Source organism: Paenibacillus xerothermodurans (assembly GCF_002220865.2).
GTDB classification, from domain to species: domain Bacteria; phylum Bacillota; class Bacilli; order Paenibacillales; family NBRC-103111; genus Paenibacillus_S; species Paenibacillus_S xerothermodurans.
In genome coordinates this window covers 56732-141361 of sequence record NZ_NHRJ02000008.1, presented here as the reverse complement: position 1 = coordinate 141361, position 84630 = coordinate 56732, and the positions used below count along the sequence as shown (strand labels likewise).

The 84630-nt window shown below is 46.9% G+C and carries 72 protein-coding genes and 5 pseudogenes (1 of these 77 running past the window's edge); 18 read left to right on the top strand and 59 right to left on the bottom strand.

Annotated features, from left to right (window positions below):
• Positions 1-208, top strand: a pseudogene (locus CBW46_RS14390) (hypothetical protein); the annotation flags it as partial.
• A gap of 576 nt (positions 209-784) precedes the next feature.
• Here the strand turns inward: CBW46_RS14390 and CBW46_RS14385 are convergent.
• From CBW46_RS14385 to CBW46_RS14370, 4 genes are read right to left on the bottom strand one after another with little or no spacing between them, the layout of a single operon-like run.
• On the bottom strand, positions 785-2830 hold the full coding sequence (locus CBW46_RS14385) for an AIPR family protein (RefSeq protein WP_089200697.1): 2046 nt from the start codon (positions 2828-2830) through the stop codon (positions 785-787).
• Positions 2827-3789, bottom strand: coding sequence for a PD-(D/E)XK motif protein (locus CBW46_RS14380; protein ID WP_089200696.1), 963 nt, complete (start codon positions 3787-3789; stop codon positions 2827-2829). The genes CBW46_RS14385 and CBW46_RS14380 overlap by 4 nt, the downstream gene beginning before the upstream one ends.
• The gene (locus CBW46_RS14375) at positions 3782-6430 is read right to left on the bottom strand and encodes a Z1 domain-containing protein (protein ID WP_089200695.1); all 2649 of its coding nucleotides are present in this window, start codon (positions 6428-6430) and stop codon (positions 3782-3784) included. The genes CBW46_RS14380 and CBW46_RS14375 overlap by 8 nt, the downstream gene beginning before the upstream one ends.
• The gene (locus tag CBW46_RS14370) at positions 6420-7841 is read right to left on the bottom strand and encodes an ATP-binding protein (RefSeq protein ID WP_089200694.1); all 1422 of its coding nucleotides are present in this window, start codon (positions 7839-7841) and stop codon (positions 6420-6422) included. Before CBW46_RS14370 ends, CBW46_RS14375 begins: the two co-directional genes overlap by 11 nt.
• A gap of 271 nt (positions 7842-8112) precedes the next feature.
• On the opposite strand from CBW46_RS14370, the gene CBW46_RS14365 reads away from it, so the two are divergent.
• Positions 8113-8781: an HhH-GPD family protein gene (locus CBW46_RS14365; protein WP_089200693.1), complete on the top strand. Its 669-nt coding sequence runs from the start codon at positions 8113-8115 to the stop codon at positions 8779-8781.
• A 21-nt stretch (positions 8782-8802) separates the two neighbouring features.
• Here the strand turns inward: CBW46_RS14365 and CBW46_RS14360 are convergent, their stop codons facing one another.
• The 9 genes and pseudogenes from CBW46_RS14360 to CBW46_RS14315 all read right to left on the bottom strand — a co-directional run bounded on the left by CBW46_RS14360 (position 8803) and on the right by CBW46_RS14315 (position 18779).
• Positions 8803-10509 (bottom strand): DNA cytosine methyltransferase, encoded by a 1707-nt coding sequence (locus CBW46_RS14360; RefSeq protein ID WP_089200692.1) that lies wholly within the window; start codon positions 10507-10509, stop codon positions 8803-8805.
• Between the two features lie 166 nt (positions 10510-10675).
• On the bottom strand, positions 10676-11413 hold the full coding sequence (locus tag CBW46_RS14355) for a DUF6339 family protein (RefSeq protein ID WP_089200691.1): 738 nt from the start codon (positions 11411-11413) through the stop codon (positions 10676-10678).
• A 12-nt stretch (positions 11414-11425) separates the two neighbouring features.
• Positions 11426-12289, bottom strand: a complete 864-nt coding sequence (locus CBW46_RS14350; RefSeq protein WP_089200690.1) for a hypothetical protein — start codon at positions 12287-12289, stop codon at positions 11426-11428.
• A complete protein-coding gene (locus tag CBW46_RS14345) occupies positions 12279-14219 on the bottom strand; it encodes a hypothetical protein (protein WP_089200689.1) in 1941 nt (646 codons plus the stop codon). Before CBW46_RS14345 ends, CBW46_RS14350 begins: the two co-directional genes overlap by 11 nt.
• 10 nt (positions 14220-14229) lie before the next feature.
• Complete coding sequence (locus CBW46_RS14340; protein ID WP_165842322.1) at positions 14230-15282, bottom strand: DNA cytosine methyltransferase; 1053 nt, start codon at positions 15280-15282, stop codon at positions 14230-14232.
• Between the two features lie 311 nt (positions 15283-15593).
• Positions 15594-16073 carry a hypothetical protein gene (locus tag CBW46_RS14335; RefSeq protein ID WP_089200687.1) on the bottom strand — a complete coding sequence of 160 codons (480 nt, stop codon included), beginning with the start codon at positions 16071-16073 and terminating at the stop codon, positions 15594-15596.
• 572 nt (positions 16074-16645) lie between these two features.
• A pseudogene (locus CBW46_RS14325) lies at positions 16646-17489 on the bottom strand (IS256 family transposase).
• Positions 17490-17587: 98 nt separating this feature from the next.
• Positions 17588-18079: a hypothetical protein gene (locus CBW46_RS14320; protein ID WP_089200685.1), complete on the bottom strand. Its 492-nt coding sequence runs from the start codon at positions 18077-18079 to the stop codon at positions 17588-17590.
• 139 nt (positions 18080-18218) lie between these two features.
• On the bottom strand, positions 18219-18779 hold the full coding sequence (locus CBW46_RS14315; protein ID WP_165842321.1) for a chymotrypsin family serine protease: 561 nt from the start codon (positions 18777-18779) through the stop codon (positions 18219-18221).
• 918 nt (positions 18780-19697) lie between these two features.
• Between CBW46_RS14315 and CBW46_RS14305 the strand changes: the two genes are divergently transcribed.
• Positions 19698-20450, top strand: coding sequence for a WecB/TagA/CpsF family glycosyltransferase (locus CBW46_RS14305; protein WP_089200683.1), 753 nt, complete (start codon positions 19698-19700; stop codon positions 20448-20450).
• 953 nt (positions 20451-21403) lie between these two features.
• Here the strand turns inward: CBW46_RS14305 and CBW46_RS14300 are convergent.
• From CBW46_RS14300 to CBW46_RS14285, 4 genes are all read right to left on the bottom strand, one after another.
• Positions 21404-22144: an aspartate/glutamate racemase family protein gene (locus tag CBW46_RS14300; protein ID WP_089200699.1), complete on the bottom strand. Its 741-nt coding sequence runs from the start codon at positions 22142-22144 to the stop codon at positions 21404-21406.
• A gap of 80 nt (positions 22145-22224) precedes the next feature.
• Positions 22225-23460 carry a M20 family metallo-hydrolase gene (locus CBW46_RS14295; protein ID WP_089200682.1) on the bottom strand — a complete coding sequence of 412 codons (1236 nt, stop codon included), beginning with the start codon at positions 23458-23460 and terminating at the stop codon, positions 22225-22227.
• Between the two features lie 35 nt (positions 23461-23495).
• Positions 23496-25262: a hydantoinase B/oxoprolinase family protein gene (locus CBW46_RS14290; RefSeq protein ID WP_089200681.1), complete on the bottom strand. Its 1767-nt coding sequence runs from the start codon at positions 25260-25262 to the stop codon at positions 23496-23498.
• Positions 25263-25266: 4 nt separating this feature from the next.
• Positions 25267-27345 (bottom strand): hydantoinase/oxoprolinase family protein, encoded by a 2079-nt coding sequence (locus CBW46_RS14285; protein ID WP_089200680.1) that lies wholly within the window; start codon positions 27343-27345, stop codon positions 25267-25269.
• 303 nt (positions 27346-27648) lie between these two features.
• Between CBW46_RS14285 and CBW46_RS14280 the strand changes: the two genes are divergently transcribed.
• Entirely contained in the window at positions 27649-29571 is a 1923-nt protein-coding gene (locus tag CBW46_RS14280; RefSeq protein ID WP_165842320.1) for a GAF domain-containing protein, read from the top strand.
• 185 nt (positions 29572-29756) lie between these two features.
• Here the strand turns inward: CBW46_RS14280 and CBW46_RS14275 are convergent.
• From CBW46_RS14275 to CBW46_RS14235, 8 genes and pseudogenes are all read right to left on the bottom strand, one after another.
• Positions 29757-30891 (bottom strand): IS3 family transposase gene (locus CBW46_RS14275; protein ID WP_481353865.1). Its coding sequence is split into 2 segments (ribosomal slippage): positions 29757-30633 and positions 30632-30891, totalling 1137 coding nucleotides; the frame shifts between segments, so codons are not numbered across the junction.
• 55 nt (positions 30892-30946) lie between these two features.
• Positions 30947-31138: pseudogene (locus CBW46_RS14270) on the bottom strand (zeta toxin family protein); the annotation flags it as partial.
• Positions 31131-31307: a hypothetical protein gene (locus CBW46_RS14265; RefSeq protein WP_207802290.1), complete on the bottom strand. Its 177-nt coding sequence runs from the start codon at positions 31305-31307 to the stop codon at positions 31131-31133. The pseudogene CBW46_RS14270 and the gene CBW46_RS14265, both read right to left, overlap by 8 nt.
• 415 nt (positions 31308-31722) lie before the next feature.
• Positions 31723-32395: pseudogene (locus CBW46_RS14260) on the bottom strand (HAD family hydrolase).
• Positions 32396-32545: 150 nt separating this feature from the next.
• Entirely contained in the window at positions 32546-32740 is a 195-nt protein-coding gene (locus CBW46_RS22335) for a phosphotransferase family protein (RefSeq protein ID WP_089200676.1), read from the bottom strand.
• Between the two features lie 563 nt (positions 32741-33303).
• The gene (locus CBW46_RS14245) at positions 33304-34581 is read right to left on the bottom strand and encodes a DUF4365 domain-containing protein (protein WP_089200674.1); all 1278 of its coding nucleotides are present in this window, start codon (positions 34579-34581) and stop codon (positions 33304-33306) included.
• 92 nt (positions 34582-34673) lie between these two features.
• The gene (locus CBW46_RS14240; protein ID WP_089200673.1) at positions 34674-36392 is read right to left on the bottom strand and encodes a hypothetical protein; all 1719 of its coding nucleotides are present in this window, start codon (positions 36390-36392) and stop codon (positions 34674-34676) included.
• Between the two features lie 44 nt (positions 36393-36436).
• Positions 36437-37558, bottom strand: coding sequence for a dsDNA nuclease domain-containing protein (locus CBW46_RS14235; protein WP_165842319.1), 1122 nt, complete (start codon positions 37556-37558; stop codon positions 36437-36439).
• A 623-nt stretch (positions 37559-38181) separates the two neighbouring features.
• On the opposite strand from CBW46_RS14235, the gene CBW46_RS14230 reads away from it, so the two are divergent.
• The 4 genes from CBW46_RS14230 to CBW46_RS14220 all read left to right on the top strand — a co-directional run bounded on the left by CBW46_RS14230 (position 38182) and on the right by CBW46_RS14220 (position 41956).
• Positions 38182-38772 (top strand): helix-turn-helix domain-containing protein, encoded by a 591-nt coding sequence (locus CBW46_RS14230; RefSeq protein WP_165842318.1) that lies wholly within the window; start codon positions 38182-38184, stop codon positions 38770-38772.
• Between the two features lie 377 nt (positions 38773-39149).
• Positions 39150-39971: a tyrosine-type recombinase/integrase gene (locus CBW46_RS14225; RefSeq protein WP_089200670.1), complete on the top strand. Its 822-nt coding sequence runs from the start codon at positions 39150-39152 to the stop codon at positions 39969-39971.
• A 294-nt stretch (positions 39972-40265) separates the two neighbouring features.
• On the top strand, positions 40266-40424 hold the full coding sequence (locus CBW46_RS21350; RefSeq protein WP_165842317.1) for a hypothetical protein: 159 nt from the start codon (positions 40266-40268) through the stop codon (positions 40422-40424).
• Entirely contained in the window at positions 40421-41956 is a 1536-nt protein-coding gene (locus CBW46_RS14220; protein WP_089200669.1) for a recombinase family protein, read from the top strand. Before CBW46_RS21350 ends, CBW46_RS14220 begins: the two co-directional genes overlap by 4 nt.
• Positions 41957-41963: 7 nt before the next feature.
• Here CBW46_RS14220 and rlmD read toward each other — a convergent pair whose 3' ends face one another.
• The 8 genes from rlmD to CBW46_RS14190 all read right to left on the bottom strand — a co-directional run bounded on the left by rlmD (position 41964) and on the right by CBW46_RS14190 (position 47335).
• Complete coding sequence (gene rlmD, locus CBW46_RS14215) at positions 41964-43679, bottom strand: 23S rRNA (uracil(1939)-C(5))-methyltransferase RlmD (protein ID WP_089200668.1); 1716 nt, start codon at positions 43677-43679, stop codon at positions 41964-41966.
• Positions 43643-43930 (bottom strand): hypothetical protein, encoded by a 288-nt coding sequence (locus tag CBW46_RS21515; RefSeq protein WP_133253992.1) that lies wholly within the window; start codon positions 43928-43930, stop codon positions 43643-43645. The genes rlmD and CBW46_RS21515 overlap by 37 nt, the downstream gene beginning before the upstream one ends.
• Before the next feature lie 81 nt (positions 43931-44011).
• The gene (locus tag CBW46_RS21510) at positions 44012-44182 is read right to left on the bottom strand and encodes a hypothetical protein (protein ID WP_207802289.1); all 171 of its coding nucleotides are present in this window, start codon (positions 44180-44182) and stop codon (positions 44012-44014) included.
• A 48-nt stretch (positions 44183-44230) separates the two neighbouring features.
• A complete protein-coding gene (locus CBW46_RS14205) occupies positions 44231-44407 on the bottom strand; it encodes a hypothetical protein (protein WP_165842315.1) in 177 nt (58 codons plus the stop codon).
• Positions 44408-44499: 92 nt separating this feature from the next.
• A complete protein-coding gene (locus CBW46_RS14200; RefSeq protein ID WP_089200665.1) occupies positions 44500-45480 on the bottom strand; it encodes a diacylglycerol kinase in 981 nt (326 codons plus the stop codon).
• Between the two features lie 42 nt (positions 45481-45522).
• A complete protein-coding gene (locus CBW46_RS14195; protein ID WP_089200664.1) occupies positions 45523-46284 on the bottom strand; it encodes a sirohydrochlorin chelatase in 762 nt (253 codons plus the stop codon).
• Positions 46285-46707: 423 nt separating this feature from the next.
• Complete coding sequence (locus tag CBW46_RS21505) at positions 46708-47085, bottom strand: hypothetical protein (RefSeq protein ID WP_207802288.1); 378 nt, start codon at positions 47083-47085, stop codon at positions 46708-46710.
• Entirely contained in the window at positions 47045-47335 is a 291-nt protein-coding gene (locus tag CBW46_RS14190) for a YerC/YecD family TrpR-related protein (RefSeq protein ID WP_089200663.1), read from the bottom strand. Before CBW46_RS14190 ends, CBW46_RS21505 begins: the two co-directional genes overlap by 41 nt.
• Positions 47336-47609: 274 nt before the next feature.
• On the opposite strand from CBW46_RS14190, the gene CBW46_RS14185 reads away from it, so the two are divergent.
• Entirely contained in the window at positions 47610-48179 is a 570-nt protein-coding gene (locus CBW46_RS14185) for a hypothetical protein (RefSeq protein ID WP_089200662.1), read from the top strand.
• 432 nt (positions 48180-48611) lie between these two features.
• The gene (locus CBW46_RS14180) at positions 48612-49925 is read left to right on the top strand and encodes a DUF2254 domain-containing protein (RefSeq protein WP_089200661.1); all 1314 of its coding nucleotides are present in this window, start codon (positions 48612-48614) and stop codon (positions 49923-49925) included.
• Between the two features lie 94 nt (positions 49926-50019).
• On the opposite strand, the gene CBW46_RS14175 is transcribed toward CBW46_RS14180, so the two are convergent.
• The gene (locus CBW46_RS14175; RefSeq protein WP_089200698.1) at positions 50020-50328 is read right to left on the bottom strand and encodes a magnetosome magnetite crystal formation protein family; all 309 of its coding nucleotides are present in this window, start codon (positions 50326-50328) and stop codon (positions 50020-50022) included.
• Positions 50329-50811: 483 nt separating this feature from the next.
• Between CBW46_RS14175 and CBW46_RS14170 the strand changes: the two genes are divergently transcribed.
• Complete coding sequence (locus tag CBW46_RS14170) at positions 50812-51765, top strand: hypothetical protein (protein ID WP_089200660.1); 954 nt, start codon at positions 50812-50814, stop codon at positions 51763-51765.
• A 196-nt stretch (positions 51766-51961) separates the two neighbouring features.
• Here CBW46_RS14170 and CBW46_RS14165 read toward each other — a convergent pair whose 3' ends face one another.
• The 5 genes from CBW46_RS14165 to CBW46_RS14145 form a co-directional block, all read right to left on the bottom strand.
• The gene (locus CBW46_RS14165) at positions 51962-52843 is read right to left on the bottom strand and encodes a DMT family transporter (protein ID WP_089200659.1); all 882 of its coding nucleotides are present in this window, start codon (positions 52841-52843) and stop codon (positions 51962-51964) included.
• On the bottom strand, positions 52840-54189 hold the full coding sequence (locus CBW46_RS14160; RefSeq protein WP_089200658.1) for an opine metallophore biosynthesis dehydrogenase: 1350 nt from the start codon (positions 54187-54189) through the stop codon (positions 52840-52842). The genes CBW46_RS14165 and CBW46_RS14160 overlap by 4 nt, the downstream gene beginning before the upstream one ends.
• On the bottom strand, positions 54168-54998 hold the full coding sequence (locus CBW46_RS14155; RefSeq protein WP_165842314.1) for a class I SAM-dependent methyltransferase: 831 nt from the start codon (positions 54996-54998) through the stop codon (positions 54168-54170). The genes CBW46_RS14160 and CBW46_RS14155 overlap by 22 nt, the downstream gene beginning before the upstream one ends.
• Positions 54999-55341: 343 nt before the next feature.
• Entirely contained in the window at positions 55342-55560 is a 219-nt protein-coding gene (locus CBW46_RS14150; RefSeq protein ID WP_089200656.1) for a hypothetical protein, read from the bottom strand.
• Between the two features lie 123 nt (positions 55561-55683).
• The gene (locus CBW46_RS14145) at positions 55684-56073 is read right to left on the bottom strand and encodes a YncE family protein (protein ID WP_089200655.1); all 390 of its coding nucleotides are present in this window, start codon (positions 56071-56073) and stop codon (positions 55684-55686) included.
• Positions 56074-56454: 381 nt separating this feature from the next.
• Here CBW46_RS14145 and CBW46_RS14140 point away from each other — a divergent pair, with 381 nt between their 5' ends.
• Positions 56455-57318, top strand: a complete 864-nt coding sequence (locus tag CBW46_RS14140; RefSeq protein WP_089200654.1) for a dimethylarginine dimethylaminohydrolase family protein — start codon at positions 56455-56457, stop codon at positions 57316-57318.
• Positions 57319-57651: 333 nt separating this feature from the next.
• Here the strand turns inward: CBW46_RS14140 and CBW46_RS14135 are convergent, their stop codons facing one another.
• Both CBW46_RS14135 and CBW46_RS14130 read right to left on the bottom strand, forming a co-directional pair.
• Entirely contained in the window at positions 57652-58326 is a 675-nt protein-coding gene (locus CBW46_RS14135; protein ID WP_089200653.1) for a type 1 glutamine amidotransferase domain-containing protein, read from the bottom strand.
• Between the two features lie 118 nt (positions 58327-58444).
• A complete protein-coding gene (locus CBW46_RS14130; protein WP_089200652.1) occupies positions 58445-59155 on the bottom strand; it encodes a metallophosphoesterase family protein in 711 nt (236 codons plus the stop codon).
• A gap of 417 nt (positions 59156-59572) precedes the next feature.
• Between CBW46_RS14130 and CBW46_RS14125 the strand changes: the two genes are divergently transcribed.
• Positions 59573-61678, top strand: a complete 2106-nt coding sequence (locus CBW46_RS14125) for a serine hydrolase domain-containing protein (protein ID WP_243633318.1) — start codon at positions 59573-59575, stop codon at positions 61676-61678.
• 337 nt (positions 61679-62015) lie between these two features.
• Here the strand turns inward: CBW46_RS14125 and CBW46_RS14120 are convergent, their stop codons facing one another.
• Positions 62016-63818, bottom strand: coding sequence for a hypothetical protein (locus CBW46_RS14120; protein WP_133253990.1), 1803 nt, complete (start codon positions 63816-63818; stop codon positions 62016-62018).
• 206 nt (positions 63819-64024) lie between these two features.
• Between CBW46_RS14120 and CBW46_RS14115 the strand changes: the two genes are divergently transcribed.
• Entirely contained in the window at positions 64025-65380 is a 1356-nt protein-coding gene (locus CBW46_RS14115; protein ID WP_243633317.1) for an alkaline phosphatase, read from the top strand.
• 362 nt (positions 65381-65742) lie between these two features.
• On the opposite strand, the gene CBW46_RS14110 is transcribed toward CBW46_RS14115, so the two are convergent.
• Entirely contained in the window at positions 65743-66168 is a 426-nt protein-coding gene (locus CBW46_RS14110) for a hypothetical protein (protein ID WP_089200648.1), read from the bottom strand.
• 636 nt (positions 66169-66804) lie between these two features.
• Between CBW46_RS14110 and CBW46_RS14105 the strand changes: the two genes are divergently transcribed.
• Positions 66805-67332: a phosphatase PAP2 family protein gene (locus CBW46_RS14105; RefSeq protein WP_089200647.1), complete on the top strand. Its 528-nt coding sequence runs from the start codon at positions 66805-66807 to the stop codon at positions 67330-67332.
• A gap of 45 nt (positions 67333-67377) precedes the next feature.
• Here the strand turns inward: CBW46_RS14105 and CBW46_RS14100 are convergent, their stop codons facing one another.
• Together CBW46_RS14100 and CBW46_RS14095 are read right to left on the bottom strand one after the other, a co-directional pair.
• Entirely contained in the window at positions 67378-67992 is a 615-nt protein-coding gene (locus CBW46_RS14100; protein WP_089200646.1) for a DedA family protein, read from the bottom strand.
• Positions 67989-68573 carry a class I SAM-dependent methyltransferase gene (locus tag CBW46_RS14095; RefSeq protein WP_089200645.1) on the bottom strand — a complete coding sequence of 195 codons (585 nt, stop codon included), beginning with the start codon at positions 68571-68573 and terminating at the stop codon, positions 67989-67991. The genes CBW46_RS14100 and CBW46_RS14095 overlap by 4 nt, the downstream gene beginning before the upstream one ends.
• A 125-nt stretch (positions 68574-68698) precedes the next feature.
• Between CBW46_RS14095 and CBW46_RS14090 the strand changes: the two genes are divergently transcribed.
• Positions 68699-68836 carry an AbrB/MazE/SpoVT family DNA-binding domain-containing protein gene (locus CBW46_RS14090; RefSeq protein ID WP_243633316.1) on the top strand — a complete coding sequence of 46 codons (138 nt, stop codon included), beginning with the start codon at positions 68699-68701 and terminating at the stop codon, positions 68834-68836.
• A pseudogene (locus tag CBW46_RS14085) lies at positions 68833-69033 on the top strand (type II toxin-antitoxin system PemK/MazF family toxin); the annotation flags it as partial. The gene CBW46_RS14090 and the pseudogene CBW46_RS14085, both read left to right, overlap by 4 nt.
• A 141-nt stretch (positions 69034-69174) precedes the next feature.
• Here the strand turns inward: CBW46_RS14085 and CBW46_RS14080 are convergent.
• The 10 genes from CBW46_RS14080 to CBW46_RS14035 all read right to left on the bottom strand — a co-directional run bounded on the left by CBW46_RS14080 (position 69175) and on the right by CBW46_RS14035 (position 80233).
• Positions 69175-69906, bottom strand: a complete 732-nt coding sequence (locus CBW46_RS14080) for a ThuA domain-containing protein (protein WP_089200643.1) — start codon at positions 69904-69906, stop codon at positions 69175-69177.
• A 138-nt stretch (positions 69907-70044) separates the two neighbouring features.
• Positions 70045-71016, bottom strand: coding sequence for a siderophore ABC transporter substrate-binding protein (locus CBW46_RS14075; RefSeq protein ID WP_089200642.1), 972 nt, complete (start codon positions 71014-71016; stop codon positions 70045-70047).
• A 30-nt stretch (positions 71017-71046) separates the two neighbouring features.
• Positions 71047-71805 (bottom strand): iron ABC transporter ATP-binding protein, encoded by a 759-nt coding sequence (locus CBW46_RS14070; protein WP_089200641.1) that lies wholly within the window; start codon positions 71803-71805, stop codon positions 71047-71049.
• On the bottom strand, positions 71799-72755 hold the full coding sequence (locus CBW46_RS14065) for an iron chelate uptake ABC transporter family permease subunit (RefSeq protein ID WP_089200640.1): 957 nt from the start codon (positions 72753-72755) through the stop codon (positions 71799-71801). Before CBW46_RS14065 ends, CBW46_RS14070 begins: the two co-directional genes overlap by 7 nt.
• Positions 72748-73698: an ABC transporter permease gene (locus CBW46_RS14060; RefSeq protein ID WP_089200639.1), complete on the bottom strand. Its 951-nt coding sequence runs from the start codon at positions 73696-73698 to the stop codon at positions 72748-72750. Before CBW46_RS14060 ends, CBW46_RS14065 begins: the two co-directional genes overlap by 8 nt.
• A complete protein-coding gene (locus CBW46_RS22085; protein WP_279386469.1) occupies positions 73695-73829 on the bottom strand; it encodes a hypothetical protein in 135 nt (44 codons plus the stop codon). Before CBW46_RS22085 ends, CBW46_RS14060 begins: the two co-directional genes overlap by 4 nt.
• A gap of 132 nt (positions 73830-73961) precedes the next feature.
• On the bottom strand, positions 73962-74321 hold the full coding sequence (locus tag CBW46_RS14055; RefSeq protein WP_133253989.1) for a hypothetical protein: 360 nt from the start codon (positions 74319-74321) through the stop codon (positions 73962-73964).
• On the bottom strand, positions 74282-75517 hold the full coding sequence (locus CBW46_RS14050) for an AraC family transcriptional regulator (protein WP_089200637.1): 1236 nt from the start codon (positions 75515-75517) through the stop codon (positions 74282-74284). The genes CBW46_RS14055 and CBW46_RS14050 overlap by 40 nt, the downstream gene beginning before the upstream one ends.
• Positions 75518-76053: 536 nt before the next feature.
• Positions 76054-77181, bottom strand: coding sequence for a glycoside hydrolase family 88 protein (locus CBW46_RS14040; protein WP_424446486.1), 1128 nt, complete (start codon positions 77179-77181; stop codon positions 76054-76056).
• A gap of 178 nt (positions 77182-77359) precedes the next feature.
• Entirely contained in the window at positions 77360-80233 is a 2874-nt protein-coding gene (locus CBW46_RS14035; protein ID WP_089200634.1) for a glycoside hydrolase family 2 protein, read from the bottom strand.
• Positions 80234-80500: 267 nt separating this feature from the next.
• Between CBW46_RS14035 and CBW46_RS14030 the strand changes: the two genes are divergently transcribed.
• The gene (locus CBW46_RS14030; protein WP_243633315.1) at positions 80501-81379 is read left to right on the top strand and encodes an AraC family transcriptional regulator; all 879 of its coding nucleotides are present in this window, start codon (positions 80501-80503) and stop codon (positions 81377-81379) included.
• Between the two features lie 208 nt (positions 81380-81587).
• On the opposite strand, the gene CBW46_RS14025 is transcribed toward CBW46_RS14030, so the two are convergent.
• The 4 genes in view from CBW46_RS14025 to CBW46_RS14010 are tightly spaced (at most 34 nt apart) and all read right to left on the bottom strand, a layout consistent with a single transcriptional unit that may run on beyond the window.
• A complete protein-coding gene (locus CBW46_RS14025; RefSeq protein WP_089200632.1) occupies positions 81588-81941 on the bottom strand; it encodes a Rieske (2Fe-2S) protein in 354 nt (117 codons plus the stop codon).
• Positions 81938-83245, bottom strand: a complete 1308-nt coding sequence (locus CBW46_RS14020; protein WP_089200631.1) for an amidohydrolase family protein — start codon at positions 83243-83245, stop codon at positions 81938-81940. Before CBW46_RS14020 ends, CBW46_RS14025 begins: the two co-directional genes overlap by 4 nt.
• Before the next feature lie 30 nt (positions 83246-83275).
• Entirely contained in the window at positions 83276-84442 is a 1167-nt protein-coding gene (locus CBW46_RS14015; protein ID WP_089200630.1) for an iron-containing alcohol dehydrogenase, read from the bottom strand.
• A gap of 34 nt (positions 84443-84476) precedes the next feature.
• Positions 84477-84630, bottom strand: the final stretch of a protein-coding gene (locus tag CBW46_RS14010; RefSeq protein WP_243633321.1) for an MFS transporter. Its footprint extends 1079 nt past the window's final position; 154 of the gene's 1233 nt are visible here — the last part of the coding sequence; its start codon lies beyond the right edge, outside the window; the stop codon is at positions 84477-84479.

Below are 84630 nucleotides of genomic sequence, written 5' to 3'. Positions count from 1 at the left end.
AAGCATCTTCCCAACGGACGAGGCGCTGCTCAAGATGCTCTATCTGGCCACGATGGACGTGACACGTAAATGGACTGGTCGCGTGCAGAACTGGGGACAAATCCTGCTCCAGCTCTCCGTCTTCTTCCCTGACCGAATCGGGCATCATTCACGTTTTACACAAAATTCTGGGCAGACCCTTAAAACCCTTGATTTACAAGGGTTTTAACCATGAAGTATTGTTCATTTTGTTTGATTTTGATTGTTTGTTGACGATGTTCGTCAACAACGCGTCAACAAACCAGTCACATCAACTAGGGCATAAACACTTAGGGACAACACTTCGTTATATGCCTCCACTTTGCGATATGGCTATGATTTTAGAAGATCAATAATATAATCTCTTAATTTTTGCACGTGACAGTACATCCCTCATATATGCATTCTTTAATACTCGTCAACAAATAACTAGACCGCGACACAGTAAATTAAATGTCCCTATCTATATTTATGCCAATTGTCGATCCAATTTTTTATATTATCCCCAATTCATTTTTCATCAATTGTATTAAATACCGAGCTGTATCTTCATCAAATTGAATTGACTGGCTTATTTTATTTTGAATTTTACGATCTTCAGATCCATAAGTATCTAACTGAAATTATTTTTTTCCGTTTTCTGCTGTAAACACTGTATAAGTCCCCTCTACAAACTTGTGGACACTTACGCTTGATTTATCAATTTTTGACAATTTTTTATGATCCAAAAGAGCCATTACTCTCCTCCTAATAAAAATGAAAAGCTTTACGCAATAGCCCCTTCAGACGCTGCCCTTTCAAACAGTTGATATAATATCTTGCATTGTTTTTCTGAAGGCGGATTCAGATTCCCTTGTGCCATCTTCTTCAAGATATCCAATTGAGTTAAAGATATACCTGAGCCTGATCCTAGGCTCCTGTAATATTCATACAAATCATCCCAGACTTCATTTGGAACCCCTACTACAATCATCTGGACTTCAATTCCACTATCAATTTTCTTTTCTTTTTTATCTTCCCGATTTATGTACTGCAGTTCTGACTTGTCTATTAACAACTTTTTATCAAAGGCTATATTTAGCTTAATTTTTTTTACATTTTCCCAACAGCTTGTTTTTTTACACCACTGAGCTGCGTTTGCCGATCCTGATCCTGCTGGGGGGGTGGTAATAGAATCGTATACAGCTTTTGAGATCTGATTTATAGGATCAACCATTGAATTTGGAAGTTTTTGTTCTTCCCATATTAAGTTAAAATTCAGAGCATGCCCAGATTGTTCTATTAAATATGATAAATAGGCGATTGTATATGTCACCGTTTGAGCTCTAAATCCGTTTTCATACCATTTTGCGCTGGATACTAACTTTTCGACAGCCCTAAATAAAACAACCCTCGAAACAGCATCTTTAAAATAATTTTCAGTAATAGCTAATTCATCTTTCTTTAACCAGGCATTAATATGATCTGCAAATGCAGCAAAGCTATATTGAGCTCCCCTAGAAACAATCTCAGGCTTTTGTAACCAGGAGTTCTCACTTTTGGATAAAAACGTTTTGTCGATCAGCTGATGTTTAGGATTTTCCAACTGAAACTTCATTTTTTCCGAATTAGAGAGGTATGCCTGCTCATTTAAATATTCGCCTCTGACTCTTTCATAGAACCAATGAGTACGACGTTGTGATCCTCCAACAGCTGCAGCCCAAATCCTTTTCGAATAATTTTTCATTTCTTTATGGAATGGACTATTCGAAAAGAAGTCAGATTTATTTACTTTGTTTTGCGTATTTGCGTACTCTGAAATCCTTGAGACATATTCACTTTGTTTATCTTTATCCCTTACAACAGATAATTTCATTTGAACTGAAACTTTGGAGACATCAATTTTGGAGTTTTTCTTGGCTGCATAGATTGCTGATGTAGTTTGTCCTCCATTTACAATCTGAAAGTTTTCTATTTTGTTAATATTCCCAAAAACATCAAACTCAATATTTGAAGCGGTTGCCGTAATGCCGTTGTTATATGCAAAAAACATCTCCGGGTTATTCTGAATAGTATTTTTTATTCCTTGGTTTACTCCACCTTTAAACTGTAAAAACGTTCTAACATTTTGTTCAAATAGCTTTTGTCCAAAACGCTCATATATATCGACTAATGTATCACCTTTCAGAAAGGTTAAATAAGACTGATATTTATCTGATGTAGTTGGAATCTCTAGGCATGGTAGTTCAGTTATTACTTCAAAATCCCCGCTGCTGTCAGTTGAATATATTTTGTAAACATACTCAATATCAATAACTCTGTAATCTAAAGGTATCCCGTTTAATTCCTCGGAAGGTATTTCTGTCAAATTCCTTGTGGCTTTTCCATCCGTCAATATTACAAGTCGAATTTTATCGATCTCATTACTGAGTTTATATCTATAAATATTATAAGCCATGGAATAGGCATCTGAAGTCTCTTCCATTTGTGTATAAAGCCCATTTATGCTTTTCACATAAAAAGACTTAAGCCGCTTAAACTTTCCGTCGATTTGACTTTTAGTCAACGTTTGTATATCATCTTCCTGAAAAAATTGGTGTACTAAAAGGGTCAAAATTTTTCTTTCTTCATCATAATCGAAGCCATTAACTTCAATACCATTCTTAATCTTAATATACTCAGCTGCTGTATAATTGATTGTTAGATCTCCAGTAGCAACGAGTTCCTCACATATATTCTCAAAAAAAGCCTGTGGCTTCATTAAGCCTCTGCTTAATGCATCAGATAAAATTGACTGAGTGAAATCTTGATGAAACTCTTTCAGACTAATCATTGAACTGTTCCCCCTTCCCGTAAAAAGTTTTCTAAATTAATTTCAAATTCGCTGCATTGAGATAAATCAATCGTATATTGAGCCGAAGAAATCTCTCTCTTAACAGATGCTGGGGTGATCTTGGGAAACGAGTCAGAAACTCGGAATATTTTTTGAGAGTCAACAATAAATTTGTTCAAAGGTTCTCTAATTATTTCCGAAATATAACCATATTGAATCACCTTATTTTCAAATACATCAATCAAATCAATATGGCCGCTTTCTAGTATTTTTATAATCTCCTTCAAAATGTCTTCTACTGACTTCCCCTTTTCAGAAATTGTCAAAGCGTATGACATCAAATAAAAAGGTTCTTTATCGCACTGTAGCTGCTGCATTGAAGAAATACTTACCGTTTCGCCTTTTGATGTCCGATGAGATTTCACTTCTATTGCACAATTACTCATTAAAAAGTCCTGTTTATCAAAATCAGGGCCACCCCAAGAAATTACTGCATCTCTTATTCCCACTTTAGCCGATGCGACTTCTTTTAGACATAATAATTCAGAAAACAAGCCCATTTGCTTTTCAAGCGAAAATAGTTTGTGGTCCTGCTGCATTATTAATTGCCAGCGTTTTAAACGGTTTTCAACTGCAGTTATCATCTTTCTGTGATCGATTTCCCGTTTTATAACCGTGATTAGGTCTTGGCAAAGCGCATGAAAGATTTGCCAATCTTCATTAGTATTTAAGATTAAAAACAATTCATTACCTTGAGGGGGTATATTTCTAGTTACAATAGTAATTCCTTTAAGATTAAGCTTTCTGTTAGTTGCTACCGTTGTATCTTTTGTTTGTATACAAAAACCACAGTGCCCGTCTAAATCTGTTACCCAAAATAAATTATGTGGGGTATTAGAAATTGCTCGTCGTTGAGAAGAAGACCCCATATTAAGCCAAGGATTATCATTATTAGTCATCGGACTCCTCCTCCTTAAGCATATCCTGAATATAGACCGAATTTATTTTTAATTTTACTGTCTTCTTAGTGCTGGTGATTCCACCAGGAAAACTAATACCAAACGCAGCCAACCCCTCATCCATAACTCGTTCAGTTTTCCCTTCCTTTACTTCAAGTACGTGAAGCATTAAAAGAGGCTTTTCCAACTTCGCTCTAATCCCCTTACGATCACTGCCCAATTCCTTCCTAGCGGTTTCAGGTAGAGCTACCCCTTCGGAATTGCCCGAAGATACTTGTCTATTTAACACTTCATAGAAAGGCCCTTTATTAACTACCCTTCTCTGCTCAGGGTTGATCTTAAGCTCACCAATTGGAAATTCGTTGCTGCTTTCTCCGCTATATAATGCAATGTCCCACTTGGTATCAACTTCTTCAACATATTTCTTGACAAAATCAATTGGCATTCTTGATTTAATACCAAATGGATCAGGTGAATATACATCAAACTTCTCAAGAAACTCCATCACAACACTTCGATCAATATCACGCCATAAATAATTTTTGTTTATCTGCTCAGGCTTTTTAAATTTTAGATTGAAAACAATTGATTTAAGTGCATCAAGATTTGATTGTTTTACATCATAATTATTATTGATCCAACTGGTTTCTTTGCAGTGACCATCTAACTTCATTTCAAAATAAATATCTTTACTGCTCTTCAATTTATTTCTTGCCGTTACCTGTAGCCCACTATCTGGATGATGTTTAACAGACAGACCAAAGTCATATGGCGTCATTTTGGCGTTAGACATACGATCAAAATTATCAATCAAATCTTCTGTAGCTTCAATAATTAAAGCAAAGCTATTAATTGTTTCCTTTGTCATGTATATTCTGCACAAATCCTCATAATCTGGCCGGTAACCAAACCATCTTCCCATTTGCATTAATGTATCATAGAAGATAGTATTCCTCAGAAAATAACTGACACTTAATCCCTCTAAAGTAAAGCCACGGGAAAGACTAGTTCCGCCAATGACAATAGCATTTGTCGCTCTGTCTTTACGATATTCCAAAGGTATTTTGGTATCGGTATGTACTTCCCTAATAATAATTGTATTGACAACTTCACAGATACTCTGTAATACTTCCGCCCATTTAAATTCAGCTTCTTTGTGAATTTCAGAAAATGTCTTCCTAATATTTTCGAGATGCACACTATGAACTTCGGGATTTTTTAGTTTACCAAATGCGATTATATCCTTTTTTACTTCCGAAAAATATGCCTCTATTTGATAGCTAATCTTTTGATGCATTAAGGTAAACCGGGTAACATGAATCAGCATGCTGTTGTGTTTATTTCCTTGTCCGCGCAAATTCCTGATACCAATATTTATAATGAATAATCGGATTGCCTCGCACATGCTTCCTGGTAAGGATGATATAAGGTCATCCCTTTTATGGTTTAATGGTATGACATCGGAATAATCTTTGATTTCAATCAAATGCTTCTTATTTGTGTCTAAAAAAATTTTCCGTGCACCGAAGTAATTCGTTGGCGCCTTAAGAGCGTAAATAAAATCTTTGGGAAATAAATCTCGACCTAAATCGTCAGTTCCAGCCTCGTGGTCAATAAAAATATTTGCATATGGTGTTGCCGTAAACGCAACATATGCACTTTTTCTAAACAAACTCAATAATTTCCGAAGCCTCTTATTAATAATAGTTGGATCATCTTCATTTTTCGTATTAATTGATGCATAATCTGACTCATCGTCAATCATTAACATAGCATGTTTAGATATTATTTGATTTTTGTATTGTGCTTCAAGCCAGGTGATCACATTTTGGAGGGTACTGGAGTTCTTCTTAATCACCAAAATAACAGGGCTACTGATATTATCAAAATTTAAACCTTGTGAATTTTTATTTGCATCCTGCTTATTAAAGTCCTGTTCGGTTGTAGTCAAGCTTATTGGAAGCAACTCTTTTCTAATACCTCCAAACTTACCAACCCCTACAGGTATCCCTTTATCCAAACCAACGAACGCCTCATTCAACCTATCTTGAGTCTGGTTTCTTAAGTTATTAATCCCGCCTGCAATTACTACTATGAATTTGTAACCAGCATCAGCAGCTTTGCAAACTAAGGCTGAATAATTCCCGGTTTTCCCTGACTGAACATGACCCACTACCATACCATAGCGCGAAAAGTCCTCCACCGAAGGATCCTCAATATTATCCATAACAATATCTGTATCTTCATCAATAGTTTTTACAACATCCGGTGATAGAGAGTTTTTCAATAATTCTTTATACCTGTTCCAATAATAATTTTCGTTCTTTAATTTTTCTTTGCTCGTCCACCAGGAATTATCACGCAATTGCTGTTCTTCTCCTTGAACAATTACGCCATTTTCCATTTCAACATCAAAATGAGTCTCAAGCTCTCTTCTCATACGCACCCAATCCTCGGGACTAGGAATGGAAATGGACTGAACAGATAAAATTTGTGCAAATATATCTGGTCCGAGTTTTGACACTAAATCTTGGGCGTTTTTGATTTCATCCTGTATTTTATTTTTTGGTAATACTCCCTCATAATTAAAAAGCTTTTTATAAATAAAATCCTTAATTAATTGATAACTGTTATTTTCCATTTCGTAGCAGCTCCTTGTGATTTTTAAACAGCTCTGTCTTAAGTAAGCTTTCAATATATTCTTCATCTAGACCCGATGATTTCAACTTCTCTGCTAGCGCTTTGATTTCATTTTCACTTAACGCTGACTCTTGATTTATTTTGTGTGGATTCTGTTGAAGCTGAGCCTGTATAGCATCTAACGGCAAATAAGCTTGCAGTCCTTTTAAATAAATATTTAACAGATCGCTATTTTCATCAGATAATTGGGCTGTAAGCTTTTTCAATACAGGATGTTCGGAGTTTAGTGCGAACCTAATTTGCCCATTAAAGGACTCCAACTCCCAAAACTTTGTTGAAAGTTTATCCTCAATTTTTCTTCCCCTTCCGGTATAAGGCCTCGACCCTATCTCCGTGATCTGCTTTATTATTCTTTTTAAATCATCTTTTAAATCTGATACTGGATTGGCAGTCGATTTTTTTATATCTATTCTCCAATATTTATCCATACTGTTTGATATATCAATTCTCACTCTTACTAGTTTATGTACATCAGTAGCCCTATGCAGTCCCCACCATGTTCCGTAAATCAGTAATCTGTTAGCACGGTATAAATAAAATCCCTGGGATTTTGTATACCCTTCCTCAGTAGCATACTGTTCATATTCTTGTTGAGATACCTTTGAATGATGAGGTAATATAAAAGGTTGAATAATAATAGTTTCGTCATGTACTTTAATTTTTTCATTTGAAAGTTGCTGTGTCGCAGGATGATTCACATTGAAAGGATTAAATGGCTTCAATTGGCTCTTATTTATCTTAATTGATAATTTTTTAATCCCAATAATGCCTTCTAAAAAGCGATGAAACACTAAGGAAAGATGCTTTCTAAGCTTATCGATACTGTCTGTTAAATTGCTACTACTAAATCCGTCAATTTCCTGCCATACTACCAAAGTACCACTATCCTGCTTTTGAAGTTCTTTAAATAAAGGTATTTTTGAGATTGCTATCGTGTCCAAAGAAATTAATAACCACTTCTCTTCTTTAGATATGAAATCCAAATCCCATTGTCTTGCCGAAATCTTCCCATTCTTTTTCGATATAACCGTTAGTTTTTTGCACTGTGAGAATGATGCCATTTTTAACCCTAAACCAAACCTTCCAAGATCATTCTTTGCTCTATCTGAATCTGGATCTTTTGTTGCTAGTCGCATTGCTTCCACAAGTTCATTAGATGACATTCCAATCCCGTTATCCAGCATGCAAAATATCAGTTTAGGTTCTGAAACCATATGTATATCTATTTGAGATGCGCCTGCAGCTATGCTGTTATCAAGTATGTCAGCAACAGCAACTTCCAAGGAATAACCAATATCCCTTAAAGATTTCACGAAATTTGACACGTTTGGATTTACAATTTTAGTTTGCATATTTAGCCCCTCAAGTAATAAACCCTATAATAATTGAAATGTATCCGTTTTAGAAATACACAAATTTACTAAGAAACACTTATAGAGCATAATTCGACAAACCGCATGTACTTCCTGCCATGAACTGAGGTTAGTTTTACAAAAAACGCTCTTCTTAGGAAAACGTTGCTGTGACGGCCATTCCCCTCCATATCTTGGAGCTTTCAATACATCCATTGCTGCAATAAACTAGTTATACTATTAATTATCTTTAAAGGGTGAGTCGTATTTGATGGAGTCGAGTTTAAGTTTTTTTTGGGTCACTTTGGATAGATGGTATTTACAAAACAAAAGAATATTTCCCTGGAGGTTATCAAGTAACCCTTATCACATATTTATCGCTGAGTTTCTTCTGCAGCAAACACACGTAAGAAAAGTAGAGGAAGTTTACCTCCAACTTCTTAATAGATTTCCTACTATAACGGAATTAATGAATGCTGATGAGAAGGATTTACTTCAATATATTAGCCCACTCGGCCTTTCTTATCGTGCTTCTAGACTAAAGGAAGCTTCAATAGTTATAAACGACAAATACTATAGTGAAATCCCTGATAATTATAACGCACTAATTAAATTACCAGGGATTGGGGATTACATCGCAAACGCAGTCCTTTGCTACGGGTATCATCAGAAAACTATCCCAATTGATACGAACGTTATTAGATTATTTTGTCGATACTTCGGTTTAACTTCAGACAAGCCACGCCCAAGAACTGATAAAGTTCTTGCTTCCAAGATTAGAAAACTCTATCCTCTTGATTTGGATTATAAAAATGCAAATCTTGCAGTACTAGATTTCGCCGGACTAGTTTGCACTGCTAGAAAACAAAAGTGTATTGAATGTCCACTGAGTGAACAATGCTCTTACTACAGCAAAGAGCCTCTTACTCATAATGAGTAGAGGCTCTAACTTTTTAAGTAGTTAAGTTAATACTATTTCATGGTTTTTGATAATATTCTCCAACTTGTCCTTTACTGGCCTACCCAAGTAATTCAAAACTTGTTCAGCCACTGCCCTGCCCAAAAGTGGAGGGACAGCATTTCCAATCTGCTGATACTGTGAATCTTTAGAACCTTCAAAAGTAAAATCATCAGGGAAAGTTTGAAGCCGCGCTGCTTCCCTAATACTTATTGCTCGATTTTTACGCGGATGTATCCACATTGACTTTCGAACGTTCAAAACAGTACCCGAAGGAGCTTGATTATCAAGTCTCAAATATACAGTATTTTGAGTTCTACCAGGATCAGAATATGTTTGTTTGTAGGATTCGTCTAGATCGTGGAAATTCTGACCTGGCGCTAATACTTTAAATCTTTCCATGGCCGTATCAGTCGTTTCCGTCATAACATGATTTTGAATTGTACTAGTAGTTCCACGTAAATACTGAAGAAGCGGGTTACAGCTTTTAAGAAGTGGCACATTAATTGGCTGATCGGCTTCCAATGCTGTAAATGGTTCAATTTCCTCAAGATCTCCAATTGCATCCTGCACTTTATAAAACTGATCTGGATCCTTAATAATCGAAACCGGAAGGGTTACACAATTATCTCTTACGAACTCTGATTTTACACCGATAAGAACAAGACGCTCTCGAAGCTGTGGCGCACCGAAATGAGCAGCATTTATGATATGATCTTCATTTATTACATAACCAAGGCTCTTAAATTTAGAGAGTAAGTAATTCATTACACCATACGTCTGCACACTAACACAAACATGCTTATGATCGAGTAAAATATCGACTATCTCAATGTTATTGGATTGAATTTCGCTCATCTTCATCAGGACTTTTTGAACTTCAATGATTTCATTTAAAATTGAAAACAAATTGTTTCGGGATGAATCAGCAAGCTCTTTACTCGATAATAAAACCCCAAGCTTCAGCCACAGTTCTTCATAAGCAGTGCTCCAATAACTGTTATGCTGTTCCTTCCATTTTAACAATGTTTTCTGCAAGGCCCTTTGAGCTTTTGCAATATATACATGAGCCTCTTTCTCTTTTCTACTTATATGACTTATCTTAGAAAACAAATTCTTATCATTAATTATAAATGGAGACAAATCAATGTTGTTTTCAATGCAATTTCTTAGAAAACAAACAAGATCATCAGATAAATTATTCTGTTTTCCTAAAATAACTTTGTCAGGGATTAATTCTATCCCTAATTCCTCCACAATCTCTTTCTGATCCTTGGATGAGTAGAAAAATTTATGCTTGTCTGATTTCATAGCCTTGACGTTCTCCATTACAAAGGCATCCGGTTCCAATTCTTTTATAGCTCTGACATACTCCTTAACTAATTGATTATTAGTTGAAATGAGCTCTGACTTCTGTCGGTTTGCATTTGAAAATCCTTGACAAGGTGGCCCACCAAAAACGAGATCTATATTCTGCCAATCTTCTTTTATCTTTCGAAAGTTAACTTTTTTGATATCCTTGTGATACCCAATATCTCTACCATCACTCTCATCATTATAACGATTATGATTCCTTATATATGTTTTCTGGGCAGACTCATTATTTTCCACCGCGGCCACAATTTTTACTTGCCCCGTCTGCAAAAAGCCCAAACTTAATCCACCAGCCCCAGAAAACAAATCAACCCCTAACAGTTTTTTATTTCCCATTGTATCCCCCCCTCAATAGCGAACGTACGTTCTATATATAAGCAGCTTACCATTTCATAGATTATTTTTCAAGTGGCATCTCGTAAATTATTAGATTACAACATTTCGAGGGAACATGCTATACAAAAATAATAATCCTACCCATGTTTGTTGGGCAGGACTATTATTACATCAAGGTTTCGATCTTTTCACTAATAAGTTCCTCTAAATCTTCTGGATCCAAGGTATCTAAGATTGTGACACCACCAAGCTGATTAATGTACATCATCAAGCTCCTAAAATTCTCTCTATCAATAAAAGAAGACTCCAGCTCTTTCTGTTTTAGTACTGAAAGGACTGCTTTAGTTATATCTGGATTCCTTGAGAAACTTCGTTCCAGAAGACTCTGGGCAATATCCAATTTAGAAAGGAGTACTTTCGTAAGTTCGAAGGGATCTTCTCTATTTTCATCGTAGGAAACATAGCTGTACCACCATAATCGTGCTATACCGTTTCGAATTAGAGCCCTGTCTCGATTAGCCATAAAAAAATAACGTTCTTTAACTGCCTCTTCCGGTTTATCTTTGTCTAAATATGATTCAACAGGCCATCTTTTTCTCATGTATTTCCAAAAGGTAGTATGTGTTAAATAAACCCACAATCTCTCGTCTGTAGCTTGTACAATCGAAAGACCTTTTAAGGAAGTATATATTTTTTTTGTATTCTCAAAATCAAAATGGATTGTGCTGCTCTGCGGCATATGCAAATCTATATTTTCAATTCTAATCTTAGAAGGAAAATTCCAGGTTTTTCCTAAAAAATATTGATCAACCCAAACTTCATCTGATTTATATTTATCGAGATTGCTCATAATATTAATTCTTAATTCTTCTAGGGAACTATCACTAATATAATTGAATTCCATGAACCAGACACCTCATTCTTCGTCATCAAAGTTAATAAGAGCTAAAAGCGAAGAATTAAGCGGTTCTCCGATAAGCTTTTGAGCAACAGCTAGAGTTGAGTCCGAAAAAGTACTTTTATTATCAATATCAATTCCCAACTCTTTAAGTCTGCTTTTAATCACCCTATACCATCGGCACTCTTCAAGATCAAATTCCTGATCTACCGCATTTTTAAGTGTTTCCAATATAGATACTAATGCCGGCATTATAATTAACGAAGACAGCAAAGATTGTAAATTTTGATTCAAAGAAATAGTTTTATAATATTCGAAGTTGTCTTCCGATAATTTAATTATTATTTTGTGACCAGAAGAATCCATGTCAAACGGCATTGCGTTCTCGCCGCGGGTAGGCTGAACAGTAAAAATAGAAGGTATCCTTCTTAAAGGATCATATTCTTTTTCAGCAAAAAACGTCCTTTCAGCGTCGATTGCTAAAACGTCACCCTTTTTTATGGAAAAGGTGTGACCTTCATAATCGGGGTGAAACTCAGCTAAAAAGTAATGATCCATGTTCTCCGAAGCCAATATAAAAGAACAGATCTGTACTTTTCCTTCAATCGTATCCGCAGGCAGCTGAAAGGTAAAACTAGAGTCAAACGATCTAAATACTTTACGATAACGTGTTGTCGAGCATTCAAAATGAAATGCGTAGCAGGCCTTTTTCTCGTTTAACAGCTTATTGATTCCATCACTGCTAGTTATACATTGAGCCTCAAAAATATATGAGTTCTGGGTTTTGCTGCTTTTAAGTGATGCCTGAAAATCACTATCGATAACATCATCAGCAAAATAAGATAAGACCGGATGTGGATACTGGCGATAGTTAATTTGCATGAATCGCCACCTCCAGAGCACATCGAAGAGAACCTTCAAGAGTAACTAGCAGGTCAGATTTATTATCTTTGTAAAAAGATATCGGTCCGATTTTTCCATTTTTGCCGATATACACACTTTCCCCAGTTTGCTGAACAACAGCCGATTTCACAGGAGCGGGTTCTCCACCAACTTCCCCAATGACTTTGATCCCAATGTATCCAGAGCCGTCAGCATCAGTTTGTATGGCTACTTTGTAGATTGCAGCACCAGGATCTACACAGAAAATACGGGAGCGTACTAATCGCACGTTTTTACTCGGCCCCGCTGAATTATCACTTTCATTAAATTGATTTTCCTTAGATGCACCCGTTTGATCATTCTTATCATTAGAATCGTGGTTTTTATTATCTTCTTCTCCCGGTCCCTTTCCGCTCTCATCAGCGGAACCACTTCCACTTCCCTGCATATCCTTCTGATCTTGTGTACCGGTTGCAGTTTCCTGATAAGCGTCGAAACTCTCATTAATTCCAACAAATGCTATTTGCCTCATTCTTCTGTGGTTAATTTCAATCTCAATATCTTTAGGAGCCGCTTTTTCCCCTTCAGAACCGTTTTGTACGATTTCCTGCTGGGCTTCAACTTCTAAAGAAGGATCATCGTTGTCGGCTAAATATTGACTTAATCCTGCTACATCCAATTCTTCTTCATCACTAACTAGTGTTATTGACCGAACCTTTTCATTTATCCAACCGTAAAGTTTTCTAATAATAGCCTTTGCTTCTTCCGGATTCTCGTGTCGATCAGGCTCCCAAGCGCTGTGAGTGGGCGGCTCAATTTTTCTTAAAAAATCGTTTATGCCCTCACCTTTTGCAATCATTACACCCGCAAACTTAAAGGGGGTTCGGAAACTCCCCTTATCATATATTTTCATTCCCGTCCCTCTGACCATAGCAACCCGCTTAGGAAGGTCCTTACCTGGGAGAACAAACAAGTCTATCTCACCAAGACCTAAAAAGTCCTTATTAGGGAAGTGGTATCGATTTGAGAGAGTATATGACTCATAATAATGATACGAGAGGCATTCAGGATCATTTTTTGTATACTTCTCTAATAGTCCTGCTAGTGAATTAGCATTTATGGTTGTTTCTCCGACTTTGACGATTAATTTTTCATTTAATATAGCAATAAAGAAATTTTCAAGCACAGATTTAATTATTTTTTCTTCCCATTCACTCTTCTCATTAAAACCAGCAATAAATATATCCGTCCCTATATCGGATCTTCTGAAAAGTTCATTTATCTCTGCTGTTGAAGTAATCGGCGTATTTTTCTCAACGATTCCGAAATACCCTGTGCCCTGTGTGGGCTCCGCGTCATTTAGGTGAGTTACCAACTTAGCCACACCCTGGAAGGCGAAGGTACCGTTTTCCACCTCTTTTGTACCGTAAAACACAGTTCTTAAATCGGAACATGCAAAAGGCGCATGCTTACCGATGCCGAAGGATCCTCCTGATTGTGAACCTTTATCGGAAGAACCTACTGATTTTATGAGGTTATGCCATCCCCCTCTCTCTCCTTCATTAGCTCCTGTTAAGCCTGTTGTATTGTAGTCACTAATTTTTAAAAAGGGAATCTGTTCTAAGTTCATAATTGAAAAAGCATTTTCGAAAAATTGCTTGGTCTTGGCGTTATCCTTCCAGTATTCTTTGCATGAGTTAAGTATACTTATAAAACGATCCTTTCCCGGGAAGTGCTCTGATGAGACATATATCAAATTAAAATGAACCTCTACCGGACCACTATTACCTTTATCCTTTGCGTCACAAGAGTTTTGATTAATTTCTCTTGCTAATGAATCCAAAGGATTCCCCCGAAAAGTTTCAATTCCTGCATCGTTAAGTCCTGTAACCTGTCCATAATTGTTTGACGGGAAATTCCAATTTATCATAACAATCTCCTTATATTTTTGAACTCTTTAAAGTATTCAAACATTGTGCCGCTAGCTTTTGTACAAGGTCAACCGTAACAGCGTTTCCGATCTGCTTATATTGTTTCGCTCTTGGCATCCCTTCTGGAAATGAAAACTGGTTGTCTTTAAATCCCTGCAGGCGAGCGCATTCTCTGGGTGTCAGCTTTCTTATACCCCAATCATCTTGTATGACAGGAACATTATGTCCGCCTTCACCCATATTTGCTGTAAGAGTGAAAGTACAATCGCTTTTATTCTCTCTGACATAAGCTCTCCTCAATAAATAAACGGAATCTTTGTTTCCTTCTGCCATTTTTTCCGCAAACAGCTTACCGTACTTAGAGTTTACATCAAAATAGAGATCTTGGTCTGCTGCAGAGTCCAAATCTAAAAACTCCCTCACGTCTTTTAGCCCATGTTCAATTTCTGGGAACTTGAAGTTGTTAACTTTAAAAAAATCCTGAGAAAAGGCGACCATATAGAGCCTTTCTCGATTCTGGGGTATGTCCGTATGTTCCTTAGTATTAAGTACAACTGCATTACTTTTATCTGAAATCAAGTTCCCCTTATTGTCCAATGGTATTCGAAACCAATATCCAGCCCTCTTTATTTCTTCTTCGATAATATTTATAGTGAGCTTATTATTGTGATAGATTAGGTTTTTTACATTTTCAAGTACTATTATCTTGGGTCTGTTTCTTCCAAACTCTTTCAGTAATCTTATTATTTCAAAAAAGAGTCTTCCTCTCGGGTCCTCAAAGCCAAGTTTATTCCCTGCAAGAGAAAAGGATTGGCAGGGAAATCCTGCAGTCAGGACATCCACTGATTCCAAATTATCACTTACTACAGATAAGTCTGCAATTGACTTCTCATAAAGCCTTGTTTCAGGGTAATTATGTTTATATGTTTGACAAGCATAGGGATCCAACTCATTTGCCCATAGCACATTAAATCCTTCGTTTTTGAAAGCTCTGCAAAAGCCACCAATACCCGCAAATAAACTTCCTACTGTATATGTACGCTGCTTCATATCCTGTTCCAATTCTTCCAACTCCATAAAATTATCTAATGTAAAAAACGTTATTATGTATATATTTCGACGAAAACTGACTGCCTCCTTCATATTCCGCTTTAATTCGAGGTCGCTCACTGGAATTCTATAAGAGAAGGTTTCTCATGCATAGTGTCAATTCAGGAATAAGTTTTCTAAAGGGTGATCTTTCGGGTGATCTTTCGGTGGCTCTAAGTGTGACACTAAACTAAAACAAGACCATTTTCAGATTCAGTTTCCTCCAACTTTATAGCAGTATAGACACAGCCAAATCATTCATTTTGAAATTGAGACGTAATTATTCACCTTGCCAGCGCCCTCCGTTTGTCGCTAACGGCTCGGATTGCGTCTTCCAGCCACCAACTCCAATCGCGGCTAAATATGAATTGAATCCAGTCATGATCAGCGGGGTGGAAGGTTTTGAGCGTGTTTCCATGGTGTTCGAGAAGAAAACCAATGAACCCGACAAACTGAGAAAGCAGTACGAGCCAGCCCCGTTCGCAATTCGAAAATATATCGATTTGGGTTTCATCGATGATCTTCCGTTGGACTTCCAATGACCTGATCGTCTTCTCGCATTTCATGTTATTTGCACGTTTCCATCTATAATTCCAATGCTCGAGCATTTCTTCTTTGCTTCGAATATCCCAATGTAAGGGATATGGATTCGTATTGTGCGAGTTTAACAATTGATGCATCCGACCTATGGCTTTGCCCAGCGTGTACACTTGATTTTCGTTTGCCGAACCTGGTGATATAACGTTACCTTCGCATAAACTCATTAAAACGAACCGCTCTTGAGAAGGCGTCTTTAGCACAAGTTTTCCTTGGTTAGAAAACAACTTGGGACTAGGAATACCCTGTTTATTCAAACTAAATTGATGGGTTAAGGAGATCTCAAGATCATTACGAAATTTTCGGGATAGCGTGTCTTGTTGTACTGCTTTACAAATAAACTCCCTATATCCGTCTCAATTTTCCATTTTAGATTTAAGTAACCTTGCTCAACTTGCAATTCATCATAAATTTTTATTCCAAACAGATTAGAAATTGAATTCAAAATATCATCTCTGATTAAAGCAGCTGCGTCGGACATTTGACTCCCCCATTTTGATGATCTGCAATCAAATAAACAGAACTGGTGTTCGAATTTTTACTATAAACCAGTGCGTCACATTGCGAATGATCTCCACGACATAAGCCGCAACCAAACACATAAGGGGTTGTGTATATATCAAAATCAAAAGAACGTTCATTGGCAGCCTAAACTTGAAGATGTATTATTGGTGTCCTAGTTTATTCGTCTAGATGGGTCTCTCCACAATTTTGTGTAAACCCTCTCGAAACACAGATTCTAACGTAAATGATGCCCGATTCGGTCAGGGAAGAGGACGGAAAGTTGGAGCAGGATTTGTCCCCAGTTCTGCACGCGACCAGTCCATTTTCGTGTCACGTCCATCGTGGCCAGATAGAGCATCTTGAGCAGCGCCTCGCCGGTTGTGAAGATGCTTTTACCCTTCGTGACTTTCCGCAGCTGGCGATGGTAGCTCTCAATCATATTGGTGGTATAGATCAGCTTGCGAATCTCTGGAGGGTACTTAAAGAAGGTGGAGAGTTCCGCCCAGGTGTTGCGCCAGGAGCGCACAATGAGTAGGTATTTGTTGCCCCAAATCTCTTCAAATCTGTCCAACTCCAACAAGGCAGCTTCCTCTGTCACCGCTTTGTAGATCGGCTTTCGATCGGCTGTGACTCTCTTCAAGTCCTTGTACGAACTTTTGAATCTCAGTGCCCGGATAACACGCAGTAATGGCCTCAGATAATGCCGTAAGGTTATCGACACAAGTGATCAGAATATCCTGCACGCCACGGTTGCGCAGATCATTGAGCACGTTGAGCCAGAACTTTGACGATTCGTTCTCACCAATCCACATGCCCAGTACATCCTTACTTCCATCCAGGTCGATACCAACGACCATGTATGCAGCCTTGTGCACGATGGCTCCGTCCTGCTTCACCTTATAATGGATGGCGTCCATAAATACAACCGCGTAAACGCTTTGCAGTGGCCGGTTCTGCCATTCCTTGATGAGAGGCACGATCTTGTTGGTTACATTCGAAATCATGGTTGGCGATACGTCGATGCCATACAGTTCATTTAAGTGGTCCTGGATGTCCCGGGTGCTTAGCCATCCTACCAAACCAGCCTTTCTTCCATTTTAGTATATGGTTTGAGAGTTTCCCAAAATATTTTACAGACTCAGGAGCGGGTTGTCTTGCGTATTTTGATCAGCACAAATTATAGAACAACATCAATTGTTGCTTTATTCGTTGTAACTTCATAGTCTCTGTTGTCCCCCTCAACAATTGCAAATCTTGCAGTAGCTGATACTTCGTAACGACCAGGCTTTTCTAGTTTACACGCGTACTGTTCAGTAATCACTTGGTTAGCTTGAAAATTACGAACAATTCCTACTTCGGGCATAACGAATGTGTTAACCACCTTACCGTTACTGTCCTTAATCGTAACATAAAAAACTTTTGCCGCATGTTGGATGGTAAACCCATTATTCGTTAAGTTCTTTAGAGTAGCCTCAACAATGAACTCTTCATGTGATTTTAATTGGTCAGCAACAGATATACTTGCTGAAAAATCTTCTGTTTCATTCGAAGGAGCGGACTGTTTAGTCGGCTCTTCGTGTTGAAAGAGACCCTTGAATGGATCATCAGATATTGAAGACTGATTGCATGCGACTAATGAAAGAAGAGCGATAATAATTATTTGCTTCATTTTAACACCTCTCCAGCAAAATAAACGTAAAAGTCTGGATAATTGTTTCAAATCTTACCAAATACCAAAAGACGCTGCATTGTTAGCAAGCGCCTTGTAATTAATCCATTTTATCTCCTAAGTGTAATACCGTTTAAATTCAGATCGTTATATGTCCTCCATATTGGTTCATAAACTTTATAGGTACCAGCTGCCACAATATCACTGTCGTTTCGAATAGTACTACTCCGGTATGTGTACCAGCTAAATCAAAAGTAAATGAACCTCTAGCATCGTCCCATGCATAATCCGTTAAAACAGGGCCACCGCTGTCCCCTCCCTGAGAAGTATACCCAGTAGCGAGAACTTCATTTTCTTTATATGCGTAACCACCAACACCCCACCAAATATCAGCATTAGCGAATCGAATTGTCCCCGCAGTTAAGGCCCCGGTTTGCGAACCTCGCATATAGATCGTATCACCAACCAAATCATCTACATAAACTCCAACTATAGGAACCATCCCGGAATATGGCACCTCAGGATTACCGCTATGCCCATTAAGTGTGATATAACCTGCATCACTTACACCATCACTACCATCGGTTTCTTGAGAAATGGTTCTAAACGAAAAGTTACCTATAGTTGGTGTATCATTCCATGTTTGGAACCAGGCTGTTGAGGAACCAACGTCTTCGCAGTGACCTGATGTAACCAACACATTTTGGCCACTCGCTAAGATGCCAGAATAAACGGAAGTACAGACATCAGCATAAGTTTTACATCACTTCCTGTTCGATAGTGTCCGGTCATCATTGCTCCCGATCTGGTACCATAATCTGTCTGATCCTCCACTTCCTGCTTGGTTAGTGACGGTCCCTCCAAATCAGCAGGCAAGGTCATGCGGTTCAATTCTTCCGCGCCTCGGACTTAGTAGCTTTACTGCAAGAGAAATTTGCTGTGGGTACGCTCAGCCGCTTTCGAGAAAAGCTGAGAAAGATGTCCTGATTATATTGGATGAAGTTGGCTACGTCCCCTGTAGCCAAACAGGCTCGGAGCGCTTATTTAACGTGATTGCCGATTCAACAGCAGAGCGTAATTGTGACCTCCAACCTTCAAGCAAGCGATGGAACGAATTCCACAGTAATGATTAATCTGGCAAGTGACCTCAGCATTTTTCGCAGCAAAACTTAGCATTTTTCACTTGCAAAAAACAGCTGTGTCCCAGTTTACAATGAGGAACGACCCCACCAGTCCCTCGGCGAAGCAAGGCCTGCTCAATTCTACGCTCACGAGATCAAGCAAAATCATCCAATCGATGGAAGGAGGACATAACTTATTTTTCAAAAAGTCGTGTCTTGGCATTGGGGAGCATTACAGCGTCCGAGTCGGCCTGTTTATTGCAGCCGCAAGCAAATGGCTGCCGCAAGACGTTCATATTTGGCTTTGGAGCAAGGTTTGCTGTACCCTCTCCGCACTGCCTAGCGCGGCTACAAAAGAGTTTATGGCGTTCTATCACGCCTATAGTTTTTTCGAATAGTCGTCTGCTGCAAGTTGACGCTGAACTGGAATAAATTTCAAAAAGTCTCGCTATGTGTGGTAGAATTGCTCTATATTCTGCACGCCGAAAGGTGAGTTTATGACAGGCTCAATAAATATATTGGGAGTTCCCTTTTCCAAATTAACGCTGAATGAAACGGTGCATCTACTAGGCGAACATATCCAAAAAGAACAACCGAAGTTGTTTCATTTAATCACAGCGAACCCTGAGATCACAATAGCCCACCAAACGGATAAGTTGCTTCAAACAATTGTAAAAGAGGCAGATTTAATTACACCAGATGGCATAGGCATTGTGATTGCTTCAAAAAGAAAAGGTGACCCTATCTCAGAACGTGTCACTGGCTATGATTTGCTTCTTCGACTATTGGAGAGAGGGAACGAACAAGGTTGGAGTTTCTATTTTCTTGGTACAGATGAAGAGACAAACCTTAAAGCTGTAAACGAGATACGCAGCCGCTATCCAAATGTAGTCGTCGCAGGTCGGCATAACGGATTCTACACCGAAGATAAAGAAAAGCACATACTTAATGAAATTCAGCAGTCCAAACCCGATGTGTTAATAATTGCAATGGGAGCACCCTACACTGACAAGTGGATTCATAAGCATAAACATAAACTTGATGGTGCTAAGGTTGCTTTTGGTGTTGGCGGGAGCCTTGACGTAATCGCAGGAAAGGTAAAACCTACGCCACGGATTTGGAAGTCATTTAATTTAGAATGGCTGCATCGGTTACTTACTGTTCCTGTTGCAAAGGGACAAAAATCACGGTGGCGGCGACAATCCGCGTTACCTAGATTTTTTTATCGGGCAATCATTAAGAAGCAGTGAATTGAAACTGCGTGTTTATGTATTGAATCAGGATACGCAGGAAAAAAAGGGAGTCTGTAACATACAAAAATGGAAGAAAGGTTGGTTTGAGAGGATGGCTGAAATGGCTCGATTGCAACACAGACCAAGTGAAGGCTTTTGAAAAAGAAAATAACGAGGGTGATCTAACTGTTTGGTGACAAACATGAATAAATCATCGCTGCGGTTCATACCAGACACGAATAGACCGTTTTCTGTTTGTGCTCACCCAGTGCAATGACATCGTTTTATGCTGTAAGCGGTAATCATTCTCAATATAATCGAGCGGCAGATCAGCGAAATCAACGGACCATCCTTCATAACCATCTGAAAAATCATAGGAATGTGTGGGAAAACTTGTTTGGACACTGGCATTTGGAAACCAAGTCGGCAGCATAAACGGTTGGCCATAATGATGATATACATAAACTGAAGCAAACGGTGAATAGTAGTTTTTTCAACATTGGTTCATCCCTCTCCAATTTTCTTTGAAAATGTGTATTCGCTGATAGCAGTGTTTGAACGGTCGACCACTTATGGGAGGGCGTGCAAAAAAGTACGACCTTATTGGAAATAATCCTTTTTAATTCCAAACGTTGTAAAACATAAAGAAGTTGCACGTTCGACAGTTTTTTTCCGCCCGTGAATGCAGAGCAGCTGCCAAATCCCAGGCGGTTGGCAGCTTGCCATGTGGTACTGGTGTGCTTTTTACGATTCTGACGAATCGTGGCCATGTCCGTCTGGCAGTGCTAGATCGAACGAGCATAGAGCTATGACATGCAGTCGTTCCTGAGTTGCACAGCTGCCCCAAGGCATTCCTGCAGCTAATGCAAGTTGAAAAAGAATTGCAGTTCCGATTAAGCGTTGAGAATACGATTGCTGACATCAAATTCACACACAAAATAGGACTTCCGTGCAGGAAGTCCCCGTGCTTATTATGAGTTGATATCGGCAAACGGGCTCATAGCCCCTATGAACTTCTTTTTCTCGGGATATTTGTAGGTTTTCAGCTTGCTTGTCGTCTTGCCCAAATCCACAACGGCCTCGGCGAACTTGACAGCGGCCACGACTCCGTCGAAAACCGGCACTTGCAGCTCCTGCTCCAGACGATCGGCGAACTCCGCCATGCCAGCGCAGCCCAAAAGAATAGCTTCCGCATGGTCTTCTTCAACGGCCCGTCTGCCTTCTTGAGCAAGCACCTCCATTCCTTTTGCGGGATCTTTCTCAAAATCCAGTACGCTGAGCGGTGTTGTGCGAATACTAATCACACGATGACCCATCCCATAGCCGGCAACCAGTTCCTCCAACATGGTTTTAATTCTTGGAAGTACAGTCACGATAGAGAATCGAGCGGCTAACATGGAGGCCATATACATGGACGCTTCCGCTATTCCGATGACAGGAGCGTGGGTAAGCTCTCTTGCCGCATGCAGTCCCGGATCGCCGTAACATGCAATCACATAAGCATCCACACCTTCCCTATCGCCTTTACGAATTTCCTCCAGCACACCCGGTATCGCTAAATATTCATCATAGTAGGATTCAATGGATACGGGGCCCATTTCGGGGCTTACGGCCAGGATTTCGGTCCCTTGTCTGGCTGCGCTTTTCGCTGCGTGTTCAATTCCTTTGGTCATTTCCCAGGTTGTATTGGGGTTAATTACTTTGATTTTCATGTTTACATCCATCCCTCTCCTGACTGTTTAGTCGTAATTCGAGTGAATAAACAGGTGTCAAACAAATCAAAGCCGCACAATCACTGACTGGCAAGATGCAACGCGACACGGGACAGTAATTCAGTGCCTAAGGCGATATCTGCAATATCAGCATATTCCGCAGGGTTATGACTAACTCCATCTTTACATCGGACGAAGATCATTCCCATCTCAGTGATAACAGCCATCAACTGTGCATCGTGTCCGGCACCGCTGATCAGTAACGGGCACTGAAGTTTCATCTTGAGTGACTGCTCTTTCATCACATCTATAATCGAAGGACTGCACTCCACCGGGTCCAGATTCAACCGTTCATTCCAGCTGAAGCCCAGCCCTCTTTGCTCACAAATCTGCTGAGCACCGGTTTTTACTTGACGCATGACTTCATCCCTTCGACCTTTATCTATGTCCCTGACATCGACCGAAAACACGACGCGTCCAGGAACCGTATTAGCACCGCCCGGCAGCACCTCCATATGTCCCACAGTCCCGACAACGGGTGCATCTTGATAAGCATGACATATGTCCTCTACGAGCAGTGCAATTTGCGCGGCACCAAGCAACGCATCCTGTCGCATATTCATCGGCAGCGTCCCTGCATGCCCCGCTTTCCCCTGCACAGTAACTTCGACCCAAGCCGGCCCTGCGATACCGTTAACAATTCCGATAGGCGCTTGCAGCAGCTCTAATACAGGCCCCTGTTCAATATGCATTTCTAAATAGGCCTGGATTGCACCTTGACGCCTAACCACCTCTTCTTTGATTTTCTTCGGATCTAGCCCAAATTGAATCAAAGCTTCCCGGCGCGTCATACCTTGTTGATCTACCAATTCGAAATCCTGCTCATTTATTGCACCGACCATTGCCCGGCTTCCGAACAAACCGCTCTGGAACCGTGAGCCTTCTTCTTCACAGAATGCGATGACTTCGATTGGCCGAAGCGGCTTAATTCCTTCTTCATGTAAATGCTGCACGACCTCAATGCCGCCAATCACTCCGATGACTCCGTCATATTTCCCGCCGTTTACCACGGAATCGATGTGAGAGCCGATCACAACCGGCTGCGCTTCCCGGCGTGTGCCCTCTATTCGCCCGATCAAATTTCCGGCAGGATCGACACGCACCTCCATGCCCGCTTTTTGCATCCAAGCGGAAACCAACATTTGCGCTTCTCGGTCTTCTTTTGACAGAGAAAGCCGCGCCACTCCTCCCTCCGGTGTTGCTCCTATCATTCCAAGAGACTGAATTCGTTCTTCCAGACGCCCATGATTGATCATCTCATGATCTCCTTATCTCTCTATGAGGTAATTGGCTATGATCGCTTGCGGGCCGTCGCTTCCCAGTCGATTTGCCCATCCACGAACACGACCCCATAATCTGCGTCTGCACTCTCGACTGAAATATATCCATCCAAGAGATCCGACAACACCGCGCGCGGGTCCCGCTCCATAGGATTTCCGTAGCCTCCCCCACCCGGTCCGATCAATCTTAAGGAATCGCCTTGTTTGGCTCTATGATGCGGAATTTTGGATGGCAGAGGAACCTCCGCACCATCAGGGGAGCAAAAGAGCAGTTGACACGGCGTTCCGTCTCTGCCGCCGGAAAATCCCCAAGGATTATGCTTCTGCCCATCCCCTTCAACGGAAAAGCCTCCGTCTTCTAAAAATGCCACTTCCCGGACCGAGCCGATTCCCCCGCGGAATTTCCCGGCTGAGGCAGAATGATCCAGCAGCTCATAACGGGTTATACGAAGGGGATAATGGGATTCAATATCCTCAATCGGATTGTTTCTTGTATTCGCATAAAGTGTGTCTACCGCGTCCATGCCATCCTTACCATATCTGCCGCCGTAGCTGCCCTCCATGATATCCATGTACACCCAATATTGCTCATTGTTCAGTCCGCTGTACGCCACCACGTTCAAATTACCAATGCCGGCGCTTACTTGGCGGGGCACAACTTGTGCAAGAGCATGCATCAACGTGTCGGCGACCATGTTGCCGGGACAGAAACGGGCAATCGTAGGAGCCGGGAATGTCGGGTTTACCAGGGTCCCTTTGGGAGCAATGATTTTGATCGGCCGCATTAAACCTGAGTTTTGTGGTATATGCCCGAATACTTCCGAATCAAGCAGCACCGAACGCAAAGTGAAGTACACCGCAATATCGACAGTGCCTTCAAAAGGCATATTGATTGGGCGGTCTGACACCTGAGGTGAAGTGCCTGTCAAATCCACTGTTATATCGCTGCCTTCAACCGTCACGGCCACACTGATCCTCAAATCTTTTTTCTCCGGATCAGGACTATCTAGGAACCCGTCCACGTATCCCTCCGCCCTATACGTTCCATCGGGAAGTTTGGCGATTTCACTGCGCATCATCCGCTCTGAATAAGCCATCAAATCTTCGCTGGCGGCAAGAACCGTTTCCATCCCGTAAGTTTGCACTATTTCAAGATACCGCTCAGCTCCGATTCTGCAGGCAGCAATTTGAGCTTCCATATCGCCTACAACCATATCCGCCGCCCGCACGTTATCTTTGAGGATAAGCCAGAGCATCTCGTTGCGGACCCCTTGATCGTACACTTTGATCGCTTTAAACTGTAATCCTTCCGCATAGGCGTCGACCGCGTCCACGATTCCGCAAGAACCGGGGGTTAATGCTCCCAAATCCAAATGGTGGGCTGTAGTGCAGGAGAAACCGATGAGCTGGTTTTGATAAAAAACAGGTATAAAAAATCCTACATCGGGTTGATGCGACGCTCCGTGATACGCCGAGTTATGAATAATGACGTCGCCCGGCCGGAACACATCGCCTCGCTCCGCCATAATTTTCTTTATCCCCCTCATATATCCCGGAATCGGACCCGATTGCAGTGGTGTGCTTGTCGTCGATTCACACAACTGCTGACCTTCCGCATCGAGCAGGGCGCACCCAAAATCCTCCGATTCGCGAATAATGCTGGAGTATGACATGCGGGCCAGCTTGTAGCCCATTTCGACTGCGACGTTTTCCAAAGCGCCCCGAAGAACCTGAGCGGTAATCGGATCAACGGCCGAACGATTTTCTAATTTTTCCATCAGATTACACCCCCACCTTGATTACAATGTTACCGGCTTGCTCCAATACAACCTCGCAGTGCGGCGGAATGATCGTCGTTGTGTCCTTTTGCAATATGACACAAGGTCCCTCGAACTGGACGCCAACCGGCAGGAAATCTCTGTGATAGAAATTTGTTTCGACTCGCTGCAATTGTCCGCCGGTTCGGAAGATCGATTTTTCAGTTTTAACCAAAGCCTCGCTTAACGCAGCCGCGGTACCAACTTGCGGACGGCCGATTTTAGGCATAGCCCCAACGCCCGTTAGTCGCAAATTTACAATTTCAATCAGACTGTCCTCGAAGGCGTGCCCATACTCCCTTTCGTGGAATACATGGAAACTACGCCAAACATTTTCGATATTTTCCGAATTCAACGCTTCATCAGGCAAAGCTACGCGAAGCTCATATCCCTGACCGACATAGCGGCAGTCAAAGTATTTGCGAATCTCCACTTCATCTTCTGAAAATCCGGCCAATGCAAGCTGTGTCTGTAACTGGGACTCCAGCTTGGCTACAGCATTGTTCACCAACCCAAGCGCAATCGAAGAACTCAACATAAATAGCGTCTGTGTCGCATCGTACTTAAGATCTGTCGTAAGCAGCCCCGTGGCCGAGGTGATCCCCGGGTGAGGCGGAATAATTACTTCCGGCACGCCTAAAATCTTGGCAACTTCCACAGCATGCATCGGACCCGCGCCACCCAAACCAAGCAGACTGAAATTACGAGGATCATAGCCTTTTTGTACCGTCTTGGCACGAATTGCGTTCGCCATGTTGTTGTTCACAATGGTCAACATTCCTTCTGCTGCCTCCGCTGCATCCAACCCCAGCTGATCCGCCAACTCCTGTATCGCCCGAGACGCATTGTCGGGGAATATGTCCATCTCGCCACCGAGAAAATTGTCCGGGTCAAGATGTCCCAATGCAACATGAGCATCCGTTACGGTTGGCTGTTCCCCTCCTCGTCCGTAGCATGCAGGACCGGGGTAAGAGCCCGCGCTGCGCGGCCCGACGTGAAATGCACCGCCAGAGTCAACATGTGCGATACTGCCGCCGCCTGCTCCGATGGTATGGATATCGATCATTGGAATTTGCACCGGAAAACCCGCAATCCAAGTGTCCCTTGCCGAAGATTCACCGAATCCGTCCTCAGTAATAATCGCAATATCGGCACTCGTTCCGCCGACGTCAAACGTGATTAACTTCTTTCGGTTGGACAAGCTGCCGGCCCATTGACCTCCCAACACCCCGGCCGCCGGACCTGAGAGCAGCGTTAACACAGGCTTTTCCGACACGGTGTGAGCGGTAGCTACACCTCCGTTGGACGACATAATATGGAGATCACACGTGATATCAGCGCTCTGTAACCTCTGCTCCAAATTACTTACGTAGGCTTGCACTTTAGGTCCGACAAAGCCATTTAGCGCAGCTGTCGTAAACCGCTCAAATTCGCGGAATTGAGGTGAAATACTGGCGGATGTTGTAACATAGAGTTCCGGAAATTCCGCACGGATAATCTCTGCAATCCTCTCTTCATGCTCAGGATTCAAATACGAGAAGAGCAGGCCGACAACAACAGACTCTATACCATCTTGCTTAAAAGAATGGAGCACCTCCCGCACCTGATCCTCATCGAGAGGCACCAGCACCCGGGCTTGCCCTTCTACAGGCACTAGACGCTCTCTGACCGTCTTACGGTGTCTTCGTTCAACCAGCGGACGATCCTGCCAAGGAATCTCCTGCTGAATCGAATAATTCTGCGGCCGCTGGTGGCGGCCGATATGAATAATATCCCGGTACCCTTCGGTAGTTATCATTCCTGTCTTAGCGCCATCGTGCTCCAAAATGGCATTTGTAGCAATTGTGGTGCCATGAAATACATGATCCAAAGATGCCGGCTCAATGCCGTATCTTTCGCAAATTTCTTGCACTCCCGTTACCATTCCGACAGATGGGTCTTCCTTGGTAGTAGGCACCTTATGTATATAAGAACTGCCTGCTTCAGTGTCGGTGAAAATAATATCGGTGAACGTCCCCCCAACATCGATCCCTATTAACTTCATTCATACTCCTCCTTTTGCTGTGGATTAATGCACAGTGCCTAAAAACGATCCCGATGAATCAGTGTTATAAAACATGCCACCAAAGGAATGAAAAACTAATATAGAGAATTATAGTATAGAAACAGTTTGAAATGTTTGCGATTTCACACAAAATGAGGAACAATAATTCGTGATAATCCAAAACATCACATGACCTATTTTTCAATATTTGGTAACATGTTAAGTAATCATACATTTGAAAAAACAACAACCTGCGCAGATGACGCCAAGAATGAAACAAACTTTCGAAAGTGGGTGAATTTGATGTCTGAACATGGGAAACCTGCCGTGTCCCCGAATTCTGAGGAGCGGTCGACCCAAAATGAATTGCTGATCGACGCAGCCCAATACTTCACATCAAGTCTTTCACTTGATGAGGTCATCACTCGGATTTTGGATCGTGCTCTGGGTGTGATCGAGGCGGCGGATGCGGGCGTATTGTTTATCTTCGATAAAAGACAAGGGTGTTTAAAACCGATGGCATGCGCAGGGTTTTTGTGGGATAAGATGCGGCATCTTGCCTTATTGCCGGGGGAATCTATGACGGGTATAACCTTTCAAAACAAAAGCCCTAAGATTTTCGAAAGCTCGAATACCGTCCTTAGAAACACCTCGTCGATGTCCCCGTCTAACAAAATTTTATATGACCAATCGTTGGAACCATTCAGAACAACCATAGGCAAACATTTTAAAATCCAAAGTGTGATGTGTGCTCCTCTTCTTATCAAAGGCGAATGCATAGGTGTCATGACGATCGACAATTTTACACGCAGCTCTTTCAACGAAAACGACTTGAATCTGCTTATCACATTGTCCAGCTTGGCTGCAATCGCATTGGAAAATGCGCGATTATATGCGGACGAGAAAGGCAAAAAGGAACAGCTGGAAAAGCTGAATGCCGTGATTCAGTCACAGAACCAGCAGCTCTCTCGAATCAACCAGACCCATGATCGATTGATGAAGCTGTTGCTCAGCGGTAGATCGACGCATGAATTTGGTCAAGCTGTCTTCCAGACACTGGAGAATCCCATTGTGGTGTATGACAACTTGTTGAGTGTGTTGACGCAGCACCTCTCCTCAGAGCTTACCTTCGATATGCACTCACCTCCTTTTATCGCGGGTTTACAAACCGTTATAAAAAAGAGAAGCTCAATTCGAATAAAGGCTGACGGCCGCCCTTACACGCCAAACTCTGTCATGCTGTTCCCTATCGTAGCTGCAAATGAAATTTTCGGGGTGCTGACTGTCATAGAAGGCAACAGAAAATTGAGTGATCAGGATGTGGTCTTAGCGGAGCAGTGCTGCCTTGTTTTGGCGTTAGACCTGCTGCAAAGAGAAGCTGTCTATGAAACCGAGCAGCGTGTGAAGGGTGAGTTTCTGGATGAACTTATGTCGGAGAAAAACATTCGGACGTTCCGCCAACAGGCAAAAGCACTTGGTTTAAGTGCGGATGATTCCTTTGTATTCATGGTGTCTGAGATTGAGTCCGACACGAACTGGGATCATGCCGCTGCTTCGAAGGCCGCACACCGCCGCTTTCAACAAACGATTGAGACAGAGTTATTAAGCCTCAATCCCTACAGTTTGGTGATTCGCAGGCTGAATGCGTTTGTCATCATTTTGTCTGTATCTAAAGAGCTAAGTGATGCCATAGCGCTGCAAAGAAGCAGGAGCATTGCACACAAAATAAACCACGTTTTGAAGCAGCGCCATCCGGGGATAAACTGCTACATAGGGATCGGCAGGGTTTGCCGAAATCTCGACGGCTTTGTGCAATCCTATTGGGATGCGAAACAATGCGTGAGCCTCAGTAAAAGCAAAAAAGAAATAAATACGGTGAAGGATTATGTAGAAATGGGAGCGGTTCAATTTATATTAGATCAACCGAAGGATGCTCTGCTTCAATTTGCATATGGGCTTCTCCAGCCTCTCTTGGACTGTCCGCCTCATAAAAGAACTGAATTATTAAAAGCGTTAGATGCGTTTATTTTGTCCGGAAAACGTTATAAGGAAGCGGCCGCCGCTCTAAAAATCCACCCGAACACACTCGCTTATCGAATAAAACGGGTCGAGAAGATTCTTGGCTGCAGCATCGATCAGTATTCGGTATTTTTCGACCTGCAATATGCCTGGCAGGTGCTGGAGACATTGGATCTGAAGAACAATTTGCTCGAGAACAGGGAATAACATGCCTCCGTTAACTAACACATGTCAGATTGCTCTGGCCACATGACTCCTTTCACAGCCCACTCCGCCGCTGTCATTGCTCATGACAACCAGGCGGAGTTGCTGCGGCAAACCTCTCCTCTGTAATGCTCCCCAATGTCAAGACACGATTTTTTGAAAAATAAGTTATGTCCTCCTTCCATCGATTAGGATGCGATTTGCTTGATCTCGTGAGCGTAGAATTGAGCAGGCCTTGCTTCGCCGAGGGACTGGTGGGGGCGTTCCTCATTGTAAAATTGGACATAGCGAGCTATCCCTTGACGCAGCACTCGAGGGTCTTCGAATTCGTTTATGTAGATGCATTCGTACTTGAGTGAGCGGAAAAATCGCTCGGTCCTGCTGTTGTCGGTCGCCCGGCCTTTGCCGTCCATGGAAACCTTGATGCCTTCCTTTTCGAGGAGTTCAAGGTAAGCGCTATTGGTAAAGTGCGAGCCTTGGTCGCTGTTCATGATTTCCGGCTTGCAGCGACTGATTGCTCGTTTGAGGCACCGGAGCACAAAGCCCTTCTCAAGCGTGCTGGACAGCTCATCATCCATGACCTTGCGGCTATGCCAGTCGATGATGAGGCACAAGTACATAAACCCTTTGCCCATCCGGAGATAGGTGATGTCGATCCCCCAGACCTGATTCGGTCGATCAATTGTCAGGCCGCGCAGCAGGTAGGGGCGCGTATAGGTGGCGTGCAACCGCTTGCTCAGGTTCGGCTTCGGATACACGGCCTCGAGCCCCATGATCCGCATCAAACGGCGTATGCGCTTGCGGTTGACCTCAAAGCCCTGATCGCGGAGGATTCTCGTCATGCGCCGGTAGCCGTAGAAGGGGTACTTCATGTGGATCTCGTCGATCCGGTGCATCAGCCGGACATTCTCTTCGCTCTCGCGCTGCTCTTTGGCAGGGCGGTAGACGCTGGTCCGATTCACGCTCAGCAGCGCCGCCTGGCGTTTGACGGTGATATCCGGGTTGACTTGTTCCACCATCGCTTTGCGTGTTTCAAGCGATTCATTTGAGGCCAGATTTTTTTTTGAGCCAGTCGACCTCAACCGTAAGTTGACCAAGACGCTCTTGCTTGGCTTCGTATTCCTTTCTCACTTTGTCGGCTTCGCTCGCTTTTTTCTCGAACACGGTCGAAGCGCGCTCCAGAAACTCCGCTTTCCACCGGCTGATCATCACCGGACTGAGTTCATATTTGGCCGCAATCTCATTGACGGTCTGCTCCTCGCGGAGCACCTCCAGCACAACCTTCGTTTTGAATTCTGAGGGGTATCGGTTTCGTTTTTCCATGGTCTCATTATAACTTATTTATCACGCTCCCGTGTCTCAACCTATGGGAGCATTATAATTTAATCGCTTCTTTTCCTGCAGATACTTTTCTACTCTCAGGATAAAGTGAATCTATACTCCTCGCCAATGCATCGGGATCGATATTAACGCTTATGCCAAGCCGATCAACAATAAGGTTTCTTATGGTGCTTTTCCCACTTCCATTATTCCCAGCAAAAACGTACATAATCGGAGACAGCTCATGCATGAGGGGAATCCTGTCCGGTAACTGGGATAACCTGACCATCATGGTATTCCTTAATGATCTGGCCTTCTGCATTCTTATACACAATGTATGTTTCGTTCGCCTTAGCATCTAGCTTAGCGCGATCACCAGTAAGCTTAATAAGCTTTTGAAGATCTTTGATTTGATCCATAAGTCTCACCATCCCAGTTGCTAAGTACCAGCATTTTAATTTAATTATAACACAAAAAAATCCGAGCGATTACTGCACTGATCGTTCGGATTCTTTTCTTTGGGACTGTAAGCGTGTATCCAAAATGTGCCTAGTTTTGGGCTCTTTGCGGATGATTTCCGCTGATTTCGGCTGATTATATGTAGTGTTCGCACCATGTTTGCACCAATGGCTACAACATGAGTAAAAACCACTGCTGTATCACTAATTTTATCATACTGTTGCCTTGGAAAAAACCAGTATTAATAAGACTTTTCAGCATCTGTTTCATTTCGTACAAGCAGCGCGACCGACTCCACATGTCCGGGTTGCGTAAAATAGACAAGCTTGATGTGGCAGTATTCGCGACTCCCTACATCAGTCATTCGTGCCGCTACTAAGAGACAGATTGAATTTGATTAACAATCTGCTCTAGTTCGAGTAAATCATCAATAATAAAATCTGCTTCCACAGGGGAATCCCAAAAAGGGTCTTTTTTCCAAACACCCCTCATCCCAATGTTTCGGGAGGCTTGGACATCGTTAATCGGATGGTCTCCAACGTAAATACTCGCTGTTGGTTTTACCCCACGCCTTTCTAGTGCTCGCATAAAAATTTGTGAGTCCGGTTTCTTAATTCCTTCTTGTTCAGAGATAAGAATCGTTGTGAAATACTTTTCAATACCAAGGGCTTTAATGTTGCTGTACTGTAATGCTGTGTGGCCATTTGTGATCATGCCGAGTAGAATTTTATCATTTTGAAGATGCTCTAGTAATTTCACCATATTAGGGAACGGCATACAGTTATGATTAAATCCAGTTACGTAATCATCAAGCAATTGTTCCCATGTAATTCCTTTGATTTCAAACTCGTCAATCAATTGGCGATAAACTTTACCTTTCCATATAACCACGAGAATCCAACTCCACGAACCTTGCCTGAAAGTCTCCCTTGGGAATATGACCTAAAAAAGTATTCAGCCGATGATGCTGATCATCAATGAATCCCTTCAACGAAGCATCCCTATCCAATAAAGTTCCATCCAGATCAAAAAGTATGGCTTTAATCATTTCATCACACTCCTATTGCTTAGAAAAAGGCGAAAAGACCATCTGCAAGATATTCGTACTCTTAATCGGTGGCAAATTGTATCACGATAACCATAAGAAAGCACTATGATCTTTAGTTTATCGGAAAATATTGGGTTTTTGGACCTGTAGCTAAGATACATCATAACGAGGGTCTCCGTAGACTCCGCCGCTCCAATCAATAATGCCTGATATTCTACCTTCATACACCAAGACATCATCAATGGTACAATCACCATGAATTAACGTTGGCTCAAAATCAGTAGGCTTCTTATCTCGTATTTTTTCTAGTAATGTCGGAGTACCATCAATCTTATAGTGCTGCAAATTATACTCAGTTGTTTGAGCGTATTAGCGAGCCATGTTCCGCCGCTCTTAAGATCATCAGGACAAGGCGTTGAGTGGAGTTCGCGTAAACTCTGAAAAGTTAAAAAGGGAAATTAGTAAATTGGACACTGAACTCGTTCAGCTCACGAGGAAATGGACTTGCGGCGATATTGATAAAGAGATGTTCAATGCTTGTTCCGTGGCGGTTAAGACTGGACAAGCCCTAGAGGAACGAGCGGCGGGACTGCAAACGGATATCGCCCACGAACATGATACAGACTCGAGTGTATCAACGTGTAAGGCGGAATTATTCAACTCGCCACGCTAGACGCAAGCAACGAAGAAATCCTTCGAAATATGATTCACAAGATGATTAACCGTGCAGACGTTTACGAAGACTGTTCAATCCAATCCAATTCAGCTTCCAAAAATCCACTTAAAAAGGGGGACGTAGCCTAATTAGGCTCGCCCCTCCATTCGATCAATGATACGCACTCCACATGTGACGAGTTGATAGGGAGTACAGGAAATAATGGAATGGCATTTGCTCACATTATAAATATCTAGATTATCCTTTCTACTTCATGTTCTATTATTGCTAATTGTAATGCGAATTTCTTAATGTACTGTGAATTTAAATAGTACTCGTTTCCTTGCTTCTGTTCTATTGCTATTGCAAGGTTGTCTAAATCTGTTAGAACATCGTATAGAGTTCTATTAAGCTTTCTACATTCGTAAGGAGGCAAAATATTACTCATTAAAAGGAAATACCTTCTATAGTCGCTTCTCTTTGCATTGATATGATTATAAAAATTACCTTTGCCTTCATTATTAAAAAGTTTAATTAACAAGTCTAATTCGTACTTGGCAAATGTCACAATTCCTCTAATTTTTTTCAAATAGTCAGTTTTTGAGGTGGAGTTTAGTAAAAGATAATCATGTAATGGTCTAAAATCATCCTCCCATTTGACTCTTATATTATGACTATCAATATATTGGTCAAACTCTTTTAAGAGAATTGGTTCATTTATGCCATTGTTATTTATCCATTCACTTTTACACATAGGCAATCCAAACTCGTATTGGATTAAGTCATCATAAAAATAAAGCCATATATACTCCGGTTTGCTAGCATCCATCCCTGTATCTAAGACTTTTCTGAAATAGTTATTATTCTTCACTTTTTCATTTACCTTCTTAACGAGTTCAACCAACGAATCCTTTGAGCTGGCAAACGAACGTTCAATATAAATTTTTGCGCTAATTCTTCTTTTCGTGCCAGTTGAATTATCCTTTTCCTCCAAAATAGTGAAGTAGTATTCACTAGTTTCTTGTTTCCTCCATTGCTGTAGTTCATTAACTCCCACTTTGGAGATGCTTTCTATCATATTATAGAATCTAGCATTCTCTTTTACTTCATTCGCAGTTGGGATTTTCACTCTTATTGTTGATGTGTTTTTTCGCCATTCTACACCATCACTATCTAACGCTTGGAAAATATACTTTTGTGTCCATAACCAATAGGCTTTTTTCTCCTCAACCCCGTATATAACTAAGATAACTGGAATATCACAAACATCACAAAAGTTTAAAAATTTCATTGGGCAGTCAAATATGACTGCTTCATCACTGTACTTTAGCTCATTTGTTGCTTTTAGTTGTACTTTAATAATTTTGGCGGTAGTTTCTCCCTCATCGGAAAAAATTTCAATTTCACCATCTATATCATTGTCTTTTTCTTGTGTTCTATATTTCCATCTATTACTAACAATTGTTTTCTCAAGGAAAACTTTTGATAAATATTCATACACTTGCTTTTCATCAAGTTTGGAACGTGCCAACTATAACTCATCCTTTCAAATTAACAAAATCTAAAGAAATATCTCAAAAAGTTATTCTCATAAAAAAATGAACAAAACCCTGAATGTACGTTTCAGGGCTGTGGCGCGGATTCTAACTTAGAAAGTTGCTCAAGACTTCTGTAAAGTTCGATATGACTTATATAATCCTTTTTAGTTAGAGTTTTTCTCTCTTCTAATAATCTAATAACATTGCTAGCCTGCTTTTCATATCCTGTTTCTCTTTCTGTACCAATAATAACTTGCCCACGCTTATCTAAGAGGTGACCAAGAATTTCATCAATACTTTTTAAGTTCTTCCAATCTTGACCTTGTTGATTTGGTGTATCTATAACCAAAAGATTAAAAGGGCTTACAATTCGGTTTAGATTATAAAGGTACAGGGCAACGTGGTAAGCATAAATAATCCTTGGCTTTTCACTCCCAGTCTTGGTTAATTCCTGTACAAAATCTTTTAGTTTTAAAGCCTTCAACGGTACATTAAGTTCATGCAAGATTTTTTCATATATTGCTTTAAAATTAGATATTATTTTTTTCCTTCTCTCCGATGAATTAAGCTCTTTTATGTTTTCTTCAATTAATTTTATATTACGTTCCTCATCTACTATTGATTTTATTATTTTATCTCTTTGAAACTTTCCCGTTAAAACAATTTCTTGTTTGCCTTCATTCCTAAAGGTATTCGCAATAGTGGCTGATTCTTTACTTCGTTCGATTTGTTTTTTTAGAAGGTTATATCTTTTATTTATTTGAATTTTTTCCTCTGATAATTCATTTATTTGAGATTCTAATTCCTTTAATTCAATTCTTATTTGTTTAATTAATTCGTTACCAGATTGAACATCTTTAACAATTTCCAACCTGTCTAACAAGGTATTATTATGGACTGTGCCACATGTAGGACAGATTATGTCATCTTCTTGTTTCATCGCATAGTCATGGTCTTTATTAAGCTCTTTGATATACATCTTAAGGGTAGCCAGTTGAAGGTTTTTTTCATATTGAACATTTTTAAATTCTGAAATGTTGTCTCCTAGTTTTATTTTTCTTCTTTCTAAATTATCAAGTTCCGAAAAAACAGACTTAATTTGACTATTATCTAAAGTATTACCGTCATCTTGAATATTCTCCTCTACATTAGTTTTTGTTTGGATAGCCTTTAGAAGTTCGCTGAAGTACTTAAGTTTCACATTAAATTCTTGGATAGTATTTTTAATTTTTAAAATGTTCTGCTTCTCTTTATAGTATTCTTCTCCTTGGTAACCTACTACATACTTATTCGTGTTTTCCTTCCAATTTCTAATGTATTTCATGTTCGTAAAACTTTCACCGATTTTGGACCATCCCAAATCCTGGTCTATGTATTGAAATCTAAATAATAAAGGAGTAGTAGCTGTAATCTCCCCGCCATGGTTTGTTAAACAGTCCATAGAAATATCAAACTCTCGCATTAAAACAGCACAAAACTCATGAAAATGGTCCGTCTCTGATAGTACTACAAATTGTGAGTCATTGACGATATTAAAGAGCTTCAATCTTTTCTTTTCCCGAATAACGCAATACTTTTTTTCGCCATAATCAAAGAACAAAATATATTTCTGTACAAGATTTTTCCAATCATCCTCAAAAACCAATTCGCAACCTAAGGAATAAAACATACTCTTAATCAAAGATGATTTACCAGTTTTATTTTCACCAATTATTAAATTTAGCCCGTCAAGTAAGCTAATCTCTCTTGACGACTCTTCCACATCACTTATCACTATCAGTTTTTTTATCAGTAACCTTTTCATTTTTCTCCCCTTCTTGTAAGAGCCTTAACTTTCTAATTAGCCTTTTATATTGTTGTGTTTTCCGATACAAGTCTTTCATAGAAAATAGCCTCCACAATGGGGATATTAAAGTCAGTGTTATCTTTGATAATGGTTTCACATTGTTTTCTTATTTTATCTAATAAATAAGAAGTATCGTCAATTCTAGAGTAGTATTTCGTTAGAACCTCATCAATTACCCCTACAATTTGATAAGTTATATCCTGATACAGCAGCTTATTAATGTCTAACATTCTTAATTTATGTTCTTTTAATTCCCGCAGAAGTAATCTTCTTTTCGGCAAGGATAGTCCATTATCAGTTAGAAATTCTTCTAGTTCTTTAAAATAGCTTTGGGAGGAAATCTTTTTTACACTTGATTGCAAAGCGGAAAAAACCTCTGATGAAATACCTTTTTTTTCGACTAACTTATTGTAGCTTATTGGAACTTCAATTTTTGTTTTGCTCTTCTTTCTTACATCCTCAATAATGTCTTTCAAAATTTTATTACTATTTGAAGTGTAGAATTCATCATTTTCAAGCATTCTAAAAAATTCGCCCGCTACAACTTTTTCGTAATTTTCAAGGGGGAGGTCTCCATCATAGATATATGTTTCCTGTACGAATTTATCAAATACACCATCAAATTCGTTTGGGTTAATATTATTAAATTCATTTCTAATTAGATTTTTAATTTTTGAGTAAAGAGCATTGTCAGTTGTCTTTAGCTGCTTACCATCTTCAATAATTGATTGCCACTTTCTTATTTCAGCATCCATTCCAATATTGGATACGAAATGACATTTACTACATTCTGCTTCAAATTTCATAAAATTATAAAATAGAAAACCTAAAAAGCTATTTTTTACGACACCACTACTTTTAGTTGTTGTTTTTGTAAGATGAGGTAATGTCCATTTATTATATTTAGCAGTCGTTTTTATTTGAAAAAATTCTGCACAATTTGGGTTTTGTATGTCAGAAACTTTAGTCATATCATCATGAAATTCACAAAACACAAGAAACTGAGATTTTTTCTTAAATTCAATTATCATATGGTATACAATCCAGTGAGCCTGATAATCGAATCTATTAAAACTGTTAGACCCAGCTTGTTCTCTTAGTTCCGAAGCTAGTATATTCTGCAATTTAATCCCTCCCGGTAGGAGCAGTTTCTTATTACATATATTCTTCTACAATATTTTACAAATATCCTTCCAAGTAACGTTCTAATATAAAAGTTCTCCATGCTGGATACTTATATTCATATCTCATTTTTGCATCTATCTACGAAAATTGGCTCGACCATAACAGGCGGGGCGGGAATAAGAGCATGTTACGAATAGACTAATATAAGCACATACATAGCTATGCCCCAAAGAACTTAAATGCTTTAAAAAGTTACCTAATTTAGGTGAACTTTAATGCAAGTTATATCTCACTTTATCCAGTTACCTCCGTTACAGCTTCTCATTTCCTTAGCTTCCCTTTGCCCTGGCTTTTCAAATTGGAACATTCCTTACCAATAGTTTGAGCATCTCTATCACTGTCTTACGCGCTATGCACACAACGTGTGCCCTCCTTTAACTGAAGAGGGGTCGCAACTAAACAGCAACATGAAGCGACCACTAATAGTGTAAGAACTTTATAAAAAACCTGAAAACTTTCAAGGGGGAATATTCATTGGACACCAATTGTAACGACAAGCAAAGCCTAAATAAGTAGAATGCAAGAAACCTTAAAGAGAAGAAAATTAAAGGAGTTGATAATCATGGCGGACGAACAGGAATGGATTAACTACAGGCTTATCGAGATGGCAACTAAATATGATTACGGTGAGGGTAAATCATATTTACCTATACCCCATGTATTGCGAAAATGTTCAAAGCTAAGTAGTACGGAAAAGGACGTGCTTTATCATCTCTTATATTCAATGAATGATAAAAAGTATTGCTTCCCAGCTTATGGAACAATAGCGGCGGAATTATTTATTGGTGTAAGTACTGTCGTTAGGGCAATTGATAAATTAGAACAAATGTATTTTATAAAGAAAGAAGAGTTTATTGGTTCTTCTAATCGATATTACATTGATATGTTAGAGGATAATCCGTATCTCATTTTATCGGGCTATACCTCCCATTTTAAGAGGTCTTTTCAACCAATCGGAGTAGCTAAGGGATTATGTAAAAACAAGGTGATTAAGCAAGTTAATAAGTTTGTAGAGAAAGAAGACTATGACGTATTTGCCCACAGATTCTATAGTGGTGAGGATACGGAAATAGTATTAATCCAATTCTTAGAGCAGCTAAGAAAATATGTCGAGGAAAACACGAATATAAAGATTCGACCAATTGGAGTGTAGCGATAATTGCTACACTTTTCTTTTTATGTCTACCTGCCTTATTCAGAACGAATACCCCCCAATTTAGAATGACACCTCCCTCCTTCAATTATAGGTGACCCCTATCCACATTGAGCAGTCCTGACTATTCAATTTGAGTAACTAAATAAAGAAAGTATTTAGAGAAAAGACTATAGAGAAAGTAACGGAGATAAAGCAGTAAAAGCGGCTTCCCCCAGCGGGGAAAGCCATATTAATTGCATAGAATTATTGCGTAGAATTAAAATTCTATGCTATATTTATACTATAAAGTGTCTTACAGGAGTACGAAAACGGCAAGTTAACTACTCAAAAAAATTGCGTAGAATTAATTAAGTGGATTTTATGGGAGGAATACTATGCTAAAGCAATTCATTGCAGAAGGTCTACTGGGTAAAAGTGAATTAACAGTTAAAACGTATAATCACGCTTTAGAACAATTCGCCATTTGGCTAGACGGTTCAGGTGCTAACCTAGAGAATTTCAGCCGTTCAGACGTTCAGCAATACGTTACATATATGGTAAGTAAAAAGAAAACCGCTGCTACCATAAACAAGGTGTTTAATGCTATAAAGAAATATTGTAAATGGGCAAAGAAGTCCGATTGTATAGAGGACATTTACATTATCAAACCAACCGAATACAAGCAAACCGCCCCGAAGGCTTTAGACAGAATCGAACGTAATCAATTAGTACGGAATATTGACAGGAGCGGAAACAAGCGTAATTATGCTATTACTTTGACGCTCCTTTACACTGGTTTACGTGTATCGGAACTTGTAGCCTTAGACAGGTCGGATGTTGAAATAAGCGACCGTAAAGGGATTTTGAAGGTCAGAACAGGTAAAGGTAATAAAGAGCGGGTTTTACCGCTTGAGGTTGAAGTACGGAGAGCTATTGAAAAGTACTTAGAGGAACGGTCAGACAATCAGGAAGCCCTCTTTATTAGCAATAGGGGAAAACGCATAAGTATTCGGAGTATTCAACACTTGCTAGAACAGCATGACATTCACGCCCACCAACTCCGTCACACTTTTATAACCGGACTTGTCAGAGCGAATCAGGACATATCTGTCATCCAATCATTAAGTGGACACAGTTCAGCTGATATGATTCTCCGTTACTCGAAACCAACAGAGGACGATAAAATAAGAGCCGTAGAAGGTCTTTATAAGGACTAATTTCATTGTGCCACTTCTTTAGGTGGCACTTTTCTTATGCCTTTTAGCCGCCTTAGAATGCGTCTATAAGGACTTCTAATCAGATTCTAACGTTAAGCCCCCACCCAGTGCCGAATGAAAGTCACAGCCTTCTCTGTCCGTGGTTAACCTTTGTTTTCCCCGTACCAAATTTTCCGAAATAGCGGTGTGCGCACATTTTTCCCATCTTAACCCTCCCTCTATTCATTCTCTTCTTTTCATTCGCACCTTCTCCCTTACATGGAGCGACCACTGATATTAGGGGGCGATGACACTATGAAAATCGAACGAACTTTTACAGGAACAGCTAACCTTGAAGACATTTTACTTTCTATTCTCAGTACCCAAATTGACAGTATAACCGCCAAAATGTACGATGAAGTTAGAGCAAATGCCATTCCTTCTAATACGGAAGGAGCGGCGAATAATTTATGAAATGCGCTATATATGCTAGAGTTAGTACGAAAAGAGAAGAACAACAGAACAGTTTGCAAAACCAAATTGCCTTGGCAGAAAGTATTGCTAGGGAACAAGGCTTCACAGTGGTCGGACGGTACATTGACAACGGAATAAGTGGTTCAGGAATGAAAAACCGTGCTGAAATATTGCGCTTACTGGATGATGCTAAAGAGAAAAAGTTTGACGTAATTATTGCAAAATCAGTCTCGCGTCTTGGACGAAATAGTCTCAATAGTATGCAAACAGCTGACATACTGGAAAGAATACCTGTTCGTCTCATTTTACCAGAGGATAATTACGATACTGAAACAAGCAAAAGTAGGTTCATGTTTAATTTAAAGGTAATTTTGTCAGAGGAAGAAAATTCTAAGTTTTCGGAAAGAATTAAGTTAGGATTGAAATCAAGTGCTGAACAGGGTAAACGTAGGGTGTCAGTATCACCTTACGGTTATACAGTCAATCCACTGACTAAAAATCTTGAGGTCGATGAAACCGCAGCCCCTATCTTAAAGGAGATTTTCTGGCTCTATTTACATGAAGGATGGGGCATGTTCAAAATCAGTAATTACCTCTCTCAAAAAGGTGTTCTTACCCCAAGGGCAACAACAGGAGCGGCTAATGCGGGAACGAAGTGGCAACAGAACTCCGTTAAACTTATCTTAAACAACCCTGTATATACAGGCAAACTTATATTCCATCGAGAAGAAACAACAGGTACTCTAGCTGATTCCGAACTTTACAAAATACGGCGCAAAATAGAAACTGACAAGCAAATTGTTATTGAGAACGCCCACCCTGCTCTCATTTCGGAAAATGATTTTATCGCTGTTCAAGAACTCATGAAGCGAAAAGGCAAGCACAAGAGCAACGGTAAGGAGAGTTTGTTTTCTTATATAGTTAAATGTCCTGATTGTGGAAGCGGGATGCACTTCAAACCTGACCGACGTAACGGGGCATATGTTTGCGGCGGCTATGTGAGGCATACTTCCACTTATTGTTCCTCCCATATCATCGAAGAACAGAAATTGCTTCAAGCCGTAAAAGATGATTTAAAAACCTTAATTAAAGACAACGTGAGGATAGAAAGACTTTACGGACTGGCAGATGAAAAAGCTAACGCCTTAAACTCGTCTAGTACTAAAGAGTTAAAACGTATTGACAAGCAGTTGGCTGAAATGGACTTACGCTTTGATAAGTTGTTAGGCCTTCATGCTGAAGGAGTTGTCACAACTGAGCAGTTCAAGCATCAAAACGAACGTATAGCCCTACAGCAACAAGACCTAGCAAATAAAAAGACTGAACTGCACTTATCCTTGAAAACAAGACAAGACCTCAATGGACAACTGCAAGTCTTTAGAAAAGAAGTAGAACGCTTTGCAAACCTTGATATTGATGGTGAACAAGTGATTAAGCAAGTTTTACAAAGGCTAATCCACAAAATTGAGGTGTTCGAGGGCGGAAAGATTAAGATACAATACAATCTTTCCAACCTTCTCCCCTCTAATTAGGTACAGTTTAATTAACTGTATCTTTTCTTTCAAGTCTTACCGTCACCTCCACATGAACGGTATGCGGAAACATATCCACCGGCTGCACCTCAACGGTCGCATAACCGCCGTCCTCCAGAACTCGAAGATCCCGGGCCAGTGTCGACGGATTACACGACACATACACCACACGCTCGGGCCGCATCTCAAGGATCGTACCGAGCAACGCTGTGTCGCAGCCTTTTCGCGGCGGGTCGACCACGATCACGTCAGGCGTAATGCCCTGGCGCTTCCACGCAGGGATAACTTCTTCTGCCGCGCCGACTTGAAACTCAACGTTACGCACGTCGTTGAGTAACGCATTCCTGCGAGCATCATCGATTGCTTCGCTCACGATCTCAACGCCGTACACTTGGCGCGCTCGCTGAGCCAAGAAAAGTGAAATCGTACCGATGCCGCAATAAGCGTCGATCACAGTTTCTTCACCAGTCAATCCGGCGTAGTCCAAGGCTTTACCGTATAATACCTCGGTTTGTACCGGATTCACTTGATAGAACGAGCGCGGCGAGATGGCGAAACGGATGTCACCGATTGTGTCGTAGATCACATCGTCGCCCCATAGCACCTTGGTTTTATCGCCAAAGATGACATTAGTCCTGGCTGTGTTAACATTCTGACAGATGCTCTTTAACTCTGGAATCTCGTCACGGAGCAGACCGATCAACTCATCCTTCCGCGGGATGTCAGCTCCATTGGTGATGAGCACGACCATAATATCCCCCGTGTTGAAGCCGTAACGGGCGACAACGTGGCGAAGCAAGCCCTTGTGTGTTTCTTCGTTGTAAGGCCGGATGCCCAGCTCGCGAGCGATACGTTTGACTGCGGCCACAACGCGGTCATTGTTTTCCTGTTGGATGAGGCACTCATCCATGTCGATGATGCGATGGCTCCCTTGTGTGTAGAAGCCGCCGACTAACCCAAGTTCTTCTGCACTGCTGTCATGCTGGCCGAGCATAGCTGCTCCTCCAGCGCCGGCTAGACCTATCGGTACCTGCGACTTATTGCGATATCTCCAAGGATCAGACATGCCAACTGTGGGATGTACAATGATACCCTCTCGTTGTTGGACTCTCGCACCGGCGGTGGCTGCATCTCTGCCTTCCGCCTGCACTACGTCCGTGGCCGCATCTGCTCCTCCACCTGACATTGCGAGACCCTCCGGTGTCCGAGCGCCTTGGTGTCCCGCGCGACTCTCTCTAGCCACCTTCAACTTCCCAATCCTCTCGAGGTTGTCCACCACAAGCTGTCGTTTGTGGCGCAATTGGGCTTCATAGCTCAAATGCTGCAGCTGGCAGCCGCCGCATTGCTCGAAGATCGGACAAGGCGCTGCGACGCGGTCAGGACTTTGCTGCAAAATCCGGATAAGCTTTGCGTAGCCGTACTGCTTCTTGAGCTTCATGACTTTGACCAAAGCCCGCTCACCAGGCATCGCGCCCTTAACAAAAAGGGTATAGCCGTTCACACGGCCTACCCCGTCGCCATCATGTGTTAAACCAATAATATCAGCTTCATATTCACCATTCTTCTCAACCGGCAAACCTTCTATTGCCTCCGAACGTTGTGCGCCTCTCCCACGGCTCCGGTTGGGTGCTCTATCTGCGGCGGTGGCGCGATCTGCATGTCGGCCTGATGCAGCTCGTTCAAAGTCTAAGTCTCGTCCACCCTGATTAGCGTAACCATCCATTGCATCACGCCCCCCACGACCAGCAGAGGTGGTAGTATCTTTTCCCGTAGCTCGTCCACCATTCGCAACGGATGAGGCGCCAGTTGCTCCTGCACGCCGTCCAACACGCCCGACGGCTGTGACTCCATTTGCTGCAGCACGTCCATACTGGCGGCCTTCTGTGCTCGTAGCTCGTCCACCACCAGCTGTAACTGATGTCGCCCCATCGGCTCCGGTACGTCGCCCATCATGCCTAGCGGATGCGGCTCCATCCACTGCTTGACGTGAACGCCGGTTGGTGGGCTTGACTGTTCCTGTTTCGCGACCGCGTCGGCCGACAGTTGCTGCTCCATCTACTGTCGCACCACGTCCACCACGCCCAGCAGACGCCGCTCCATCCACGCCCGCTCCACGTCCACTACGCCCAGCAGCCGCAGCTCCATCCACTGCCGCTCCACGTCCACCACGCCGAGCGGACGCCGCTCCATCCAGTGCCGCTCCACGCCCAGCAGACGCAGCTCCATCCACTACGGCTCCGCGTGTGCCACGCCCAGCGCCTGCAGCTCCATCCACTACCGCTCCTCGTCCACCTCGCCCAGCGGCCACCGCTCCATCCATCCCTGCTCTTCGTCCACCACGCCCAACAGCCGCAGCTCCGTCCATTCCCGCTCCTCGTCCACCACGCCCAGCAGACGCCGCTCCATCCAGTGCCGCTCCTCGTCCACCACGCTCGACAGATGCAGCTCCATCCGCTCCCGCGCCACGTCCGCCACGCCTACTGGCCGAGGCTCCGTCTAGTTGCGCCCCACGCTGCACGGGCGCGCCTCCCTTGCTTCGCTTCTTATTCTGGTTGCTCATATTCGTCCACTCCAGCTTTAGTTTTCCAAGGCAGCTTGATCTGCTGCAGCGGGTTTTGTTTGTATACCGATTGACCGCTTCCATCCACAAAAATGCGCAAATGTGAAGGAAGGTTCGTAAACACGCAAGGCAGGGTGCCGCCGAATTCGCCGTCCAGGTTGATCTGCACGTAGTCGGGCGAAGTCACCTGAATGCTGCGCGTTTGCAAGTAAACCACGTTGGGGTCTGTCAGATGCTCTCCCCTGAGTGCCAAAGAAACGACCCGTATGAATTCGGCGAGATTGCATTTTTTTAAAATAATGACATCAAACAATCCGTCACTCAGCGATGCGTCCGGCGCCAAACGTTCAAAGCCTCCGACCGAGTTGCTGTTCGCAATCAGGAACAACATCACTTCTTCATGAATATCTGCCTCGTCCGTTCGGATAAAAAGCTCGATCGGGCGCAGACGCGGCAGTTTCTCGATGCCTTTCATGTAATAGGCCATTTGGCCGATCATGGTTTTGAGCTTGCTCGGCACCTCGTAGGTCAGCTCAGTCATGGAGCCGCCGCCTGCGATGTTGATGAAGTAACGCTGGTTCATTTTACCAACGTCGATAACCCGTTCGTGCTGCTGCAGAATCACGTCCACCGCGGCCTCGCAGCTGCGAGGAATATTCAGCGCCCGGGCAAAATCGTTCGTTGTCCCGAGGGGGAGAATGCCAAGCGGCGGCCGGTACTCCTGTTCCGCCATGCCGTTGATCACTTCATACAGCGTACCGTCGCCGCCCGCCGCGATAATAATGTCAAAACCCCGCTCAATCGCATCAGCCGCGGCCAATGTGGCATCGCCTTCCCCAATCGTTGCATGGGTGGACGTTTCCACACCGCCCCGCTCCAGCCGCTGTAAAATCTCGGGCAGCCGCTTCTTCATTTCCTCTCTGCCAGAGGTTGGATTATATATTAGCCTTGCACGTTTATGCATTTTTCAATCACCCGTTCGCCGCGATTACCGCTTAATTTCTTTTCACCCAAAAAAAGGAGCCGTCTGCCGTTCCATCCACCGTGAAAGCAGCGGATGCGGAAGCAGCGCCTTCCCGTTATATCTATATGTGAAGCCTTCCAGCCTGGAAGGAATCACTTCGTTTGTGAAATACCCCTCGCTCAGAAACAGCGGAACCACCAAAACCGTATGCTCCGGTTTATGCTTGTTCCACCGGCGCATTTTGTCGCCGACCTGATCGGGCAGCAGCATCGCCGTATCGACCTCATCGAAGCCGCCCAAATCTTTTACCCGGCTGGCCAGCATCTCCAAACCTCCGCGCCACAATAGGTGGGAGCCCTCCTCCACACTGCCATGTCCGATCAGCAGCACAATCTCTTTGCCGGCATCGGCTGACAGCGGCTTCATCTTTTCGTACAAAATCTCCGCTATGACCGGATCATCATCTATCGGTGAGGTAAAATGAATCCGGGCTTTTATGTGAAAAGGAGTCAAATCCGTTGGAAGCTCTGGCTCTGGCTTCACACCGAGCGCGTAGCTGATTTCGTCGATATGCGTGCTCCCTGAGGAAATGAACAGCGGAATGACGATGATGTCCGTCACCCCAAGCGACTCCAGATGTGTAATTCCCTCCTGAATAAGTCGTCCCTCGACCAGCTCGAGAAAAGACGAGAATACCGGCACGCCGTCCGGCACCTGCATCGCCTCTACGGCCTCATCCACCAATTGAACCCATTCCATGCTGCGCGAACCGTGGCTTATGACTAATATGCCGTATTTAACCAACGACTAACCCTCTACCTTTCCGCGAAAAAAAGAAGGCGGTCTAAGCCTTCCCCTCGATTTTTCAACTTTTTCTAATTATAGCACAAGACAAGCCTCAGTCTAAGTCCCCTCGTGCATACATAATTTGTGGCATGAAAAAAGCTCTTCCCCGTCATTCGGTGGAACAGCGGCGGAAGAGGCAGTCTCTTTGTAAGCAAACGATCATCGGTATATAAGAGTAATGATAGCTAAAAGAAGTTTTATGGATGGCTGACAAAAAAAGAAATGCCGGCTGACGACCTCACAGCTCAAAGCGGCTGAGATATAAGTGCTCGGCTCCTGGGGAAGCTTCGCGCACCGTGCAAAAGTCCAGATGCAGCCTAAGCGCGTGCCATAGCGCTGTGACCAAGCCCGCCACGCCCCGCACCGGATCACGGCACTAGGTTAGAACTCTGATACGATCAGGGTCTCATCCCAACGGCGCCTCCACCTCAGCGTACCCCGACGCGTCCCCGCTGTCATACCCAGCATCATGCCGCCACCCGCAACCTGCCTATTTCGCAGTAGTGCGCCCGACGCGTCCCGCTGGCATACTCTAGCATCATGCCGCCACCCGCAGCCTAGCATCCTGATTGAACCTCTCCGCATGCACTCATACTGTGGTATCCGCGAGGCCGGTGCAGCGGCGATATTCTCTGCCGCGGGAGCCGTCACGCCGGTCTTGTCTGATCCCTGCATGCCGCCTTTTGCCGTGGCCGCCGAGACCGCTCCAACCGCTCCGTTATCGCCCGAGCCGTTCCAGCGCGAGCTTGTATCCATCATTACCATAGTTCAAGCAGCGTTTTACACGGGAAATCGTGGCTGTGCTGGCTCCAGTTTCGGCTTCGATTTGGTTATATGTGTTGCCTTTGCGCAGCATCCGGGCTACCTCCAGTCGCTGAGAGAGAGATTGGATCTCGTTCACCGTGCACAAATCGTCAAAAAACACGTAGCATTCCTCAATATCTTTAAGCGTCAAAACCGCTTCAAACAGCTGGTCGATCGCTTTGTCATTTAACTTTTTTAATTGCATAATTTCGTTCAACCCCTTGATGTTCTGTTTCACTGCTATGGATAGTATTCGACACGGTGAGCGCAAATCCTTCCTTTAGAATAGCAAAACGTTACTCTTTCTATGCGGTAGCGCGTTAAAATGTTGGAAACTGCCGAGACCCGTGACAGGAGTCCATACCAATCATTTGCCCAGCACATAAGCTACACCAGGTAATACGTCTAGAACCACCTGCGAAGCGGTTGGCTTTGGCCCGCGCTTTGCTGAAATCCGTTTTAAAAGGAGCGTGAATCCTGTGAGCTTACGACGACCGATCATAGGCAATCAAAACGTGACGACACGCAGCTTCCAGCAGATGCCGCCGCCCTTGCCCGGTGGAGGAGCCCCCGCCAGCACGTACCCCGGCATGGACGTTGGCGGGTATAGTAATCCATACACACCCTCCACTGGCTACGGGCAATCGTATACGCCGCAAGTGCCATCTCTGCAAAATGGGGATGGATCACTCGGAGCGCTGTTCGGAAACAACAGTCCCAGCTCCGGTTGGGGCAATGTGATTGATATTGGCGCAGGCGGCAGCACCGGAGCTGGTTCAGGCAGCGGCTCGAGCCTTGCCAGCAAATTCAGTCTGCTGCAGATCAAACAGATGATCGATAAATTGGGCGGCGTCGAAGGAATCGTGGACACCATGACAAAAGTGCAGCGCATGGTACAAAGCTTTCAACAAGTTGCACCTCTTGTCAAACTGCTTATGGGTTCCGTAGGCAAAAAAGGTCGGTCCGAAGCGATCGCAGCGCCGAGGCGCAGACGCAGACGCCGTAAACGCAAGGGAAAAAGCACCCGTTCACGCCGCGTGAGCCGTTAAGTTGTGAGCGAAGGCAATAGGGTGTGACGCTCGGCTGCTTCCGGATGACGGAAGCAGCTTGTTGCGCCGCGAAACGTGGATAGCATGACGGGAGCAGCTCTTTTGCGCCGCGAAACGTGGATAGCATGACGGGCTAGCTGATGCCGACCACCGTAGTAGCTAGTTTGTGATGCAGAAATGTTCTCTTCGCCGACAACCGGCACCACAGCCATGAAGCCACCACGTCCGCTCCCGGTGATAGCCTGTTGGCGTTCCGGTTTAGCGTGATCTCCGTTTAGCGCGATGAGCACATAGCTTGTTGTGATGTCGGGTGCGACTTTCGCTCGTTGTCCTCAGTTACCCGCCCCGCCAAATCTTGACTGGTGCAACTGTAGGACAAGCTGGGTAAGGAATAACTAAACTTGTGGACAGCACGTCCGGGAAGGTGGCAACATGCTGCGGAAATTTCTTATTCGGTTAAAAGAACTCATTTGGCTGCTGCCGGCCTTTTATTGCTTGCTATTTTTCATGCTTGCACTGGGCGTGATCGCGCTCGATACGAGATTTGCGGACACGATGGGGATTGTTCTGCCGGATCTGCTGCTGACTGACGTGGCTCTGGCGCAGAGGGTGCTGAGCGCTCTGGCAACCTCGCTCTTGTCCATGACTACGATCACTTTTTCCACGATCATGGTTGTGCTGACGACGTACGCATCCCAATATTCGCCGCGAATTTTAAGCAACTTCATCGCCAACCGGACTACAATGCGGGTGTTGGGTGTGTTTTTGGGCGGGTTCGTTTATTCTATTCTTGCCTTGCTGTTCATGCGGCAGGAGGATCTGGATGAGCAGGTGATGTCAGCGTCGGTCGGTGTTTTGGTCGCGTTCGTCTGCTTATCGTACTTTGCTTATTTTATTCATCATGTCGCAACTTCAATCCAGGTCGGCAATCTGATCGACACGTTGACTGAGGACATTTTGATGGCCGATCTTTATTACCAGGGGCCGCGTGAAGTGGAGCCTTTTATCCAACTATCCGAAAAATTCCCCGGCATTCCCGAACAATACAGTGAGCGTCAGGAAGTGGCTGCAGGTATGTACGGTTATCTCCAGTTCATGGACTACCAGAATATATACGCGCTCGCGAAGCAGTACGACCTCATCCTGGAGGTGCGCCAGGAGGCCGGGCAATATTTGACCCCGAATATGCCGCTGTTCAACATTCATTATAAACCGGACGCGGAGCGGGTCGACCCCGACATATTCAGAAAACACCTTAAAACCGGCGAGGAGAGAGCCACGTTCCAGGACGCCTATTTCGGCATCCAGAAAATTGCGGAAGTTGCGCTAAGAGCGATCGCGCCCGGCACGAACAACCCCAACACGGCTATCGACTGCATCCGGCACCTGGGTACGGCGCTAACTGAGATGCTGAAGTATTACGGCACCTACATTCAATACGGCAGTAAGGAAGCCCCGACCCGAGTGATCGCTGTGAAAAAAAAGCCGGGCGAGCTGTTGTACTGGACCTTCCAGCAGATCTGTGAGGCGGGACAGGATAAGGTGACAGTGATGCTGACCGTTCTTGAAGCTCTGTGCTGCATCGCGCTCGATAACAACGAAGCCGTACGCAGAGACGTGCAGATATTCGGTGAATATGTGCTTGAGCGAATTGATCGGGAAAAATGGAAAAGTGCGGACTTGGCACATTTGGATGAAAGGGTGCAGGCGCTGACCTTAGCGGTCAAAGCTCAAAAGACGGTCTAACTCTCGGAGCAAAAAAAGATTAGCCGCCGCAGTGCGCCTGCGCTGGCTAATCCTATTTCTCCTTTTATGCGCCACAAAATCCCATTGCCAAATGCTATCGAAAAAACAAGCCGACTACCGGATACTCAAACCTTTTGCCTTTTAATGCACAAAGAAATCCCTTGAACGGATAGTATATCCCGATCAGGCCAAAGACAATTAAAAAGGGCAGCCCGATGAGTAGAAAGGAAAAATAATAAGAAATACTGACGGCTAAGCCTATAAAGATGTGGAAGAATAATGCTTGCAGAGCCAAAGCCCGTACCCCTGATTGTCTTGATAACAACCAAAAAATGATGGGTATTATTATGGGAGCAAAAAATGCACTTGCGTGTATAATCATTTTAATTCCCTTATTTTCCATGAATTCCTCCTGTATTATGGCATGCATCCACAACCGTTAATCTCCTGCTTTTCCATTCATATTTCTAATGTTTCCTCAGTTATCTATATTATTCAGAATACCTGCTAACGGCAAATGATGCAGTGGTCTAATTGCTCATTTGTCTTTGCAAGGATTTCAATCAGTGTTAATATCGGTCCCAGTGCTAGCATGTTTACTGCACCCGACTCATCAATCTGAGTAAATAAGGCCTCGCAGGCGTAGCTTGTATCAGAGCGTTTACGCTAAGTGTCTCGATGCCCGCATACGTATGCAGAGGCTCGCGGAATTGAGTATACCGACCTGGGTAAGGTAATATTAATTTAAATTTCCTAAGTGATCAGGTGCTGTCATTGACAGGATAACAAAAGAGGGCCGAGCCACACGTACATATGCCGCGTTGGATTGCGGCGGAGCATCTAACACCTTGAGTGAAAAAGCTGGAAATGGAAAGGCGGAGATTATATGGGATATGATTTCATCATCGAGCCCACGGATTACCAAGCGTTCGACAATGAGGACGAGCAGATAGAGCGGTGCCAAGAATGGGGTCTAATGTCGCGAAAGGCAGCTAAAGCTAAAACGTTTCACTACAGGGGCCACGGCGTGAATCTCCCTTGCCGGGTGGTCGGAGCCGCAGATGAAATGACCGCGGTCATTGAATTCGAGAACGGACAAAAACACTGCATTCATCCCTCCTATTTGAAGGAAATGCAGGCGTCGAGCTTTGGCCAAAGATTTGCCGTGGCGGGAGAAACGCCTACGGCGGCGGCTGCGGGCGGTGATGAGACGCAGCGAGCGCATGCGGCGGGTGCAATCAGTACGGAAGCTGCGGACGTAATTGAGCCGGATGGCTCAGGCGTTGTTGACGCGGCAGGAGCCGAGGGCGCAGACCCAGCTGAGCCGCAACCGGCCGAGTCCGCAGGCGCGGGTGAGACGCGGCGCACGGAGGCTGCGGACGTAATTGAGCCGGATGGCTCAGGCGTTGTTGACGCGGCACGAGCCGAGGGCGCAGACGCAGCTGAGCCGTCAGATGACCAACCTGCCGCCGACGCACCCAAGCCTGACGTGAAGGAGCCGACAACGCCGGCCAAGGGCAAGGCTAAGAAAGAAAAACCCAAAAAACCTCAGCTGCCTGAGGGGAAAGTGAGAATGACGGTCACCGTCAGCGACTTCACAACGATTCCAAATAATTTTTCGGATAACGATGATGAAGTGGTGGTGTATGACGAGGTGACCATCGAAGAACCTGAAACAGAGATAGGCGTTGCATGGTCCAGCCACAGTGCGACTCTCAAAAAGCTGGAACTGGAAGTAGGCGACAAACTGACGTTTGAGGCCAAAATCATCAAGAAGAAACTCACTAGGCATCCCGTTCCATACAAAATCAACAATCCATCAAAGATACAAAAGCTTTGATCCCGGACGCGCCGGGATCTTTTTTTTGCTGCCGAGCGCAGCGGGGCAACTTAGCAGCGCGCGTCTCGCGCTACGGCGTGTCTTCCTGCCGCCTCACGCTCCTCCTCTCGTGTTGCCGCGCTCATCGTGGGCGCTCCACGCTACGTCGCCGCTCTCCCGCTTCCCCGCCTCGTCCCAGCGATCGCCGCATCGGCGCTCACTGCACAGGCTTCGTCTGCGGGACTGGTGTGACCGGCTTCGGCGCAGGTGGCTTCTGCCTTGACAGCGCGATGCACGCCGATATAATGCAGGCCGCGCCGGCCGCCGTGAGCAGATCAGGCACCTCCGCCCATAACGCGAAGCCCCAGGCAGCGTTAAACACAATGCCGATATAGCGTGTCAGCTCGACAAGTATGGCATTTTCATGTGTGAATGCCGTTGTCAAAAATACAAGACCGAGCAGTGAAACGACTCCGATACATACGAGCAGCAGCATATCGAGCATCGACGGGACGACAAAATCATGCCACATGAGTGGAATTGAGACGACCGTGCTCGTTGCGACGAAGTAAAAAATAATTTCATAAGTGTGGTGCCGTTTGCTCAAATACCGAATGGTGATCGCGGTCCCCGCCGCAAGCAGCGCGCTAAGCACGCCGACAAGGGCATGGAGAGAATAGCTGCCAAACTGAAACGGCTTCACCAGCAGTATCGCGCCTAAGACGACCAACGGCATCCACCTTAGCGTTTTCGCCGACAGCCGTTCCTTCAGAATAATCGCGGACAGCAGTGTCACGAATATCGGCGACAAGTGCACCAGGATGCTCGCATCGGACAGCGGAATATGCGCAATTGTATAGAAATAAGCAAGCATATACAGCGCACCCAGGAGCCCGCGCAGCGCCAACAGAGGCACACCGTGCGTCGTGAGCACTACTTTCGACTGCCGCATCATAATCAGCATAATCAGAACCCCGATAACGCTTCGAAAAAAGACGATCTCCGCTACCGGTATCGTGTCGCTTACCTCTTTTACCAGAACGTTCATCAAACTGAACACGAGCGACGACCCGATAGCAAGCACAATTCCCTTGTTCATAGCCTGCTTCCCCCCCATTCGCGCCAAATAGCCTCAGCATCGGCTTCCGAGGTATCGCAAAACATCTCCCGACTCATCGTATCTGTTCCATGTTTGTCGATAAACGCGTGCCAATGCTTGTCGAAGCATTCAATGAGAGCCGTCATTTGCGGCACCGCCAGCTCGAGTCTGCGTGCTAACGCGCGCAGAAGTTTTAGCCGGTTATAATCCTCGAACGGGATGCGCGGAACTAGCCATTTCCCATCGTGATCGCGTACAACTTGCTGGTAGGGTACGGCAGAAAAGTCGAAATATTTGCCCCTTGCGTCCGGTGTCGAGAACGGATCAATCAAGATGGCTGTGTAACGGATGTACAACAAGTATTGCTGTTTGACGAAATCAAACTGCGGGAACTTTTCGATGTCCTCCCGCGACAGCGTAATGTCGTGCACCGGATAATTATCATCGTTCAAAAACTGCAGAAGGTTGATGGGCTGAGCACCCATTGCAGTGACAAGCTCCGAGATTTCGCACCAAAGCAAAACCATTGCCTTAATTGCATGCTGCGTGATCGGTCCTTCAGGATACAGCTTATATAAAAACTTCGTTGACCGCCGTTCACGGAATATTTCGGTCAATGAAAAATCGTTCAAAAATAACGGCGGATGCACATACGACGTGATGCCCCGGCTTTCGGCTTCAAGCGGGCTGTCAACAGTCGTGCATCCGATGCCAAGCCTCTCCAGCAGCCGCCGCAACTGCTCAGTGCTGCTGCTGCCTCTCCGGTTGGAACCAATGTAAATTCTTTTTTTGAAAGCCTTGGTGCGGCAAACAGTGAGTGAATGGCCCTCCAGCTTAGTCGCGGCGTAGTAGGTTGAAAAGCTGATCACCTCGATGCTTGGATGTGTGTCTCTCAATCGGTGCTGCACCAGCAAGTTGGAGCCAATACCGGGTGAAATGAGGACGATGGTGCGCACCGCCCGTTTCCCGGATATCTGCATTTTGTCAAGCACGTCTAGATAACTGTCGCTTGGCGTACACAGGATCAATGTGTGCCACCGGTCTTCGACCTGATCGAACGTACTGTAGTAATAGTCTAAGTTGACCTCACCGCCGAGATGCGCCTTCGCTCCGGGCTGCGTGTTAGCTGTGAGCTTGTACCCGTCAGCCGCCAACTCCTCTTGGAGCTTGTCGCCGCGGCTCCCTTTTCTTGTGGCGAGCCCCAAGCTGTCGCAGCAGCCCGCGTTTCCGAGATGCACCGCAACTTGCAGCGCGGCCGGTCCAGCGCCCACGATGAGACTGCTGCCTAGTGCGCTTGGCCCGGCGTCAATGTGAAGAGTGCTGCCTAATGTCGCACCGTCTCGCATAAATTCGCTCCTTCCCCGACTGCCGCCGCTTTTTGAAGGATCACCGTATCATACAAGTTACTGTGGTTCGGGACGGGAGTGATCCGCCACCGCTGCGGCAGTGCCGGTTGGAACGGATAGTTGAACAGCGATCTTAGTCCATTGCCGTATCTCACAATGATCCGTGAATCCGGCCGTACCAAGCGGTACAACACGTCCAATACATCCACCTTGTTCGGCACGAGCGAGGCGATGATCACGTGTGTTGCCTGGCGTGCAAAGGCGAGCTCGCTGACCGTCCTGGAGGTGAATGAAACTTTTTGCTCTAGGCCGAGCACTTGTGTCATATTCTCTGCCAGCCGCACCGCTTCCTCATCAATATCGACCCCTACCAACTCTGCTCCTATATGTGCGGCAATCGTGAGAGCTGAAAGCGGAAACGCGCCCGCTCCAATGAACAGTACCTTCGATTCCGGGCCGATGCCGCAGAGCTGCAGCTCATTTTGGATGGAGCTCGACAAAGTGTTCATATAGACGCCAACGTCTGTCTCGTGGTTATGTATGCACAGTGATTGATGCTTTTCCATGTCGCACAACGCATGTACTGCAGTTTCCCTTAATTGTTCGGAATGCAGACTAATGTCGGGATCATCGCCCCACTCAGACCACAAATTCACTGTCAATTCCTCATTCATAAAATTGCACAAGTCATCGAGCTTCCGTGTAAGCATTTCATAGCAGTCGCAGCACTGCTTACTGTACACCGTTAATTCTCGAATCTCATAATCGAGGAGCTTTATGGACAGCAGCAATTCATACTTGTTTCTCATCTGAGCCTCCTGCAATCTAATAGTAATCATTACGATTAGTTGCCATTGTAACTTAACACTTATTCCCAAGTCAACGGTCCAATCGTAATAATTACGTAAATGGCGCAGGAAAAAACAAAACAACCTCACCTCAAATGTTTCTGGAGGTAAGGTTGTTTTGTTCTGTCACTAACAGCATATCGTAGAACTAGTGACTACTCGCTGTCGGACGTTTTCAGCCCGGGAGTCACGCCCGTCCGCGCCGCCGCATGAACAGCTAGCGGAGCCGCGGCCTCACCCGCCGCAGCGGTATGTAGGACACGTCGCCAACTCCCGCTCTCTTGTATTCAGGCGTGCTTGGCGGCTAAGCTTGAGCGCGAGCCGTTTGAGCAACTTCTTGAACCGGGAAGTTGTCTCCCAACGATGCTCTCAACTCGTATGCTCTGGCTTTATGCTCGCTCTCCTGTGCGCCGTGAGTGTAGTAGGCGGTTGCGTTTTGAGCGGAAGCCTCTTTCATGCGCTTGTATTCTTCGCTTTGTGCCAGATGGAATGCGTATTGCGTAAAAGTTTCGTTCGTTGCCATTATTTTTCCTCCTCAGTGGTCGTTTAACTTACGTTCATTGCTTGTGCAGGCAGGTGAACGCCGGAATTTATTATGCTTCCACCTGAGCAAAACTATCCGGTATCCCAAACCGCTGAGCACTAGTTAAAATGTCCGTTTCCCCTTCCTAAGCTGCATACATGTGATTTTAGACGCCTCCACGACATGGCATGGAGCCTGTCGGCTGCCGTCGACCGAGGGGGACTTTATCCCTCTGCGAGCGGCGTTGTTTTTGCTGACCATCTTCGTGTACCGTTCCAGCTGTTTGTTATCCGGCACATCTATGATAGAAAGGCTTCCTGGCAGCATCGAGCCGCTGTGCGCTGGACGTGTCAAGCTGCCTATCACACGTTTCGCCCCGTCAGGATTAGGGCCCGGTCCAGAACCTTCGCTGTTGGCAACGAAGAGCTTTCTGCCATTCTGCGAGAGTTCGATTCCAGCCGGATACCTGCCGGTCGGCATACAGCCAACGGTGCGACAATCCACTTTTTCCACTGCACTACCATTGCCACATTCACTCCCCTGAATAAAAAATGCCGTCTAATTCTGTCACATCGCCGTGTTATACGGCCTCTTGCAGTTCAGCGCTGATACCTTGGCGGCGGCCCACGTCCCGGCTCATCCAAATCCCTCTGCACTTCCCGCTGCGAACAGCATAGCCCATCAATGTAAATGCAGGGTCATTGCCGCGTTAATATTTAGCAAAGAAGTGCCTGTAACTTCGATTCAGCACCTCGTTCCTCTTCGGTCAACCGCTGCCGGATAAGTTTGTCACGGTGAGTTCATCCTATGTGTTATATCAAATATTCCGCCGGCGCTGCCTGGATGACCGATCAGTAGGCCGCGGCAGAATTCACCGGGAGGACGCCCACACGTATGCAGACCACTGCCAGTCGGCTTTTTTGTATGAATGAATATGATCCGTTGAGGAAGGTCTTGTTATGTGAACCGCAGCATATGCGAATCAGCGAAGTCATCAATGAAACTCAGCGGCATTACGTAGATGATAATATCGACCAGGACCTTGCGGCCGAACAGCATGACACGTTCGTCCAGAGCTTGCGCCAGCATGGTGTGGACGCGGTGCTGCTCCCCCAGAACGAGGATTATCCCGAGCAGGTGTTTACCCGCGATGTCGGGTTTACGATCGGAGAGCAGCTGTTCGTGTCACACATGGGCAGAGGGATCAGGCAGGGCGAAGATGATATATTGATCCACTGGCTGGAAGATCAGCACTATCCTTATCATAATCTGACCAGAAACAGCATCGAAGGCGGGGATGTCATTATTGATGGGGACACCGTTTTTGTCGGTGTCAGCGGCAGAACGTCGGAAAATGCGATACACAATCTCACAAGTTTACTTCCTGACCACTCGGTGGTGTTCCTGCCGATTGACCGCTCCTATCTGCACCTCGACTGCGTGTTCAACCTCATTTCGCCCGAAGAGGCGTTGGTTTTTCCACCGGCACTCGATCGGGAGGGCTTCGAGAAAATATCTTCGCGGTACGATCTCATCCAAGTGGACGAGTCGGAGCAATTCAGACTTGGCACCAACGTACTATCTATAGGGAATAAGAAAGCGTTCAGCCTGCCTGTTAATGTAAAAGTAAATTCGGAGCTTCGCCGCAGGGGTTACGACGTGATTGAAGTCGACTTATCGGAGATCATCAAGTCCGGCGGCTCTTTCCGCTGCTGCACATTGCCGCTCTTGCGGGCAGTGGGAATGGGAAATCCATAGCATGCAAAAAGCACCGGCCAGCTCAATAAAGCTCGGGCGGTGCTGAATGTTTTGTTTGCGCTGGCTGCTGATCGTTGATCGTACTCGGATGCAGCGACTCTCAGCCAAGACCGGCGAGACAGCAAGACAGAGGCACGGCCGCTGTCTGCTTCTGCTGTGGCAAATCGGCTCAATGTCTTACCCGCCACTGTTCCTGCTACCACGCTAATCTAGCGCGCAGCCAAAATCGCGCAACTTGGGAATCACCCGCTGTGTCACGGATGGCTTCTCTGGCTCACGCCGGGGCGAGCACACCAGACGGCGCGGTGACGCTAGTGGTTCCCGCAGACCACCTTACGCCGGATGCTCGATCGCCTCCACGGTTTTTTCCGCTGTGCTTCTGCTCGATTGCGGATTTTGCCCGGTTACCAGGTTGCCATCGCGCACGGAGAAATCGGTCCATTTGTCACCGGACACGAATATCGCGCCTTTTTCCCGAATCTTGGATTCGAGCAGGAACGGCATGTGGCGGTCAAGTTCCATCTCGCGCTCTTCAGCGTCGGTGAAGGCAGTGACCTGCTTGCCCTTCACCAGCGGAGTTCCATCTCTGTACGTGACATTCACAAGACCTGCCGGACCGTGGCACACAGAAGCGATAACCTTCCCCTCTTCCGCAAATTGCTGCAACACATGCAGCAGGGCTTCATTGTCCGGAAAGTCAAACATGGTGCCGTGCCCGCCCGGCAGGAATACTGCGTCAAAACCCTGCCAGTCATCGCGGTTCAACTGGGCGGTGTGCTGCAGCTCTTTCTCCGCTTCAGCCCACGCGGCATTCTTTTCTTCTGCAATGCTGTTCGGATCGAGTGCCACTGCCCCGCCCTTGATGCTGGTCACTTTGACATCATAACCTCTTTCTTTAAAGACGTTATATGGTACAGCAAACTCTTCCAGCCAAAGTCCGGTTTTGTGGTCATCCGTTATTTTCGTGTGGTTCGTAACGACCATTAGTACACGTTTGGTATCAGCCATTTCAAGTACCTCCTCTAGTTCGACTACTTATTAATTCTCTCCTGAGCCATGTGAATATATGCCCCGCTTGCACTGGCTGCTGCCGATCCACGCCCCGTAACCGCACTCGCATGAGCGCTCATTCACTGCTCACATTCCAGGTAATATCATGCAGACGGACGCTATTATGCTGAAATGAATATCTGTAGTACTTGTCATTCGTCAGGTCTACCAGGGCTAACGCGGCAAACCGGCTGGGAAACACGCCCGATCCCAAGTCACAATTCAAGCGTAATCCGTCGAATTTCACTGCCGTGCCTGGAGTATGACCGTGTGCTATGATTCTTCCCTGCGTGAGCCGCTGCAGCGCGTCAACGTTCACCGTTTCACTGAACTCCTTGCGATTCATCCATAATACGTCGCGCGTTTGTTCATTCAATGTGAAATCCGGATTAATGCCTGCATGAGTGAAAATGTACTTCTCGGTCTCATACACCATCGGCAGCCGGTCGACCCACAGTAAATAATCTTCCAACGCGCCATTCGCAAAAACCTGCTCAAAGCTCGCCTGTGACTCGTCCCCGCCGTACGTCTTCCACATGGGATCATCTTTCCAATAGAAATCGAGCATCATCTGCTCATGATTGCCGATCAGCACTTTTATATTGTCAGGATACATTTGCTGCAATAGCTTATAGCCCTTGAGTACTTTGCCGCTGTCTGGACCGCGGTCGATCATATCCCCGCCCACCACCAGCAAATCCTGTGCCGGTTCGAACTGAGCGGAATCAAACAGCTGCAGCATACCATCATAATGGCCATGAATGTCGGTGATGAACAATAGTCTCATGCTGTTGATCGGATGCTCCCTCTTGTCTTGTGTTTACGTTTTGTATTCCCAGATCCATGTGATTTTATCGGGCCTGTGGTCCGCCGCCATGCCAGCCCGCAACGAGCTAACGAGAGACTCACGCATATTGAGAAAGCCGGTAAGACAACACAAACTGCCGCACGGCAAAAAAACACCCCGCCAGGGCGAATACTCAGCAGCGGGGTCATGATGAAAGATATTCAAGGAGTATTTCCTGTTCTATATTATACGCCGGCTATTAATCTAACCTTAATAGACAATTATATTAACATTAAAGTTCCGCACTTCATGGGTGCTCGCAGCCTTGAAACGGAATAATTTGACAAGAAAACTGCGATGGTCTACGGTGTCATATATGGATATATCTATATTGGATACAAAGGAGTGAAGCGTACGTTGAAATCGCTATCTTACAACCGCATACGTTCCTCTTGGGCTAAAACTATCGCCGCCATCGCCCTCACCGTCTGTCTGATCAGCTCCACCGCGCAAGCCGCCGCTGCCAAAACCGGCGATGTGCAGCAGCCGCAAACGCTAAACGCAGACAGTGCCGCCGCCTTTCTGGATCAATTTTTTTCGTCCGACAAAGTAAAACCCCATTACATTGGCGCCGCCGTGTCCGTCGTCAAAGACGGGCAAATTATCGCGCAAAAAGGATACGGCCGCGCGAATGAAGCACAGCAGACGGCTGTAGATCCGGGACGCACGGTGTTTCGCATCGCCTCCGTGTCCAAAACATTCACCGCGGTAGCCATCATGCAGCTGGTCGAACAAGGCAAGCTGGATTTGAAAGAAGATATACGTACATACCTGACCGACTTGAACTTCAAGAACCCGTTCGGAACACCTGTCACCGTAGAACATCTGTTAACCCATACATCGGGATTCGAGGTGCGCGATCCGGAGCCTGGCGACATCCACCGGGACTTCGACAAGGTCGTCGGCATTGAGGAATACGTGCACAGCCATATGCCGCCCGTGATACGTAAGCCCGGGACCGCATACATGTACGATAACTTCGCCTACCTGCTGCTTGGTTTGATCGCCCAGAAAGTTAGCGGTCAGCCCTATGAGACGTATATGGAAAACCATATTTTCACGCCGCTCGACATGAAAAACAGCAGTTTCGTGCTGGATGGGGCACTGAAGGATAATCTCGCCGCCGGGTATGACCCCGCGGGAAAGCAGCTGGACTCTTACGCGCTCACGCCAACCATAATGCCGCATGGCGGCATGGTGGCGACCGCAGAGGATATCGGGAAATTTATGTCCGCGTTTCTCAGCGAAGGTGCGAGCGGCAACGGCAACGGTCGCATTTTAACAGAATCTTCTGTACGGGCGATGGAACAATACCGCTCCTCTATTCACCCGCTGCTTCCCGATACGACGTATGGCTTTGAGGCGCCTTTTCAGCTCCCGGGTGCCGGAAGCAGCTCCCAAATCATTTCCAAACTAGGCGATCTGAATGGATACAGCTCTTATCTGTTCCTGATCCCCGAACAAAACACGGGTGTGTTCTTGACCTATAACAAACCAGGCGCGCTGCGCAATTTGTTCTACGCGCAATTCATTTCAACTTTCTTTCCGCAATATGCAGCCCCCGCTCAGCTTGAAGCATTCAAAGCCGAGACCTCTCGATCGCTCGACAAATTGAAGGGCTTGTATGCCGACCTGCGGCTGAGTTCTTTCGTCAGCTCGGTTGATACCGATGCGGCCGGAGCATTGCGAATCTCAGATGCATTCCTGGGTCCCCGCGCCCTGCAGCAGGTAGACGACAATTTGTTTGTCGATGATCTGACAAAGCAATTCACAGCGTTCAAATTTGACGACAACGGACAAGTGGCTTATATCAAGGAGCCTTATATCAACCCGCTGGGCTATGGCCGTAAGGGAGAACAGCCGGTCGGCTTTAAAGATGTCAGTCAAGAGCACTCATATGCTGAATATATTCTGGCGCTGCAATCACTGGGCTATTATCCGAGTAACGCAAACGAATCCTTTGATCCTGAAAAAAATGTGACCAGGGGCGCATTTGTCCAGCGTATGCTGCAGGCCAGCAACATCAAGGGCAGCAAAAGGACTCAGCCAGCCTTCGCTGATATTGCAGGACACCCTGCCGCAGCGTATATCCAGATGGCCTACGAACTTGGTATGGTAACCGGTACCGGCGGCGGGCGGTTCGAGCCGGAACGCGACGTTACCCGGCAGGAGTCTGCGGTCATGCTGTGGCAGCTGCTCAAAGCCAAGTATCCGCCCGAGCTGTTTGCCGACGTCAAATTGGCTGGAGAAACCAGTGACTGGGCGGTTCCAGCCGTGCAGCTGATGGTCGCGTTGGGCCTGCACGGTCCGGAGGTGCAAACGTTGCCGGATGGCACTGCCGATTTCCGATCGATGAAACATATGAACCGGCAGGAAGAGGCGGCGCTTCTGTTCAAGCTGCTCACACAGCCCACCGATCAAATCGTCGCTAATAAGCAGGCGGCTCAGCAGCAGCAGCGTTAGTCCCCAACAGCCCGCAGGGATTATCGATCAAGTGATCACTGCCCCGTAACGAGAAGAAGGCCCCGCTCAGTGCGCTGTCTGACGCATGGCGGGGCTTTTATGCACAAAATACCCCGCCAGGGCGATCTCTGCAGCTGCGGGGTCATGGTGAAATATATTTCAAAGGAGGAGTACAAATCATATAATACACCCCGGTTATTAATGCAGCCTTAATAAAACTTCAATGTGGCATTAAAATTCACACCCGCAGCCGCGCGTTTGTGGTGCCCTCTACATCCGGCGCTGTCACCTCTGGCAGTTGCACGCCAAAGCTGTGGCGAAAGCGGGTGTGTATATATCATGTGACCTCGCTTAAGCTGATCCGATAAGCGGTGCGGTTGCCTTTAGCAGCATATTGCAAGCAGCCCAACCTCCCGTTCCGGGACATCCCGGTGCGATCGCTCATCTCCAAGCCCTCGTCGTCCGGAGTCAGTATGGTGACGGTTTGACGTTCATCCCTCAGCTGCACAGTGGCCACGCGGCCATCCTGTATTTCCACCTGTGATTCATCTCGCCCGTCAAACAGCATGACCGGAATCTCCTCATAGAACGGCATCGGCATCTCATCTTCGACGGTGATCCCCGATGCATCTACCGTCAGCACCCGGCGGAAACGGTTGACCGTGAGCCCGCCGATGTAACTGATCGCGACAACACAGCGGTCCTGCCGCTCTTCCAGTATATCTACCGTCACTTCGTCCAGCTCACCGCGCGTTAAATCGGCGAGCCGCTGCAGCCTGCCCCGGTAAAGGGTGCTCACCGCGTAGGAGATGGCAGCGCCTTCATTTTGATCGAGCGACACCATGTCTGCCGGGCCGATGGGCAGCTCAAGGCCGCTTTTTTGAATCCGAACGATGCCCGTCGGGTTGTACTTCCTCTCCCCTTTGGTCTGCACCACCGCATAATAGCCCCCTGCATTCACCACAAGTTTACGAAAGTGTGGTTCAATCGATAATACGAAGCCTCCCGCTTCCGCGGGGCACACGACATCCCCCATCCCGTCATCCGCCAGCTCATAGCATGCGGCCATCATAAACGCCGCAAGTAAGTTGTACTGTGAATGAAAGGAATAGCTTTCGTATCCGACCCGCTCGTTTGGATCAAACCAGTTACGTACTATATTGAGCTCCCCGCTCGGCCTGACCCAACGGGCAACCGACGCTAGCGACAGCTTTGCCGCTCTTTTGAATATGCCGGCCAATAACGTATCACCCTGCGCAGCGTATTCGTTCGCGTAGGACTCAAACACATAACACTGACCGGCTTCGTTCCACTGGTGCTGCGCACTTCTGCCGCCCAACAAAATTTCTCCGGTCGGGCTCTGCACAAACAGCGAGGTAATCGCCCCACGCCGCGAGTACTCCGTCAAAAACTCCCGATGCCGCCCGTCATACCCAGCATTCAACATCATGCGGAAGAACAGCCGGGAGAACACATCATACGCCAGCGGGCCATTCGGGTCTACATACAGCCCAAGCTCCGTCACCAAAGGCAGCTGGACCTCCAGGTGCTCATCGATCTCTGAGAGACTGCCTCCCAAGCCATACTTCACCCGCAGCGCCTCTCCCGCCTGTGCTACCACAGACCAGTTGTGAAACGCCTGTTGGTAAGCGAGCGCGGGCTGAATCTGCCGGAACAGCGCCTCCCACTGGGCCACCAGTTCGGCACTTACCAGTTTTTGCAGCCACCGATACGCATGAACCATCTGCACTGTATAAAAATTCCCATGGTTGTCACACGCCGCATTTCCGGCCACGATACTGTGCAGGCTGACGGTCAACGCACGCGCCGCTGGGTCTATAAGATCCGCGCGGCCCCTGTGCCTGGCCAGACACGCTGCCGCCGCTGCGTAGCAAGGCGTAGAGTATTGGCGCTCTCCGCCGACTATCGGATCAATGATCCGCCCATCATCCGCTTGATGTGCTCCGAAAAATCCAACGATCCCTTCCACGATGTCCAGATACGTTTCTTTGCCGACGTCGAGTGCCCGTGGGCAGTCGACTCCGCCGGCGTGCTGCAAGAAAAGTTCCAGTTTGCTTCGAATATCCTGATACCCCGCCATGCTCATACGCTCATCCCCATCCTTATAGTTGGTGTCCAAGCTTCTGCCTCAACCACGGAGTAATCTGACGCCTACAGCCAATGTACAACATCGCTGACAGCAAATCGACCCTGAATTTTTCTTTACAAAATCTTTAAAAGGAATTTACATAGATTTAACTCTTTTAATATATTATCATCAAGGGCAACGAAACCAGCACTTTCTCATCTCTGGCACTTAACTTACATCAAATGGGGGAAAATCACGTGAAAAAAAAGTTAGCTATCGCTGCACTAGGCGGCGCGCTCGTACTATCCGGCTTGGGAATCAATACCGCGTTTAACACCGCAGAAGCAAAATCGGATCACTCCGAGCGGAAAGTGGAAAATGTTATCTTTATGATTCCAGACGGCTATTCCGCCGCATACGCTACAAATTACCGCTGGTACAAGGGTGAAAGCACCACGATGGATTCCATGCTGGTCGGTATGTCGCGAACGTACTCCAACAACTCGGAAGTGACCGACTCCGCCGCTGCCGGCACGGCAATGGCTACAGGCACAAAAACGAACAACGGCATGATCAGTACCGCTCCGGATGGCAAGCAGCTGAAAACGATTATGGAAGCAGCCAAGGAAGAAGGAAAGGCGACCGGATTAGTGGCAACCGCTACAATCACTCATGCTACGCCTGCCGTGTTCTCCTCTCACGTGGCAGCACGCGCCAACGAGGGCGACATCGCACCTCAGCAAATCGAGAATGCCGACGTTCTGCTCGGCGGAGGCAAGCAGTACTTCCTGCCCGAAGCCCAAGGCGGCAAGCAAAAAGAACGCAATCTGCTAGCCGAAGCAAAAGAGAAAGGTTTCACCTATGTGGAAGACCGCGACCAACTGATGTCTGCAAAGGGTGACAAATTGATCGGACTGTTCGCGAACGACGCTATGGCCCCTGAGCTTGACCGTGAAGAAACAAATCAGCCAAGCTTGGAAGAAATGACCGTAAAGGCGATCGATACACTGGAGAAAGACAAGGACGGATTTTTCCTCATGGTAGAAGGCAGCCAGATCGACTGGGCCGGCCATGCGCATGATGCCGCTTGGGCGATGAAGGATGCGGCAGCGTTCGAGAAAGCAGTGCAGAAAGCTCTGGACTTCGCTAAAAAAGATGGCAACACTCTGGTTGTCGTAGTGGGCGACCACGATACGGGCGGCATGTCGGTAGGTGGTTACGGTGTGTATGACGCTAAAACCGAAGTACTCCGCGACGTGACTGCAACGGGTAATTACATGGCAAGCAAATTGAATGCTGATAAGAGCAACCTGAAAGAAGTTGTCAAAACTTACACTTCCCTTGACCTGACCGATGCCGAAATCAATAAAATCAACGCTGAGAAAAACACAGCTAATGCGATCAACGATGTGATCAGCGAGCGCGCGCTGGTTGGCTGGACAACACCACAGCACACAGGCGTGGATGTACCTTTGTATGCGTTCGGACCGCAATCCGATGAATTCAGAGGACTACACAACAACACTGATATCCCTAACATTATGGCAGAAGCGATGAACGTTCCATTTGGCGAGGAGAACAAACATCAGGACGCAGCCGATCGCAAGCACTAAATAAGACATCTTTACAAAAGCAAACGTACTATTACTGCTCCACGCGAAAAATACTTGCGTAATAGAACCACTGTCGTCTATCTACACAGGCGGCAGTTTTTTGTTATGTGGATTAATATCGACACGCCGCGGAATCGAGCAGCTCCTAACAAGGCTCACACGATATGACATTGGTCTTCTGCCATATTTCATCCGTTGCCCTACTGCTGCCAAACGCAGAAAAAAAGCTGTCCCTCTGAGCAGTAGAACTACTTGTAGAGACAGCTTTTTGGATTTATGGCAATGCGAGTTGACCGGCGCCGCGAAGTCGATCAACTCACAGCAGGTTCATACCATGTGGGCGGTGTTACACGGCAAATGAATTAGTTGGCTGGTGTGCTTGTGCCGCCAGTGGATGGTGCCGCTTCAGGCTTGCTTGCATCAGTGCCAGTGGATGGCTCTGCTCCCGACTTGCCTGCATCAGCGCCAGTGGATGGTGCTGCATCCGGTGTGCTTGCATCAGAGCCAGCAGATGGTGATGCACCCGGTGTGCTTGTATCGCTGCCGGTGGATGGCTCTGTTTCAGGCTTATCCGCATCAGCGCCAGTGGACGGCTCTGCGTCAGGCGTGTCCGCATCAGCACCAGTGGACGGCTCTGTACTTGGCGTGCTTGTACCGCCTGTCGATGGCTGCTCCGTCTCCGTCGTCGGCGTGCTGGTGCTGTCGGTCGCTGGTTCAGTTTCTGAACATGCGCTCAAAAATAATACAGAACTGATGATAGCTACAAACAGAATATGAATTTTTTTCATGGTAAGTCATCTCCTTAATGTTGGTGTAAGTATGTTTTGTTCTAGCTGCAGGTAACCACACTAAACGTCCGACGGTTCCGCTAAGTACGCCAATCACAATTCGTTCTAATCTGTGTTTGAATTGTGGTGCCGGCCGCGCAAGTACCATGTGTGCTGCTCCTACGTTCTCTACCCTCTTTTCTGTCTATTTGTTTGGTACAGGTATCACTATAATCTTAGAACATGAAGTTAACTATAAAATTTCCTTAAGCCCAGCTTAATTTTTGCATTGCTAGCAACGCCGGCGAGTCCTAGCCCTATAACGACCGTTTTGCTGCTCATGGAAAGGTTTGCTTGTTGTATCATGCAGTTCGGCCTCATCCGAGTATAGACCCGAGCATTCAGAATCCATTCGTCCGGCTGGCGCTAGGACCCCATCCGGCGCCATGTCTTATCATCATACTGGCAACAAAACAGCCTGACCGACGGCCAGGCTTGCGCAGTTGTGTCTATGTCGCACAGATTGTGCATATGTTACAGTGCCTGCTTTAACGTCTTTTTTACACCGTGCTGATACTGCGTTAATTAAAAGGGGTTACTATATTATATACCGGACTTTGTTCGCAGCTCATCCTGCTCTTAAAGGAGGACATCAAAATGCACCGGCTGGTTTCGTGGCTGCAGCGCAGTGAAAATCGGATTTTTGTCTGGGTGAATCGGAGATTTTATCACAAATGGTCTGACTGGTTGTTGCACAGGGTCACGCACCTTGGCGGCGCAACGACCACAATTGTCATCGCGCTGGGTTTGGCTATTTTCGGCCAAGGTCATTGGCGGACTACCGGCTTTTACTGCTGTCTCGCGCTTCTCTTTAGCCATATTCCAGTGGCTTTGCTGAAGCGCAAATATCCTCGTCTTCGCCCTTATTTGGTTCTTCCGGATACAAGAACGTGTCCAAACCCTCTAACCGATCATTCTTTCCCATCCGGGCATACCACGGCGATCTTTTCGGTGGTGGTGCCTATCGTCTGTACTCAAGCTTTGCTTGCCGCTGCACTCCTGCCACTCGCCGTCGTCGTCGCGATATCCCGCATGTACCTGGGCCTGCACTATCCTTCGGACTGCGCGGCCGGAGCCGCAATAGGCTCCGGAGTGGCGTTTGCGGTGATGGGCGTATTCGAATAATGCCTCACTTCCCGCATCAAATGCAAAACCTCGGCTCCGCGTGTGTCAAACTGGAGCCTTGCTGCATCTTTTCCTGTTTCTCGCCACTTTGATGATAACAAAAACCGCCAACAATACGGCAGGGAGCCACAGGACGTGGAGGCCGTACTTTGTGACCAGGGCATTCACTGTGCCGATGTGCCCGCCGGCGAAACGGCCCGCTGCAAAAAACAGCAGCGTCCAAACCAATCCAGTGGAATACGAGATGAAGGCGTAGCGGCGGAACGTCATTTTATTCAGCCCCACGATATACGGCATCACATGCCTGACCACAGGCAGAAAATAGCTGATGAGCAGTGCAAAGCTGCCATACTTCTCCATCATATTTTCCGAAATGTCAAAATACTTTTCCAGCTTCTTCTTGCGCCTTAATCTCTCAAGCACCGGTGTACCGACAAAGCGCCCCAGCACGTAGCCGAGGGACAGCCCGGAAATCACCCCCAGATAGGTCAGGATAAACGCCGGAACAGGGTGCAGTAAACCGCTGGCGGTTACGGCTCCCCCGGTCATGACTACCACTTCGTCCGGTATCGGCATGCCTATAATGCCAAGCCATAGAGCGAAAAATAACGCGGCATATCCATATTCAGCAATCAAAGTCAGCAGCGTGTCGTAGCTCACTGAGCCCCCCCTCTCTTTCGGCACACATACACAAAGGCCGGCGGCACGTTCAATGGAACAAAATGAATTGCTTCAATGTCAAACAACTCAGCCAGCTGTGGCTTCATCTGCAATGAATATTGAAAAGCAACGAAGTGGCCCCCCGGTTTAAGAGACCGAGCAATGTGCTGCATTAATTCGGCCCGAGTCGTCTGTGGGAGATTAAAAAACGGCAGTCCGCTTAATATGGCGTCCAAATGTGCGATGCCAAGCTGAGCCATGGCACTTTGAATGCGGCATGCATCGGCATGACAGCTGAACTCCGGGTATCGACGGGCTAACTGTTCTCTCAGGGATGCTTCTGTCTCGAATAACAAAATTTGGGCACGACCGGCGGCGGACGTTTTTATGTGCTCTGTAATAGCGCCTGTGCCGGCACCGAGCTCGGCCGCTGTTTGTGTGCGCTCCCAAGGGATGCTATTGACCATGGCCCTCGCCAGGTACTTGGAGCTGGGTGTAATGCTGCCCACCTGCCTTGGAGACCGAAAAAACTTATTTAGAAAAACGAGTTTTTCCTGAACGATGGTACTGAGATTTGACATCCCTTGCTTCCTCTCCTTGCTTCGGTATACTGTTCGCTTTCATCTTATAATAGCATTTTTTGGATGAAAGTCCGAGCAGTCGTGAGCTATAATTGGAGTATCAGAAAAGAAAGGACATGATCCTGATGGCAACTACAACATTAAGCAAATGGGGCAACAGCACCGGAGTCCGTATCCCTACTCAATTCTTGAAGCGTCTCAGCCTTGATGAGGGCGCTGAAGTGGAAATCCTGCTCACGCCGCAAGGAGAAGAATTAATTTGACCATCCCCGCACGAGGCGATCTAATTTGGCTTGACTTCGATCCGCAAGCAGGTCGAGAGCAAGCTGGTCGCCGCCCCGCTATTGTAATGTCCGAGCGGGCTTTTAACGAGCTGACCGGAGTCGCGGTTGTGTGCCCAATCACCAACCAATCAAAGGACTATGCATTTGAGGTAGCGCTGCCAGAGGGATTGCCCTTTTGCCGGTGTCGTTCTTACCCAGCCCTCGCGCCCCAACGAAACAGGCGGACAAGGTTTGCCCCTGTCCGCCTGTCTCATATACAAGCCAATGCTTTCGCAGCAAAATGCCACGGTGGCTGTTTTAATCGTCGGTTAAACAGCTTACTCCTTCGCCGAAATCTGTTCCAACGGCTTATGGTTACCGTAAGTCGGATAATCGCGGATGGTCGGCGCCGCCCAGTGGACGCCATTCCGTATCACGCGGCGAATCTGCTCGTTATAATACGTTGGGTATGTCTCATGGCCCGGACGGAAGTAGAAGATTTTTCCCTGTCCGCGATGGAACGTGCAAGCGCTGCGGAACACTTCGCCGCCTTCGAACCAGCTGACCATGATGAGTTCATCCGGCTGCGGGATGTCGAAATGCTCGCCGTACATCTCCTCTTTCGGCAGCTCTATGTATTCGCCGATCCCCTCGACAATCGGATGGCCGGGGGAGACCACCCATAAACGCTCCTTGTCGTCAGCCTCTCTCCATTTTAAGTCGCAGCTGGTGCCCATCAACGCTTTAAATATCTTGGAGAAGTGCCCTGAATGCAGCACGATCAAGCCCATGCCGCGCAGCACTCGGTTGTGAACCCGTTTTACAATTTCGTCCTGCACCTCATGATGAGCGGTGTGCCCCCACCAGATAAGCACATCGGTGTTTTGCAAACGTTGCTCGGTCAATCCGTGCTCCGGTTCATCCAATGTCGCGTACGCCACTTCGACCTCCGCGCCTAGACCTTCACCTATCGCCTGATGAATGCCATTCGGATAGATAGAACGGACAAGGTCGTTTTTGTTCTCATGCCGAAACTCGTTCCAGACAGTCACTCGCAGTTTTTGAGCCATAAGATCGCGCATCCTCCCATAAGTTGGTTTATTTTACATAGTCGATTATATAGGAAATTACCCGATTAAACCTATACGTCAAACTGCCCAACTTACCTTCGTTCCCCGGCCATATGAGCGGCGGGGTCCGGAAAGGTGCTACTTCAGTGCTTTTTCGACTTCCTGCACCATGCTTGCCACGGACACTAAGCCGCCGCCGGACAGGTACCAATAGTTAGGGTCCAGGTACACGATCGATCCATTTTGATAAGCTTTTGTTTTCTTCACCAGCTCGTTTTCAACCACTTGCTTGGCCGTTGACGTGCCGTCGCCGACTGCGGATTCACGGTCCACCACAAACAGATAATCAGGGTTCTTCTCCGCCACAAATTCGAACGAAATAGTTTGGCCGTGAGTGGACACCTCAATGTTTTTCTCAACCGGGGTCACCCCAAGCACATCATGGATGATGCCGAAACGTGAGCCCGGTCCATATGCGCTGACTTTACCGCCGTTCACCAGCGTAACCAACGCGGTCTTGCCGCTCGCCGCCGCTTTTTCATTTACTCTTTTGACCGACTCGTCAATCTTGGCCAATTCCTCTTGAACCATCGCTTCTTTGTCGAAGATTTGTCCCAATTTCGTCGCATTTTCCTTAAAGGAGTCCATGTAACGTTTGTTATCCACTCCCACAAACACCGTCGGAGCGATCTTGTTCAGTTCCTCATAAGCGGTCTGCTGTCTGCCCGAAATAAGAATCAGGTCCGGAGAAAGCGCACTGACTTTTTCAAAATCCGGCTCAGTCAACGTACCGACATCCTTGTACTTGGCATCCTTGTATTTCTCCAAATATGGCGGAATGTTCGCTTGCGGCACTCCGGTAACCTCCACACCAAGTTTATCCAACGTGTCCAGTGTACCGAAGTCGAACACAACGACGGTTTTAGGATTCTTCACAACTTTGGCTTCGCCCAGCTGGTGCTTGATCGTCAATTCCTCTGCCGCCGGCGTCTGCGGCGGTGTGCCTGCTCCCGCATTGCCCGCCGCTTCCTGCGAGCCGCCGGTCGTACCGCAAGCGGCAGCAACTACAGTGATGACCAACATTAACACTAAGACGGATAACTTCTTCATTTTAATCACCTCTATATGAATTTGGCATTGCTAACCATAGAACATACAAATTTTGTTGCCGTTAATCGTCTCTATATGAATATCCATATCGTACACTTCCCGGAGCAGCGAAGAATCGACAATGTCCTCTGTTAATCCTTCTTTGACCACTTTGCCGTCCTTGAGCGCCACGATGCAGTCCGAATAACAGGAGGCAAAATTGATGTCATGCAGTACCAGAACGATCGTTTTACCAAGTTCATCAGCCATTTTTCTTAATACCTTCATAATCTGCACGGAATGCTTCATATCCAGGTTGTTTAACGGTTCATCGAGCAGAATATATTCGGTGTTTTGTGCCAGCACCATAGCTATGTACGCGCGCTGACGCTGCCCTCCGCTCAATTCGTCCAAATATTTGTCCTCAATATCCTCGAGCTCCATGTAAGCGATGGCTTCGTCCACGAACTTCCGGTCCTGAGCGGTAAGCCTTCCCTGAGAATAAGGAAACCGTCCGAAACAAACCAGCTCCCTGACGTTCAAGCGGATGTTGATATGGTTGGTCTGCTTGAGTATGGATATCTTTTTCGCCAGGTCGTTGCTCTTGGAGCGCCCAATTTCCTGACCATCGATCAGAATCTCACCGCTGTCCTTTGTGATTAGACGGCTTATCATGGATAATAGCGTGCTTTTGCCGGCTCCGTTTGGTCCGATAAAAGAAGTGATCCGGCCTTTTGCTATGCTGATAGAGACATCTTCGACCACATTTTTAGCTCCGTACCGCTTGGATACGCCCCTGACTTCTACCACGACTTATTCTCCTTTAACAGTAAGTAAATGAAGTAAATTCCGCCCACCAGATTGACGATCACGCTGATGGTTGTATTGAAAGTGAAGACGCGCTCGACGATCAGCTGTCCGCCTACCAACGCGATAATGCTTATCAGAATCGCACCCGGGATCAAGTAGGCATGCCGGTACGTCCCAAACAGCTGATGAGCGACATTGGCAACAAGTAATCCTAGGAACAAGATCGGTCCGACCAAAGCGGTGGATATGGAAACCATAATGGCGATGATGATAAGCAGCCGCTTCACAACGTAATCGTAATCAACGCCGAGATTAATCGCCTGTTCCCTGCCTAACGCCAGCACATCGAGATACTTGGCAAATTTCCAGAAATACGCCGTCAATGCACTCAGCCCGAGTGCGGCGAGAAGCAGCAGATCCGTGCTCATTTTGTTGAAGCTGGCAAACATTTTATCTTGCACGATGAGAAATTCGTTAGGATCGATCAGCATTTGCATGAAGGATGAACTGCTCTGGAACAGCGTCCCGAGGATGATTCCTATCAGCAGCATGAAGTACACGTTGTTCCCGTGTTTTCTGAAAATCATCTGGTATAACGCGCCCGAAAACAGTACCATCAAACCGACGGATAGGAGGAAGTGTACGTTTTTGCTCATCATCGACAGCGCAGCCGACCCAAACGCAAATACCACAGCGGTCTGCAGCAGCATGTAAAGCGAATCCAAGCCTAGAATGCTCGGCGTCAAAATCCTATTATTCGTAATCGTCTGAAACACCATCGTGGAAAAAGCTATGGCCGCGCCGGTCAGCACGATCGTGATAACCTTGAGCCCCCTTCGCGGGAGCACATAACCCCAATTGCTTCCCACCTGAATGAACATGAATGCAGCGATCAGCGCCAGCGCGGCCACCGCCAACACACTGAGCTTTACCTTGACTTGACTATGCATACGCCTTTCTCCTAATTAGCAGATACAAAAACACTCCACTCCCGATTATGCCGACCGTTAGACCTATCGAAATTTCATACGGGTAAATTACTACACGCCCTAAAATATCGCAAAACAACACGAACGCGGCCCCCAGCAGTGCCGTATGAGCAAGGCTTTTTTTCAAATGATCCCCTTGGTACAGGCTAACGATGTTCGGTATGATCAAACCCAGAAACGGAATTATACCAACGGTCAGAATCACGACAGACGTCACGAGCGCGACGATAATCAAGCCGATGTTAACAACTTGTTTGTAATTCAGTCCCAGGTTTATTGAAAACTCCTCGCCCATGCCCGCCACGGTAAACCGGTTCGCATACAAATAAGCAATGATCACGACCGGAATGCTGATGTACAGCAGCTCATACCGCCCCTTCATCACCATCGAAAAGTCGCCGTGAAGCCACGAGGAGATACTCTGAATCAAATCATGCTTATACGCGAAAAATGTTGTGGTCGAGCTCACGATCTGACCCAACATGATACCCACCAGCGGGATGAAGATAACATCCTTGTACTTGACCTTGTCGAGGATTTTCATAAAAATGAATGTGCCCAACAGGGCGAAGACGAAGGCTACGAGCATCTTCTGGAGCGGGCTGGCTGAAGTGAACATCAACATCGCGACCAATATCCCGAACCTGGCGGAGTCCTCCGTGCCGGCCGTCGTCGGTGACACAAATTTATTCCGCGTTAATTGCTGCATAATGAGTCCGATGATGCTCATGCTCACTCCGGCAATGATCAGACTGACCAACCTGGGCAGCCGACTGATAAGAAGTATTTCAGCCTTGTCTGGCGTCAGGTTGAAAATATCTGACGGACGGATATCTTTGACGCCGACAAATACGGAGCAGAACGATAAAATGATGACGGCGATCAGTAAGTACCTTTTTTTCATAGCGGCTCATTAACGACTGATATTAAGTCCACCGCCGCAATTCTCACTTGCGTTACAGGCCCGAGAGGCACTTCCTTTTCCTCAAACCGGTGGACCGACCTTCTCTCTCTGATTAGCGCTGTCAATTCCACGTGTTTCCCTCCAACAACCGTCCTTCTTAAACATGATATTAATAATCATTCTCAATTAAGTATTTTAAAGCAGCCATTCCCGATTGGGAATGGACTTTTCTGAAACTGCCATGGATGTTTCTGGCTGTTAACCTAACCGGCGCTGTTGAGCAGCTGCCTCACCATTTGCTCCATCAAGCTCTCATTCACTACCGCGTTGTAATGCGGCGTGTCGCAGTATCGAATGAACAGGCATCTCTGCTTCTTCCCACTATTCTGTAAGCTGCTCCAACTATTCTCCAGTTCCCGTAAGTGAGACTGCGGCGTGTCGCAATCTGTGAGGACTAAAATGTTTTCGCAGAGCTGGGCAAGCTCCTGAAGAGATTGGAGGCCGAGCATACTGATCTCTCGGGCCGCGCCGGGCGGCGTGACCTGCAAATCGTCGTAGAACAAATCGCTAAGCTTGCGGCGTTTCAGCCCGAATACATAGAAGCTGCCTTCGAGTTCAAGCACGACCAGAAAAGGGTCGTCGCCGAGACGTTCGCGCACATGGCGGCGGCGTTGTCAAGCTTGATGTCATAATGCGCTAACCACCGCTCGGCAACGGACGTTAAACCGAGGACCGCGCTTATATCCCGCAGACGGTCTTTCCACGAATATTCCTTCCATCGAAACACCGCCACCGGCGCAATTTCCCGCAGCCTGCGGTCCAGCGCTTGGTCCACAGGGCCGGTTAGAATTATCTCCGGTGCTGCCGTGGCGAGCTGCTGCAGGACAGCTTCGGCATTATCCCGCCATCCCCGCTCCACGGAGAAACGCGGCGTGATGCCGAGAGCGGTCAGATCGCCCTGGAACACAGCACACAGGTTGGCAATTTTCTTCGTTGCACGCGCCGCATATTCACTCGGCGTCATGCCAATATGCTGCTTGAACAGCCTGCTGAAATAAAATTCGTCGTGATACCCGACGGCGTGAGCGGTCTCAACGATCGTTGAATCGGTTGCGGCCAATAAAGGAAGCGAAGCGTCCATACGTATTTTGGTCAAATATTTGTGAGGACTAAGTCCGGTTTGTTGTTTGAAAGCTTTATAAAATCGGCTTCCGCTCACGCCTGACGACTGCACCAGCTCCTCCATGTCCATGGGCTGGGGGTAGTTGTTCAGTATCAATTGACGCACATGCTCGACATATCCGCTCAATTCGGATTCTCGTGCCCGGGGCGTTTGCATGGAGTCGGCAAAGGCCGCCGCCATCGAATAGAGCACCGACTGCACGCGGTAAAAGTGCGCGGCACCATCCGGTTCGGAGGCGCGGATCAGCTCGCGAAGCGCATTGTGCAGCCCCGGCATCCGGAATGTATGGAACGCGCATGGCCCGGACAACGCTGCAGTGCCGGCAGCCTGCACGCCGGAAATTGTGTTAGCGGCGGAGCTGCAGCGGAAGTTTATCAGCATGACCGACGTGGGCTGACTTCCCACGTTGCGGATGGTGCATCCATGCTCGGCGGGAATCAGGAACAACTCTCCGGCAAGTGCGCTACCGCTGGTGCCGGCACTGGAACTGGTGTGCAGCGCCACGGAAATCTTATGCTCCAACGCCACGGCGAAGCTGTTCACATCGCGAGCAGGCAGACGTACGTCGACACCCTGCGGCAGCTTAATCTCCGCCCTGCCGATGTATGTCAACGAAAACGGTTGTGACTGCAGCATCTCGCGCTCACGTCCTTTCTACGCTTCTTCAGGATCGCGGCGCCGATGTGCTCTGTGACACCCTGGCCGAACCGCTGACATTGATATTGATAATCGTTATCAATTGAATATGTATATCATAGCTTGCTAATCCTCTGGAATCAACCCCCTTGGTGCAAAATTTTGTGTGCGCTGGGAATGTTGCGGGAACTGTTGATACAATGTGCAAGGCGACGGCTCAGAACAAAACAAGAAAGATTCATTTTACGATGTTAAGGGTGTTTGGGTATCCCATCGGCAATGGATGGTTGTCATTTTGGTTGGATGTGAGCTGTGGGAAGAGCTGCGTGGTACGATGCACTCGGTTTGGGAAAAAGGAGTGGAGCATCGAGTGGGAACCATTTGTTTAATCGCTTGCTACAAAACGGAGGCCAGCCGCAGCGTAGATTATAGGGAGACACGCTCAGCTTGGCTGATGTTTCCGGCAGCGGTGCCGGAGGGCACTCCATGCTGAAAGCAGGCAGTGCCCAAGGCCGCTGACGAAATTGGGGCTCGCATCAGAATATGCGAGTTTTCCAGCCCTGCAGCTTAGCCAGGGCTTCCACGTAAAAGTAGTCTCCGTAGATGAGGGAGACGTTGATATTTTGGCCGGCCGGCTTGTTTCCGGTGCCGGCCACGAGAATCGCCTCGTGATCGGGACGATCCCATGTGGCGTAGTTTTGGGTGAGCGAGAGCAGGATGCGCTCAGCAGCCTCGCGGTACGGGCGTGCCTGTACTGCGGGCAGCGCAGCGGCCAGCTCGAGCAGTCCCGAGGCGGCGCAGGACGCCGCCGAGGTGTCGCGCGGCTCGCTGTCAAGCGACTCGGCCGCGCGGAAGTCCCAATGCGCCACGCCATCGGCAGGCAGCATCGCGAGGAAGTAGTGCGCGACCCGCTGGGCAGCGCGCAGGTAAGCCGTATCGGCGGTGTAGCGATACGTGTTGGCCATGCCGTGGAGCGCCCAAGCGGCGCCACGGCTCCAAGATGAGTCGGGGCCGGCTCCTTGGCCGCCGAGCGGCTCGATGAATTCGCCTGTCAGCGGATCGAAGCTGAGAATATGGTTGACGGAACCGTCTTCCCGAATGAAACGGTTTACCACGGTGTCTGCATGCGCTTTAGCTATGTGAGTGAAGCGTGGATCGCTGATCTCTTCCGCAGCCCAGAACAAAATCGACAAGTTCATAGAAGAGTCTACGATCGCCCAACCGGTTTTGTCCTGATTCCATGCCCGCAGGAAGTTCCCCGCGATGTTAAAACGTCCTGCCAGGAAGTTGGCGGCCAGCAATCCGCGGCGTTTGCCGTCTTCGTCACCGGTCAGCTTGTATTTAATCACAGCTGTGGGAAGGTATTGAAAGCCTACATCATGGTGAAAATTGTTTGCCTGGATCGATTTTTGCTCGAACAGCTCATCCCAACGCCAGGCGGCCTGCTTGTAATGTTCCTTTCCCGTCATTTCGTGCATGATCCACAAGATGCCCGGCCAAAAACCGGATGTCCACCAATCATGCCTCATGTCGTCATACACACCGGTGTCCGCCGGAGCGACGTGCGGTGATTTACCGCCGATCTGCAGGATCATCCTGTCAACCTTCTGCTGCAGTGCATCCCATAGATCGGGCAGTGCCTCGCGCAAGGTAGTAGCTTGCATGAACTTGCTCATGTTTACCGTGGTCATACGTATGTGCCTCCTTTTGGATTAAAAACCGCTTGATCTGGCTCTGGGCTTAATGTAAGCGCATACCGCAGTCATCCCATAGCTCGATATCCGACTGCGAATGACATCTGCACCTGATGTGAACGTAGGTCGTAAAAGCTGTCTGTTCCGCTTAGACAGTGATGAATGCGGTAGGCAGTCCCGAGCTCGCCACACTTACTACCGACACAAGCCTCCGCCGGCCTAGGGTCACGTTGACAGCGGTCTCCTGCCCGGTGCCGCCTTGCCCGGTGTGCCCGGCTGCGGCGGTCTTCGCTCGTGCGGATGCCGCTGCACCCGCCGCAGACGCCGGTGCCCCGCCGCCTACATCTGCTCCTCCTGCTGCACTGCCAGCTGCAGTCATGGCCGCTCCTGCTCCAGCAGCTGCGCCTGTGCCTGCGACACTAGCTGCGGCCAATGTCGCATCTGCGCTCGCGCTTGCGCCCGCGACTGCACCACTTGCCCGCGCCCCGCCGCCTACACCTGCTCCCCCTGCTGCACTGCCAGCTGCCGCCAATGCCGCTCCTGCACCCGCGCTTACGCCCGCAGCTGCACCACTCGCCTGCGCTCCGACCACGGCCGCACCTGCAGCTGCTGCAGGCTTGGCGCCGGAGGCCGGGCCGCTCGCCGACACAAAGCCGCTTAACGGCACGGATGCCGCCGATCCTCCCGCGGGATCCACGACAATACGCGCCCGCCCGTTGGTGAGCTGGATCAAGCTGGACCCGCGCACCGTGCCTTGGCGGTCGATGAGCTTGCCGTCGCCGGTCAGGCCGAAGCGGACAAAATTCGCCGCGTCTGCACACAGCACACCATTCGCATCAGACGCGAGCGCCTCCACCAGAATCGTGCCGTCGGCCTGCGTTTTCGCGCTCAGCTTAATTTCCGCCGGCTCTCCCCAACGTTCCGTCTGGTATTCGAACGACAGTTCATCACTTACGGTCACCCCATTTTTGCTCGCAACCACCCGCAGTTGATTCGTGCCACACTTTAATACCGTCTCCCAACGCAGTCCTGCCGCAGGGAAATCCTGCGAATCCCGCCGCTTCACGCCGAGACTGACGCCGTTCAAAAACAACTCCGCCTCCGTGCAGTTGGAGTACACCTTCATGCTTTTTCGTTCACCGTCGCGCCCCCAACGAACAGGCATAGTATGGCCGTAGATGCGTACCATCGGCTTCTCCGTCCAATAGGATTGGTAGACGTAATATGCTTCTTTTTTCGTGAAGTCGCGCTCAATGATGCCCTTCATGTTCAGATAAGGTATCGGTGAATCCGGCCGTACCGGTGTCGCAAAATCCTTAAACGCCCACTGTGCCGCCCCTGTGAGCCAATCCATCTTTTCCTGCGATTTCAAATACCAGTCGATCATTTCGCAAAAATAAGTCTCCGACCAATCACCGTCACGGGATACCCGCGGTTCTCCCCCGGTCAGCAGATAATCTCCGTCCCGCTCGTCGGTGCTGCCGCCGCTGCTCGTGAGAAACTCGAAGCCCGTGAACGTCTTCTCCACATGGCGTGTGGCCAAATTATCCGCCCCCCACTCCATGTGGAAGAAGCGGTCGACATTTTCCATCGCTTGGCGGCTGCTTTCCTCGTAGTCGGTGTAAATCCCGCGGTACCAGCCAGCCCAGATAGACGGCGAGTACACGTCGATAATATCCTTGCAAAACTCGCACCGGCGTATAGCCGTCAGTCGACTTGGGTCCAGACGGTGAGAAAGCTCATGCAGTTCTTTCATAAAAGCTCGGATTTCTTCCTGATCGAAGTAATCGAAGTCGCATTCCCAGTCGTTCTCGTTCCCCAGTCCCCATAAAATAATGGACGGATGGTTATAATGCTGCTCGATCATCGCGGTAAGCATATCGCGGCACTGCTGCCGGTAAGATTCCCCGCCGAGACCTCCCCGGCACCAAGGGATTTCTTCCCATACGAGCAGACCCAGCTGATCACACAGATCGAGCACGATCCTCGATTGCTGGTAATGGCCGAGGCGAATGAAATTTGCGCCCATGTCCTTAATCAGCTGCATTTCCGTCCGGATCATATCCTCGGTCATCGCCGGACCCACGCCGGCGTGATCCTCATGCCTATGCGTTCCACGCAGCAGAAGACGTTCCCCGTTCAGCATGAATGGGCCATGCTTCACAAACTCAAACCGCCGCACCCCAAACGCTTCCGTCAACGCGGTGAAGCTCTCTTGTCCCGCCGCCCTGCTTCGCACTTCCACTGTGCAGCGGTATAAGTATGGTCGGTCGGGGCTCCATAGCTCCGGCTGGGCAAGCTCATGCTCGGCAAGCTGCTGCATCCCTTCCCAAGGTGCGGCTTGCATGTCGAACACTGCCACTTCCTGGCCATTACCATCGCTCAGCCGCACGGTCATCTGCAGCTCATCATGCAGCTGCTTAGGATTGTAAAGCTCCGCCCGCACTGCAATTCGGCATGTCCCATGATCCTCGGCCAGATCCGACTGAACATGCACAGTTCGCAGCGACACCGCAGGAACATATACCAAATTCACATACCGGTACAACCCGCCATACAAGTTGAAATCGCTCGCATCTGACGGGATCGTCTCCAAGTCCCTGCTGTTGTCGCAGCCGACCGCCACCGGCGTGAGTCCGTTGTATCGCTCGATCGCGCGCGCCGACTCTGCCGCATCCGTTATATCCACCGTAAACTCATCGTAGCCGCCGAGATGAGATCCCACTTTTTCCGTATACACATACACGTCCGAGCGTTGGCCGGCCCCTTCGAAATGCAGCAGCGTGCGTCCTCCCGGATATGGGTTATTCACGTTCAGTCTGGTGCGGTACCAGCCTTGTCCCTGATAATATTTACCGTCCGGATCCAGTACATCGAGTGCGTTGTATGAGTGAGGCAGCTCTACCCCATGCCAAGGCACATTGTAGTGGTTTTGCAGCTTATCCTGCCGCCAAACCTCCCACGCACCTCCGAGACTCCCCCGGTGATGCTCCCAACCTTGTGTCAACCTTTGCTTTATCACAACGATTCACGCTCCATTTTGCTATGTATGATCCCTCTTGCACGCGCTGGGTCAAACTCGGTTTGACGTTCCCAGACGTCCAACGTGTTCCTTGCTTTGATGTTTCTCGCCACATCCCGGGTGATCCCTTGATTTGCTGTTGCCGGTGCGATTTCATCGATAGTGCCTTATTCCAGTTCAGATTAACAAAAATGAAACCGTTATTGTTTCGTGCACTTATGATAAAATGTTGCTATAATACGGTTCGCTCGTGCGAGGTGTATCCCTGTGTATAACCCTATGAAAATGTTAAATTACATGAATCTCAACCAGCATCCGGTACAGCTTTCTTTCAGCAAAGACCGCACCCACGAATTTGTCGAAGTATATCACGCACACCAAGGCATGGAACTGCTGTATGTCGAGACCGGGGAAGGGCATGCCGTTGTTAACCAACAAATTGTTGCCCTGTCACCAGGCAGTTTGGTCGTTTTCCGTCCGTTTCAGCTGCACCGGATTCAGATGAAGGTCGGCTCCGGCGCGACTTATATCCGCTCGCTGTTTATTTTCGAGCCTTCGGTGCTGGACGAGTTTCTCAAGCCGTTCGCCGCTCTGCAGTCCTTTTTTCAGCAGATATGGAAGGGTGACGCGGTTCCGCAGGTATTCACTGGATTGCCCGAACAGGCGGTGGGACGATTGTTGGATGATTATCGGGATCGTCTGCGTCGCGCGCCGCAGGATAGTCTCCTGGAGGAGCAGGTGCTGTTTCTTATCGCGCTGCTGCAATTCGTCAAATTTCACGGTGGCGCTGATGTGATGGCGATGTCCGCCGCCGCTTCGCGCAAATCAACGACAGCAGAGCTGGTGATGGAGTGGATAGAGGAGCATTATACAGAGGAGTTCGAACTGGATCGCCTGGCAAAAGCAGTCCATCTGTCGCCCAACCATGTGTCTGCTGTGTTTAAACAATCCGTCGGCACTAACATCACAGAGTATTTGACGGCCCGGCGCATCCGCCAAGCCTGTTGGCTATTGAAAACTAGTGATCTGACGGTGCAAGCGATAGGCCAGGCCATAGGATTGAGCAGTTTTCCATACTTCTGCCAGCTGTTCAAGAAGCACGTCGGTGTAAGCCCCTATCGCTTCAAAAAATCTTCGCAGCTGTAGTCTGGCCGGAACCAGCTGCGAAATCTAGCCGAGTTACGCTTCCTATTAAGCCCTGATCATGGCATAATGCAATTTTAACCGCAGGGAACAAATCCAATCCTTCTGGAGGCTCCATCCGTGCTTGACCATCTGTTTCTCTCGCTTATTTAACCACACGTGCATCAAAGCTCTATACTTCTGGCACGGCTACCCGTCTCTCTTCACACACTCACATGTGCACCCAAACTCTATCATCCTCCACGGTTACCTCATACACCTTAACCCTGTAACGCTCCGGATCGACAAGCGACTTGCCGGTCTTAACATCGAATTCCCAACCATGCCACGGGCAGACCAAAATCTCACCGTCCATGCCGTAGATGTATTCATGCGGCTGGGAGGCCAGAGTTGTGCCGGAAAAGGTGCCCTTGCACAGCTCAGCCTGCTCATGCGGGCAAACATTGCGAATAGCAAAATAGTCCCGGCCATCATAGTAAATACCGATGCTGCGCCCATCGATCGTGACGATTTTGCACTTACCGGCTTCAATTTCTCCGACTGCCGCCGCCTCATGTTTTGTCACCGCGCATCACCTGCTTTCCCCACTGATCGTTCACTGCCTGTATGGTTTATATCATCACTGCCTGTGAGATTCATGCGATCACGGTCCGTGAGCTCAGTGCTTGTGAGATTTATACCATCACTGCCTGTGAGATGTATGCGATCACGGTCAGTACAAGCACTGCCTTTGCAGTTTGTGCCGCCATCGCCCTGTGTCAGCTCATCCACATGCAATCCGTACAACTCAGCGGCGTTCTCGCACGCCACGCGTCGGCGCATGTCCTCCGGAAGCTTATTCAGCACAAATGTCGGACTGTCATTGTCCCAATGTGGATAATCCGTTGCGAACATCACCGTTTTTTCAACCCGCATCATACGGAGCATCTGAATCAGTTCCTCGTTGTCCGGCTCCTCTATAGGTTGGGTCGTGAAACGACAGTGCTCGATAATATACTCGCTCGGTTTCATCCGAAGCCACGGGACCTCGCCTCTCATGCCTCTGAAATTCTTGTCCATCCGCCACATCAAATGTGGAACCCAAGCCAATCCGCCTTCAATAAAAGCTATTTTCAGCGTCGGAAATGTTTCGAATACGCCTTCGCACACGATGCTGTTCAACTGCGACATATGATGGATCGCCAAGATATTGTGTCGCTCGAAATTGGTCGTCGGCATACCCACTGCCGAGATCGGCGGATTGATACCGTCGCCTTCGCCGCCACCGTGCAACGCGACAACCAAATTATTGCGCACCGCCGCCTCGTAAATGGGATAAAATCTCCGCTGTCCATAAGGTTCTCGTGAAGAGACGGCCATAATGACTTGAACCACCCTTGGATGGGAACCGAGCCGGTCAATCTCGCGTGCAGCCGTTATCGGATCCTGATTAGCCACAAGAATGGATGCCAGCCAACGGTCGTCCGTCGGCAACCATGTGTCCAGTGTATAGTCGTTGAAGGCCGAGGCCACGGCCGCTGCGTAGTCCGGGTTGTTATGAGCGGACACGGTCAGCAAACTGCCGGTCAGAATCGCCCGGCTTATATTGTACCGGTCCAGCGCATCGGTAATCGCATATTGCGGGTCGGAGCCTGCGGGAAGTCCGTCTCCGGGCGAGGCATCCCTGCGTGACAGTGGAATCGGCTTGAATATCGTGATCGGCAATGTGGCTTCAGGCGCACTCAAACGGGGCCACCAGACTCGTGGCATATAAGGTTTCAGATCGTCAAAGCTTTTTAATGTCTGGTGAAAATCGCAATCAATAAGACTGTGTTTTAGCGCTGACTTCGACTTAACTCTCGCAGTGGTAATAGTAGTGTGTTCCATCATATCGGGTACCTCCCGGTTTGAAAAATTTACTTACTCGACAAACGTGAGCGGACTTTCCCCAGTGAATGCGGCTTTGTAGATTTTTTCCACGTCACTTTTTGTCGTACGCCTCGGATTGATGGCTACATTGCCGCTTTTAAACGTATCCTCGATCATAAGCGGAATGAGTTCCTCGTCCACTCCCAATGCTTTGAACGATTTTGGAATTCCGAGCTGATGATTTAATTTCACAACCTCCTTCACTCCGGCCACGGCGGTTGCGACTTCATTTTCACGCTCGGCCACCCCGAGTGCGCGCGTCACCTGGGCGTAGCCGCGTGGGTTGCCCACTACATTGAAGGCCATCACGTATGGCAACAGGACAGCGTTGGCGACACCGTGAGGCACACGGGCTAAACCGCTGACAGGATGGGACATTGCGTGCACCAGGCCCAATCGCGCCAAGGTGAAGGCGACACCCGCCAGTGTGCTGGCATACAGCATACGGCCAAGCTCTGCCGCATTGCCGTTCGCTGTGGCCGGTCGCAAGGCTTGGCTGATGAGGCGAATCGCCTCCAAAGCGCTTGCATCCGCGTACCAATTTTCAACGTTGTTGGTCAGGGCCTCCACAGCATGAGTCAAAGCATCCATCCCTGTGGCAGCGACCATGTTCGGCGGCAAACTGAGAAGCAGACCGGGATCCAACATAGCTATCTTCGGAATCAGGTATGACGATACAATCGGCGCTTTGAAATGCCTCTCATCTGTAACCACCGTGACGTTCGTCACTTCCGAGCCAGTGCCGCATGTCGTCGGTATTGCAATCAGAGGTGGCAGCGGATTGGTCAGCTTGTTCATGCCCACCAGTCCGGCAATCGGCCCCGGATTAGTAACGAGCATCCCGGCCGCCTTCGCGGTGTCAATGGAACTGCCGCCCCCTACCGCCAAAATCCCATCGCATGCCTGCGATACATACAAATCCCTTGCTTTTTCCACACACGCGATGTCTGGGTCCGGCCGCACCCCATCGAACAGGATAACCTGTATAGCCGACTCAGCTAAGCTTTTCGTCATTCTGTCCAGCAATCCGGAGTCAATCACACCTTTATCAGACACAATCATAACCTTCGTACAATTTAGTGAACTAAATTCACTACCTACGCGCAAACTGCTATCCATCCCGAACTCAATTCTTACCGGCAAAAAAATTGATGACACAACATTCGCCTCCCCAAGCTGAGCTGAAGTTTAGTTATATTTCTGCATTTCTGTGTTCCTTTATCGCGGCAAGCGAGATCAGCGAGATAACACCCGCTACGATAATGTATATTGCAACCGGCACCCACGAATCATTGAAAGCATGAAGCAGCGCGAGTGCAATCATTGGCGCGGTGCCGCCGAACACG

What these genes read in the sequence shown, in the direction of transcription:
- CBW46_RS14385 (WP_089200697.1), bottom strand. Translation starts at nt 2,830, where the DNA reads ATGATTAGTCTGAAAGAGTTTCATCAAGATTTCACTCAGTCAATTTTA.
- CBW46_RS14380 (WP_089200696.1), bottom strand. Translation starts at nt 3,789, where the DNA reads ATGACTAATAATGATAATCCTTGGCTTAATATGGGGTCTTCTTCTCAA.
- CBW46_RS14375 (WP_089200695.1), bottom strand. Translation starts at nt 6,430, where the DNA reads ATGGAAAATAACAGTTATCAATTAATTAAGGATTTTATTTATAAAAAG.
- CBW46_RS14370 (WP_089200694.1), bottom strand. Translation starts at nt 7,841, where the DNA reads ATGCAAACTAAAATTGTAAATCCAAACGTGTCAAATTTCGTGAAATCT.
- CBW46_RS14365 (WP_089200693.1), top strand. Translation starts at nt 8,113, where the DNA reads ATGGAGTCGAGTTTAAGTTTTTTTTGGGTCACTTTGGATAGATGGTAT.
- CBW46_RS14360 (WP_089200692.1), bottom strand. Translation starts at nt 10,509, where the DNA reads ATGGGAAATAAAAAACTGTTAGGGGTTGATTTGTTTTCTGGGGCTGGT.
- CBW46_RS14355 (WP_089200691.1), bottom strand. Translation starts at nt 11,413, where the DNA reads ATGGAATTCAATTATATTAGTGATAGTTCCCTAGAAGAATTAAGAATT.
- CBW46_RS14350 (WP_089200690.1), bottom strand. Translation starts at nt 12,289, where the DNA reads ATGCAAATTAACTATCGCCAGTATCCACATCCGGTCTTATCTTATTTT.
- CBW46_RS14345 (WP_089200689.1), bottom strand. Translation starts at nt 14,219, where the DNA reads ATGATAAATTGGAATTTCCCGTCAAACAATTATGGACAGGTTACAGGA.
- CBW46_RS14335 (WP_089200687.1), bottom strand. Translation starts at nt 16,073, where the DNA reads ATGAGTTTATGCGAAGGTAACGTTATATCACCAGGTTCGGCAAACGAA.
- CBW46_RS14320 (WP_089200685.1), bottom strand. Translation starts at nt 18,079, where the DNA reads ATGAAGCAAATAATTATTATCGCTCTTCTTTCATTAGTCGCATGCAAT.
- CBW46_RS14305 (WP_089200683.1), top strand. Translation starts at nt 19,698, where the DNA reads ATGACAGGCTCAATAAATATATTGGGAGTTCCCTTTTCCAAATTAACG.
- CBW46_RS14300 (WP_089200699.1), bottom strand. Translation starts at nt 22,144, where the DNA reads ATGAAAATCAAAGTAATTAACCCCAATACAACCTGGGAAATGACCAAA.
- CBW46_RS14295 (WP_089200682.1), bottom strand. Translation starts at nt 23,460, where the DNA reads ATGATCAATCATGGGCGTCTGGAAGAACGAATTCAGTCTCTTGGAATG.
- CBW46_RS14290 (WP_089200681.1), bottom strand. Translation starts at nt 25,262, where the DNA reads ATGGAAAAATTAGAAAATCGTTCGGCCGTTGATCCGATTACCGCTCAG.
- CBW46_RS14285 (WP_089200680.1), bottom strand. Translation starts at nt 27,345, where the DNA reads ATGAAGTTAATAGGGATCGATGTTGGGGGGACGTTCACCGATATTATT.
- CBW46_RS14280 (WP_165842320.1), top strand. Translation starts at nt 27,649, where the DNA reads ATGTCTGAACATGGGAAACCTGCCGTGTCCCCGAATTCTGAGGAGCGG.
- CBW46_RS14265 (WP_207802290.1), bottom strand. Translation starts at nt 31,307, where the DNA reads ATGGATCAAATCAAAGATCTTCAAAAGCTTATTAAGCTTACTGGTGAT.
- CBW46_RS14240 (WP_089200673.1), bottom strand. Translation starts at nt 36,392, where the DNA reads ATGAAAAGGTTACTGATAAAAAAACTGATAGTGATAAGTGATGTGGAA.
- CBW46_RS14230 (WP_165842318.1), top strand. Translation starts at nt 38,182, where the DNA reads ATGGCGGACGAACAGGAATGGATTAACTACAGGCTTATCGAGATGGCA.
- CBW46_RS14225 (WP_089200670.1), top strand. Translation starts at nt 39,150, where the DNA reads ATGCTAAAGCAATTCATTGCAGAAGGTCTACTGGGTAAAAGTGAATTA.
- CBW46_RS21350 (WP_165842317.1), top strand. Translation starts at nt 40,266, where the DNA reads ATGAAAATCGAACGAACTTTTACAGGAACAGCTAACCTTGAAGACATT.
- CBW46_RS14220 (WP_089200669.1), top strand. Translation starts at nt 40,421, where the DNA reads ATGAAATGCGCTATATATGCTAGAGTTAGTACGAAAAGAGAAGAACAA.
- rlmD (WP_089200668.1), bottom strand. Translation starts at nt 43,679, where the DNA reads ATGGATGGTTACGCTAATCAGGGTGGACGAGACTTAGACTTTGAACGA.
- CBW46_RS21515 (WP_133253992.1), bottom strand. Translation starts at nt 43,930, where the DNA reads ATGGAGCCGCATCCGCTAGGCATGATGGGCGACGTACCGGAGCCGATG.
- CBW46_RS21510 (WP_207802289.1), bottom strand. Translation starts at nt 44,182, where the DNA reads ATGGAGCTGCGTCTGCTGGGCGTGGAGCGGCACTGGATGGAGCGGCGT.
- CBW46_RS14205 (WP_165842315.1), bottom strand. Translation starts at nt 44,407, where the DNA reads ATGGAGCTGCATCTGTCGAGCGTGGTGGACGAGGAGCGGCACTGGATG.
- CBW46_RS14200 (WP_089200665.1), bottom strand. Translation starts at nt 45,480, where the DNA reads ATGCATAAACGTGCAAGGCTAATATATAATCCAACCTCTGGCAGAGAG.
- CBW46_RS21505 (WP_207802288.1), bottom strand. Translation starts at nt 47,085, where the DNA reads ATGATGGATACAAGCTCGCGCTGGAACGGCTCGGGCGATAACGGAGCG.
- CBW46_RS14190 (WP_089200663.1), bottom strand. Translation starts at nt 47,335, where the DNA reads ATGCAATTAAAAAAGTTAAATGACAAAGCGATCGACCAGCTGTTTGAA.
- CBW46_RS14180 (WP_089200661.1), top strand. Translation starts at nt 48,612, where the DNA reads ATGCTGCGGAAATTTCTTATTCGGTTAAAAGAACTCATTTGGCTGCTG.
- CBW46_RS14175 (WP_089200698.1), bottom strand. Translation starts at nt 50,328, where the DNA reads ATGGAAAATAAGGGAATTAAAATGATTATACACGCAAGTGCATTTTTT.
- CBW46_RS14170 (WP_089200660.1), top strand. Translation starts at nt 50,812, where the DNA reads ATGGGATATGATTTCATCATCGAGCCCACGGATTACCAAGCGTTCGAC.
- CBW46_RS14165 (WP_089200659.1), bottom strand. Translation starts at nt 52,843, where the DNA reads ATGAACAAGGGAATTGTGCTTGCTATCGGGTCGTCGCTCGTGTTCAGT.
- CBW46_RS14160 (WP_089200658.1), bottom strand. Translation starts at nt 54,189, where the DNA reads ATGCGAGACGGTGCGACATTAGGCAGCACTCTTCACATTGACGCCGGG.
- CBW46_RS14155 (WP_165842314.1), bottom strand. Translation starts at nt 54,998, where the DNA reads ATGAGAAACAAGTATGAATTGCTGCTGTCCATAAAGCTCCTCGATTAT.
- CBW46_RS14150 (WP_089200656.1), bottom strand. Translation starts at nt 55,560, where the DNA reads ATGGCAACGAACGAAACTTTTACGCAATACGCATTCCATCTGGCACAA.
- CBW46_RS14140 (WP_089200654.1), top strand. Translation starts at nt 56,455, where the DNA reads ATGCAGACCACTGCCAGTCGGCTTTTTTGTATGAATGAATATGATCCG.
- CBW46_RS14135 (WP_089200653.1), bottom strand. Translation starts at nt 58,326, where the DNA reads ATGGCTGATACCAAACGTGTACTAATGGTCGTTACGAACCACACGAAA.
- CBW46_RS14130 (WP_089200652.1), bottom strand. Translation starts at nt 59,155, where the DNA reads ATGAGACTATTGTTCATCACCGACATTCATGGCCATTATGATGGTATG.
- CBW46_RS14110 (WP_089200648.1), bottom strand. Translation starts at nt 66,168, where the DNA reads ATGAAAAAAATTCATATTCTGTTTGTAGCTATCATCAGTTCTGTATTA.
- CBW46_RS14105 (WP_089200647.1), top strand. Translation starts at nt 66,805, where the DNA reads ATGCACCGGCTGGTTTCGTGGCTGCAGCGCAGTGAAAATCGGATTTTT.
- CBW46_RS14095 (WP_089200645.1), bottom strand. Translation starts at nt 68,573, where the DNA reads ATGTCAAATCTCAGTACCATCGTTCAGGAAAAACTCGTTTTTCTAAAT.
- CBW46_RS14090 (WP_243633316.1), top strand. Translation starts at nt 68,699, where the DNA reads ATGGCAACTACAACATTAAGCAAATGGGGCAACAGCACCGGAGTCCGT.
- CBW46_RS14080 (WP_089200643.1), bottom strand. Translation starts at nt 69,906, where the DNA reads ATGGCTCAAAAACTGCGAGTGACTGTCTGGAACGAGTTTCGGCATGAG.
- CBW46_RS14075 (WP_089200642.1), bottom strand. Translation starts at nt 71,016, where the DNA reads ATGAAGAAGTTATCCGTCTTAGTGTTAATGTTGGTCATCACTGTAGTT.
- CBW46_RS14065 (WP_089200640.1), bottom strand. Translation starts at nt 72,755, where the DNA reads ATGCATAGTCAAGTCAAGGTAAAGCTCAGTGTGTTGGCGGTGGCCGCG.
- CBW46_RS14060 (WP_089200639.1), bottom strand. Translation starts at nt 73,698, where the DNA reads ATGAAAAAAAGGTACTTACTGATCGCCGTCATCATTTTATCGTTCTGC.
- CBW46_RS14050 (WP_089200637.1), bottom strand. Translation starts at nt 75,517, where the DNA reads ATGCTGCAGTCACAACCGTTTTCGTTGACATACATCGGCAGGGCGGAG.
- CBW46_RS14040 (WP_424446486.1), bottom strand. Translation starts at nt 77,181, where the DNA reads ATGCAAGCTACTACCTTGCGCGAGGCACTGCCCGATCTATGGGATGCA.
- CBW46_RS14020 (WP_089200631.1), bottom strand. Translation starts at nt 83,245, where the DNA reads ATGATGGAACACACTACTATTACCACTGCGAGAGTTAAGTCGAAGTCA.